101 protein-coding genes (1 of these 101 only partly in view) are annotated in these 112,349 nt (G+C 64.4%); 52 read left to right on the forward strand and 49 right to left on the reverse strand.

Annotated features, from left to right (window positions below; translation table 11 throughout):
- From AC1DMY_RS19470 to AC1DMY_RS19485, 4 genes are all read right to left on the reverse strand, one after another.
- On the reverse strand, nt 1-91 hold the beginning of the coding sequence (locus AC1DMY_RS19470; RefSeq protein ID WP_477166511.1) for a DUF3224 domain-containing protein. Its footprint begins 299 nt before the window's first position; 91 of the gene's 390 nt are visible here — the first part of the coding sequence; it begins with the start codon at nt 89-91; the stop codon falls past the left edge of the window.
- A gap of 75 nt (nt 92-166) precedes the next feature.
- Entirely contained in the window at nt 167-1,174 is a 1,008-nt protein-coding gene (locus AC1DMY_RS19475; protein ID WP_477166512.1) for a YheT family hydrolase, read from the reverse strand.
- Complete coding sequence (locus tag AC1DMY_RS19480; protein ID WP_477166513.1) at nt 1,171-1,989, reverse strand: lysophospholipid acyltransferase family protein; 819 nt, start codon at nt 1,987-1,989, stop codon at nt 1,171-1,173. The genes AC1DMY_RS19475 and AC1DMY_RS19480 overlap by 4 nt, the downstream gene beginning before the upstream one ends.
- 51 nt (nt 1,990-2,040) lie before the next feature.
- Complete coding sequence (locus AC1DMY_RS19485) at nt 2,041-2,517, reverse strand: Lrp/AsnC family transcriptional regulator (protein ID WP_477166514.1); 477 nt, start codon at nt 2,515-2,517, stop codon at nt 2,041-2,043.
- 145 nt (nt 2,518-2,662) lie between these two features.
- Between AC1DMY_RS19485 and phhA the strand changes: the two genes are divergently transcribed.
- Together phhA and AC1DMY_RS19495 are read left to right on the forward strand one after the other, a co-directional pair.
- A complete protein-coding gene (phhA, locus tag AC1DMY_RS19490) occupies nt 2,663-3,553 on the forward strand; it encodes a phenylalanine 4-monooxygenase (protein WP_477166515.1) in 891 nt (296 codons plus the stop codon).
- Nucleotides 3,554-3,719: 166 nt separating this feature from the next.
- On the forward strand, nt 3,720-4,337 hold the full coding sequence (locus tag AC1DMY_RS19495) for an OmpW/AlkL family protein (protein WP_477166516.1): 618 nt from the start codon (nt 3,720-3,722) through the stop codon (nt 4,335-4,337).
- Nucleotides 4,338-4,406: 69 nt separating this feature from the next.
- On the opposite strand, the gene AC1DMY_RS19500 is transcribed toward AC1DMY_RS19495, so the two are convergent.
- Nucleotides 4,407-5,090 carry an RES family NAD+ phosphorylase gene (locus tag AC1DMY_RS19500; RefSeq protein WP_441601786.1) on the reverse strand — a complete coding sequence of 228 codons (684 nt, stop codon included), beginning with the start codon at nt 5,088-5,090 and terminating at the stop codon, nt 4,407-4,409.
- Between the two features lie 163 nt (nt 5,091-5,253).
- Nucleotides 5,254-5,646 carry an MbcA/ParS/Xre antitoxin family protein gene (locus tag AC1DMY_RS19505; protein WP_477166517.1) on the reverse strand — a complete coding sequence of 131 codons (393 nt, stop codon included), beginning with the start codon at nt 5,644-5,646 and terminating at the stop codon, nt 5,254-5,256.
- Between the two features lie 162 nt (nt 5,647-5,808).
- On the opposite strand from AC1DMY_RS19505, the gene AC1DMY_RS19510 reads away from it, so the two are divergent.
- Nucleotides 5,809-6,351 (forward strand): SRPBCC family protein, encoded by a 543-nt coding sequence (locus tag AC1DMY_RS19510; RefSeq protein ID WP_477166518.1) that lies wholly within the window; start codon nt 5,809-5,811, stop codon nt 6,349-6,351.
- Between the two features lie 51 nt (nt 6,352-6,402).
- On the opposite strand, the gene AC1DMY_RS19515 is transcribed toward AC1DMY_RS19510, so the two are convergent.
- The 7 genes from AC1DMY_RS19515 to AC1DMY_RS19545 form a co-directional block, all read right to left on the reverse strand.
- The gene (locus AC1DMY_RS19515) at nt 6,403-8,193 is read right to left on the reverse strand and encodes a DUF885 domain-containing protein (RefSeq protein WP_477166519.1); all 1,791 of its coding nucleotides are present in this window, start codon (nt 8,191-8,193) and stop codon (nt 6,403-6,405) included.
- Entirely contained in the window at nt 8,190-9,860 is a 1,671-nt protein-coding gene (locus tag AC1DMY_RS19520) for a SulP family inorganic anion transporter (protein WP_477166520.1), read from the reverse strand. Before AC1DMY_RS19520 ends, AC1DMY_RS19515 begins: the two co-directional genes overlap by 4 nt.
- Nucleotides 9,861-10,135: 275 nt before the next feature.
- Nucleotides 10,136-10,843: a helix-turn-helix transcriptional regulator gene (locus AC1DMY_RS19525; protein WP_477166521.1), complete on the reverse strand. Its 708-nt coding sequence runs from the start codon at nt 10,841-10,843 to the stop codon at nt 10,136-10,138.
- 119 nt (nt 10,844-10,962) lie between these two features.
- Entirely contained in the window at nt 10,963-11,592 is a 630-nt protein-coding gene (locus tag AC1DMY_RS19530; RefSeq protein ID WP_477166522.1) for a glutathione S-transferase family protein, read from the reverse strand.
- Nucleotides 11,593-11,629: 37 nt separating this feature from the next.
- The gene (locus AC1DMY_RS19535) at nt 11,630-12,034 is read right to left on the reverse strand and encodes a GFA family protein (protein WP_441601793.1); all 405 of its coding nucleotides are present in this window, start codon (nt 12,032-12,034) and stop codon (nt 11,630-11,632) included.
- Entirely contained in the window at nt 12,031-12,225 is a 195-nt protein-coding gene (locus AC1DMY_RS19540; protein WP_477166523.1) for a hypothetical protein, read from the reverse strand. Before AC1DMY_RS19540 ends, AC1DMY_RS19535 begins: the two co-directional genes overlap by 4 nt.
- Nucleotides 12,226-12,248: 23 nt before the next feature.
- Nucleotides 12,249-12,866, reverse strand: a complete 618-nt coding sequence (locus tag AC1DMY_RS19545) for a DJ-1/PfpI family protein (protein ID WP_477166524.1) — start codon at nt 12,864-12,866, stop codon at nt 12,249-12,251.
- A 333-nt stretch (nt 12,867-13,199) separates the two neighbouring features.
- On the opposite strand from AC1DMY_RS19545, the gene AC1DMY_RS19550 reads away from it, so the two are divergent.
- The 7 genes from AC1DMY_RS19550 (at nt 13,200) to AC1DMY_RS19580 (ending at nt 21,033) form a co-directional block, all read left to right on the forward strand.
- Entirely contained in the window at nt 13,200-14,213 is a 1,014-nt protein-coding gene (locus AC1DMY_RS19550) for a class 1 fructose-bisphosphatase (protein WP_477166525.1), read from the forward strand.
- Nucleotides 14,214-14,405: 192 nt separating this feature from the next.
- Nucleotides 14,406-15,347: a patatin-like phospholipase family protein gene (locus tag AC1DMY_RS19555; RefSeq protein ID WP_477166526.1), complete on the forward strand. Its 942-nt coding sequence runs from the start codon at nt 14,406-14,408 to the stop codon at nt 15,345-15,347.
- A 102-nt stretch (nt 15,348-15,449) separates the two neighbouring features.
- Nucleotides 15,450-15,968: a hypothetical protein gene (locus tag AC1DMY_RS19560; protein ID WP_477166527.1), complete on the forward strand. Its 519-nt coding sequence runs from the start codon at nt 15,450-15,452 to the stop codon at nt 15,966-15,968.
- Nucleotides 15,969-16,035: 67 nt separating this feature from the next.
- Nucleotides 16,036-18,063, forward strand: coding sequence for a S9 family peptidase (locus tag AC1DMY_RS19565; protein ID WP_477166528.1), 2,028 nt, complete (start codon nt 16,036-16,038; stop codon nt 18,061-18,063).
- A gap of 114 nt (nt 18,064-18,177) precedes the next feature.
- Nucleotides 18,178-18,561: a GntR family transcriptional regulator gene (locus AC1DMY_RS19570; RefSeq protein ID WP_477166529.1), complete on the forward strand. Its 384-nt coding sequence runs from the start codon at nt 18,178-18,180 to the stop codon at nt 18,559-18,561.
- Between the two features lie 88 nt (nt 18,562-18,649).
- Entirely contained in the window at nt 18,650-19,546 is an 897-nt protein-coding gene (locus AC1DMY_RS19575) for an ABC transporter ATP-binding protein (RefSeq protein ID WP_477166530.1), read from the forward strand.
- Nucleotides 19,543-21,033, forward strand: coding sequence for a hypothetical protein (locus AC1DMY_RS19580; protein ID WP_477166531.1), 1,491 nt, complete (start codon nt 19,543-19,545; stop codon nt 21,031-21,033). Before AC1DMY_RS19575 ends, AC1DMY_RS19580 begins: the two co-directional genes overlap by 4 nt.
- A gap of 27 nt (nt 21,034-21,060) precedes the next feature.
- On the opposite strand, the gene AC1DMY_RS19585 is transcribed toward AC1DMY_RS19580, so the two are convergent.
- Nucleotides 21,061-22,152 (reverse strand): PA0069 family radical SAM protein, encoded by a 1,092-nt coding sequence (locus AC1DMY_RS19585; protein WP_477166532.1) that lies wholly within the window; start codon nt 22,150-22,152, stop codon nt 21,061-21,063.
- Between the two features lie 74 nt (nt 22,153-22,226).
- Entirely contained in the window at nt 22,227-24,434 is a 2,208-nt protein-coding gene (locus tag AC1DMY_RS19590; protein WP_477166533.1) for a hypothetical protein, read from the reverse strand.
- A 191-nt stretch (nt 24,435-24,625) separates the two neighbouring features.
- Here AC1DMY_RS19590 and AC1DMY_RS19595 point away from each other — a divergent pair, with 191 nt between their 5' ends.
- Nucleotides 24,626-24,886: a GlsB/YeaQ/YmgE family stress response membrane protein gene (locus tag AC1DMY_RS19595; RefSeq protein ID WP_477166534.1), complete on the forward strand. Its 261-nt coding sequence runs from the start codon at nt 24,626-24,628 to the stop codon at nt 24,884-24,886.
- Nucleotides 24,887-24,948: 62 nt separating this feature from the next.
- Here AC1DMY_RS19595 and AC1DMY_RS19600 read toward each other — a convergent pair whose 3' ends face one another.
- Together AC1DMY_RS19600 and AC1DMY_RS19605 are read right to left on the reverse strand one after the other, a co-directional pair.
- On the reverse strand, nt 24,949-26,607 hold the full coding sequence (locus AC1DMY_RS19600; RefSeq protein WP_477166535.1) for an MFS transporter: 1,659 nt from the start codon (nt 26,605-26,607) through the stop codon (nt 24,949-24,951).
- Between the two features lie 176 nt (nt 26,608-26,783).
- A complete protein-coding gene (locus tag AC1DMY_RS19605; RefSeq protein WP_477166536.1) occupies nt 26,784-28,289 on the reverse strand; it encodes a porin family protein in 1,506 nt (501 codons plus the stop codon).
- A gap of 217 nt (nt 28,290-28,506) precedes the next feature.
- Between AC1DMY_RS19605 and acs the strand changes: the two genes are divergently transcribed.
- Nucleotides 28,507-30,447, forward strand: coding sequence for an acetate--CoA ligase (acs, locus tag AC1DMY_RS19610; protein ID WP_477166537.1), 1,941 nt, complete (start codon nt 28,507-28,509; stop codon nt 30,445-30,447).
- Between the two features lie 162 nt (nt 30,448-30,609).
- Nucleotides 30,610-31,284: a response regulator transcription factor gene (locus tag AC1DMY_RS19615; RefSeq protein WP_477166538.1), complete on the forward strand. Its 675-nt coding sequence runs from the start codon at nt 30,610-30,612 to the stop codon at nt 31,282-31,284.
- Between the two features lie 505 nt (nt 31,285-31,789).
- On the opposite strand, the gene AC1DMY_RS19620 is transcribed toward AC1DMY_RS19615, so the two are convergent.
- On the reverse strand, nt 31,790-35,257 hold the full coding sequence (locus AC1DMY_RS19620; RefSeq protein WP_477166539.1) for a hybrid sensor histidine kinase/response regulator: 3,468 nt from the start codon (nt 35,255-35,257) through the stop codon (nt 31,790-31,792).
- A 108-nt stretch (nt 35,258-35,365) separates the two neighbouring features.
- On the opposite strand from AC1DMY_RS19620, the gene AC1DMY_RS19625 reads away from it, so the two are divergent.
- Together AC1DMY_RS19625 and AC1DMY_RS19630 are read left to right on the forward strand one after the other, a co-directional pair.
- The gene (locus AC1DMY_RS19625; protein ID WP_477166540.1) at nt 35,366-36,010 is read left to right on the forward strand and encodes a 4'-phosphopantetheinyl transferase family protein; all 645 of its coding nucleotides are present in this window, start codon (nt 35,366-35,368) and stop codon (nt 36,008-36,010) included.
- A gap of 210 nt (nt 36,011-36,220) precedes the next feature.
- The gene (locus tag AC1DMY_RS19630; RefSeq protein ID WP_477166541.1) at nt 36,221-36,964 is read left to right on the forward strand and encodes a pyridoxine 5'-phosphate synthase; all 744 of its coding nucleotides are present in this window, start codon (nt 36,221-36,223) and stop codon (nt 36,962-36,964) included.
- A gap of 242 nt (nt 36,965-37,206) precedes the next feature.
- Here AC1DMY_RS19630 and AC1DMY_RS19635 read toward each other — a convergent pair whose 3' ends face one another.
- The 9 genes from AC1DMY_RS19635 to dnaA form a co-directional block, all read right to left on the reverse strand.
- Nucleotides 37,207-37,623 carry an ExbD/TolR family protein gene (locus AC1DMY_RS19635; RefSeq protein ID WP_046972823.1) on the reverse strand — a complete coding sequence of 139 codons (417 nt, stop codon included), beginning with the start codon at nt 37,621-37,623 and terminating at the stop codon, nt 37,207-37,209.
- 5 nt (nt 37,624-37,628) lie between these two features.
- The gene (locus tag AC1DMY_RS19640; RefSeq protein WP_046972824.1) at nt 37,629-38,042 is read right to left on the reverse strand and encodes an ExbD/TolR family protein; all 414 of its coding nucleotides are present in this window, start codon (nt 38,040-38,042) and stop codon (nt 37,629-37,631) included.
- 11 nt (nt 38,043-38,053) lie between these two features.
- Entirely contained in the window at nt 38,054-38,800 is a 747-nt protein-coding gene (locus tag AC1DMY_RS19645) for a MotA/TolQ/ExbB proton channel family protein (protein ID WP_046972825.1), read from the reverse strand.
- 49 nt (nt 38,801-38,849) lie between these two features.
- Complete coding sequence (locus AC1DMY_RS19650) at nt 38,850-39,509, reverse strand: energy transducer TonB (RefSeq protein WP_121883796.1); 660 nt, start codon at nt 39,507-39,509, stop codon at nt 38,850-38,852.
- A 198-nt stretch (nt 39,510-39,707) separates the two neighbouring features.
- Nucleotides 39,708-40,997, reverse strand: coding sequence for a tetratricopeptide repeat protein (locus tag AC1DMY_RS19655; RefSeq protein WP_477166542.1), 1,290 nt, complete (start codon nt 40,995-40,997; stop codon nt 39,708-39,710).
- 311 nt (nt 40,998-41,308) lie between these two features.
- The gene (gene gyrB, locus AC1DMY_RS19660; protein WP_477166543.1) at nt 41,309-43,723 is read right to left on the reverse strand and encodes a DNA topoisomerase (ATP-hydrolyzing) subunit B; all 2,415 of its coding nucleotides are present in this window, start codon (nt 43,721-43,723) and stop codon (nt 41,309-41,311) included.
- A gap of 73 nt (nt 43,724-43,796) precedes the next feature.
- Nucleotides 43,797-44,876: a DNA replication/repair protein RecF gene (gene recF / locus AC1DMY_RS19665; protein WP_477166544.1), complete on the reverse strand. Its 1,080-nt coding sequence runs from the start codon at nt 44,874-44,876 to the stop codon at nt 43,797-43,799.
- A 96-nt stretch (nt 44,877-44,972) separates the two neighbouring features.
- Nucleotides 44,973-46,073, reverse strand: a complete 1,101-nt coding sequence (gene dnaN / locus AC1DMY_RS19670) for a DNA polymerase III subunit beta (protein ID WP_477166545.1) — start codon at nt 46,071-46,073, stop codon at nt 44,973-44,975.
- Between the two features lie 251 nt (nt 46,074-46,324).
- Nucleotides 46,325-47,671 carry a chromosomal replication initiator protein DnaA gene (gene dnaA, locus AC1DMY_RS19675; RefSeq protein WP_441601817.1) on the reverse strand — a complete coding sequence of 449 codons (1,347 nt, stop codon included), beginning with the start codon at nt 47,669-47,671 and terminating at the stop codon, nt 46,325-46,327.
- 211 nt (nt 47,672-47,882) lie between these two features.
- Between dnaA and rpmH the strand changes: the two genes are divergently transcribed.
- The 5 genes from rpmH (at nt 47,883) to AC1DMY_RS19700 (ending at nt 54,370) form a co-directional block, all read left to right on the forward strand.
- A complete protein-coding gene (gene rpmH / locus AC1DMY_RS19680) occupies nt 47,883-48,020 on the forward strand; it encodes a 50S ribosomal protein L34 (protein ID WP_019464789.1) in 138 nt (45 codons plus the stop codon).
- A gap of 13 nt (nt 48,021-48,033) precedes the next feature.
- Complete coding sequence (gene rnpA, locus AC1DMY_RS19685; RefSeq protein ID WP_477166546.1) at nt 48,034-48,432, forward strand: ribonuclease P protein component; 399 nt, start codon at nt 48,034-48,036, stop codon at nt 48,430-48,432.
- 57 nt (nt 48,433-48,489) lie between these two features.
- Entirely contained in the window at nt 48,490-50,175 is a 1,686-nt protein-coding gene (gene yidC, locus AC1DMY_RS19690; protein ID WP_477166547.1) for a membrane protein insertase YidC, read from the forward strand.
- 158 nt (nt 50,176-50,333) lie between these two features.
- Nucleotides 50,334-51,674, forward strand: coding sequence for a tRNA uridine-5-carboxymethylaminomethyl(34) synthesis GTPase MnmE (gene mnmE / locus AC1DMY_RS19695; RefSeq protein WP_477166548.1), 1,341 nt, complete (start codon nt 50,334-50,336; stop codon nt 51,672-51,674).
- A gap of 119 nt (nt 51,675-51,793) precedes the next feature.
- A complete protein-coding gene (locus AC1DMY_RS19700; RefSeq protein WP_477166549.1) occupies nt 51,794-54,370 on the forward strand; it encodes a DNA translocase FtsK in 2,577 nt (858 codons plus the stop codon).
- Between the two features lie 107 nt (nt 54,371-54,477).
- On the opposite strand, the gene rbsK is transcribed toward AC1DMY_RS19700, so the two are convergent.
- Together rbsK and AC1DMY_RS19710 are read right to left on the reverse strand one after the other, a co-directional pair.
- Nucleotides 54,478-55,359 carry a ribokinase gene (rbsK, locus tag AC1DMY_RS19705; RefSeq protein WP_477166550.1) on the reverse strand — a complete coding sequence of 294 codons (882 nt, stop codon included), beginning with the start codon at nt 55,357-55,359 and terminating at the stop codon, nt 54,478-54,480.
- Between the two features lie 59 nt (nt 55,360-55,418).
- Complete coding sequence (locus AC1DMY_RS19710) at nt 55,419-55,844, reverse strand: hypothetical protein (RefSeq protein ID WP_477166551.1); 426 nt, start codon at nt 55,842-55,844, stop codon at nt 55,419-55,421.
- A 135-nt stretch (nt 55,845-55,979) separates the two neighbouring features.
- Here AC1DMY_RS19710 and AC1DMY_RS19715 point away from each other — a divergent pair, with 135 nt between their 5' ends.
- Both AC1DMY_RS19715 and AC1DMY_RS19720 read left to right on the forward strand, forming a co-directional pair.
- On the forward strand, nt 55,980-56,678 hold the full coding sequence (locus tag AC1DMY_RS19715) for a glutathione binding-like protein (RefSeq protein WP_477166552.1): 699 nt from the start codon (nt 55,980-55,982) through the stop codon (nt 56,676-56,678).
- Nucleotides 56,679-56,841: 163 nt separating this feature from the next.
- Nucleotides 56,842-59,121, forward strand: a complete 2,280-nt coding sequence (locus AC1DMY_RS19720; RefSeq protein WP_477166553.1) for a S9 family peptidase — start codon at nt 56,842-56,844, stop codon at nt 59,119-59,121.
- Between the two features lie 684 nt (nt 59,122-59,805).
- On the opposite strand, the gene AC1DMY_RS19725 is transcribed toward AC1DMY_RS19720, so the two are convergent.
- From AC1DMY_RS19725 to lptM, 7 genes are all read right to left on the reverse strand, one after another.
- Nucleotides 59,806-60,420 (reverse strand): hypothetical protein, encoded by a 615-nt coding sequence (locus AC1DMY_RS19725; protein WP_046972847.1) that lies wholly within the window; start codon nt 60,418-60,420, stop codon nt 59,806-59,808.
- A 36-nt stretch (nt 60,421-60,456) separates the two neighbouring features.
- On the reverse strand, nt 60,457-61,794 hold the full coding sequence (gene hslU / locus AC1DMY_RS19730) for an ATP-dependent protease ATPase subunit HslU (RefSeq protein ID WP_477166554.1): 1,338 nt from the start codon (nt 61,792-61,794) through the stop codon (nt 60,457-60,459).
- Nucleotides 61,795-61,919: 125 nt separating this feature from the next.
- Nucleotides 61,920-62,453, reverse strand: a complete 534-nt coding sequence (gene hslV / locus AC1DMY_RS19735; RefSeq protein WP_477166555.1) for an ATP-dependent protease subunit HslV — start codon at nt 62,451-62,453, stop codon at nt 61,920-61,922.
- A 194-nt stretch (nt 62,454-62,647) separates the two neighbouring features.
- Complete coding sequence (xerC, locus tag AC1DMY_RS19740; RefSeq protein ID WP_477166556.1) at nt 62,648-63,535, reverse strand: tyrosine recombinase XerC; 888 nt, start codon at nt 63,533-63,535, stop codon at nt 62,648-62,650.
- A 5-nt stretch (nt 63,536-63,540) separates the two neighbouring features.
- Nucleotides 63,541-64,224, reverse strand: coding sequence for a DUF484 family protein (locus AC1DMY_RS19745; RefSeq protein ID WP_121883777.1), 684 nt, complete (start codon nt 64,222-64,224; stop codon nt 63,541-63,543).
- Between the two features lie 85 nt (nt 64,225-64,309).
- On the reverse strand, nt 64,310-65,143 hold the full coding sequence (dapF, locus tag AC1DMY_RS19750; RefSeq protein ID WP_477166557.1) for a diaminopimelate epimerase: 834 nt from the start codon (nt 65,141-65,143) through the stop codon (nt 64,310-64,312).
- Nucleotides 65,143-65,532 (reverse strand): LPS translocon maturation chaperone LptM, encoded by a 390-nt coding sequence (gene lptM, locus AC1DMY_RS19755; protein WP_477166558.1) that lies wholly within the window; start codon nt 65,530-65,532, stop codon nt 65,143-65,145. The genes dapF and lptM overlap by 1 nt, the downstream gene beginning before the upstream one ends.
- A gap of 137 nt (nt 65,533-65,669) precedes the next feature.
- Between lptM and AC1DMY_RS19760 the strand changes: the two genes are divergently transcribed.
- Nucleotides 65,670-66,353, forward strand: a complete 684-nt coding sequence (locus AC1DMY_RS19760; RefSeq protein ID WP_477166559.1) for a hypothetical protein — start codon at nt 65,670-65,672, stop codon at nt 66,351-66,353.
- Nucleotides 66,354-66,805: 452 nt separating this feature from the next.
- Here the strand turns inward: AC1DMY_RS19760 and AC1DMY_RS19765 are convergent, their stop codons facing one another.
- Complete coding sequence (locus AC1DMY_RS19765; protein ID WP_477166560.1) at nt 66,806-67,279, reverse strand: GNAT family N-acetyltransferase; 474 nt, start codon at nt 67,277-67,279, stop codon at nt 66,806-66,808.
- Nucleotides 67,280-67,646: 367 nt separating this feature from the next.
- Between AC1DMY_RS19765 and AC1DMY_RS19770 the strand changes: the two genes are divergently transcribed.
- Nucleotides 67,647-69,131, forward strand: coding sequence for a RimK family protein (locus AC1DMY_RS19770; protein ID WP_477166561.1), 1,485 nt, complete (start codon nt 67,647-67,649; stop codon nt 69,129-69,131).
- A 271-nt stretch (nt 69,132-69,402) separates the two neighbouring features.
- Here AC1DMY_RS19770 and AC1DMY_RS19775 read toward each other — a convergent pair whose 3' ends face one another.
- On the reverse strand, nt 69,403-69,660 hold the full coding sequence (locus tag AC1DMY_RS19775) for a hypothetical protein (protein ID WP_477166562.1): 258 nt from the start codon (nt 69,658-69,660) through the stop codon (nt 69,403-69,405).
- A gap of 155 nt (nt 69,661-69,815) precedes the next feature.
- Here AC1DMY_RS19775 and aroE point away from each other — a divergent pair, with 155 nt between their 5' ends.
- The 6 genes from aroE to AC1DMY_RS19805 all read left to right on the forward strand — a co-directional run bounded on the left by aroE (nt 69,816) and on the right by AC1DMY_RS19805 (nt 75,095).
- On the forward strand, nt 69,816-70,646 hold the full coding sequence (gene aroE, locus AC1DMY_RS19780) for a shikimate dehydrogenase (RefSeq protein ID WP_477166563.1): 831 nt from the start codon (nt 69,816-69,818) through the stop codon (nt 70,644-70,646).
- 10 nt (nt 70,647-70,656) lie between these two features.
- Complete coding sequence (locus tag AC1DMY_RS19785) at nt 70,657-70,944, forward strand: YkgJ family cysteine cluster protein (protein ID WP_477166564.1); 288 nt, start codon at nt 70,657-70,659, stop codon at nt 70,942-70,944.
- A gap of 126 nt (nt 70,945-71,070) precedes the next feature.
- Nucleotides 71,071-72,837, forward strand: a complete 1,767-nt coding sequence (locus tag AC1DMY_RS19790; protein WP_477166565.1) for a peptide-N4-asparagine amidase — start codon at nt 71,071-71,073, stop codon at nt 72,835-72,837.
- A 152-nt stretch (nt 72,838-72,989) separates the two neighbouring features.
- Entirely contained in the window at nt 72,990-74,054 is a 1,065-nt protein-coding gene (locus AC1DMY_RS19795) for an energy transducer TonB (protein ID WP_477166566.1), read from the forward strand.
- Nucleotides 74,055-74,112: 58 nt separating this feature from the next.
- Nucleotides 74,113-74,403: a hypothetical protein gene (locus tag AC1DMY_RS19800; RefSeq protein WP_477166567.1), complete on the forward strand. Its 291-nt coding sequence runs from the start codon at nt 74,113-74,115 to the stop codon at nt 74,401-74,403.
- A gap of 143 nt (nt 74,404-74,546) precedes the next feature.
- Nucleotides 74,547-75,095: a hypothetical protein gene (locus AC1DMY_RS19805; RefSeq protein ID WP_477166568.1), complete on the forward strand. Its 549-nt coding sequence runs from the start codon at nt 74,547-74,549 to the stop codon at nt 75,093-75,095.
- Nucleotides 75,096-75,542: 447 nt separating this feature from the next.
- On the opposite strand, the gene AC1DMY_RS19810 is transcribed toward AC1DMY_RS19805, so the two are convergent.
- Both AC1DMY_RS19810 and AC1DMY_RS19815 read right to left on the reverse strand, forming a co-directional pair.
- A complete protein-coding gene (locus AC1DMY_RS19810) occupies nt 75,543-76,079 on the reverse strand; it encodes a gamma carbonic anhydrase family protein (protein WP_477166569.1) in 537 nt (178 codons plus the stop codon).
- A 156-nt stretch (nt 76,080-76,235) separates the two neighbouring features.
- Complete coding sequence (locus AC1DMY_RS19815; RefSeq protein ID WP_477166570.1) at nt 76,236-77,951, reverse strand: patatin-like phospholipase family protein; 1,716 nt, start codon at nt 77,949-77,951, stop codon at nt 76,236-76,238.
- Between the two features lie 138 nt (nt 77,952-78,089).
- On the opposite strand from AC1DMY_RS19815, the gene AC1DMY_RS19820 reads away from it, so the two are divergent.
- The 10 genes from AC1DMY_RS19820 to AC1DMY_RS19865 all read left to right on the forward strand — a co-directional run bounded on the left by AC1DMY_RS19820 (nt 78,090) and on the right by AC1DMY_RS19865 (nt 87,928).
- Nucleotides 78,090-80,132, forward strand: coding sequence for a M3 family metallopeptidase (locus AC1DMY_RS19820; RefSeq protein ID WP_477166571.1), 2,043 nt, complete (start codon nt 78,090-78,092; stop codon nt 80,130-80,132).
- 59 nt (nt 80,133-80,191) lie between these two features.
- A complete protein-coding gene (gene xth / locus AC1DMY_RS19825; protein WP_477166572.1) occupies nt 80,192-80,971 on the forward strand; it encodes an exodeoxyribonuclease III in 780 nt (259 codons plus the stop codon).
- A 32-nt stretch (nt 80,972-81,003) separates the two neighbouring features.
- The gene (locus tag AC1DMY_RS19830; RefSeq protein WP_477166573.1) at nt 81,004-81,681 is read left to right on the forward strand and encodes a YecA/YgfB family protein; all 678 of its coding nucleotides are present in this window, start codon (nt 81,004-81,006) and stop codon (nt 81,679-81,681) included.
- Nucleotides 81,682-81,795: 114 nt separating this feature from the next.
- Nucleotides 81,796-82,629, forward strand: a complete 834-nt coding sequence (locus AC1DMY_RS19835; protein ID WP_477166574.1) for a pirin family protein — start codon at nt 81,796-81,798, stop codon at nt 82,627-82,629.
- A gap of 359 nt (nt 82,630-82,988) precedes the next feature.
- Nucleotides 82,989-83,447, forward strand: a complete 459-nt coding sequence (locus AC1DMY_RS19840; RefSeq protein ID WP_477166575.1) for an SPFH domain-containing protein — start codon at nt 82,989-82,991, stop codon at nt 83,445-83,447.
- Between the two features lie 296 nt (nt 83,448-83,743).
- Nucleotides 83,744-84,379 (forward strand): 16S rRNA (guanine(527)-N(7))-methyltransferase RsmG, encoded by a 636-nt coding sequence (gene rsmG / locus AC1DMY_RS19845; RefSeq protein ID WP_477166576.1) that lies wholly within the window; start codon nt 83,744-83,746, stop codon nt 84,377-84,379.
- 52 nt (nt 84,380-84,431) lie between these two features.
- Nucleotides 84,432-85,295, forward strand: coding sequence for a ParA family protein (locus tag AC1DMY_RS19850; protein ID WP_477166577.1), 864 nt, complete (start codon nt 84,432-84,434; stop codon nt 85,293-85,295).
- 2 nt (nt 85,296-85,297) lie between these two features.
- Nucleotides 85,298-86,170, forward strand: a complete 873-nt coding sequence (locus AC1DMY_RS19855) for a ParB/RepB/Spo0J family partition protein (protein ID WP_441601850.1) — start codon at nt 85,298-85,300, stop codon at nt 86,168-86,170.
- 491 nt (nt 86,171-86,661) lie between these two features.
- Nucleotides 86,662-87,378, forward strand: a complete 717-nt coding sequence (locus AC1DMY_RS19860) for a glycosyltransferase (protein ID WP_441601851.1) — start codon at nt 86,662-86,664, stop codon at nt 87,376-87,378.
- A gap of 181 nt (nt 87,379-87,559) precedes the next feature.
- Nucleotides 87,560-87,928 carry a DUF488 domain-containing protein gene (locus tag AC1DMY_RS19865; protein WP_441611151.1) on the forward strand — a complete coding sequence of 123 codons (369 nt, stop codon included), beginning with the start codon at nt 87,560-87,562 and terminating at the stop codon, nt 87,926-87,928.
- 4 nt (nt 87,929-87,932) lie between these two features.
- On the opposite strand, the gene AC1DMY_RS19870 is transcribed toward AC1DMY_RS19865, so the two are convergent.
- Both AC1DMY_RS19870 and AC1DMY_RS19875 read right to left on the reverse strand, forming a co-directional pair.
- The gene (locus AC1DMY_RS19870) at nt 87,933-88,892 is read right to left on the reverse strand and encodes a patatin-like phospholipase family protein (RefSeq protein ID WP_477166578.1); all 960 of its coding nucleotides are present in this window, start codon (nt 88,890-88,892) and stop codon (nt 87,933-87,935) included.
- Between the two features lie 94 nt (nt 88,893-88,986).
- Nucleotides 88,987-89,958 (reverse strand): helix-turn-helix transcriptional regulator, encoded by a 972-nt coding sequence (locus AC1DMY_RS19875; RefSeq protein ID WP_477166579.1) that lies wholly within the window; start codon nt 89,956-89,958, stop codon nt 88,987-88,989.
- Nucleotides 89,959-90,101: 143 nt separating this feature from the next.
- Here AC1DMY_RS19875 and AC1DMY_RS19880 point away from each other — a divergent pair, with 143 nt between their 5' ends.
- Nucleotides 90,102-91,004, forward strand: a complete 903-nt coding sequence (locus tag AC1DMY_RS19880; protein ID WP_477166580.1) for a hypothetical protein — start codon at nt 90,102-90,104, stop codon at nt 91,002-91,004.
- A 112-nt stretch (nt 91,005-91,116) separates the two neighbouring features.
- Nucleotides 91,117-91,941: a DUF481 domain-containing protein gene (locus tag AC1DMY_RS19885; RefSeq protein WP_477166581.1), complete on the forward strand. Its 825-nt coding sequence runs from the start codon at nt 91,117-91,119 to the stop codon at nt 91,939-91,941.
- 72 nt (nt 91,942-92,013) lie between these two features.
- On the opposite strand, the gene hemC is transcribed toward AC1DMY_RS19885, so the two are convergent.
- On the reverse strand, nt 92,014-92,931 hold the full coding sequence (gene hemC, locus AC1DMY_RS19890; RefSeq protein ID WP_477166582.1) for a hydroxymethylbilane synthase: 918 nt from the start codon (nt 92,929-92,931) through the stop codon (nt 92,014-92,016).
- A gap of 137 nt (nt 92,932-93,068) precedes the next feature.
- Between hemC and AC1DMY_RS19895 the strand changes: the two genes are divergently transcribed.
- A complete protein-coding gene (locus AC1DMY_RS19895; RefSeq protein WP_477166583.1) occupies nt 93,069-93,737 on the forward strand; it encodes a tetratricopeptide repeat protein in 669 nt (222 codons plus the stop codon).
- A gap of 39 nt (nt 93,738-93,776) precedes the next feature.
- Here AC1DMY_RS19895 and AC1DMY_RS19900 read toward each other — a convergent pair whose 3' ends face one another.
- The 3 genes from AC1DMY_RS19900 to AC1DMY_RS19910 form a co-directional block, all read right to left on the reverse strand.
- A complete protein-coding gene (locus tag AC1DMY_RS19900; protein WP_477166584.1) occupies nt 93,777-94,481 on the reverse strand; it encodes a LytR/AlgR family response regulator transcription factor in 705 nt (234 codons plus the stop codon).
- Between the two features lie 10 nt (nt 94,482-94,491).
- Nucleotides 94,492-95,538 (reverse strand): sensor histidine kinase, encoded by a 1,047-nt coding sequence (locus AC1DMY_RS19905; protein ID WP_477166585.1) that lies wholly within the window; start codon nt 95,536-95,538, stop codon nt 94,492-94,494.
- A gap of 74 nt (nt 95,539-95,612) precedes the next feature.
- Nucleotides 95,613-96,278, reverse strand: a complete 666-nt coding sequence (locus tag AC1DMY_RS19910; protein WP_477166586.1) for an alpha/beta hydrolase — start codon at nt 96,276-96,278, stop codon at nt 95,613-95,615.
- Between the two features lie 238 nt (nt 96,279-96,516).
- On the opposite strand from AC1DMY_RS19910, the gene AC1DMY_RS19915 reads away from it, so the two are divergent.
- Nucleotides 96,517-98,952, forward strand: a complete 2,436-nt coding sequence (locus AC1DMY_RS19915; RefSeq protein ID WP_477166587.1) for a S9 family peptidase — start codon at nt 96,517-96,519, stop codon at nt 98,950-98,952.
- Nucleotides 98,953-99,462: 510 nt separating this feature from the next.
- Here AC1DMY_RS19915 and AC1DMY_RS19920 read toward each other — a convergent pair.
- Complete coding sequence (locus AC1DMY_RS19920; protein WP_477166588.1) at nt 99,463-100,287, reverse strand: AraC family transcriptional regulator; 825 nt, start codon at nt 100,285-100,287, stop codon at nt 99,463-99,465.
- A gap of 237 nt (nt 100,288-100,524) precedes the next feature.
- Between AC1DMY_RS19920 and AC1DMY_RS19925 the strand changes: the two genes are divergently transcribed.
- The 5 genes from AC1DMY_RS19925 (at nt 100,525) to AC1DMY_RS19945 (ending at nt 105,766) form a co-directional block, all read left to right on the forward strand.
- Nucleotides 100,525-100,764: a hypothetical protein gene (locus tag AC1DMY_RS19925; RefSeq protein WP_046970428.1), complete on the forward strand. Its 240-nt coding sequence runs from the start codon at nt 100,525-100,527 to the stop codon at nt 100,762-100,764.
- 169 nt (nt 100,765-100,933) lie between these two features.
- Nucleotides 100,934-101,305, forward strand: a complete 372-nt coding sequence (locus tag AC1DMY_RS19930) for a MarR family winged helix-turn-helix transcriptional regulator (RefSeq protein ID WP_477166599.1) — start codon at nt 100,934-100,936, stop codon at nt 101,303-101,305.
- A gap of 28 nt (nt 101,306-101,333) precedes the next feature.
- Nucleotides 101,334-102,803 carry an efflux transporter outer membrane subunit gene (locus AC1DMY_RS19935; RefSeq protein ID WP_477166589.1) on the forward strand — a complete coding sequence of 490 codons (1,470 nt, stop codon included), beginning with the start codon at nt 101,334-101,336 and terminating at the stop codon, nt 102,801-102,803.
- A gap of 11 nt (nt 102,804-102,814) precedes the next feature.
- Entirely contained in the window at nt 102,815-104,011 is a 1,197-nt protein-coding gene (locus AC1DMY_RS19940; RefSeq protein ID WP_477166590.1) for an EmrA/EmrK family multidrug efflux transporter periplasmic adaptor subunit, read from the forward strand.
- A gap of 234 nt (nt 104,012-104,245) precedes the next feature.
- Nucleotides 104,246-105,766 (forward strand): DHA2 family efflux MFS transporter permease subunit, encoded by a 1,521-nt coding sequence (locus AC1DMY_RS19945; protein WP_477166591.1) that lies wholly within the window; start codon nt 104,246-104,248, stop codon nt 105,764-105,766.
- Between the two features lie 635 nt (nt 105,767-106,401).
- Here the strand turns inward: AC1DMY_RS19945 and AC1DMY_RS19950 are convergent.
- Nucleotides 106,402-106,917, reverse strand: coding sequence for a lipid A 3-O-deacylase (locus AC1DMY_RS19950; protein ID WP_477166592.1), 516 nt, complete (start codon nt 106,915-106,917; stop codon nt 106,402-106,404).
- Between the two features lie 250 nt (nt 106,918-107,167).
- Nucleotides 107,168-108,088: a bestrophin family protein gene (locus AC1DMY_RS19955; protein WP_477166593.1), complete on the reverse strand. Its 921-nt coding sequence runs from the start codon at nt 108,086-108,088 to the stop codon at nt 107,168-107,170.
- Between the two features lie 123 nt (nt 108,089-108,211).
- Here AC1DMY_RS19955 and AC1DMY_RS19960 point away from each other — a divergent pair, with 123 nt between their 5' ends.
- From AC1DMY_RS19960 to AC1DMY_RS19970, 3 genes are all read left to right on the forward strand, one after another.
- The gene (locus tag AC1DMY_RS19960) at nt 108,212-108,799 is read left to right on the forward strand and encodes a DUF2239 family protein (RefSeq protein WP_477166594.1); all 588 of its coding nucleotides are present in this window, start codon (nt 108,212-108,214) and stop codon (nt 108,797-108,799) included.
- A gap of 30 nt (nt 108,800-108,829) precedes the next feature.
- Nucleotides 108,830-110,308: an MATE family efflux transporter gene (locus AC1DMY_RS19965; RefSeq protein WP_477166595.1), complete on the forward strand. Its 1,479-nt coding sequence runs from the start codon at nt 108,830-108,832 to the stop codon at nt 110,306-110,308.
- 100 nt (nt 110,309-110,408) lie between these two features.
- Nucleotides 110,409-112,055 (forward strand): multicopper oxidase family protein, encoded by a 1,647-nt coding sequence (locus AC1DMY_RS19970; protein ID WP_477166596.1) that lies wholly within the window; start codon nt 110,409-110,411, stop codon nt 112,053-112,055.
- The last annotated feature ends 294 nt before the right edge of the window (nt 112,056-112,349 follow it).

Raw genomic sequence — 112,349 nt, forward strand, 5'->3', positions numbered from 1 at the left:
CGATGATCAGGCGGCCGATGCCCGGATCGTCCACGCCCGCCTGCGGAGGCTGCGGCGTGATCTTCACTTCGAACGTGCCCTTGGCATGCATGGCCGAGTCTCCAGGCAGAACGGTGGTGAGGCGGATGATGGAATGCCGTTGTGACAGCCACAAGGCCGCGCAGTTCTACTGTTGCGCCACCACGGCATTGAAACGTGCAGCGATGTACTCGTCAGTGAAGCTGGTCATGTCCCAGCCGCGGATATAGCCGCAATGGCCACCGTAGTCAGAGATATCCAGCTCGACATTGGCTGGCAGATCAAGTCGTTCGAATGCCGCCACCGGGATCACTGGATCGTCGCGCGCGGTAAGAATGGTGCACGGCACGTGCATGCCTTCCAGTGCGCGACCGGCGACGGAATAGCCATCCAGATAGGCTTCGAGCGAACCGAAATCGGTGTGCCGCGAAACCAGCGACGCGGTCAGTCCGCGCAGACTCTGCTTGAGCTCGGCCAGTTCGAAATACTGCACATGCGGGAAGGCTGCCTGCTTGGCCTGCAGCGAACGCCGCCACTTGTGCATGAAGTACGCCTGGTAGAACCACGGCGCCTGCCCTTCCAGCGAAAACAGGCCTTCGCCCGGATCGATGATCGGGCACACCGCCAGCGCATAGCTCAACGGCAGGCCAGCTGCGGGCGCATGCATGGCCGCGCGCAGCGCGAAGTTGCCGCCGAGCGAAAAGCCCGCCAGCACCATCGGCCGCGACGGAAAGCGCTGCGCGATATCACTCAGCGCATGCACCACTTCGTCGATGCGGCAGGAATGGAACAACGCCTCGTTGAGGTGATGGCTGTCGCCGTGATCGCGGAAATTCAGGCGGAACACGTCCCAGCCATCGGCCAGCAGGCGGCTGCCGGTCTGCAGTACGTAAGTAGAGTCGACGCTGCCTTCCCAGCCATGGAACAGCACGGCGAGGCCGCGTGATTCCGCTTGCGTCTTCTGCATGGTGTAGGCACCGGTGAGGCGCACGCCGTCACCGCCATCCACCACCACCGGCTGGGAGTCCTGCAACACGGTCTGCGCCGCCTTGGGCAGCATCAGGCGCCGCACGCCGCTGGAGGACAGCATGGTCTGGATGTGGCCACTGCGTAGCGGCCACGGTGGCTGAAAATCCTTACCCCGGGGAAGCGTCATGCGTGTCTTTCGTTTTCCGGCTTGTCTTCCAGCGCCATCGCAATGCGCTCGCGCGAGGTTTCCGCCATGCGGCGGCGCGCGTCCGGCGCAGCCGGCACGGGTTCAAGGAAATGCACTTCGGCGTCGAGCGGGGCTTCGCCCAGCAGGCGCAGGAAGTTCTGCATGAAGTTCTCGTGCTCGCGGAAACCGGCATCGAGCACACGGCGACCGTCGCGCGCGAAACGCAGCGCCACCGGCTGCACCGGCACTTCGGCGTCAAGCGCCGCCTGGAAAATACGTGCGTGGAAGACGCGCAACACGCCGTTGTGGCCGGTGCCGCCTTCGGGGAAGACCGCCACCGAGCGCCCGCCGCGCAGCCGATCCACCATCACCTGCATCACCGCCGCCAGCGAATGGTTGCTGCCGCGGCGATGGAAAATGGTGCCGCCCGCCGACGCCAGCCAGCCGACCAGCGGCCAGTTGGCGATCTCCGCCTTGGCCACAAAACAGGCCGCGCGCTGGCTGTGCAGCAGCTCGATGTCGATCCATGAGGTGTGATTGGCGACGAACAGCACCGGGTCCGCCAGCGGCTGGCCAACGCGCACCGAGCGCAGGCCGAAGATGCGCAGCAAGGCCGTCGACCACCAGCGGATGGTGCGATGCGCAAACGGCTCGCGGCCATCCTTCATCACCACGTCACGGCGCCAGGTAAGCACCAAGGCACACAACAGCACGCCTAATACGATGTGCAGCAGCAGCAGCGGCACGCGCCAGAAGTAGCGCAGGGGCCGAATGACGTCTCGGCGGGCTGGGGCGGAGAGGGATTGGCTATTCATCAGTCCGGTTAGTTTAGCGTTAGTCGACCCCTGCGTCCCCGCGTCGCAGCATCAATGTTCCGGCTGCGAGAGGGGCAGCGCCGAGGACCGCTTCACGGTCCGCAGCACGAAGCTGGAATTGACATCGGCCACCCCTGAAGCGTTCAGCAGGCGATCCAGCAGGAAGCGCGAAAAATCCTGCAGGTCAGCCACATAGACATGCAACAGGTAGTCCATGTCGCCGGTCAGCGCATAACAGGACACCACCTCCGGCCAGCCGTTCACCAGCTCCACGAAGCGCTCGACCACGACGCTCTCATGCTTGCTCAGCTGCACGCGGACAAAGGCCTGCAAGCCCAGCCCAACGGCCTGGGGATCGACCTGGGCGGTGTAGCCGGTCAATACGCCGTCGGCTTCCAGGCGCTGGAGGCGGCGCAGACAAGCCGAGGGGGACAGGCTGACCTTGTCGGCCAACTCGGCATTGGTGATGCGGCCGTCGGACTGCAGGACGGCCAAAATCCGCAGATCGGTGCGGTCCAGGGTAGCCATGGCAATAAATCTCCATAGATACGTATGAGGGAACACGATTATTGCTTAACTGAGCTGAATCAATGCAATAAAACAATCATCGTGCGCGGCAATCGCCCTATGCTGGCTTATCCAAGCAGGTTGGCCTTGTTGCCAGGAGCACGTCATGAACACCCCTCCCCGCCGCGTCGAACATCAGCAGACTGACCGCGGCTATGTACCGGTGTATGCCACCGGCGTGGTGGAGCAGCCGTGGGCGGATTACTCGGCTACCGACCATGAGGTGTGGGACACGCTCTACCAGCGCCAGAGCGATCTGCTGCCCGGCCGCGCCTGCCAGGAGTTCCTGGATGGCGTGGCACGTTTCGGCATGGGCGCCGGTGGCATCCCCAAGTTCTCCGAGCTCAACAAGGTGCTGGGCGCCGCGACCGGCTGGGAAGTCGTCGCGGTCGAAGGGCTGCTGCCGGACGAAGTGTTCTTCGACCATCTCGCGCATCGCCGCTTTCCGGTCAGCTGGTGGATCCGCAAGCCGGACCAGCTCGACTACCTCAGCGAACCTGACCTGTTCCACGACTTGTTCGGCCACGTGCCGCTGTTGCTCAACCCGGTGTTCGCCGACTACATGCAGGCCTACGGCCGCGGCGGCATGAAGGCCTTTGCGATCGGCCCCGAAGCGTTGATGAACCTCACGCGCCTGTACTGGTACACGGTGGAGTTCGGCCTGATCAACACCAAGGACGGCATGCGCATCTACGGCGCCGGCATCGTGAGCTCCAAGGGCGAGTCGATCTACTCGCTGGATTCGGCCTCGCCCAACCGCATCGGCTTTGGCCTGGAGCGCGTGATGAGCACGCGTTACCGCATCGACACGTTCCAGCAGACGTATTTCGTCATCGACAGCTTTGAACAGCTGTTCGAGGCGACGCGTCCGGATTTCACGCCGATCTACGCCAGCCTGCGCGAGCAGCCGGCGCACGCGGCCGGCGACGTGCTCGAGGGCGACCGCGTGTTCACGCGCGGCAACCGCGAAGGATGGGCGACCAACGCCGACACCTGATCGTCGGCACATCGATGATCAAAGGAAGGCCCGCCACGTGCGGGCCTTTTTCTTGCGCGCGCCTGCGTCCGAATGCCCTACGAACACAGGACCTGGATCAACAGCGAGCAACGACTTCCTAACGACCATGACGTTGTCCCCAACGAAAACAAGATGGAACAACGCCATGAAAGTCCTGCTTCCCCTCGTCATCGCCGCCGCTCTTGGCACGCTCGCCGCTCCCAAGGCCCACGCCGAAGGCACCGACTCGTGGGTGCTGCGCGTCGGCGGCGCCGTGGTCGCCCCCAAGGACAACAACGGCACCCTCGCCGGCGCACGCGCGAACGTGAGCAGCAGTACGCGCCCGACCATCGATCTCGAATACATGTTCACCCCGAACTGGGGCGTGGACGCGCTGGGTGCGTGGCCGTTCCTGCATGACGTCAAGCTCGCTGGCCTGGGCACGGTGGCGCGCACCAAGCAATTGCCGCCGACCTTTGGCGTCAACTATCACTTCATGCCCGATGCGGCCTGGTCGCCGTTCCTTGGCGTGGGCGTCAACTACACCAACTTCTTCGGCACCCATGCCACCGGCGCGCTCTACGGCAACAGCGTGAGCATCGCCAATAGCTGGGGCGGCGCCGTGCGCGCGGGCTTCGACCTGAAGATTTCGGACAAGTGGCTGGCCACCGTGGACGTGCGCTGGGCTGATATCGAGAGCGACGTGAAGGTCAACAACACCAAGGTAGGCACCGCCAAGATCGATCCGGTGGTGTTCGGCGCCAGCGTCGGCTACCGCTTCTAAGGGGAGACCAGTCGGCAAGGAAGCCGCGCGGGCCCTTCGCAAGAAGGGCCCTGTTTTTCCAGCGGGTACTCAGCCGCGCTTCCATTCATCCACGGTGAGCACCTGGCCGATGCGTTTGCCGTCCCAGCGATACATCAGGTGCTGCGCCTGCACGCAGGGCGCCACGCGATCGGGATAGAACACGGCCACGCATTCGCCGCCGGCATGCCGCACGCTGTCGTAGACCAGCCCGTCGGAACCCTGCTCGCGCAGCTTGCGCGCCAGCGCGACGCCCGCGGCGTAGTTGTCCGGATCGTGCTCGGGCTTCCAGCCGCCACGCAGGTCGTGCAGCTTGGCCTGGATGCTGGTGCTATAGCAGCGCATCTCGATATCGCAGGGCGGTTCGGCGGTTGCCGCAAGAAACAGCTCGCGGTGATAGACCGTTTCTTCCACCGCCGTGGCCACGCTGTGCGCGGCGTAGAACACACCCCAGCTGCCATCCGAAAAACGGCTGCCTTCGGGATTGAGATGGGTAAACGCCGCCATCACCGGCGTGCTGCCGGGACCACTGATGCGTCGATCCGGCGGGACCAGATGCAGGTCGCCGATATCATTGCGCAGACGCGGATTGGTCATCGCCTCGATCGCGTACAGCGCTTCGAGATCGCCAGGGTCAGCAATACGGTCGAACACGCCGATGGGCGGAAAGCGGCTGGGCACGATGCGGTAAGCGTGACCCCAGCGGACGCGTTTGAGCGGTGGAATGTCGGCCATGACGTGAAGCTCTCGCGCGGTCTGCCAGAGGGGAGAAGTATGGCCTGAGGGCGTATCGGGGGTTGCGACGTAACGCGCAGGGTTTTGTCTGGGGTAGGTGTCTGAGGAAGACCGCGACGCCGCGGTCGCGCACAAGGTGCGCTCCTACAACAGGTGTCGGGGGTCAGCCGCGTTGGGCGTCAAGGTACTGGCGCACCACATAGAGGTCGGCGACGTTGCCCGAGCGCATGCGTTCCAGTGCCGATTGGCCGCCGAACAAGCTGGAGCGGTTGGCGCGATGGACCCAGCCGTCCGCCTGGTCCGCATCGGGAAACAGGATCTGCAGGTCCTTGAAGATGCCTAGGAGGTAGCTGATGCGCTCGAGCGTGTCGCGCCCCAGGGTGCCGCTCTGCAGCCGCTTCCACTTGTAGAAAGTGGATTCCGGCGGATCGCCCAGCAGGCGGCGCTGGTCGGCAATGCGCAGGTTCCAGCGCTCGGCGATATTGAAGAAAGCGCGCAAGGCGGGGCCGCCGAGATCGGCGATGGGATGGGTTTCAGGCTGGAGATGAGCCGCCATGGTTCAACTCTCCCAGTGAAGTTAGGAGCCAATTTACTCCACTGATGCATTTTTCGCCAGTGGGCCAGTCATCTTCCGTTCGGCCAGTACAGCGCGTGCGCGGGCGGCCGCATACTCGGCCCGCCCGGTGACGCCCACGTGGCATCGATCAGAGGGAAACCCATGCGCATTCAAGCCATTGCCGCCGCCACGCTGCTGTCGTTTTCTGCCCTCGCCGCCCACGCCGAGGTGAGGGAAGCCACGCCCGATCACCTGTTGATCCAGGACGCCCGCACGATCCACGCGCCGCCCGAGAAGCTCTATGCCGCGCTGATCGACGTGGCCAAATGGTGGAACAGCGAGCACACCTACTCCGGCGACGCCTCGCACCTGAGCCTCAAGGCCGAGGCCGGCGGCTGTTTCTGCGAGCGCTGGAACGACCAGAGCGTGCAGCACGGACGGGTGATCTGGGCGGCACCAGGCCATTTGCTGCGCATGGATGCGGCGCTGGGTCCGTTTCAAGCCATGGCCGTGCAAGGCGTGCTGACCTTCACGCTCAAGCCCGCGCCGGAAGGCACGGCGCTGGCACTCGAATATCGCATCAACGGTTCCAGCGCCAGCGGGCTGGACAAGATCGCGCCGGTCGCCAACGGCATGCTGATGGAGCAGCTGCAGCGACTGCAGCGCTATGCGGAAACCGGCAAGAGCGTGCCGGCAAAACCCTGAGCTTCCCGGCCATGCCACGACCCCAGCCAAGCCGGGGTCGTGGTGGGCGGCTTACTTCTTCGCGTCCTTGTCCTTCGCGCAATCGCAGCCGAAATCCGGCTCCGGGCCGCCGTCGGCGATGAAACGATCGATGCGCTGCTCAAGCACCGGCAGCGGCACCGAGCCGATCTGCAGCACGGTGTCGTGGAAGTGGCGGATGTCGAACTTCGAACCCAGCGCCTGCTCGGCCTTCTGGCGCAGCTCCAGGATCTTCAGGTAGCCGAGCTCATAGGACAGCGCCTGGCCCGGCCAGCTGATGTAGCGATCCACTTCGTTGGCGATCTCGCGATCGGACAACGCGGTGTTCTGCGTCATGAAATCGATCGCCTGCTGCCGCGTCCAGCCCAGGTGATGAATGCCGGTGTCGACCACCAGGCGGCAGGCGCGCCACATCTGGTAGGTGAGGTAACCGAAGCGATCGTAGGGCGTTTTATAGATGCCCATCTCGTTGCCCAGGTACTCCGAGTACAGGCCCCAACCTTCGCCGTACGCAGAGATATAACCCTCGCGACGGAAGTCGGGCTGGCCGCGCTGTTCCGATGCCAGCGCAAGCTGCAAGGAATGGCCAGGTGCCGATTCATGCAGCGTCAGCGCCGGCATGTTGTACAGCGGACGCGACGGCAGGTCGTAGGTGTTCACGAGATACGTACTGGCACCGCCACGGCCGGAGGTGTAGTACGGCGCGATATCGGCCGGCACCGGCACGATGGCGAAGCGCTGGCGCGGCAAACGGCCGAACTCCTTGCCGAGCTGCGCGTCCACCTGCTTGGCCACCCACGCGGTGCGCATCAGCAGTTCGTCGGGCGTCTTGGCGTAGAACTGCGGATCGGTGCGCAGGAAATGCAGGAAATCGTCGAAGCTTCCCTTGAAGCCCGTCTCCTGCATGGTCTTGACCATCTCGGCGTGGATCTTGTCCACCTGCTCCTGGCCGATCTTGTGGATGGTGTCCGGATCCAGGTCGAGCGTGGTGTATTCGATGATCTGCTGGCGATAGAACGCCTTGCCGTCGGGCATGGCTTCGGCGGCAAGCGTGGTGCGCGCCTTGGGCACGTAGTCGTTGCGATAGAAGCTGAGCAGGTTCGCGTAGGCGGGGATCACCTTGCTGCTGATTGCTTTCTTGGCGGCCTCGCGCAGCTTGATCGCGTCAGCGGCCGGCACGGTCGAGGGCATCTTCTCAAACGGCTTGTAGAAGCTGCTCTGGGTCGGGTCCTTCAACTCCGATACCGAGCTGATGGAGGCATCGCGGCCCTTGAGCACTTCGCGCGGCACGGTGAAGCCACGTGCCAGGCCGTCGCGCATATTGTCGATCTGCTGCTGGAAGTACGCAGGGACCTGGTTGAGGCGATCGATGTAGTGCTGATAGTCCTGCGTGGTGCGCAGACGGTCGCCTTCGAGCACATAGCCCAGATCGCTCCAGAACGCCGAGTCACTGTTGAACGGCATCTGCCACTGCTTGAACTTCTGCGAGGCGAGCAGGTTCTGGATCTGCGCCCGATATACGGCGTAGTTCACCTGGTCTTCCGGCGACAGCTGTTTGACGTCGATGCCATCGAGATCGTTGGACACCTTCTGCCAGTAGTCCTGGCGCTTCTGCTGGTTGGCCGCATCGACGTTGTCCAGGCGCGAGCCGTTGGGCTGCGCTTCGCCCGAGCTGGCGATACCGGACTGGCCATTGCGCCACGCCCATTCCTGCTCGTAGATCTGCTTGAAGCGCGCGTCGGCGCTGGTATCGGCCCATGCCGGTGCGGCCAGTGCGAGCGTGGTGGCCGCGGCCAGCCAGGTGGTGCGTAGAGCTTTCTTCACTGCGGGTTTCCCTTTGCCAAAGAGGTCGTGAGCGGCGATGCCGACACGGCATCCTCCACGCTCCAGTCATCCAGCGCCTGTGGCGGAAGCTGGGGTAGCGCGATCCGGGACAAGGCATCCCGTGCATCGCCCTTCAATCGTGCCACGCGCAGCTCAATGCCTCGACCCGCCAGCCAGGTGGCGAAATCGGCCAGGGATTCGAGCGAGGTACCGTCCAGGTCGGGGCTTTCCTCCAGGCTGAGCACCACGCGGTGCAAGCCCTGTCCGGCTCTAACGCGTTCACGGGCCTGGGCCAGCATGGCCTCGGCGTTGGCGAAGAACAGCGGTTCCTCCGGCCGCACGATCAGCATGCCCGGCACCTGCAGCGCCGACGGATGCTGCGCCATGTCCACGAAGTCGTGGCCGTCGGCCAGTCGACCCAGTACGCCCAGCCGAGGCGTGGCAAGCTGGCGCAGCAGCATCACCAGACTGAAGGCGATGGCGAACAGCAAGCCATTGAGGATGCCCAGCGACAGCACCGCCACCACCGCGGCCAGCAGCACCAGCCGGTCGCGTTGCCAGCGGAAATATGGCGCGAACACCGACACCCGCAGCGACTTGCTCACCGCGTGGATCACGATGGCGGCGAGCACTGGCTGGGGGATGCGCTCGATCCAGCGCAAGGCCAACAACACCAGCACGAGCACGCTGGCGGCACCGATCAGGCCGGCGAGGCGCGATTGCGCGCCGGCTGCCTCGTTGGCCGACGTACCGGAATAACCTGCGCCCACCGGCATGCCGTGCAGCGCACCGGAGATGACATTGGCGACGCCAAGCACCAACAGGTCGCGGTTGGGATTGACCGTGTCGCCGTGCTTCAGCGCAAAGCCGCGAATGGAGCTATAGGACTCCGCATAGAGAATCAGCAGCAGCGCCGCTGCCAGCTCCACACTGGGCAGCCACTGGTCGCTGCGCGGCCATGTAGGCCAACCCAGATCGGCCGCCAGCTGGATCGGCCCCGTCAACGCCACGCCATGCGCCGCCAACCAGCCCGACGCCATCACACCCAGTGCGATGGCGACAAGGCTGCCTGGCAACCGCTGGACGCGCTCGCAGGCGAACAGCAGCAGCAACGCGACCAGTCCCGCACTCAGCGCCGCGCCGTTCATCTGCGGCAGCATCCTCGTCAATTGCACGATCAGCAGCGGCATGAAATCACCATGCACGCTCGCCACGCCCATCAGGTGCGGCAGCTGCTTGAGGGCGATGACACAGGCAAGCCCGAAGGTGTAACCGCGCAATACGGGGCGCGCGATCAGATGCGACAGCCCACCCAACCGCGCTGCGCCAGCCACCAGAAAGCAGCCTCCCGCCAACACCACGAGCGTCCCCGCCAGCGCCAGCCGCGAAATGCTGTCACCACCCGACAACGCCATCGTTCCCGCCGCCAACACGGCAGCTGACGATGAGGTGGCCGACACGATGGCGTAGCGACTGCGACCGAGCAGGCCATACGTGGCCAGTCCCACGAACAAGGCGATGACGCCCGCCTGCGGCGGCAGGTTGGCGATCCCTGAATAGGCGACGGCTTCGGGTATCAGCAGGGCCGCGATGGAGAGACCGGCGATCAGATCGACATGCCAGGTCGTTGGCGCTTTGGCGACGACGGGTGTCGGTGTCGTTGGCATGGCGCGCTCCGGCGTGGATACGAGGAGGGTAGCCGATCGGCGGCAGGCTTCGTTGCCGGAGACGGGGCCATGGTTGTTTGGCGTGGCGGAGCGATTGTCTGTGGGAGCGCACCCTGTGCGCGACGAGCCTACGGAGCGGTACACCCAGGCGTGGCGGTCGCGCACAGGGTGCGCTCCCACAGACAGCCGCTCCGCCACGTGTACGCGCCGTGTCGGTGCAACCGGTTTCGGCTCCTGGTGTGGCTCTTAGCCTCCCAGGGTCCCCGAAAAAGGCCTCAGCCCTCCATCCCCTCGTAGTACCCGCGCATCGCCTGCAAATAGGCGTCCAAATTCCGCCCATCGACACTCTCGAAGCGCTCACCCGTGATCGAACAGCCGTGGATGCGGTCCGGCCGGAAATTGCGAAAGCCCACACGCAATCGACACCAACTGCCCAAGGTCCACGCACCACCCCAGAACGCCAGGCACAACGGCTCGACCTCGCGCGTGCTGGTGCGGCCAGCTTCGTCGCTGTACTCCAGCCGCAGGACCTGGTTATCAGTAATCGCGGCGTTGAGCCGGTCGATCAGCGCAGCGAAATCGGTCTTGGTCTGGTCACGCCAGATCGGTGCATAGATGCGTGTACGCGTGGAGCGTTCGCGCAACTCCGCGGGGAGAACAGCTTCGATCTTCAGCAGCGCGGCCTGCGCGCTCTCCGCTAGCTTCTGCCCGGCGAAGGCACGCACGAAGCGCGTGCCGACCACCAGCGATTCGAGTTCGTCGGCGGTGAACATCAGCGGCGGGATGTCCGAACCTTTGCGCAGCACGTAACCGACGCCGGCTTCTCCCTCGATGGGTACACCCGAGAGCTGCAGATCGGCCACATCGCGGTACACGGTGCGTAACGATACGCCGAGTGTGCCCGCGAGCTGACGCGCCTGCAGCGCGGTCCGGCGACCCCGCAAAGCGTGGATGATGAGGAACAACCGGTCGGCGCGACGCATCCGTGGATGATGGCGGAGCGACGCGCCCGAGAACAGCGCCGGGAGTCATGGATTGACCTGCCGCTCACGTCACCGCCCCCTGGACGTGATCTCAGCGGCAATTGGCCGGCCATACGCTTTCACGCCGCCTGCGCTTCCGCCAACGCGGCATCCAGCTCGGCGGCACGCTGCATGGCCGGCCGAGACATCACGCGGGCTACATAGGCGCTGATCACCGGCAGTTCCGGTACCAACTTGAACATCGTCATCCAGTTCAATGCGCAGCCCCACAGCACGTCGAGCGCGCTGAAGCGTTCGCCCAGCATGTAGGGGCCACGTTCCAGCTGCGCCACCAGCGTGTCGAACATGGTGTCCCAGTCGCCGTAGGGACAGGTGGACGGCGGCACCGCATCGCGCTTCAAAGCGCGATCCACCGCTGCCGGTTCGAAGCACGAGCCGTAGAACACCATCCAACGCAGATACGGCCCACGCAGCGGATCGTCCAGTCCAGGTGCCAAGCCCTTATCCGCATACAGATCGGCGAGATACAGATAGACGGCCGGTTGTTCGGTGACCAATTCGCCGCGATGCCAGATGGCCGGCACCTTGCCCATGGGATTGACCGCGGTGTACGGCGTTTCACGCTGTTCGTTCTTGCGCAGATTGAGCACGTGCATGTCGTAGTCGACGCCCAGTTCTTCCAACAGAGCGCGGGCGCCGCCGGAGCGGCTGTGGGGTGCGTGGTAGAAGGTGACGCGTGAAGTGGTCATGACACGGTCCTCGCTGCGAGAGCGCTTGGTGTGATGTTCAGAGATAGCTGGTGATGGCGGGCGCGTTCCACCAGTTGTTGTCGCGCCCGTCGGAATAGCGGACGGGGGCGGCCGCCCATTCCTCGTCGCTCACGTCGTCCAGGCAGACCACGTTGACCGCCACGAACTCGCCGCCGATTTGTTCCACATAGCCGCGATGGAACGAATGCGTGCCGCAATGGCGACAGAACAGGTTGTGTGTGCTGTCGGTGCCGAAGCGGTAATCGACCAGCGCGTCTTCACCGCTCACCACGCGAAATGTCTTGAGATCGGCCCTCGCGCTCCAGAAGCGCAGCTTGCGACAGATGGAGCAGTTGCAGCGTCCGGTGCCCGCGGACAGATCCAGGTCCGCTTCGTAGCGAACGGCGCCGCAGTGACAACTGCCGTGATAGGTGCGGGTCATGCGCGCGCTCCCCGCAGCCGGCGCGGCGTCAGCGATACGCGCTCGGCGGCGACTTGCTTGCTGACCTCCTCTTTCTTGCCTGCCGCCGGTTCCGGTGTGGTTGCCGGAAAGCGGTATTGGCCATCCATCAATAGCCCACGCAGGTACAAGGGCCGATATGCCATCAGGATCTTTCCGATCGACAGTGCCATGACATTCTCCTCGTCGCGTTCGTTTAGGCCGCCACGGCGGTGGCGGCGTCGCCCGCGCACCAGGGCGGCGGCAGGGCGTGCTTGAACATGCGGTACCAATGTTCGCGATCGCTCGGGTTGTAGAGGTCGAGCGTGCGGATCACTTCGCGGGCAAATTCCACGCTGCCCAGCTGGCTGGCGGTGATGACGCCGGCGTCGCTCACGGCGAGCGCGTGGGCGTCGTACTGCTCGGTTCCGGCGTAAGCAGGCACATGCGTGCCGATGTGGCCGGGCCAGCTGCCGGTATGACGGCAGGCATCCAACAGCCCGGCCCGGGCCAGCACCAGCACGCCGCTATCGACGGCCGCCACCGGCACACCGGCAGCGTGGAAGCGGCCCACGGCCTGCACCGCTTCATCGCCGTCGCCGTGTTCCCACAGGTAGCCGCCCGGGACGATCAACAGCGCCGCACGCCGCAGGTCCAGCTCATCCAGGGTGAGCTCGGGCACCACACGCAGTCCGGCCATGGAAAGCACTGGCTGCATGGAAAAGCCCACCGTCTTCAACTGCCAGTCGCCCGGCCGGCGGATCTCGCAGAGCGCATGCGCCGCATGCCAGTCCGCAAAACCGTCGAATGCCAGGAAATACACCGTATCGCGCATGAGAGTCCCTCCTTATGACGGAGGCCAGTGTGGCTACCCCCTGCTGCCAACGTGTTGTCAGCAGGGCGCCCCTCTGCACCCACTAAACTTGTGGGAGCGCACCCTGTGCGCGACAGGCGCCCGAGGGCCTACCGAGAACCGGTCTTCGCTAGGCGCTCGGGCGCCTGTCGCGCACAGGGTGCGCTCCCACAGAAGAGGGGGCCCGGTGCTCGTGGCGGTGGCTTGTCCGAAAAGGTTTTCAGGACGGATAGATGAACCCACTGGTCATACTTTGAGCTGACAAGTATCGGCATCAACCGGGACAATAGGCGTCCCTTTGCTTGCGGGTTCGCCATGAAGTCCATTTCGCTCATCCAGTTCCTGATCGAGGAACGCCGCGCCGGCCGCATGAACGCCGAGCTGTCCCTGCTGATCGAAGTGGTCGCCCGTGCCTGCAAGCGCATCGCGGTGGCGACCAACAAGGGCGCCCTGGGCGGCGTGCTGGGCGAGGCAGGCACCGGCAACATCCAGGGTGAGGCGCAGAAGAAGCTTGATGTGATCTCCAACGAGATCCTGCTCGAAGCCAATGCGTGGGGCGGTCAGCTCGCCGCATGCGCCTCGGAAGAAATGGAAGATCCGCAGCCGATCCCCGACATGTATCCGAAGGGCCATCACCTGCTGCTGTTCGATCCCCTCGATGGCAGCTCCAATATCGACGTGAACATTTCCGTCGGCACCATCTTCTCGGTGCTGCGTTGCCCCGATGGCATCACTGAGCCCAAGGCTGAGCACTTCCTGCAGGAAGGCACCACCCAGCTGGCCGCCGGTTACGTGGTGTACGGCCCGGCCACGGTGCTGGTGATCACCTTTGGCCACGGCACGCACGAGTTCACGCTTGATCGCGAAGTGGGCAGCTTCATCCTGAGCCGCCGCAACATCCGCATCCCGGAAGAAACCGCCGAGTTCGCCATCAACATGTCCAACCAGCGCCATTGGGAAGCGCCGATGCAGCGCTACATCGGCGAGCTGCTGGCCGGCACCGAGGGTCCGCGCGGCAAGGATTTCAACATGCGCTGGGTTGCCTCGATGGTGGCCGACGTGCACCGCATCATCACCCGCGGCGGCGTGTTCTTCTATCCGCTGGACGCCAAGATCAAGTCCAAGGGCGGCAAGCTGCGCCTGATGTACGAAGCCAACCCGATGGCCTTCATCGTCGAGCAGGCCGGCGGCGCCGCCACCACCGGACGCGAACGCATCATGGCGTTGCAGCCCACGGGCCTGCACCAGCGCGTGCCGGTGTTCCTCGGTTCGAAGAAGGAAGTGGACGTGGCCACGCATTACCACGTCGAGGCCGACGCGGCGGGCTAAACGTCGCCAACCTCACGCTCGTCATCCTGGCCTGCGCCGGGATGACGAGCCGTTTGCTGACCGCTGCACAACGCGCGCCGCAATCGGCCATCGTGGCGCCCTCTGGCGGTCGTACACTCGCTCGCCAGTGACCGGCCTGCTGAAGGATCAGTAGGCCGCCCCATCCTTTTCGAGCCGCCTGCGCCCATCGACATGACGTCCACCCGCTTGTTTCGCCCCGTCCTGCCCGTGCTTGCCAGCCTGGTGCTGTGCGCCTGCTTCGGCGGCACCAAGCCCACCCCGCCGCCCGCGCCCATTGCCCCGCCCCCGGTGGTGAAGCTGCGCATCGGCCTGGCCTTGGGCGGCGGCGCAGCCAAGGGCTTTGCGCATATCGGCGTGATCAAGATGCTGGAGGCCAACGGCATTCGCCCCGATGTGGTGGCCGGCACCAGCGCAGGCAGCGTGGTCGGCGCGCTTTATGCGAGCGGCATGGATCCGTTCCAGTTGCAGGAGACCGCCATTGCTCTTGACCAGGCCAGCTTGCGCGACGTGCGCCTGTTTTCCGGTGGCGTAGTGCAAGGGCAGAAGCTGCAGGACTATGTGAACGCCCAGGTGAAGAACCGACCGCTGGACAAGCTCAACGTCCCGTTCGCCGTGGTGGCGACGCAACTGGAAACCGGTCAGCGCACGGTGTTCGTACGTGGCAATACCGGCCAGGCCGTGCGTGCCTCCAGCAGTGTGCCCGGCGTGTTCGAGCCGGTGGACATCAGCGGCAAGCATTACGTGGACGGTGGCGTGGTGAGTCCGGTGCCGGTGGATGCCGCGCGTCAGCTGGGCGCCGACGTGGTGATCGCGGTGGATATTTCGAGCAAGGCCAGCGGCAGCAACCCGCAGGGCATGATCAACATCGTCGGCCAGTCCATCAGCATCATGGGCCAGAAGCTGGGCGAGCAGGAACTGGCGCGCGCGGACATCGTGATCCGACCCAAGGTGAATCAGATCGGCGCCGCCGACTTCGAGCAGAAGGACCAGGCCATCATGGAAGGCGAGCGCGCCGCGCTGGCGGCCATGCCTGCGATCAAGGCGAAGATTGCCGCGATCCAGGTGGCGCGCCAGCAGGCTGCCAACGTCGTGGCAACGCCTGTATCGCACTAGCCCACAGCAGCTTCTCGCTCGGCTGTCCAGACGGCCATCCGGACGATTGGCCCACGGGACGGCTGCACGCTAGTTTGCGCGCGGGGATAGCCAGGGGGTTCCATGAGCGCGTGCAGCCAGTGCGGCAAGTCGATCCTGTTCGGTGGCCGGCGACTCGATGACCGGCGCTATTGCAGCGCTGCCTGCGCCCGTTCCCATCCGCTGCAACTTGCCGCCGACCAGGTGCCGCTGGACATCCTGCAGCGCCAGGTGAGCGAGTGGCGCCAATCGCGCTGCCCACGCTGCAAACGACAGGATGCTGCGATCGACGTCTACGAACACCACCGCGTGCATTCGCTGGTGCTGATGACGCAATGGAGCACACGGCGCAGTGTGTGCTGTCGCCGCTGCGGCCGACGCGACCAGCTGCTGAGCACGCTTTACTGCCTGGGGCTGGGCTGGTGGGGTTTCCCGTGGGGCCTGCTGATCACGCCGGTGCAGATCGTGCGCAATCTCACCGGCCTGTGCCAAGGCGAGCCGACGCAGCCAACGACCGCCTTTGAACAAGTCGTGCGGCGGCAGATCGCCAAGCACTATTTCGAGGCCCAGGGCGCGCTGCCGCCATTCTCCGCGCAGCGCTGAGCGACTTGGCGACGCGCGGCTTGGCCTGCTAGCGTGTCGTATCCCCGTCCCGATCCAGGCGCCCGCCATGCAACACCCTGCCCGTCTGCTGCTACCCCTGCTGGTGGCGGCCTTTGTTCCCGGACTCCATGCGGCGACCCGCACCGATCCGCGCATCGAACAATTGCTGACCGACCTCGGCAAGACGCGCGCCATCAGCGCCGTACAGCTGTCACCGGACGGCAACCAGCTCGCCTGGGTCGTGCGCACTGACGGCAAGGACGCCATCGAAGTGGCCAACGCCGACGGCAGCGACGCGCATCGCGTGGGCATCGCCAAGCGTGGCGACTGCAATGAGACGGATCCGGCCTGGGCGCCCGATTCGCACCATCTGGCCTTTCTTTCCAACTGCGCCAACGGCGGCAAGCAGAAAGATCTGCTGGTGGTCGATATGCAGGCCAAGGAGTCGCCCAAACACATGGCCTCGCTGCCCGGTGTGGCACAGGATCTGACCTGGGCGCCGGACGGCAAGTCGCTGGGTTTCCTCTACGTCCCCAACGGTACGCGCCGCGCGAGCGCGGTTTACGCGGCCAAGCCGGCCTCGGGCGAGATCGGTGTGGATGGTATGGAAGTGCAGCGCGTGGCGACGGTGGATGCCGCCGGCGGCAACGTGCGCCTGCTCACACCGGAAAGTACCTACGCGTATGAATTTGCGTGGTCGCCGGACAGCCAGCGCATCGTGTTCACCGGTGCGCCGCCGCCGGGCGACAACAACTGGTGGGTGGCCAAACTGTATGTGCAGAACGCCCAGGTCGATGCGAAGGCTAAGGCGATCCTCGATCCGGCCACGACGAAGGGCTCGCTGCACGGCCTGCAGATCGCCTTGCCGCAGTGGTCGCCCGATGCTCAGCGCATCGTCTTCATCGGCGGCCTGATGAGCGACCAGGGTTCCACCGGCGGCGATCTCTACGCGGTCTCTGCCAGCGGCGGCGACGCAGTCAATCTCACGCCGAATACGCGCGTGACGCCCGCCTGGTTTGCCTGGTCTGGCGCGCAGCAGTTGCTCGTCGCCCAGGTCAGCAATGGCCAGAGCCAGGTGGCCGAGTACGCCATCGATGCGGCCAAGGCCGCGCAAACACGCGTGCTCTTCGCGCTGCCGGCCACGATCGGCGACGGCAGTGCGGAGATGGCGCTGTCGCTCTCCGCCAATCGCAGCAAGCTCGCCTTCGTGCAGAGCTCGTACACCGAGGCGCCCGAGGTGCATGCCGGCGCCTTGGGCGATACTCCGCCGCCTGCCGTCACCCAGTTCAATGCCGCGCTCAAGCCGCAATGGGGCAAGGCCGAATCGGTGGAATGGGATAGCGAAGGCCGCCACGTGCAGGGCTGGCTGCTGTATCCCGCCAATTACGATGCGAAGAAGTCGTACCCGATGATCGTCACGGTGCACGGCGGTCCGTCGAGCGCGGTGATCCCGCGCTGGCCGCGCATGGGTTTTGCGGGCGAGCCGTTCTCGGCGCTGGGCTACTTCGTCTTCATGCCCAATCCGCGCGGCAGCTTCGGCCAGGGCGAGGCGTACGTGCAGGCCAATCGCAAAGACTTTGGCCACGGCGATCTGCGCGACATCCTTGCCGGCATCGACACCATCGAAAAGAAACTGCCCGTCGACGACAAGCGCCTGGGCCTGACCGGCTGGAGCTATGGCGGCTTCATGAGCATGTTCATCCCCACTCAGACGACGCGCTTTCGCGCGGTCGTGGCGGGCGCGGGCATCTCAAACTGGCAGAGCTATTACGGCCAGAACCTGATCGACCAGTGGATGATCCCGTTCTTCGGCGCGTCGGTGTACGACGATCCACAGGTGTACGCCAAGAGCTCCGCCATCAACTTCATAAAGCAGACCAAGTCTCCCACGCTGATCGTGGTGGGTGATCGCGATGCCGAGTGTCCGGCGCCGCAGTCGTTCGAGTACTGGCATGCATTGCGCGCGCAGGGCGTGCCGACCTCGCTGGTGGTGTATCCGAACGAAGGCCATCACTTTGTGGATCCGGAGCATCAGCGCGACGTGCTGCAGCGTGCCCTGCTGTGGTTCGAAAAGTATCTGCCGGCGTCGAACTGAGTCCCGCCGCAGCGCCGATAGCCTGAGCCGCCGATGTCCGCATCGGCGGCTTTTTTGTGCCCCTGCCATCCGGCCTATTGAATTCGATCCAAGTGTATTGTTGTATTAATACACATGGATGCCTCGATGTTCGCCATACAACCCACCTCGGCCGAGCCGATCTACCGGCAGATCGTGGAGCAGCTGCGTCGGCTGATCGCCGGCGGCCAGCTGGTGACCGGTGAACTGCTGCCGTCCGTGCGCGATGTCGCAGGATTTCACGCCATCAACCCGATGACGGTATCGCGCGCTTACGGCATGGCCGAGACGGAAGGTCTGCTGGAGCGTCTGCGCGGCAAGGGCATGGCGGTCGCCGCCACCACGCGCAGCACCGCCACGCAGGCGCAGCGCATGGCACTGCTGGAGGCGCAACTGCAGGCATTGGCGCGCCATGCGCGCGAGCTGGAATTACCGGGCGACGCCGTACTGCGCCGGCTGGGCAAGCTGCTGGACGAATGAGATGGGCAAGGAGGGGCGTTGCGCCCTTCGCATCACCGGCGGCTCTGCGCCGCACGGTTCAACAAGCGTCTGACGTGAGGGTAGTCCGATGAATGCCGTACTGCGATCCATCAACGACAACGATGCCGCACCGTTGGCCGTGCGCGGTCTCTCGCATGGTTACGAGGATGGTCAGGTGTTGTCCAGCGTTGACCTGGCGATTGAACCCGGCAGCGTACTGGGCCTGATCGGGCGCAATGGCGCCGGCAAGTCCACGCTGATCCGCGCCATGCTGGGCTTGCTGCAGCCGCATGCCGGCGAATGCACCGTGTTTGGTGAAGCAGCGCTCAGACTGTCCGATCGCAGCAAGGCGCGTATCGCCTATGTGCCACAGCAGCCGGACGCCCTGGCGTGGCTGAGCGCGCGCCAGATGCTCGACTACGTGGGCCGCTTCTATCCCACCTGGGATGCGGCCTATGCGAAAAGCACCCTGGAGCGCTGGCTGATTTCGCCGAACAAACTGCTGGGCAAACTGTCCCCGGGCGAGCGCCAGCGTGTCGACCTGATCCGCGCACTCGCTTCCCGCCCCGAGTTGCTGGTGCTGGATGAACCGGCCGCCGCACTCGATCCCGTGGCGCGCCGCGACTTGCTGCGTGAGATTGCCTTGCGTGCAGGCGAAGCCGGCACGACGGTGCTGTTTTCCACGCATATCGTGTCGGACCTGGAACGCGTCGCCTCGGATATCGCCTTTCTGCATGAAGGCAAGCTGCTGCTCCATTGTGGCGTGGACGAAACCAAGGAACGCTTCGCGCGACTGTGGCTGCCCGCCGCGATGTCTGCCGCTGCGCCGCCCCAGGTATTTGGGCGTCATCGTCATGAAGATGGCAGCGTGAGCCTGGTGGTGGAGCGCGATGCGCACGGTCGCTGGCCCGAGGCCTCGTCGTTGCCGGGTGCGCGCATCGATGCCCTCGGTCTCGAAGATCTCTTCGTGGAGATCGCGGGATGACTATCCAAGGCATGTTGATCGCACCGTGGTATGCCATGCGCAAGACGACGCGATGGATCGTGCTGGTGATCAGCGTGCTGCTCGCGGCCGGCGCCAGCGCGTTTGCCTTGTTCGGCTTGCACGGCGCGGAGCGCGCTTATTGGGCGCCGGTCACCGGCATGCTGGTGGCGACGGGCGTGTTCATGCTGACCCTGTTTGGGCTGTCGCCCTGTCTGCTGCTGGCCATCGACGGCAGGAAGATGCGCTTGCCCCGCGTGGAACGTGAAGCATCCGGTGCGGTGCTGCTATACGGTGCATTGCTGGTGATCGTACCCGGCGTAGTGATCGGCAGTCTGGGCGGCTACACCTTGAACGTGATGGCTGCGCTGGCCGCTGCGGTGACGGCAGGACTTGCCATGGCACTGCTGCCGCGCGTCCTGAGTTTCTTCATCTGGTTGCTGCCGGCTGCGTTCAACATGCTGCAGCCGGTGTTTCATCTGCCGCGGCCCGCCGAGCCGGGATTTCCGTCATTGGGCGGTTCTCTTGCCCTGGTCTTCGCCTTGATCGCGCTGGGGTGCTGGCGACGTGTCGCGCGCTCCGACCAGCCATACGGCGGCATGGGCGCGCCGATGATGATGCAGTTCGGCGCGGCCTCGCGTGGCGGCTGGGGCAGCTGGGGCGGCGCCGGCGTGGATGCCAGTACGCTTATCCGTCGCAATCCGGCATGGCTGCAGCCGCGCGTGGAATTGCGCCAGAGCGGCCCGGCACACCCCGTCATCAGTCTGCGCATCGGCCTCGGCGGCGTGTTCGCTCCGCTCACTGCGGGTGGGCGCGCCATGCAGCTGAGCATCGTGCTCGGAGCGTCGCTGTTCTTTGTCCTACAGCTTGGCGTGCAGGCGGCTCAGCGTCATCCGGGCCACTTCAGCGAGAGCTTCGTCCATAGCGGCCTGGTTGGCATGTTGATGTGGGGCGTCGGCTTCGGCGGAACCATGCTCGCGCTGCTGCCGATCGCCCAGCTGGTGCAGCGCTGGATGAAGCAGAACGCCGAGCTGCCCCTGCTTGCACTGATGCCGGGTCTGGGCGATGCCGCGCACGTGAAGCGTCGTCTGTTGTGCGCCTCGCTGCTGCCACCGCTGGCCGCCCTGGGTGGACTGATGGTGCTGGCGCTGGTGTTGGCGACGTTGCTGCACGCGAGTGCGATCGGTACCTGCGCGCTGATGCTTACGCTGTGCGGCGCGATGGCCTTCGTCACCGCCTTCGTGGTGTCAGTGCTGGGTGGGCGTCCGTTGGGGCGGTGGCCCAGCATCGGCCTGTGCTTGTTTGGCTATGTGCTGTTCTCGGTCAGCATCATGGTTCCTTTGCTGAGCTCCGGCGACCAAGTCCATAGCTACGTTGCCTGGTTCCTGGGTGCATGGGGCGCGCTGCTTGCGCTGCTCGCATGGCTGGCGCTGCGCGGATGGCGTGGCCTTGCACAACGGCCCCACCCATTTCTTGCCAACTCAATGTAGCGCGAGCGCTCAACGAACGGCTACGGGTCAGAACAACTGACCCTGAGGCGATGGCTTGCGCGGCGGCACGAACTTCGTCGTGTCCAGCTGCAGCTCGCGGGCGCGGCCGAAGTTGTGCTTGCGGCATGCCACGTCGAAGCGGCGGCGGATCAGATCGGCAAACACGCCCTGCCCGCGCATGCGCGTGGTGAAGTCGCTGTCGTAGTCGCGGCCACCATGCATCTGTTGCACCAGGCTCATCACATGCGCTGCACGCTGCGGCACGTGCAGCGCCAGCCATTCGCGGAACAGCGCTTTCAATTCATAAGGCAGGCGCAGCGTGGTGTAGCCGGCACAAGCGGCACCCGCATCGGCGGCCTGCTCCAGCACCGCTTCCATATCGCGATCGTTGAGCGCTGGAATGATCGGCGCCACCAGCACGCCTACCGGGATGCCCGCATCGCGCAGCGTGCGCACGGCCTGGATGCGCCGGTGCGGCGCACTCGCGCGCGGTTCGAGTTTGGCGGCGAGATGGTTGTCCAGCGAGTTGATCGACACGAACACCTGCACCAGGTTCTCGCGCGCCATCGGCGCGAGAATGTCGATGTCTCGCTCGACCATCGCATTCTTGGTGACGATGGTGCACGGATGCCGGCACTCGGCGAGTACCTCCAACGCCGCGCGCGTGAGTTTCCAGCGGCGCTCGATGGGCTGATACGGATCGGTATTGCTGCCGATATTGATCGGGCTCACCGTATAGGACGGCCGCGCCAGCTCATGGCGAAGCACCTCGGCGAGATTGCTCTTGGCGCGCAGCTTGGTTTCGAAGTCGAGACCGGGCGAGAGATTGAGATAGCTGTGCGAAGGGCGGGCAAAGCAATAGATGCAGCCATGCTCGCAGCCGCGATACGGATTCAAGGCCTGGTTGAAATGGATGTCCGGCGAATCGTTGCGCGTGATGACGCTGCGCGCGCGTTCTTCGGTGACCTCGGTACGCGGCCGCGGCACCTGCTCGTCGAGCATCAGGCTTTGCCAGCCGTCGTCCTCGGCGTGGTGGCGGATCGACTCGAAGCGGCCTTCCGGATTGGAGGCGGCGCCTCGGCCCTTGAGCGCTTGGGGAGGGAGGAAGGATTCGGCCATGCGGTCAGTTTGCACCTGCTTGGTCTCAGGTGGCGCGACATCTCTGGGGTCTGCGGTCGCGCACAGGTGCGCTCCTACAAGGGCGCCAGTTGGGTTCGCAGTGCCTCGCCCATGGTATCCAGCGGGTAGCGGCTCAGTTGGTCGGACATCTCGGTGAACACCGGTGAGGAGATGGTCCAGCCCATGGGGATGGGATAGTTGCCCGGGCACAGGCGGAAGTGCCACAGCATGTCGCCACGCGATGGAGCGGCGGCATCGGGCCGCAACGCGTTCAACAACTGCACGCGGGCGTAGTCGCCGCGTGCGCTGCGGGTATCGAGCAAGGCGTCGAGCGGGGCAGTCGCTTCGCCACGGACATGCCCAGGCATGGAGCCCGGTACCGCCTTGCACGCAGCGGAATAAAACGGCATCGGCTGACTGGCGTCGTGCTGCTCGATGAAATCGCTCATCAGCGGATCGTTGCTGATATGGATCACGATGAAGCGCATCGCGACGCCGTGCTGCTTGGCTTTGCTGCGAAGCAGGCGCATCAGTTCGAGCAGGGTAGTGGTGCCCGAGTTTTCGAAGTAGCCGCCGTCCACCAGTTGCATGCGGTTGGGCACCGGCGGATTTGCCAGATGCGCTTCCAGCGTGCCAGCGGGGCTCACATAAGTGAAGCGCGCGCTATTGAGCACGACCTCGCTCAGCGGCACGCGTGGGTCGAGCCAGCTCGAACCATCGAAGCCCGCCGTCCACGGCTGGCGTTGGGGCGTGGCCATCGGCTGGAAAGGATGCTGGATGAAGCGTTTTCCTTCGGCCACCGTGGTGCTGTTTAGGAACAGCGCCGGCAACGACGGGGTAATCTCGGGCCCTTCGTAGAGTGCCGAAAACGGTCTCTCAAAGGCGGGCATGCCTTGCTTGCGGGCAGCCGATTCCCAGGCACGCGTCAGCGCACGCGCGCGATCATCCAGCCACGCGCCAGGCAACCAACGTTGGGTGAAGTCGACAAAAAATGTGTTGGCCAGAGTCGGCGCGAGAAAATCGTGGCTCAACATGCGCTGTGAACGCGGTTCAAGCGCTGAGGTATCCAGCGGATGCGGTTGCGCCAGCGCGCTTACATAAACGGCCAGACCAAGACTGCCACCGGAGACACCGCTCGCTGCAAAGAGATAGCGCGCGAACAGGGGCTCGTTGGTGACTGGCTGGCCCTGTTGCGTGATCGCCGTAAGGCGGCTCAGTACTTGCGCAGTCCACGCCGCGCCGCGAATGCCGCCACCTTCGGCGGATACCAGGATGACCGGGCATGGATCATGGCCGGCGCAGCGATCCTTGATCCAAGCATCGGCGTAGACATCAAAGTTCGGCCGCGAATCCGGCGGCTGCATGGCGGGACGCTCATGCGTGCTCATGCCCGGATACTGCCGCACCTGGTGGTTGTCGTTCAGATGCAGCCAATGCAGCGATGCGCTGAGCAGCAACAGGATGCTCAGCAGGGGCACGCCGCGCCGGTCGCCGATCATGCACAGCAGGCCGCCGCTGTAGCAAAGGAAAGTGGCGGACAGCAGCAGGATGGCCAATGGTCCCATGCCGTCGAGCAATTCGGGCATCAACGCGATCAGCACCGTGGCCAGCACATTGAGCGTTACCACCACGACATACATGACCACGGCAAAGGTGCCGAGATCGCGCACGCGCCAGACACGTCTTTCGTCGCGTGGGCGCGCATGCGGCGTAGCCAATCGCGGCATGCGCCGGGTCAATGCGCTCCACAGCCGACGGCGCGTGGCGAAGAACACGATGAGGAAGGCTGCCTCGGCCAACAATCCCAGCGCCCGCCAGCTCCGCTGCGCGCAATGCTCGGTGATGCCGCACGGTCCATGCGGCAGTTTGACCAGCGCGAGCACATAGCCGAGGCATACCAGCAAGGGCACGCATGCACCCAGCAGCCGCGGCAACCAATCCCGAAGGAAAGCGGCACGTTCGTCCTGCAGCGCGGGCCAACGCGGATAGCGCAGACGATATGCCTGGCGTGCTGCATGCCACATCGCCAGCCCGGCCAGCGCACTGCAGAGCAGCAGGGCGAGATACCGCGCTACGCTGGGATCCGTCCAAAGCGCGATGAGGAAGAGTTCGGCAGCCTGATCGACGCTGGTCGCCACCATCACCGCCACCGCCAACACCAGCAGCGAAACGCGCACGGGCTTGAGGTGGTCGAGTACCAAGGCAGTCCAGCCGAGCAGTCGGCGCCAACGGCGGCGGATGGCCGGCCGCCGGGATGCTTTGGCGCGTTCGATGTCAGGCATGCGGCTTCCTCCACCTGCCGTAGGTCGAGGCAATCATAGTAGGGCGATACGTTACCCTGACCCGTGACGGCCTTCGCATGCACGTTTCGGCGACGTCGCCGACTCGCTGCTGAAGGGAAGATCTTGCGTCACGCCTGGGCGACGCGATGCTGTGGATACTTTGCGCACCGCTTGAGGGCAAGGAGTACGCGATGACCGTCGAAGGCCTGCTCATCTTCCTGTTGATCGGCGCCATTGCCGGCTGGCTGGCCGGACTGATCGTGCGCGGCTTCGGTTTTGGCCTGCTCGGCAACATCGTGGTCGGCATCATCGGCGCGTTCTTTGCCGGATGGCTGCTGCCGCGGCTTGGCGTGCACTTTGCCGTGGTGAGTCCGATCGTCAACAGCATCCTGCATGCCTTGATCGGCGCCGTGGTGTTGCTGGCCATTGTTGGCGTGATACGCAGCGTCTGATCCGTGCAAAAGAAAAGGCGCGGCGGTTACCCGTCGCGCCTTTTGGTTGATACGGGCGGGACTCAGCTACGGATATCCACGTCCTTGGTCTCGCGCAGGAACAGCAAGCCGATGAAGAACGTGGCGATCGCCACGATGATCGGATACCACAGGCCGTAGTAGATATCGCCCTTCCAGGCGACCAGCATGAAGCCGATGGTCGGCACGAAGCCGCCGAACCAGCCATTGCCGATGTGGTAAGGCAAACTCATCGAGGTGTAGCGGATGCGGGTGGGGAACATCTCCACCAGCCACGCCGCAATCGGGCCATAGACCATGGTCACGTAGAACACGAGGATCGCCAGCAGCACGATCAGCATCGGGTAGTTGCTCTTCGCCGGATCGGCCTTCTCCGGATAGCCCGCCTCCTTCAGCGCACCGGTCAATTGCGCGCCGAACGCCTTGTTCTGATCGGCAAACGCCTTGCTGTCGAGAGACGTTCCTTCGAACGAGGAGATGGTGCGATCACCGATCTTTACCTCGGCAATGCTGCCGGGCTCGGCAGCGACGTTGGAGTACGGAATGCCCTTTTTCGCCAGCGCGCTCTTGGCCACGTCGCACGAGCTGGTGAATTTAGCCTTGCCCACCGGATCGAACTGGAAGCTGCAGCCGTTGGGATCAGCAACCACTTTCACCGGCGACGTGGCGGCCGCCGCTTCGATGGCTGGGTTACCGAAATGCGTCAGCCCTTTGAAGATCGGGAAGTAGGTGAGCGCGGCGAGCAGACAACCGGCGAGCACGATGGTCTTGCGACCAATGCGATCCGATAGCCATCCGAAAAACACGAAGAACGGCGTGCCGATGGCCAGGCCCGCAGCGATCAGCAGGTTGGCCGTGGTGCCGTCGATCTTCAGGCTCTGGGTAAGGAAGTACAGCGCGTAGAACTGGCCCGTGTACCACACCACGGCTTGGCCGGCCGTTGCACCAAGCAGCGCAAGAATGACCAGCTTGAGGTTTTTCCACTGACCGAACGCTTCCGTCAGCGGCGCCTTGGACTGTTTGCCCTCGGCCTTCATCTGCTGGAACACCGGCGACTCGCTCAGCTGCATGCGGATGTACACCGACACGATCAACAGCAACAGCGAGATGCCGAACGGAACGCGCCAGCCCCAGTCGTCGAACTTCTCGGTGCCCAGCCACAGGCGCAGGCCGAGGATGACGAGCAGCGAGAGGAACAGACCAAACGTTGCGGTGATCTGGATGAAACTGGTGTACAGGCCACGCTTGCCTTGCGGTGCATGCTCGGCCACGTAGGTCGCCGCGCCGCCGTATTCGCCGCCGAGCGCCAGGCCCTGCAACAGTCGCAGCGTGATGAGGATCACCGGTGCGGCGACGCCGATCGCTGAGTAATTGGGCAGCACGCCGACCAGGAACGTCGACAAACCCATGATGACGATGGTGATGAGGAAGGTGTACTTGCGACCGATCATGTCGCCCAGGCGACCGAACACGATCGCGCCGAACGGACGCACCGCGAAGCCAGCCGCAAAGGCCAGCAGCGCAAAGATGAATTGGCTGGTTTCGTTGAGACCGCTGAAAAAGTGCTTGCCGATGAGCGCGGCGAGCGAACCGTAGAGGTAGAAGTCGTACCACTCGAACACGGTGCCCAGGCTGGAAGCCAGGATGACGCGGCGGTGGCCGGTGTCGAGCGATCCCCGCATGTCGACGGCGGTCGTAGCCATGATGTAGCCCTCAGTTTGTGACGCCCCATCGGACCGATGGATGCGGTTTCAAGGTGCAACTCGCTGGAGCGGCATTCGCCACTCGCTGCGTCTTTCTTTCGTCCGGTTCGGGCGCCTCCCGTCGCCCCACCCGGTGGTGGCAGCGGCAACGCCTGGACGTTGCCACTGTCGCTTGCCTAGAACTTGTACATGCCGCTGAAGTTGACCTGGTTGCCGTTGACGGTCTGGCTCGACGGCGAATTCTTCAGCTGGTAACGCAAGTTGTCGTAGATCCACTCCACCCCAAGCTCGTAGTTACCCGAGGCATATTGCAGGCTCAAGGCAGACATGTTGTTGCTCAGGAGGCCCACGCCCGGTGCAGCCGCGGTGCCGGGGGCCGTCCAGGCCATCACGTCCTCGCGGTTGGGACGCGCGGCCGCATAGAAGGCATTGACGCTCCACTTGGGCGTGAAGTTGTAGCCGGCCTGCACGAAGCCGCCCGACTCCTTGATGTTGCCGAACTGGGACATTGCGCCAAAGATCTCGCCCAGCGCCTTGCCGGTATAGATCAGGCCCTTCAACGTCCACGGACCAGGCTTCCACTGGCCGCCCAGGTCGTAGCCGATGCTGTTGAGCGTGTCGCGCGGCGGCTTGGGTGCGATATCGCCCACGCCGTGCAGATCGATTTCGGAGTAGTGCGCGGTGAGGTAGCCCAGCCAGTCCTTGCCCTGTGCATGCAGTCGCGCTTCCACTTGCGGCTTGAAATGCGCGGCGCCGCCATTGAGGTAGTTGACGGTCGCGGTGCCGGCGGGGTTCTGCGGGCCGCTCCAGTTGCCCTCGAGCACGGCGAAGTCGAAGCGCCACTTCACGCCGTCGGTGCCGTGGTTGAGGTCCTGCATCACGATCACGCCCGGATAGCGCCAACCGACGACGCCCGAGCCGTAGCCCAGCGGGAAGGCGATATGCGAGAGCGAGGTCGCGGTGTTTTCCAACGGGAACATCAGATCCCACATCTGGCCGATGCGCACCGTGGTGCCCCAGTTGGGATTGTTGATGTCCATATAGGCCTGGCGCAGGCGCGGAATCGGCTGCTGCTGCGCGTACGCCCCGGTGCCGTTGTTGCCGCCGAAGAAATCCATCTCGAGGCGGCCGCTGCCATTCCAGTTGTCGTTCAACTTGGCGCCGGTGAAATCCAGCCAGAAGCGGGTGTTGCGCACGTCCGCGCCACTGAGCGATCCAGTGTAGCCGTTGGCCTTGTTGGCGGCCGTCGGCGGCGCGGGAATCTCCGCGTTCTGGCCGTTGCCGTAATTGATGAAGGTGCGGTCCTGGCCGAACACCGTCGCATCGATAAAGCCATGCAGCGCCACCGAAAGACCCGGCGCGGTGGTGAACTGCGGCTTGGGCGCCGCTTCCACCTTGGTAGAGGTCGCCTGCGCGGTGGTCTGCGCTTGCGTGGCGGCAACCTGCGCCTGCTGCGCGGTTTGCGTGGCCTGCGTGGTGGCGGCCTTCTGTTCCTGGATCATGGCCTTCAGTTCGGCCAATTGCTGTTCCAGCTGGTTCACACGCTGCTCGAGCTGCTGTTCGCGCGTGCTGCCTTTGCTCTTGGTCGTGCTCTGCGCATGGACTGCCAACGGCAGGCTCAGCGCGCAGGCGATGCTCAGCGCCAACACGGCGTGGCGGCGGGCGGTGGTGGGCAATGTCATGGCAGGCCTCCCCAGGTCGATGACCACCCGAGCATGTCCATGCTGCATTGCGGACGCCTATTCACCATTGGTCGAACCTCGACCAAAGTCGAAAGTGGGGCGAAACGTATCGATCACCGGCCAGCCGGTACACTCGGTCGTTATCGCCGACAGTGGGTTGCTGCGGCGACATTCAACGCATGAGGAGGCCGGCTGGGCCGGCCGCAGGAGCCCCACGATGACCAAGCTCTACCCCGTCAAACCCGATTTCGCTGCCAAGGCGCGCATCCGCAAGGACGATTACCAGCGGCTCTATGCCGAGTCGGTGAAGGATCCGGAGGGTTTCTGGGGCAAGGTCGGCCAACGGCTGCAGTGGACCAAGGCGCCCACCAAGATCAAGAACGTCTCGTTCGACCCCAAGGACCTGCATATCCATTGGTACGAAGACGGCGAACTGAATGTCTCTGCCAACTGCCTGGACCGCCACCTGGCCGAGCGGGGCGACAAGACCGCCATCATCTTCGAAGGCGACGACCCGAATGAGTCGCGCCACATTACCTATAAGCAACTGCACGCCGAGGTGTGCAAGTTCGCCAACACGCTCAAGCACCTTGGCGTGGCCAAGGGCGATCGCGTGGCCATCTATATGCCGATGATCCCCGAGGCAGCCGTGGCCATGCTGGCCTGCGCGCGCATCGGCGCGATCCATTCGGTGGTGTTCGGTGGTTTTTCGCCGGACTCGCTGGCCGGTCGCATTGCCGATTCCACCTGCAAGGTCGTCATCACCGCCGATGAAGGTGTGCGCGGCGGCAAGAAGATTCCGCTCAAGACCAATGTGGACGCCGCGCTGGAACGGCCAGGCACCAATAGCGTGGAGACCGTGATCGTGGTGCGCCGCACCGGCAGCGCTGTGCCCATGCAGTCGCCGCGCGACCGCTACTACCACACGCTGATGGAAGGCCAGTCCGCCGACTGCCCGCCGACGCCGGTGGAAGCGGAGCACCCGCTGTTCATCCTCTACACCTCCGGCTCCACCGGCAAGCCCAAGGGCGTACTGCACACTTCGGGCGGTTACCTGGTCTATGCCGGTTACACCCACGAGCTGGTGTTCGACTTGCGCGAAGACGATGTCTATTGGTGCACCGCCGACGTGGGCTGGGTCACCGGCCACAGCTACGTGGTCTACGGTCCGCTCTCCAACGGCGCCACCACGCTGATGTTCGACGGTGTGCCCAATTACCCTGATACCAGCCGCTTCTGGAACGTGGTCGACAAGCACAAGGTCACCTTGTTCTACACCGCGCCCACCGCCATCCGCGCACTGATGCGCGAAGGCGAAGGCCCGGTGAAGAAGGCCTCGCGCGCGTCGCTGCGCGTGCTGGGCTCGGTCGGCGAACCGATCAATCCCGAAGCCTGGGAGTGGTACTACCGCGTGGTGGGCGACGAACGCTGCCCGATCGTGGACACCTGGTGGCAGACCGAAACCGGCGGCATCCTGATCACACCGCTGGCCGGTGCGATCGACGCCAAGCCCGGCTCCGCCACGCTGCCGTTCTTCGGCATCAAGCCTGCCATCGTCGATGCCGCCGGCACCGTGCTGGAAGGCGCGACCGAGGGCAACCTGGTCATCACCGATTCGTGGCCCGGCCAGATGCGCACGGTCTACGGCGACCACCAGCGTTTCATCGATACGTACTTCAGCGCCTATCCGGGCAACTACTTCACCGGCGACGGCGTGCGTCGCGACGAAGACGGCTACTACTGGATCACCGGGCGCGTCGACGACGTGATCAATGTCAGCGGCCACCGCATCGGCACCGCCGAAGTGGAAAGCGCACTGGTGGCGCATCCCAAGGTGGCCGAAGCCGCCGTGGTCGGCGCGCCGCACGACATCAAGGGCCAGGGTATCTACGCCTTCGTCACGCTGGTCGCCGGCGAGCAGGGGAGCGACGATCTGCGCAAGGAACTCGTTGCCTGGGTACGCAAGGAAATCGGCCCCATCGCGACGCCCGATTTCCTGCAGTGGGCGCCGGGCCTGCCTAAGACACGCTCGGGAAAAATCATGCGCCGCATCCTGCGCAAGATCGGCGAGAACCAACCGGACCAGCTCGGCGACATTTCCACGCTGGCCGATCCCGGCGTGGTGAAAAACCTGGTGGACGAACGCCTCATCAAATAAACAAACCCACAGGTAGGAGCGCACCCTGTGCGCGACCGCAGCGACTCGATGTTCCCCATCAATGATCGTCGCGGTCGCGCCACCCAGCCTCGATGCTCTTCCGGCATCGAGGCACGCCAATCGCGCACAGGGTGCGCTCCTACACAGTGAAGCAGGGAATCCATGCCTGACGTACTGATTGCCGACGATCACCCGCTGTTTCGCGACGCCCTGCAACGCGCCGTCGTGGCGGCCGTTCCCAACGCCAACGTGCACAGCGCCGATAGCGTGTATTCGCTACTGAGCCTGATCGAGCAATACCCCGACGCCGAGCTGCTCCTGCTCGACCTGCATATGCCCGGTGCGCGCGGCTATTCCGCACTGGCGCATATACGCGGGCAGAATCCGGGCCTGCCGACCATCGTGGTGTCCGGGCATGAAGACGTGCAGGTCGCACGCCGCGCGCTCGCGCACGGCGCATCGGCCTATATTCCCAAGTCGACGCCAGGCGAAGATATCATCACCGCCATTCGCAAGGTACTCGATGGCGATGTGTGGCTACCGCACCAGCTCGTCGGTGGCGGCACCACGCTCAAGCCTGACGAAGCCGCCGTGGCCGATCGCGTCGCCACCCTGACGCCGCAACAATTCCGCGTGCTCACCATGATCGCCGAAGGCTTGCTCAACAAGCAGATCGCCTACGACCTGGGCGTCTCCGAAGCCACCGTGAAAGCGCACATGACCGCCATCATGCGCAAACTCGGCGTCAACAACCGCACCCAGGTTGCGCTGGCTGCAAGCCATCTGGCGATCGACCAGGAAGCGATGCCTTCGTTGCCGGCGGATGAGGAAAGCTGATTTTCGCCAAGGCGCCTGAACCATGGCGCCCTTGTAGGAGCGCACTGACCTGTGGATGGCGGATCGATGTTGCCGGTCGGCTCTTTGTGGGAGCGCACCCTGTGCGCGACAAACCTACGGAGCGATACACCCAGGCGTGGCTGTCGCGCACAGGGTGCGCTCCCACAGGCAAGCAGGCACGCAATAGCTGGCTGGTTAAAACGATGCGCAGCGAGGCTCCGCGTTAAGTCCTCAGCGCCATGGCGCGTTGCGAAGCGCTTGGAAGTACCCGCTATGTAGCGGCGGAGGTTGCCAAGCAACGACATACCTCAAGCGTTCGGTCTCATCCCAACGTAATGCTGCCAGCTCTTCAGGCCATTCTCTTTGGGTTACTTTTCTCTTACTCCGGGCATCCTGCCCTCCGCCCTTCGGGCCGGCTTCGTCGTCGAGAAGCGCCTCCGGCCTGCGCCGAAATGACGAGCCAGATGTAGAGCCGAAAAACGCAGACACGCGCCCATGTCACCTTCTAAGCCATCGTCTGCCTGCGCACCAACGCACTCAACAACGCCCTCAACGCCGCCGGCCTTACCGGCTTATGCAAAATCGGATACCCCAACGCCCGCGCCCGCTGCTTCAACTCACTGCTCCCATCCGCGGTAATCATCGCAATCGGCGGCAACTCACCAAGCTCCGTGCGCAGTTCTTCGAGCGCCTGCAAACCATCCATATCATCCGTGAGATGGTAGTCAGCGAGGATCAAATCGACGCCACCGCGCCGCAATTCCTGTTCCGCTTCGGCCACATCGATCGCTGTACGGCAATCCACACCCCAGCGCTGCAGCAGCGCACGCATCCCATCGAGAATGGCGGTGTCGTTATCCAGGCATAGCACGGTAAGCGGCAACTGTTCGTTCGACATCGGATGAACATTCGTGCGGCGACGCGGTACCGCGCTCTCGGCGCGCGGCACGCGCACGGCGAAACGACTGCCCTTGCCTTCGCGCGACACCAGCTCGAGCTTGTGATGCAGGATGCCGGCGATGCGCTCGCAAATCGAAAGGCCCAGGCCCAACCCCTTCTCGCCCCACGGCGACGGTCGATCCAGTCGCTGGAACTCGCCGAAGATTCGCGCGCGTTGCTCCGCCGCGATGCCGGGCCCGGTATCCCATACCTCCAGTCGCACGTCATCCCCCATGCGCCGCGCACCGACCAGGATGCCGCCTTCACGCGTGTAGCGCAGTGCGTTGGAGATGAAGTTCTGCAGCACGCGGCGCAACAATTGGGGATCGCTGCGCACGGCCAGTTTCGTGGGCACCACGCGCAATCGCAGTCCTCGCTGCTGCGCGATCACTGCAAACTGCGCCATCAATGATTCGAACAGGTCCGATAGCGCCACATTGCTGATGTCAGCGCGATAGCTGCCGGCATCCAGGCGCGACGTATCGAGCAGCGCATCGAGTAGATCCTCCGCGGCGCGGAACGAGGCATCGATGCGCTCGGCCAGCAAGCTGGCTTCGCCATCGAGCCCGGGATGTTGACGCAACGCCGCAGTGAACAAGCGCGCGGCGTTCAACGGCTGCAAGAGGTCATGACTCGCCGCCGCGAGGAAGCGCGTCTTCGATGCATTCGCCATTTCCGCTTCCCGACGCGCGTGTGCGGCGGAATTGAGCGCCTCGCTGAGTTCGGCTGTGCGCAGTTCCACGCGCTGCTCGAGGTTCTCGTTCGCTTCGATCAGCGCCTGCTCGGCATGCTTGTACGCCGTGACGTCGGTATAGGTGGTGACATAGCCGCCACCGGGCAGCGCGCGTCCGCGCATTTCAATCACCGAACCGTCCGGACGGATACGCTGGAATACATGCGGCGAACCGGCATGCATATGGCCGAGACGCTTGGCTACATGAGCCTCCACTTCACCCGGACCCAACTCACCGTGCTCTGCGTTCCAGCGGATAAGGTCGGCCACCGGCACGCCGACGTAGACCATGCCGTCGGGGTAGTCGAACAATTCGAGATAGCGCCGATTCCATGCGACCACGCGCATGCCTGCATCGATCACACTGATGCCTTGCGACACATTCTCCAGCGTGGTGGACAACAGCTCGCGATTGAAGCGCAGTTCCTGCGAAGCTTCGTCCATCAAGGCCATGGCTTCGGCGATGTCCAGACCCGAGCCCGACAGCGCGCCCATCAGGATGCGGCGCGCGCTCGCAGCACCCACAGCGGAGGCGAGCAGGCGCTCGGTGTACTGGATGAGCGCGCGATCGGCCGCCTCGCTAGCTTGCAGCGGCTTGCCGCGGCGCTCGCCATAGTCCTCGAATGCGCGCTGGCTGCTGCGCTCGCCGACGATACGTTCGGCGATGGTGCGGAGATCGGCCACCGCCACCCGCCCGCGCCAATCGCCCGCACCGCGACTGTCGACAGCATAAGGGTCGATGAACATCGCAGCGTGCAGGCGCTCTTCCAGGTTGGGGCGGAAGCGCAGCGAGACGAAGATCAGACAAGACACGTTGACCAGCAGCGACCAGAACGTGCCATGCATCACCGGGTCCCATCCGCTCAGGTGGAACAGCGCCTGTGGCTGCAGCCAGCTGAGATGCATCGGGCCCGTATCCAGCCAGTCCGCCTCGCGGTTGAGCCCTGGCAGCAACAGCGTGTAAGCCCACACCAGGAAGCCAGCGCCCAGTCCCACCGCCACGCCTTTTCGGCTTGCGCCGCGCCAGTAGAGCGCGGCGACGATGCCCGGAGCAAATTGCGCAACGGCCGCAAACGCCAGCAGGCCCGTGGTGGCGAGGTTGGTGGTGTCGGCCACCACCCGGTAATAGACATAGGCCATCGCCGCGAGCGCAATGATGGCGATGCGTCGCACCAGCAATACCAATTGCGAGAGGTCGGCGCGTTGCTCGAGCTTGAGCGCATGGATGCGCAGCAGCATCGGCATCACGATGTCGTTGCTGATCATGGTGGACAACGCCACGCAGGCGACGATCACCATGCCAGTCGCTGCAGAGAAGCCCCCAATAAAAGCGAGCAGCGCCATGCCGCGATCGCCGTAGGCCATCGGCAATGTGAGCACCCAGGCATCCTTGTTGCCATCCTGCAGCTGCGGCAGATGCAGGCCCGCTGCCACGATGGGCAATACCGCCAGGCTGACGATCACCATGTAGATCGGAAACAGCCAACGTGCACGCGACACGTCGTGCGGATCCTCGCATTCCACCACGCCGATCTGGAATTGCCGCGGCAGGCAGAACATCGCGCAGAAAGCGAGCAGCGTCTGCGCAAGAAAGCCAGGGGAGACGCCTTCGGAGAATTGTTGGATCGGCAACTGCGTGGTCACCGCCAAACCTGGTCCGCGCCATAGCGCGTAGCCGGCCAAAACGATGAACACGACGAGCTTGATCAGCGATTCGACCGCAATGGCCAGCATCATGCCGTGGTGATGTTCGGTAGCGTCGATGGTGCGCGTGCCGAACAGGATGGCGAAGGTCGCCAGCAGAATCGCGCACCACAATGCGCTGTCGCTGAACTGCGAAGTGCCCGCCGGCGACGGGGTGCCGAGCACGGCATACGACATCGCCACCGCCTTGAACTGCAGCGCCAGGTACGGCACCACCGCGATCACCGCAATCACCGCCACCAGCGCGGCCAGGCCGTGCGATTTGCCAAAGCGCGCGCCGATGAAATCGGCGATCGAGGTGATATTGCGCTGGCGTGCCAGCAGCACGAGTCGGCGCAGCAAGCCGAAGCCAAACACGAACAGCAGGATCGGGCCGAGATAGATCGGCAGATAGCTCAGGCCTTCGCGAGCCGCCGTACCCACGGCGCCATAGAAGGTCCACGACGAGCAGTACACCGCCAGCGCCAGGCTGTAGACGATCGGACGCAGCCGCGGCTGCCGCGGGTAGAGCGGCCGGCGATCGCCCGCATAGGCGACCACGAACAGCAGCCCGACATACAGCAGTGAGACCAGCAGCAGCAGCCATCCGGCTATCAAGCGATGTTCTCCGAGATGAGGGCTTCCTGCGGTGGCTGAAAGCAGCGTGCCGATCCGTGGCGTCCGCCGTGCTTGTAAGTATCGCCCCATAGCCGGCAACATGGGCAGATGATCACGACCGACGGCCAGACACCGGCCGAGCTCGCTGCGCAGCTGGCTGACGACGATATTCACGTCTGGCGGCTTGCTTACGACCACCATCATGGCCGCGCGCCGCTGCTGGCCATGTTGGGCGGCTATTTGGGCGTCGACGCAGGTGCGGTGGAGCTCGAGGATTCCGAGCACGGGCGCCCGGAGCTGCCTGGCAGCCAGCGCGATGCTTTCTCCTTCAATTGGTCGCACAGCCACGATCAGGCACTGATCGCCATCGCGCGCGGCGTATTGCCAGGGATCGACCTGGAGCGGCTGCGGCCGCACCCCAAGGCCGTACCGATCGCGCGGCGCTATTTCAGTCCTGATGAAACGGCGGCGCTCGAGGCGCTGCCAGTCGATCAGCGCGACCGCGCCTTTCTTGAGCTATGGACGGCCAAGGAGGCCGTGCTCAAGGCGGTGGGCCGAGGCTTGGCGTTCGGACTGCACCGCTTGAGCATCAGCGGCCCGTCCCATCTTCCTGTGCTACATCGACTGGACGGCTATGAGCCCCAGCAGTGGCAGCTTCATCGGCTTATTCTGGATGACGCACACGTGGGCACGCTGGCCTGGCAGGGCACACCGCGTCGAATCCGACAGTGGACACTTGCCGGTACGGATTGATCGGCGCAATGTGTGCAACCCGCCGTTGCAATGCTTTGCCAGAGCCACTGCACAGCGCATTGAACGGTAGTGAGGCCGGCGTGGCCCGCATAGAGGAATCGGCGCGTAGCAGCGAGTCGATCAAAATCCGGGCGCCCACGGCGTCCGCATGATCGTCGCTCACGCATACAGTTAGCGGCTTCAAGCCACTCAATGAGTACTGTCCCACCCATGACCCTGCTCAGCGTCAACGTCAACAAGATCGCCGTACTGCGCAATTCGCGCGGCGGCAGCGAACCGGACATTCTGCGCGCGGCGCATACCTGCATCGACGCTGGCTGCGGCGGCATCACCGTGCATCCCCGACCCGACCAGCGGCATATTCGTCCTGACGACGTGCGTGCACTCGCAGCGATCACGCGCGGTCGCGTCGAATACAACATCGAGGGCAATCCGTTCGCCGGTCGTCGTGGCAGCTATCCCGGGCTGGTCGAACTCGCGCGCGAAGTACGCCCGACCCAAGTCACCTTGGTGCCGGACGGCGACGGTCAGATCACGTCCGACCACGGCTTTGACCTCACCCGCGATATCGAGACCTTGAAACCGCTGGTGGCCGCGTTGCGCGATATCGGTTGCCGGGTGAGCCTGTTCGTCGATTCTGGCGCGACCGGATTCGAAGAGGCGGTAGCCATCGGTGTCGAGCGCATCGAGATATACACCGGCCCGTATGCGCAAGCATTCGAAGAAGGGAAGGTCCAGCAAGAGCTGGAGCGCTGCGCCGACACCGCACGACGCGCCCAACACGCGGGCTTGGCGGTGAACGCTGGACATGATTTGAGCCAGGCCAACCTGGGTACGTTCAAGGCTGCCATTCCGGGATTGGCGGAAGTGTCGATCGGCCACGCTCTGATGGGCGAAGCCCTGTACGAGGGCATGGCAACGACGGTTCGGAAGTACCTGCAGATCCTGCGCTGAGCTCGTGGCAGCTCTGCGGCCATTATGCTGAAACCGGCTGCACGGTCTCGGTACTACTGCTTCCCGCCCGCCTGCAGGGCCTTATGCAGCCTCGCCAACGTTTGGCCATCCAAACGTCCGAACACTGGCGCGGCAAATGACGCAATCGCAGTCGCTTGAGTTTTCGACAGACGAAAAAAACCCCCGCACTAGGCGGGGGTCCAAAGGGTAGTCTTGCGGTAATGCCTTACGGTATTACTGAATTACTGACCTTCAGTGAAGCCGATCTTGGTGAGGCCGTAGCTCTTCGCATCGGCCAGCACACGAGCAACGTGCTCGTACGCCACACCATCGTCCGCGTTGATCTGCACTTCCGGCTGCTTGGCCGGATCGCCCAGACCACCGATCACCGCGAGCTGCGCCTTGAGGCCCAGCTCATCCACCGGCGTATCGTTCCAGTACAGCGCACCGGACTGGTCGATCTTGAGGCGAACTGGCTCCGGCGGATTCTCCGGCTGCACGATGTTCGGATTCGGCTGCGGCAGGTCGATCTTCACTTTATGGGTAAGCATCGGCGCCGTGATCATGAAGATGATCAGCAGCACCAGCATCACGTCGACCAGCGGCGTGACGTTGATGTCAGCCATTGGCCCCTTACCACTTCCAGAACTGAATGCCATGACCCTTACTCCTTGCCGGTCGTCATGAAGCCGACGTGCACCATGCCGGATTCCTTGGCGTCAGCGAGGACTTTCTTGACGATCTTGTATTGCGTGGTCTTGTCCGCTCGGATCTGAAGCTCAGGCTGCGGGGTAAGCGTTGCTTTCACCGCAAACTGGGCTTTCAGTTCCGCCTCGGTGACTTCGACGTCATCGAGGTACAGCGTGCCATCAGGCTTCACGGCCAAGTCCATCGGCGTCACCTGCTCAGTATCCGGAACCTTCGGATTGGCAGTCGGCAGCTCGACGGTGATTCGATGGGACATCAGCGGCGCGGTGATCATGAAGATGATCAGCAGCACCAGCATTACGTCGACGAGCGGCGTAACGTTGATCTCCGACATCGGGCCGCCGGAATCGCCTCCGGTACTCATTGCCATGGGTCAGATCCTCACTTGCCTTCGACGCGAGCGCCGGTGGCGAAGAAGTCGTGCAGGTCATGCGCAAACTCGTCGAACTGAGCGTACGTCAGACGGTTGGAGCGGTTGAAGAAGTTGTAGGCGAGCACGGCCGGGATAGCGGTGAACAGACCGAAGGCGGTCATGATCAGAGCTTCGCCCACCGGACCGGCCACAGCTTCCATCGAAGCGTTGCCCGACGCGGAGATCTTGATCAGCGCGTGGTAGATGCCCCACACGGTACCAAGCAGACCGATGAACGGTGCCGACGAACCGACCGTGGCGAGCAGGGTCAGGCCGCCTTCCAGACGCAGGCTCTCGCGAGCAACGGCCTGGCGCAGGGCGCGATCGATGAACTCGGAGCGGCTCAGCGACTCGGCGAGGCGACCACCGCCGGCCGAAGCCTGCTGATGGTGTGCGACGGCCGAAGCGGCGTCGAGGGCGATCTTCGAGAACGGTTCGCCCTTGGGCTGGGCTTCGAGTTCGCGAATAGCGTCCTGGGTGGAGCCATTGGCCCAGAAGCCGTTGATGACTTTGTCAGCGCGGCCGCGAACCATGGAGTTGCGGATGGCGTTGGCGACAATGAAGTACCAGGAAGAGAAGGACATCACCACCAGCACCACGAACACGATCCAGCCAAGCGGATCAAAGTTGTGGATAAGGTGATCGAAGCCCATCGACTTCATGGCTTCGGCGTTGGTGGTACCGCCCGCGGGGGCCGGAGAAGTTTGCAGGAACATAACGCTACCCTTGGAAAGTCAAGCGTGAACTGATTGACCGTAACCGAAGTTACAGCTGATTGAGATTGAAATTGACCGGGACGCGGACATAACCTTCCGTCTTTTGCCCGTTCCTTATGTTCGGATTGAAGCGCCACTTGCGTGCCGTTTCAATCGCGGCCTGATCCAGCTCGCGATACCCGCTGGACGCTTCCACCTTGATGTCCTTAGGTGTGCCGTCCACGTCCACCAAGATCATCAGCGTGACCGTGCCCTCGTGACGCTGGCGAATTGCCTGCGGCGGATACTTGGGCTGAATACGGCTGTTATAGCTGATGTCCTGACTGGCTGTGATATCTGCAGGCGGTGCCGGAGGAGCAGGCGGTGCCGGCGGAGCCGCAGCAACAGCATTATTGGACCTTTCTTCCACAGCCGGCGGCGGAGCCGGCGGCGGCGGTGTCGGCGGCGGCTTGACCTGCTGAATGATCTTCGGCGGCGGCTGCTTCGGCGGCTCCGGCGGCGGCGGCGGCGGTGGCGGTGGCGGCGGAGGAGGCTCGATAAAGTTAACCTGGACCGTGCGTTCTTTTTCTTTCTGTACCTGCTTCGGCGGTGCCATGGGCGCCACCAGCAACAGGAACGCGAACGCATGCAGCGCAATGGCTACGGCCAGCGCCCAGGTACGCCTCCAATTGAACGGCCCTTGGCCGGTTGCTTCGTTACTTGAGGCCATCTGTCACTATCTGGAGCTAATCAATCGGTAAGACGTGGTCACGGTTTCCTGCGGCAAATCGATCCAAACGGATGACGTTTGCCACTGGACGGGAACACGGAAGGGTTTCAACGGTACAACAGCACATAGCATTTGTATAGCACTTGTGAGGCAGACATATGGACGTCCATCTGCCTCGCAGTTGTTACACGTTCTGCCTTACTTGCTCGCGCCCTGAGCCTTCAGCCAAGCCTTTGCTTTGGCGGAGGTTTCGGGATCCTGTGCGGCCTTCTCCATGGCTGCGATCGTGCCCGGCTTGTCCTTCAGGCCACGACACGCTTCAGCCAGCAACATATAAGCCGTGCCCTTGTGCTGCACGCCCTTGTCGATGCCCTGTTGGATGAGGCTCTTCGCCTCGCTGAACTTGCTGTCCTGAATGAGCAGCTGGCCAGCGCGGATATTCGCCTCGCCGTCCTTCGCCATCGGGATCGCCTTCTGGTAAGCCGCCAGCGCACCCGACGTGTTGTCGGACATGTAGGAAGCCGTACCGAGCAGCGTGTAGTTCTCGGCGGTGGACGTGATTACGCCCTTGCTCAAGCCTTCCTGAAGGACTGCAACCGCCTTGGTGGCCGGTTCCTTCTGGTCGCCGCTCTGCTGACCGGAGATCAGGTAGAGCTTGGCAAGATTGATGTAGTCCTTCTCGGTCTTAAGCTGGCCGCTGGCACGCGCTTTCTCCATCAGCGAAATCGCTTCCGGATACTTCTGCGCCTGCATCAGCACGGCCACAGCGTTGTTCAAAGCGTTCGGGTCATTCGGGTTGGCTGCAAGCTGCTGCTGCGCCACCTGTGCGGCCTGGTCGCCCTGGCCGGATTCCGAGTAGCTGGCCATCAGGATCTGGTTCCAGCTGTCGTTCGGCTTGTCGGTCATCGACTGCGCCTTCTTGATGGCGGCAATCGCTTCCGGGAACTTCTCAAGACGGTAGTAGGCATTGCCTTGGAGTGCGTACGACTCGGCGGTTTCCTTCTTGCCTTCGGTGCGCCACTTCTCAACCGTATCGATGCTCAGCTGGTACTGCTCATTGGCCAGGTAGAACTGGGCCAGCATGTACTCGAGCTGGAAGTAGGTGTCGTTCGGCAGAGTGCCGTTGTCGAGCGCGCGCTTGAGCAGATCGATGGCGCCCTTCACGTCGCCGTCGTTGTAGTGCACGTTCGCCAGACCCTGCAGGGCCAGCGCTTGCGCATACTTGCTCTTGCTGCCGTCGGCGATCGGCTGAAGGATCTGGATCGCCTTGTCCTTGTCCTGGTTGTTGACCGCGTCGAGACCTTCGTTGATCGCCTTCTGGTCTTTCTCGCTGGTCAGGTCCAGCTTCGGTTCCTTGCGCGTGGCGTTGGGGTACAGCACTTCCTTCTTGTCCTTGGAAGGGCTATCGCTCGCGATGACCGGGGTGCTCACCACGGCCAGGGCCAGCGCCGAACCAGCGAGCATCTTGATCAGGGGAACACGCTTCATGGCAGTCCTCAATGTAGGTTTCACGCGCTTAGGACGCGGGGGATCGCTGAGCGTAACCTGACTCGGCGGCAGATAACAAGTCGCAGCGCGGCAACAAAGAATGTTAAAAATCAATAAGTTGGACCATACGCCAGCGACGGGACCTGATTTTCATGCGCCAGCACCATGCCATCCGTGACTTTTCGGCCTGGAAACACGCTATCGGCAGCCCTTTTGCCGACTTTAGTTAACGTGCTAATGCGTTAACACGCGCCGACGGAAAAAAGGCCGCGGCGACGCGAGGGATGCTCGCATCGCACGCGGCCCGATGGTCACACGTCGAGGTTGGCGACCTTCAGTGCATTGGCTTCGATGAAGTCGCGACGCGGTTCCACTGCCTCGCCCATCAGCATGGAGAACATCTGGTCGGCCGCAAACGCGTCCTCGATGCCCACCTGCAGCATGCGCCGGGTTTCCGGATTCACCGTGGTTTCCCACAGCTGTTCCGGATTCATTTCGCCCAGGCCCTTGAAGCGCTGGATCATGCGGCCCTTCTTGCCCTCTTCCAGCAGCCAGTGGCGAGCGTCGGCAAAGCTAAGCACGCCGCGCGAACCATTGCCCCGGCGCACCACCGCGTCCGCCTGCACCAGGCCGGCGAGCTGCTGGCTGGCCTGCAGGATCGGGCGGAATTCCGCGCCGCTGAAGAACGGCTGCTGCAGCAACCAGGTATGCGAGAGGCCGTGCTGGTCGCGCACCACTTCGATCGCGGCCGGCTGCTCATCTACCGCCGGACGCAGCGCCAGACGGTAGCGGGGCTTGCCCAGGCCGCTCGCCGCCAGGCGCAATTGCACACCAGCCAGCCAGTCCTGCATGGCGGCCGCGTCGGTCCACAACGACGGATCCATCGGCGTGTGCTCAAGCATCGCCGTGAGCACGGTGGCGTCGAAGCGATGGCCCAGTCTCTGAATCTGGTCGAGAGCGGCCTGGTAGTCGCGCAGCAGCTTCTCAAGCGCCTCGCCGGAGATACCTGGCGCCACGGCCGAGTACTGGAGTTCGGCGCCATCCAGGGCGCTGGAGACCAGGTAGCTGTTGAGCGCAGCGTCGTCCTTGAGGTAAAGCTCCTGCTTGCCCTGCTTGATCTTGTAGAGCGGCGGCAGGCCGATGTAGATGTGGCCGCGCTCGATCAGCTCGGGCATCTGACGGTAGAAGAACGTGAGCAACAGCGTACGGATGTGCGAGCCGTCCACGTCCGCGTCGGTCATGATGACGATGCGGTGGTAGCGCAGCTTGTCCGGGTTGTACTCCTCCTTGCCGATGCCCGTGCCAAGCGCGGTGATCAGCGTGCCGACTTCGGCGGAGGCCAGCATCTTGTCGAAGCGGGCCTTCTCCACGTTGAGGATCTTGCCCTTCAACGGCAGCACGGCCTGCGTCTTGCGGTTGCGGCCCTGCTTGGCCGAACCGCCTGCGGAGTCACCCTCGACCAGGAACAGTTCGCACAGCGCCGGATCCTTTTCCTGGCAGTCGGCCAGCTTGCCCGGCAGGCCGGCGATGTCCAGCGCGCCCTTGCGGCGGGTCATCTCGCGGGCCTTGCGGGCGGCTTCGCGGGCGCGGGCGGCGTCGACCACCTTGGAGGCGATGGCTTTGGCTTCGCTCGGGTGCTCCAGCAGGAACTCGCCCAGCTTTTCGTTGACGGCCTGCTCCACCGCGGTCTTCACCTCGGAGGAAACCAGCTTGTCCTTGGTCTGGGAGGAGAACTTCGGGTCGGGCACCTTCACCGAGAGCACGGCGATCATGCCTTCGCGCATGTCATCGCCCGAAAGCGTGACCTTGGCGTTCTTGGCCAGACCTTCCTTTTCGATGTAGCTCTGCAACGAACGTGTCAGCGCCGCACGGAAGCCGGTGAGGTGGGTGCCACCGTCGCGCTGCGGGATGTTGTTGGTGAAGCAGTACATCGTTTCCTGGTACGCATCGGTCCACTGCATCGCCAGCTCGACCGAAATACCGTCCTGCTGCGCGCTCAGGCTGATCACGTTCGGATGCAGCGCAGTCTTGAGCTGGGCCAGGTGCTGCACGAAGGAGCGGATGCCGCCTTCGTAGGCAAAACGATCGCTACGCCCTTCCCCGCGCTCGTCCTTCAGGTCGATGGTGACGCCGGAGTTGAGGAACGCCAGCTCGCGCAGGCGCTTGGCCAGGATGTCGTAATGGAACTCGACATTGGTGAAGGTGCCGGTGCTGGGCAGGAAGCGCACGGTGGTGCCGCGCTTGGTGGAGTCGCCAACCGGCTTGATCGGATACAGCGGCTCGCCATGGGCGTATTCCTGCTGATATTCCTTGCCCTCACGGTAGATGGTCAGCCACAGGTGCGAGCTGAGCGCGTTCACCACGGACACGCCCACGCCGTGCAGGCCGCCGGAAACCTTGTAGGAGTTGGCGTCGAACTTGCCGCCGGCATGCAGCACGGTCATCACCACTTCCGCGGTGGACCGCCCTTCCTCCGGATGGGTGTCGACCGGGATGCCGCGGCCGTTGTCGGTCACGCTGACCGAACCATCGTCGAGGATGGTCACGGTTACGTGGTCGCAGTAGCCAGCGAGGGCTTCGTCGATCGAGTTGTCGACGACTTCGAACACCATGTGGTGCAGGCCGGTGCCGTCATCGGTATCGCCGATGTACATACCGGGGCGCTTGCGCACCGCTTCCAGACCTTTCAAAACTTTGATGTTGCTCGAATCGTAGGATGCGTTCATTCGTCGACCGTTTCCTGGGCGCCTTCTCCCGCCCGGACGGCGCCTAGAGGCCGGGCTGGGACACAATCGGTGATTATAGCAGGGGGCCGAGACGACCCTGTTCCACGTGGAACACTTGTGTGGGACCTTGCTGGAGGGCCTCAGGAACCTCCGTTCCCGTGACCAGTACCTGGGCGCCTACCTGGCGCAGCTGGTTCACAACGGCCGCCTGATGAGCTTTGTCGAGTTCCGAGGCTAAATCATCCAAGCAGACCACGGGCCACTCGCCCCGCCGCTCCGCGTAGAGTGCGGCTTGAGCAAGAGAGCAACCCAGCGCCGTGAGCTTCTCCTGCCCTCGGGACAGATGTTCGCGTTGGGGTGCGTGCTCGAACACGATGGACCAGTCCGCACGATGCGACCCCATGGTCGTGTGACCGCGAGCCAGATCCCTGCCTCGTTGACTGGCCAGTAGCTCGCCCAGCGAGGCATCGTCGGACCAGCCCCGCCGATACTTCATCTCAACGCCGCCCAACTCAGGCAGCAGGCCAGTCATCGCCCTTTCAATATGGGGGCGCAGCGCGGCCAAATACAGCTCTCGCAGGCGATCGATCACCGCCGCGGTGGCGTCGAGTTCAGCCTCCCAGGGCAGGAACAACGCGTCGGAAGCGGGTGTGGAGGACCTCAACAAGGCGTTTCGTTGCTTGAGAGCCCGTTGGTAGCGTCTCCAAGCCAGCATGAACTCGTGTTCCACGTGGAACACGCCCCAATCCAGGTAGCGGCGACGCTCTTCAGCGCCACCGGCGATCAAGGCGTGCGAACCCGGTTCAAAACAAACGACCGCGCACTCCCCCACCAGCTCGCTAAGGCTGACAACCTCGCCATCCATCCGAGCTTCCCAACGAACGCCTTGGCGACCCAAGCCCAAACGACGACTTCGACCATCTGCATGGCGAAGCTCAGCGAACACGGCCAAGGCATCTGCCCCTCGTTGGAGCAAGGCGTCTTTTGCACCGGAACGGAACGAACGGGCGTGCGACAGCAAGAACGCCGCTTCCAAAATGCTGGTCTTGCCAGCCCCATTGGCGCCGGCAAAGACTGTCACACCCGGCTCCAGGGGAATCACCACGTCCGCCAGGCAGCGCAAACCACGTATGCGCAGGCTTTCAAGCCACATATCAACAAACGTCCCATGCAAGAACGCCGGAGCGTCTTTCGACGGCCCCGGCGTTCGTGACTGGCTTGCCGTAAACAGGCAAACGGTGATTCGCCATCAGAGTCGCAGCGGCATGATCACGTGGCGAGCCTGGTCGCTATCGTCTTCCTGCACCAGGCAGCTCGACTGCGCATCACGCAGGCTCAAGCGAGCACGCTCGCCGCGCAAGGCGGCCAAGGCATCGAGCAAATAACCCACATTGAAGCCAACGGCCAGATCGGACACCGGCGTATCGGCTTCCAGCTCTTCCACGGCCTCTTCCTGCTCCGGGTTGTGAGCGACGATGCGCAGCTTGCCCGGCGACAGTTCCAGCTTCACGCCACGGTACTTCTCATTGGAAAGAATCGCAGCGCGCTGGAGCGCTCCGCGCAGCACTTCGCGATCCAGCGTAGCGTGCTTGTCGGCACCGAGCGGAATGACTGCTTCGTAATCCGGAAAACGACCGTCGATGAGCTTGGAGGTGAACACCACATCGCCACGACGAACGCGCAGGTGGTTGCGGCCGAATTCCAGCTCAACCTGGCCGTCGCCGGTTTCGAACAAACCGACCAACTCATTCACGCCCTTGCGGGGGATGATGATCTGGCGGCGGGTGGAAACCTTGCTCTCCAGCTTGGTTTCCTTGAGCGCGAGGCGATGGCCGTCGGTGGCTACGCAGCGCAGCGTGTGCTCCTGCAGATCCAGCAACATGCCGTTCAAGTAGTAGCGCACGTCCTGGTTGGCCATGGCGAACGAGGTGCGCTCCATGAGATCGCGCAGCACCTCTTCCGGTAGCGCTACTCGCTCAACCAGCTCGATTTCATCGATGGTCGGGAATTCGGTCGCTGGCAGCGTGGCGAGCGTGAAGCGGCTGCGTCCCGCATTCATAGCTACGCGATCGCCGTTGAGTTTCAGCTCGATCTGCGCGCCATCGGGCAGTGCACGCACGATGTCGAACAGCTTGCGCGCTGGAATCGTGATCTCTCCGTCGACCAGCTTGTCAGCGGCCGTGGTGGCGATCATCTCCACTTCCAGATCGGTACCCGTCAGCGACACTTTGCCGTCGGCGACTTTCACCAGCAGGTTGGCTAGAACCGGCAGCGTCTGGCGGCGTTCGACCACACCGACGACCTGCTGCAACGGTTTGAGCAGAGCTTCTCGTTGAATGCTGAATTGCATGTATGCGCTTCCCCAATCCTGCTTTTCTGTTTTTAAAAGAAGTTCTGTAGTGGTGGTAGGGGCCGTGGATAACTCAAAATCGAGAAATTATCCTTATCAATCAAGGCTTTGCCGCACTTCGACACTGTGTTTCAAAGGGCCGGATGATTGTGCACCAAATGTGGATAACTTTTCGGTCCAATCCATCCACCTATTATCCACAGCTTGCCACAGTACTTTTCAAGCGTTCAGTGCACAGCCGCCCTGCTCGCTCAGCCGGTGAGGATACGGATCAACTGTTCCCAATCCTGCCGCATGCGTGTGTCGGTCTCGCAATGCTTCTTGATCGTGCGGCAGGCATGCAGCACCGTCGTATGGTCGCGGCCGCCGAACGCCTCGCCGATCTCCGGCAGGCTGTGCTCGGTGAGCTCCTTGGACAAGGCCATGGCGATCTGGCGCGGGCGAGCCAGCGAACGCACGCGTCGCTTGGACAACAGATCCTGCAGACGCACCTGGTAGTAGTCGGCCACGATCTTCTGGATGTTCGGTACCGTCACCGCTTGCGCGTGGGTGGCGAGCAGGTCGCGCAGGGTTTCTTCCGCGAAATCAATCGTGATCGGCTTGCCATAGAAGTTGGCTCGCGCCGCCAGCGTGTTGAGTGCGCCTTCGAGGTCGCGAACATTGGAGCGGATGCGCTTGGCCAGCAGCATCGCGACGTTCTCGCTCACCGCCACGCCCTTGTCCTGCGCCTTGGACAGCAGGATGGCCGCGCGCGTCTCGAAGTCCGGCGGCTCGATCGCCACCGACAGGCCCCAACCCAGGCGCGACTTCAGCCGCGGCTCGAGCTTGTCCACTTCTTTCGGATAGCGGTCGCAGGTCAGGATGATCTGCTGCTTGGATTCGAACAACGCGTTGAAGGTGTGGAAAAACTCTTCCTGCGTGGTGTCCTTGCCGGCGAAGAACTGGATATCGTCGATCAGCAGCGCGTCGACCGAACGGAAGCGCCGCTTGAATTCGTCCATGCTCTTGGTGCGCAGCGCCTCGATCATCGAACCGACGAACTGCTCCGAACGCAGGTACAGCACCTTGAAATCAGGGTTGCGCTCGCGCATCAGGTTGCCGGAGGCGTGCATCAAGTGCGTTTTACCAAGACCGGTGCCGCCGTACAGCAGCAACGGGTTGTAGGCGCGGCCCGGATTCATGGCCACCTGCATGGCGGCGGCCTTGCCCAGCTGGTTCGACTTGCCTTCGACAAAGGTTTCGAAGGTGTAATGCGGATCCAGGTTGTGGTTGAAGGTTGGCGCCGGTGCTTCGATCACCGTGGGGGCGACCTTGGCCGGCGCGGGCGCGGCCACCTTGCCGCTCGCCGTGGCGCGCGGCGAGTTGGAGCCCACTTCCAGGCGTACCGTGAGATCGTGCCCGGTCAGCTGGCTGATCACCGTTTCAATGCGCGCCAGATAGCGTTCGCGCACCGTATCGAGCGTGTAGGGGTTCGGCGCAAACAGCTGCAAGCCATGGGTGTCGTCGCGCGCCTGCAGTGGCATCAGCCAGGTGTGCAGGTCTTCGGCGTTCAATTCGCCCTCGAGGCGCTCGAGACAGCGCCGCCACAGGTCACTCATGGGAAGTATTCAACCACTGGAAGGAGCGCTTTCGCGCGGGGTGGACCGGCAATTCTAGCAGCACGAGCGCTCCTTCATGGCGGGATATCCACATGGATATCCACAGGAAGTAAACAGCCTTTTGTCAACCCCGAACATACCCCTGTTTGACAAGCGTCGAACTTCCTCTTCATAATCTCCAACCTTTTTACCAACTTAACCGGAGGAAGCCATGTCCAAGCGGACCTTCCAGCCCAGCAAGCTCAAGCGTGCCCGCACCCACGGCTTCCGTGCTCGTATGGCAACGGCCGATGGCCGCAAGATCCTGAACGCACGTCGCGCGAAGGGTCGCAAGCGCCTGATCCCGTAAGCGGCTCGCCAGCATGGGTGCCGCCGGCCTGCCGCGTGAAGCGCGGTTACGTAGCGCCGGTGATTTTGCAGCTTTGCGACATACCAGCGGCCGCTTCGGCGGCCGCTGTTTTTCTGTGCGCTATCGGGCCAATGAGCTGGGCCACCCGCGCCTGGGGCTGGCCATATCCAAACGCGTGTCCAAGCGTGCGGTCGATCGCAACCGCATCAAACGCCTGATCCGCGAATCTTTCCGGCGTGCGCGTCTTGAGCTTCCGCCCGTCGACCTCATGGTGATGGCACGCGAGCAGGCATGTAGCCTGCCGGGTCCGGAGCTGCTCGCCGAATTGCAGCAGCTGTGGAAGAAACTGCGTTCCGCCAAGGTCGAGGTCACATTGAAGCCGGGCGACCCGACCGGCACAATCGTGCGTTGACCTTCTCCATTCCTTTCCGCGACATGCGTGTCGCGGATGCACCGGATCTGCTCCGCGATGAATCAAACGCGTACGTTCCTCATCTTTGCCCTGCTGGCTGTCGCCTATCTCTTGTTCCAGGCCTGGGAGAAGGACTACGGCCCGCAACCGCCTGCTGCCGTCGCTGCCACTACCGGCACCGACACCAGCGTGCCCGGCGCCAGTGCATCCACGGCCCCGGCTGCGGTTCCCGGCACGGTCAGCGAAGCGTCCGCCCAGCTGATCACGGTGAGCACCGACGTGCTGCGCCTGACCATCGATACGCGCGGCGGCAGCGTGGTCCGTTCGGAGCTGCTCACCTACCCGTCGGTGCCGCGCACCCGCAAGGATCCCGATCCGGCGCCGGCGCGCCTGCTCGATGACGATCGCGCGCAGTACTTCGTGGCGCAGAGCGGCATCGTCAGCAACCAGGGCGACGCGCCTGATCATCGTGCGGTGTTCTCGGCCGCGCAGACCAGCTACGCGCTGACCCAGGGCCAGGATGATCTGAAGGTCGACCTGACCTGGCAGAACGCCGCAGGCCTCAAGGTCACCAAGACTTTCGCGCTCAAGCGCGGCAGCTACGTCGTCACCGTCGACCAGAAGATCGAAAACGGCGGCAGCACGGCATGGGCCGGCAATACCTATGAACAGCTGCAGCGCGTCGCACCGGCGCAGCAGAAGAGCTGGCTGCAGAACTTCACCGATCCCTCGTCGCACAGCTTCTATGGCGCGGCCTGGTATAGCCCCGACGACAAGATGACCACGCTGTCGTTCGCGGACTTCGCCAAGAAGCCGTTGAACCACGCCATCACCGGCGGCTGGGCATCGATGCTGCAGCACTACTTCTTTGTCGCCTGGATTCCGCAGGCGCAGGACGCCAGCACGTACAGCACCAGCGTGATCAATGGCGATACCGCGCAGCCGGTCTATCTGATCCGCGCGGTGGGCCCGTCCATCAGCGTGGCGCCGGGCCAGAGCGCCACGAGTGCATCGCGTCTGTACATTGGTCCGAAGCTGCAGGGCACGCTTGATCAGGTGGCGCCGGGTCTCGACCTCACCACCAACTACGGTTGGCTGACCGTCGTCGCGCAGCCGCTGCACTGGTTGCTTTCGCAGCTGCATGCCATCGCCGGCAACTGGGGCGTGGCCATCATCCTGCTCGTGCTGCTGCTGAAGGGCGCGCTGTGGAAGCTCACGGCCGCGCAGTTCCGTTCCGGCGCCCGTATGCGCAAGCTGCAGCCGCGCGTGAACGCTCTGAAGGAGCGTTACGGCGACGACAAGATGAAGATGCAGCAGGCCATGATGGAGCTGTACAAGAAGGAGAAGGTCAACCCGATGTCGGGCTGCCTGCCGATCCTGATCACCATGCCGGTGTTCTTCGGTCTCTATCGCGTGCTGATGGAAAGCGTGGAGCTGCGCCATGCGCCGTTCTTCGGCTGGGTGCACGACCTTTCCGCGCCCGATCCGTTCTTCGTGCTGCCGGTGATCTACATCCTGGTGATGCTGGCCACGCAGTGGCTGACGCCGGCAGCGGCGGGCATGGACCCGGCGCAGCAGAAGATGATGAAGGTGATGCCGGTAGTGTTCGGCTTCATGTTCCTGTTCTTCCCGGCCGGCCTGGTGCTGTACTGGGTGGTCAACGGTCTGACCAGCCTGACCCAGCAGTGGCTGATCACGCGCAGCGTGGACCGCGCGGACGAGAAGGCCAAGGCAGCGGCCTGATCGATTTGAAGGGTTTCGAAGAAAAGGCCGCGTCAGCGGCCTTTTTCTTGCGCGACAAACCTAGGGCTCGTCATCCCGCCTCCGGCCTGCGCCGGGATGACGATGAGGGAGGCGATATCGTTGTCGCATTCCCCCACGCAAACCGCATAATTCCCGCCATGACTCACACCGACACCATTGCTGCCATTGCCAGCGCTCCCGGTGCCGCCGGCGTCGGCGTGTTGCGCGTGTCGGGACCTGCTGTTCCCGGCATCGCTGCGGAACTGTTCGGGCGCGACCCCGATCCGCGCCGCGCGCACTTCACCGCATTCCGCGAACGCGATGGCGAACTGATCGATCGCGGCCTGCTGCTCTACTTCCCCGCGCCGGCCTCCTACACCGGCGAACACGTCCTGGAACTGCAGGGCCATGGCAGCCCCGTGCTGCTCGATGCGCTGCTGCGTCGCGTCTGCAGCATCGGCGCGCGTTTGGCACGTCCGGGCGAATTCACCGAACGCGCATTCCTCAACGGCAAGCTCGATCTGGCGCAGGCGGAAGCCGTAGCCGATTTGATCGCGGCGCGTTCGCAGGCCGGCGCGCGTGCGGCCTTGCGCTCGATGGAAGGTGTGTTCTCGCGCAAGGTGCACGATCTGCTGCAGTCATTGATTGCGCTGCGCGTACATATCGAAGCGGCAATCGACTTTCCCGAAGAGGAAATCGACTTTCTCGCCGACCCCACCATCATGCGGCAGCTGCAGGCGCTGCGTGCGGAACTCGATGCCTTGTTGCGCGAAGCGCAGCGCGGCGTGAGGCTCAACGATGGTTTGCGCGTCGCCATCATCGGACGCCCCAACGCCGGCAAATCCAGCCTGCTCAATGCGCTTGCCGGCAGCGACCGTGCCATCGTCACCGACATCGCCGGTACCACCCGCGATGTGCTGCGCGAACAGCTAAACCTCGATGGTGTAGCGCTGGAGCTGGCCGACACGGCGGGTTTGCGCGACACCGACGATCCGGTCGAGCGCGAAGGCGTACGCCGCGCCCATGGCGAACTCGCTCGCGCCGATGTCGCCCTGCTCGTCACCGACATCGCGCACGCCGAACACGACCTTGCCCTGCTCGCGGACCTGCCCGCGAGCGTGGAACGCATCGTCTTCATCAACAAGATCGACCTCTCCAGCGGCACGCCGCGTTACGACGTACGCCCTGACGCCATCTGGGTGTGGGCCTCCGCGAAAACCGGTGCCGGCCTCGATGCCTTGCGCGACCATTTGAAGCAACTCGCCGGCTCCGGCAGTGGCGAAGGCGCATTCAGTGCGCGCCGCCGCCATGTGCTGGCACTTGAGGAAGTCGCCCTGCACCTGGATCGGGCCGAGCAGGTGTTGCGCGTCACCCGTGCGGGCGAACTGGCGGCCGAGGAACTGCGCCAGGCCCAGCAGGCCCTGGGCGAAATCACCGGCAGCTACACCAGCGACGATCTGCTTGGCGCCATCTTCAGCTCGTTCTGCATCGGCAAATAGTGCGCTGGTCGGAAGCCAAGTTCCAAACAGCGACAAGACGTTAGCGAACTCTCTGCTGACGTGCCTTAGGCAATGGCGCTAACATGCTGAGTTTGCACGCGGTCGATTCGAATCCAGGCATGCTCTCATTCTTTTTCGGTGCCTTCGGGCTGTCCACACTCTGGCTTGTACCCCTGCTCTGGCGCGTTGGCAGGAGCCTGCTGAAGCGGCCCAACGGATCCGGCGGTGGCAAAGGTTCGATTCGCTACGCGTTGGGCGCGCTGCTGGTGCTGCTGGCCAGTGCCACGCTCGAAGGTCTGGTGATCGATCAGTACACCGATGATGCAAACGCTGGCGGCACGGTTTGCCGTGCCCTGTCGCACGGCATCGGTGGCCTGCTCGGCGGATGGCTGACTACGCTGGTCATGCTGGCCCTGCTCGCCGCTGCGTTGCCGTGGTATCTGGGCATGGCTTGGCCGGCCATGTTCAAGCGTCTGTCGGCGGGTGTCGACGTAATCGCCAGCTTGCTCCAGCGCGCGCTGGATGCAATCGCCGCGCGGCGTGGCAAGACGATCACACGACGCCGACCGACTGGAGCGGTGCGCCGCGCGGAACGCGCACCCGCAAAGAGTCGCCGACCGATGCCAGTAGCACAGCGCGCTGCCCGCGCCGCTGCCGATCCTGTCGTCGCGGCCAAGCCCGCGCCGACACCGGCATCACCGGCACCACCCGTATCGTCGTCGCGTATCCCGCCTGTTCGCTATGCGGCACAGCAAGAGCAAGTGATCCGCGAGCCCTGGCTTACGCCCAAGCATGGACGCGTTGCTGCACCGTCTTCGGGCCCAACGTTGAGGCGTGCGGCGTCTGCCACCGCGACCAGCGCGGGCTTGGCAAAGACGATCGTGTCACCGATGGCTGCCAGCGCCGCGACGGCGCAGGCCCCCCACCCGATGGAGCCGATGGCACCCGCTCCTTTGCCGATGCAAGCCGAACCCGTCGTCGACGAGGCGCTGTTGGCTGCGCCGGTAGTCCCGGATCCGGTGCCGCTGCCGGTTGCCGCCGCTTCTGCTGCGCCGGAGGAAACATCGTTCGATGTCGATCTCGCCGCCGTCGCCCTGCCTTTGCAAGCGGTGCCGATTGCGCCGGCGCGCCGCATCGCCGCCAACGACGACGAGCCCGTCACCGCGCCTGTGGATATCGCACCGTTGCCAGCGGCTGCGCCCGCGCGCGGCCGCGCGACGGCGATGTTGCCGCCGCTTTCCCTGCTGGCTGCGCCCCGCCAGGAACTGACTTCCATCGACGAAACGCAGCTCGCGGAAACCGGCGAACTGATCGAGCAGCGCTTGCGCGAGTTCAAAGTACCGGTGACGGTGGTCGGTGCCTCCGCTGGCCCGGTCATCACGCGCTTCGAAGTTGAACCGGCCGTGGGCGTGCGCGGCAATCAGATCGTCGCATTGATGAAGGATCTCGCGCGCGGTCTCGGACGGACGTCCATTCGCGTGGTGGAAACCATCCCGGGCAAGACTTGCATGGGCCTGGAGTTGCCGAACGAGCAACGCCAAATGATCGCCTTGTCCGAGATCCTCGACTCACCGGCCTATCGCGATGCCGATTCGCTGCTGACGCTGGCGATGGGCAAGGGCATTACCGGTGAACCGGTGGTGGCCGATCTGGCCAAGGCGCCGCATATGCTGGTCGCCGGCACTACCGGTTCGGGCAAGTCGGTCGCGGTGAACGCGATGATCCTGTCGATGTTGTACAAGGCCACGCCCGACGACGTGCGCATGATCATGATCGATCCGAAGATGCTGGAACTCTCGGTCTACGAGGGTATTCCACATCTGCTCGCACCCGTCGTCACCGACATGAAACTCGCGGCGAATGCGTTGGCGTGGTGCGTGGCGGAAATGGAAAACCGCTATCGCGTGATGTCGGATCTGCGCGTGCGCAATCTCGCCGGCTTCAATCAGAAAGTACGCGAAGCGCGAGCGGTGGGTCGACCGTTGATGAACCCATTTCCAGCGCATCCCGAAGTGCCCGAGTTGTTGGACACCTTGCCGATGATCGTGGTGGTGATCGACGAGCTGGCCGACCTGATGATGGTGGCCGGCAAGAAGATCGAAGAACTGATCGCACGCCTCGCCCAGAAAGCGCGCGCCGCCGGCATTCATTTGATCCTTGCGACGCAGCGCCCGTCGGTGGACGTGATCACCGGCCTGATCAAGGCGAACATCCCCACGCGTGTAGCCTTCCAGGTGTCGTCGAAGATCGACTCACGCACCATTCTCGATCAGATGGGTGCGGAGAGCCTGCTGGGCCAGGGCGACATGCTTTTCCTGCCGCCGGGCACGGGTTATCCACAGCGCATCCACGGTGCCTTTGTTGCCGATGAGGAAGTGCATCGCATCGTGGCCCACCTCAAACTCTACGGCGAACCCGATTACAAGGAAGAAATCCTTGCCGGGCCGCCTAGCGAAGGTTCCGGCGAACTGTTCGGCGAAGAAGCCGGCGATGCCGAACTTGATCCACTCTACGACGAGGCGGCTGCGTTCGTGCTGCGTTCGCGCCGTGCGTCCATCTCGTTCGTGCAGCGGCAGTTCCGCATCGGCTACAACCGCGCGGCGCGCTTGGTCGAAGCGATGGAAGCGGCAGGATTGGTGTCGTCGATGGGTATCAATGGGCAGCGCGAAGTGATTGCGCCAGGACCTTCGGACTAGCGCGAGCTGTCTGTGGGAGCGCACCCTGTGCGCGACAATCCTACGGAGCGATACACCTCAGCGTGGCTGTCGCGCACAGGGTGCGCTCCCACAGAGGGCGGGCGCTGTCACAGGAACTCGTCGAGCTCCGCACGCGTCGGCATGCCACCCTGCGCGCCCAATCGCGTCACCGACAACGCCGCCGCCGCACACGCCTTGCGTACCGCGATCGGCAATCCTTCGTGCAGGAAGACGGCCAGTGCGGCGTTGAACGTATCGCCCGCCCCCGTGGTGTCGACTACATCGACTTTAAAACCCGCCTGATGCCGTGGATCGCCGCCGTCGCGGTACCACGCGCCATCGCTGCCACGCGTAAGCACGACAGGCGCGGGTGCGCGTTGCATGAGCGTGCGAAAGTCCTCATCACCGGATGCACCAAGCAGGATGGCCAGCTCATGCTGGTTAGGCGTGAGATAGCGAGCGAGCTTCAGCCACTCCATCGGCAACTTCTGCGCGGGCGCAGGATTGAGAATGACCGGTTTGCCAAGCTTTTGACCAAGGCGCAGCGTGGCCTCGACTGATTCGAGCGGTATCTCCATCTGCACGAGGATGGCATCAGCAGATGCCAGTGTGGCCTGCGCGCGTTCGATCTGCGCCGGCGTCACGCGGGCATTGGCAGCAGGAACGACCACGATATGGTTTTCGCCTCCGGCAACCGTGATCGAGGCCGTGCCGCTGCCGCAATCGGCGATGCGCGCGACATGCTCCAGCGAGATGCCTTCGCGCGCGAGGCCGTCGTGCAGTTCGCTGCCAAAGGCGTCGTCGCCCAACGCACCGATCAGCGCGACATCCGCTCCCAGGCGGGCGGCAGCTACCGCCTGGTTGGCGCCCTTGCCGCCATGCACGGTGAGAAAGCGTTCGCCAAGAATGGTTTCGCCCGGCTCGGCAAAGCGCGGCGCCAGCGTCACCAGGTCCATATTGATGCTGCCGACCACGACGACGCGTGCCATACCTGCTCCATCAGTGCATTAGGCGAGATGGAGCAGGATAAGGGATGCCGCGGTCGGAATCAGCCGCCGCTGCTAGCCGGTGCCGCGGGCACGTTCTGGCCGCGCTTCTCCTGCATGCGCTCCATCGCCTTCTCGCGCACGGCTTTCCACTTGTCGCGCTGCTCCTGGGTGAGCACGGCGCCAATCTGATTGTCGCTGTCCTGCACGATCGCCATGGTCTTGGCGCGGCGGTCGGCGGGCTTGAGGCTGGTGTCGCCGCGTATCGCCTGCAGCTGTTGGCCGCGCTGTTCCAGTAGCGGGGCGATCTTGGCTTGCTGATCGGGCGTCAATTGCAATTGCTTGGTCAGGCGCTGCATCTGCGTTGGCGCATCGAAGGCGTGCATATGCTGGCTGCCCGCGGCAGGGGGCGTGTTCTGTTGGGCCCAGGCGTGGCCGCAAAGCGTGAGGGCAAGCGCGAACGCAGCGATGGCGGGAAGTCGTTTCATGGGCGGCACTCCTTAAGGGCGTCCCTGCGGGAACGCGGGCACCCGCCGGTGGTTGACGGTATGGGCACCCACCCCGGCTTGAATCCAAGCCTAGCGCCCCGAACATCAACAGATCGTCCGCCCCCAGGAAACCCCATGATCGAGCTGTACTACTGGCCCACGCCCAACGGCCACAAAATCACGCTTTTCCTCGAAGAAACCGGCCTCCCCTACACCATCAAGCCGGTCAACATCGGCAAGGGCGAGCAATTTCAGCCCGCATTCCTGGCCATCTCGCCGAACAACCGCATGCCGGCCATCGTGGATACCGCGCCTGCCGACGGCGGCGATCCGATCAGCGTGTTCGAATCCGGCGCGATCCTGCAGTACCTCGCCGAAAAGACCGGTCGTTTCCTGCCGACCGACCCACGCGGCAAATACACGGTGCTGGAGTGGCTGTACTGGCAGATGGGTGGGCTGGGACCCATGCTCGGCCAGAACCATCACTTCAGCCGCTACGCGCCGGAGAAAATCCCCTACGCCATCGACCGCTACGTCAACGAGACGCGTCGCCTGTACGGCGTGCTGAACAAGCGTCTGGAAGGCCGCGCCTTCATCGCCGGCAAGGACTACAGCATCGCCGATATGGCGGCCTATCCGTGGATCGTGCCGCACGAAAACCAGGGCATGACGCTGGACGAGTTCCCGCATTTGCAGGCGTGGTTTGCGGCGATCCGCGAGCGACCCGCGACCCAGCGCGCCTATGCGCTGGGCGACGAGATCAAAGGCAGGTTCGACCTGACCACGGACGAGGAAGCGCGCAAAGTGCTGTTCGGGCAGGGAGCGAAGAGCTAATCACGAGCATGACGAGGAGCGGAAGTCGTCAGAAAAGTCGCTCCTTCACAAATCTCCCGCTCTTTTTGGCCTCTTTCACGCACAAAGCGCTGGTTTCCAAGGGCGTGACGCGTTCTAATCGCCGTTTGTTCTTGCGTACGACGCGTCGCCCAAGGAAGTCTCCATGCGCGCCCTCTTGTTTGCTGCCCTGACGATGGTAGCCCTGCCGACCATGGCCGAAAAACTCACGATCGAACGCATCTTCGACGGTGGCAATCTTGCCGGTGCCGCGCCGCGCGGCCTGCAGATTTCGCCCGACGGCAGCCGCGTGACCTTCCTGCGCGCCCGCGCGGACGATCAGTTCCAGCTGGACCTGTGGGAATACCAGCTCAAGGACAACAAGACGCGCCTGCTGGTGGACTCGAAGAAACTCGAACCCAACGGCGAGCAGCTGTCGGATGCGGAGAAGGCGCGCCGCGAGCGCGAACGCACCGCCGGTCTGCACGGCATCGTGAGTTATCAGTGGTCGCCGGACGGCAAGCAGCTGCTGTTCCCGATCAACGGCAAGCTCTATGTCGTCGCGCTGGCCACGCCGGACGCAGCGCCCACGCCGCTCGATACCGGCGACAACGTGATCGATCCGAAGATTTCGCCGAAGGGTCGCTACGTGTCCTACGTGCGCGATCAGAATCTTTGGGTGATCGACCTGGGCACCGGCGAAGCCCGGCAGCTCACGCACGATGGCGGCGGCACCGTGCACAACGGTGAAGCCGAGTTCGTGGCGCAGGAAGAAATGGATCGCAGCGCTGGCTATTGGTGGGCGCCAGACGATTCAGCCATCGCGTTCGAGCGCTACGACGAAGCCAAGGTGCCGGTAACCAAGCGCACCGAGCTGTTCGCCGATCACACCGATGTGATCGACCAGCGCTATCCCGCCGCAGGCGCGCCGAACGTGGCCGTCAAGCTTGGTCTGGTATCGCCTGCTGGCGGCCAGCCGCGCTGGATCGACCTGGGCAAGGATGCGGACATCTATCTCACCCGCGTGAACTGGTTGCCCGACGGCAAGCACGTGACCTACCAGCGCATGCCGCGCAGTCAGCAGAAGCTGGAGCTGCGCCTGGTCGATGCGAAGACGTTGGCGCAGCGCACGCTGCTCACCGAAGCCAGCGACACCTGGATCAACCTCAACAGCGATCTCACCTTTCTCAAGGATGGCAAGAGTTTCCTGTGGGGAAGCGAGCGCAGCGGCTATCATCATCTGTATCTGTATGGCCTCGACGGTACGCTCAAGCACGCGGTGAGCGAAGGCGACTGGCCGATCGATGGATTGCTGGCGGTGAACGAGCACACCGGCACCGTCTTCGTTGCCTCGAACAAGGACGCCGTTCCCGAGAAGCAGATCTACGCGCTAAAGATCGACGGCAGCACGGCGAAAGCGCCTGCGCGCATCAGCCAGGGCGCGGGCACGCACGTGGCCTCTTTCGCGCCGGATGGCAGTTTCTATCTCGACAATTTCTCCAGCGTCGACACGCCGCCGCAGGTCAGCCTGCACAAGGCGGACGGCAGCTTGGTCAGCTGGATCGAGCCGAACAAGCTGGATGAAAAACATCCGTACTGGCCGTATCGCGACAGCCTGATCAAGCCCGAATTCGGCACGCTCAAAGCAGCGGACGGGCAGACGCTGTACTACCGCCTGTACAAGCCGGCCGGCTTCGATCCCACGAAGAAGTATCCGGTGTTCGACATGTACTACGGCGGCCCGCATGCGCAGATGGTCAGCAACGCGTGGGGCGACTATTTCAACCAGTACATGGCCAACCAGGGCTTCGTGGTGTTCACGCTGGACAATCGCGGCATGGCCCGTCGCGGGCGCCAGTTCGAGAACGCCATCTATCAGCAGCTGGGCGCGGCCGAAGTGGACGATCAGCTGGTCGGCATCCACTGGCTGAAGTCGCAGCCGTGGGTGGATGCAAAGCATGTCGGCGTGTTCGGCTGGAGCTACGGCGGCTACATGACCACCATGATGCTGGCCAAGGCCTCGGACGAACTGGCCGGCGGTGTGGCGGTGGCGCCGGTGACGAACTGGCGTCTCTACGACACGTTCTACACGGAGCGTTATCTTGGGCGGCCGCAGGACAACGATTCGGGTTATACGCGTAGCTCGCCGATGGCGTGGCTCGATGGGCTTACGTCGAAGTTGTATCTCGTGCATGGCATGGCGGATGACAACGTGCTGTTTCTCAACTCGACTGAGTTGATGGCGGAGTTGCAGAAGCGTGGGACGCAGTTTCAGTTCATGGCGTACCCGGGGGCGAAGCATGGACTGAATTTGCCTGGGCAGCGGAGCCATGTTTATCACTTGATTGAGAATTTCTTTCAGCAGCAGGTGAAGGGGGCGGCGGCGGTTGCGCCGGTTGTGCCCAAGGCTGCAGCTGTGCCGGCGGCGGCGACGACCACGCGCTAGCCCGCATCTTGGCGAGGAGTTTTTGATTGTCGTCCCGGCGCAGGCCGGAGGCGCTCTTCAACAGCCGAATGGCTGGTCATCCAGAGCCTCGGTCTTCGGTTGTCGCGTGTTCGCGACCTGGCTCGCCTGCCGCGGGCTTCCGTGCCGCTGCCGCGGCCCGGGTCACTTTTCTTTGCTTGCCCACCCACGCGCTTCGAACGCGTGCGAACGGCGAAGCCGGCCCGAAGGGCGGAGGGCAGGATGCCCGGAGTAAAGAAAAGTAACCAAAAGAAAAGGCCCCCCGGATGACGCGCCTTCCGGGCCTACGGCCCTCCAGGTGCGCGGTCGGGTTACGGGGTTTCTCGACAGGACATCCCTGTCCTGTCGAAAAACTGGCCGCATCCATGCGGCCACCCTTCGGGCTTTCCTCCACCCGCCCGCCGCGCCATACGGGGACCCTGGGGGCCAAAGCCACATCAAAAGCGACGGAACGCTCGGCGTTGCCGAGCGGCTGCTCGTTGCAGGCCTGCCGATCGGCTATTTGTGGGAGCGCACCCTGTGCGCGACAAGCCTACGGAGCGGTACACCCAGGCGTGGCTGTCGCGCACAGGGTGCGCTCCCACAGACTAGACCGTCTGACCTGCAGGCAAAAAGAAAGGCCGCCCTGGGGCGGCCTTTGCTTCAACCCATCAATCCAACCAAACCTTACTGCGCGTGCCCTACGCCCGAATCGCCCTGCTCCAGCGGCGGCGGGGTACCGGCGACCGCCAGCAGCGAGGTGGCGTAGCCGTCTTCGATGCTCACGGTAGAGACCTCATCCCATGAGAAGAAGGACGCCTCGCGCAGCCATTCGGCGTCGGGGGAGATCTCCTGCATGTTGAAGCCGTCCTCTTCCACGCTGATCAGGCGGCCGATGTAGCAGACCTCGGCCTCATCCTCGCTGTCCACGTGCACGCCGATCACTGGCGCCTGGGCGGCAGCGGCCTGGATGACGCTGCGGATGTCGTCCAGCGGGAAACCCCGGGGCGGTCGCGGCATCAGGTGCTTGAGGACGAGTGCCTTTTCCATGAAAGGCGCGTGTTTGTCCGGCGCTTCCAGTTCGGACACGTCGCGGTGGCGCATCACGTACATGCCGTCATAGGTGATGCCGTCGCCGACTACCCACAGCAGAAAGAATTCACGGCCGACCCCGCCCACGTAGCCGCAGAAGCTGCCGTGTTCGAGTTCGCCGCGCCATAACCGGACCAGCTGGTGCTTCTGCTGCGCTTCGCGCAACTGAGCCCGCTGGCCGGTGGTCTTCAGTTCAATCACATTTCCCATGGTCAAAATTTTACCAGCCCGGGGCTTTCCCCTTGTTTACAGGATGTAACGCGACAAATCCTCGTCCTGGACCAGTACGCCGAGGTTTTTATCGACATATTCGGCGTCAATCAGGTATTTTTCGCCGGATTTGTCAGCAGCTTCGTAGGAGATCTTCTCCAGCAGGCGCTCGATCACGGTGTGCAGGCGGCGGGCGCCGATGTTCTCGGTGCGCTCGTTCACCTGGAAAGCCACCTCGGCCAGGCGGTCGATGCCTTCCTCCGTGAAGTTGATCGTCACGCCCTCGGTGCCCAGCAGGGCGATGTACTGCTTGGTCAAGGCGTTATGCGGCTCGCGCAGGATGCGCTTGAAGTCGCCGACTGACAGCGCCGACAGCTCCACGCGGATCGGCAAGCGGCCCTGCAGCTCCGGGATCAGATCCGAGGGCTTGGCCAGCGAGAACGCGCCGGAGGCAATGAACAGCATGTGGTCGGTCTTGATCGGGCCGTACTTGGTCGACACGGTCGAGCCTTCCACCAGCGGCAGCAGGTCGCGCTGCACGCCTTCGCGGCTCACGCCGGCACCGCCCCATTCGGAGCGTTGGGCGATCTTGTCGATCTCGTCGATGAAGACGATGCCGTTCTGCTCGGCCGACTGCATGGCCTGCGCGCGCACTTCTTCCTCGTTGAGCAGCTTGGCGGCTTCTTCTTCCACCAGCATCGGGCGGGCGGCCTTGATGGCGACCTTCCGCTGCTGGGTCTTGGCCCCGCCCATGTTCTGGAACATCTGGCGCAGCTGCTGGCCCATCTCCTCCATGCCCGGCGGAGACATGATTTCCACGCCGACGTTGGTGGCGAAGTCGAGCTCGATCTCGCGATCGTCCAGCGCGCCTTCGCGCAGCTGCTTGCGCAGCTTCTGGCGGGTGTCGTTCTGTTCACTGGTGGGCGCGGCGTCGTGCGACCAGTCCGACGGGGTCTGGCGGCGCGGCAGCAGGGCGTCGAGGATCCGGTCTTCGGCGCGGTCCTCCGCCTGGGTACGCACGCGCTTCATGGCCTGCTCGCGCACGAGTTTGTAGGCCACGTCGGCGAGGTCGCGGACGATGGATTCGACATCCTTGCCCACATAGCCCACCTCGGTGAACTTGGTGGCTTCCACCTTCACGAACGGCGCATTGGCCAGCGTGGCGAGGCGGCGGGCTATTTCGGTCTTGCCCACGCCGGTGGGCCCGATCATCAGGATGTTCTTCGGCGTCACTTCGTCGCGCAGGCTCGGTTCCAGCTGCATGCGGCGCCAGCGGTTGCGCAGTGCAATCGCTACGGCGCGCTTGGCGTCGTGCTGGCCGATGATGTAGCGGTCGAGTTCGTTGACGATTTCGCGGGGAGTAAGTTCGGACATGAGTTCACCGGAAAATGTGGTCTTGCTTGCCCGTCATCCCGGCGAATGCTGGGATCCAGCGTCTTTCGCGGCCTGAGCAGGCACTGGATTCCAGCTTGCGCTGGAATGACGGCGTTGAAGTGCGCTTACAGCTCTTCAATCGTCGTGTTGTGGTTGGTATAGATGCAGATGTCGCCGGCAATCTTCAGCGCGCGCTCGACGATGGCGCGCGAATCCATCTCGGTGTTTTCCAGCAGGGCCAACGCAGCGGACTGCGCGTACGGGCCGCCCGAGCCAATGGCGATCAGGCCATGTTCGGGCTCCAGCACGTCGCCATTGCCGGAGATCAGCAGCGAGGCTTCTTTGTCGGCGACCGCCAGCATGGCTTCCAGGCGGCCCAGGCGGCGATCGGTGCGCCATTCCTTGGCCAGCTCCACGGCAGCGCGGGTGAGGTTGCCGCCGTGTTTGTCCAGCTTCTGCTCAAACAGCTCGAACAGGGTGAAGGCGTCGGCGGTGGCGCCGGCGAAACCGGCGATCACATTGCCCTTGCCGAGGCGGCGGATCTTGCGGGCGTTGGCCTTCATCACCGTGTTGCCGAGGGTGACCTGACCGTCGCCACCAATCACGATGCGGCCGTTGCGGCGCACCGAGACGATGGTCGTGGCGTGAAAGGATTCCATGGAGGACTCCGTAAAGAGTGAATTCGCCAAAGGTGGGGCCGTAAGGGCGGAATCCAAGCCGCCGCCCGGTCAGCCCTTGTGGGAGCGCACCCTGTGCGCGACGGCGCTTCCAAGGAAAACCGGGCCGCGGGCGGCCCGTCGCGCACAGGGTGCGCTCCCACAGAGTGCTCAGCGCCGTGGGCCTACGGCGCCCGTCATTTCCGCTTCGCGCGCGGATGCGCCGCGTCATACACCTTGGCCAGATACTGGAAATCCAGGTGTGTATAGATTTGCGTGGTGGCGATATCGGCGTGGCCGAGCAACTCCTGCACGGCGCGCAGGTCGCCGGAGGATTCCAGCATATGGCTGGCGAAGGTGTGGCGCAGCAGATGCGGATGGATGCGCTTGGCCATGCCTTGCTGCAGCGCCAGGGTCTTCAGACGGAGCTGTACGGTGCGCGGATTGATGGGTGCACCGCTGCGGCCTTTGAACACAGGCTGCTCGGGGACCATGCTTTGCGCTTCGCCCAGAGCGCGCAGCGCGGCCACCGCGTGGCGTCCCACCGGCACGATGCGCGTCTTGTTGCCCTTGCCGAGCACGCGCACTTCGCCGGCGTGCAGGTCCAGATCGATCCAGCGCAGCCCGGTGAGTTCGGACAAACGCAAACCTGAGGAATAAAACAATTCCAGCATCGCGCGGTCGCGCAGGTTCAGCGCGCCCTCGGTCTGCGTTTCCACCAGCGACGTGGCTTCGTCCACGTCGAGCACCTGCGGCAGCTTGCGGTGCACCTTGGGGCCGCGCACGCCGGCCAACGGGTCATGCTCGAGCAAACCCTCGCGGGTGAGTTGGCGAAACAGGCTGCGGCAGGAGGACAGCAGGCGTTGCAAGCTTTTCGGCGCCAGGCCGCCGCGGTGTTCGCCGGCCACGAAACCGCGCATGCGGTTGGGCTCGAGCGCGCTGAAATCCGCGATGCCTTGCGCCTCCATCCAACGCAGCAGCTTGGCAAGATCGCGTCGATAGCCATCGACCGTATGCACCGATGCCTTGCGTTCTCCCGCGAGTCGCGAAAGCCAGGCATCGACCTGGGCTTGCGGGTGAGACATAGGTGTTACATGACTTCTTGCGCGCGGCGGAGCGCGGCAGTGACGGTGCCGGCGATCATCTTCAGGAAGACCGTGCCCATGCCCGGCTGGAAATGGTCTGCATCGCCGCTGCCGATGGCCAGGATGCCGAACTCGCCCAGCGGCATCATCGCGGCGGAGCGGATCTCCGGCGCGTGGTCGCCGAACAGGCGGTACAGGCGTTCCGCCGAGAGGCGGCCGGCGACCGGCTCGTGGTGTGCCATGAAATCGGAAAACTCGGGCACCTGCGAGCGACCGCCTGGAATATGCACCAGCCAGTCGGCCGGCGGCAGGCCGATCGGGCCGAACAGCATCAGGCGCACCTGGTCGGTCTGAAAGTCTTCCGCGAGCCGCGCCACCACGCTGCGGGCCGCCACGGCGGGCGTGCCGGCGCGCAGCACCGCGAGATTGAGCTCGTGCACCCGCTGCATCAGCCGCTCGTTTTCAGCGGCGATGGCGATCAGGCCAGCCAGCTGCTTTTCCAGCTCCGCGTTTTTCTCGCGCAGGCTCTGCAGCTGATAAACCGCCAGCGAGGCGACACGGCCCTGCTCCCGCGGCAGCGTGAGCTGGGCCGCGATATCGGGATAGTCGGTGAGGAACTCCGGATGGTGCCGCAGGAAAGCCGCGACGTCGCCGGCGGAAAGCGTGTCGACAATGGCGGTTTCGGACATGACTACCTCAGCGGAGTGATGCGTTGCGGGCCGAGTGTGCGTTGTTCCGCTATCGGCTTTCAACCGACATGGACAGAAAGTCGCGTCAGCCCAGCCATTCGCCTTCGAAAACGAAGGTCGCCGGCCCGGTCATCCACAGGGTATGCCCCGGCCCTGCCCATTCGATGGTCAGGGTGCCGCCGGGCAGCGTCACCATCACTTTCTCGTCGACCTCGTCGCGCAGGCGCAGCACCGCCATCGCGGCGCAGGCGCCCGTGCCGCAGGCGAGGGTCCAGCCGCTGCCGCGTTCATGCACGCGCAGGCGCAGTTGGCCTCGATCGACCTGCTGCACGAAGCCGGCGTTGGCGCCTTCGGGGAAACGGCTGTGCGTGGTCAGCATGGGACCGACGCGATACAGCGATGGCGCCTGCAGGTCCGGCACCACCACGACCGCGTGCGGATTGCCCATCGACAGCGCGCCGATCTCCAGCACGTCGCCGCCCACTTCGATGGCATAACGATCCGCCTGCAAGTCGGCACGGAACGGAATACGCTCGGGCTCCAGGGTGGGCACGCCCATGTCGACCGTCACTTCGTTCGGGCCGCTCAGACGCACGGTGACCGGCCCGGAAGGGCTTTCCAGCCGGATCATGTCGCCGATCGACAACTCGCCTGCGCGATGCAGCCATGCCGCCACGCAGCGCACGCCGTTGCCGCACTGCCCCGACGGCGTGCCGTCCGCATTCCAGATGCCGTAGTAGAACGCGCAACTGGCATCGCGCGGCGGCTCGATGCTGATCAGCTGGTCGAAACCCACGCCCATGTGCCGGTCGGCGATGGCGCGGATCTGTTCTTCATTGAGCGCAAACGCGCGCTGCCGGCAATCGACCATCACAAAGTCGTTGCCGATGCCGTGCATCTTTGAAAACGGCAGCTTCATTACATGAACTTGCCGCCGGTGATCCGGCCGTTGGCGTCGACTTCGGCGAAATAGCGGCTGTTGTTGCTGCGCATCTCGCGGGTGGCGATGGTACCGGGCAGCACCAGCAGCACATCCGGATAGGCCGCCTTGAACTGCTCGGGCGTGGGATGCGCGGCGATAAAGGCATCGAACGCCGTCATGTCGGTGACAAAGCCGTGCACCGGCGTGGGCGTCAGCGCTGCCGGAACCGCCGCGGGTACGGGCTTCGCCGCCGGCGCGGCAGGTGTAGCGGGATGCACGGTGGCCGCAGGCGTGGCCTTGGGCATATAGAGCGGTCCCTTGTTGCCGCATCCGGCGAGCAGGGCGAGAACAGAGCACAGCGGAAGCAGCAGGAGTGATCGGCGCATGTCGGGGTATCCGGCGGGAACCCGATCAGTATAGGCGAGCCGCTGCTTTGGAAGCGCCGCCGCCCGTGAACGGCGCCTCAGCCGTTATGATGCGGCCGTCGCCGCCGCGAGCGGTTTGAATGCACAGAAGTACAACGATGGATTGGACCGCGCTGCTGCGCCTCCCTTCGACGATCCTGCTGATCCTGGCCGCGATCGCCCTGCTGTTCACCTTGTTTCAACTGGTGGCCTTGCGCCAGCGCCTGGACGACAGGCAGCACCTGGCTGCCGCAGGTCGCTCCGTGCTGCTGATTGCTGGTTTCGCCATCACTCTGATACTGACGGGCATGGGTTTTGCGTTGCGCGGCTATCGCCTGCTCAGCGAGGAAACACCAGTGGTCGAGATCGATGCGCACATCCTTTCACCGCAGCGCTGGTCGCTCGTCCTGCGCTGGCCCGATGGGGCCACCCGCCGCGTGGACGTGGCCGGCGATGCATGGCGCGTCGAGGCCGTGGTGCTGAAGTGGAAGCTGCCCGCGATGCTGGCGGGCGTGCCGCCGCTGTATCGGCTGGATCGGTTGTCGGGACGCTACGACGATCCGAACGATGAAATGCATGGGCCGCGGACCGTGGTCGATTTTCGCGAAGGCGGCAGCTTCGATCTGCTCGACTTGCACAAGCAATATCCACGCTGGGTGCCGGATGTGGATGCGCTGTTCGGCAGCGGCGTGTTTTTGCCGCTGGTGGATCAGGGGCATTACACGGTGAGCCTGATGCGCACGGGGGCGCTGGTGGCGCGTCCGGATGAGGCGACGGAAAGGCGCATCGCGCAGCCGTTTTGAGGTTGGGGTTCTGGGAAACTGAGGTAGGGAAGCCTTGCCTCGTTGCGAGCAAACACTGCCGCCCTCTTTTGCTCGTCATTCCGGCCTACCCCAAAAAAGGGGGCAAGTGCCGGAGGCTCTTTTCAACAGCCGAGTGGCTGGTCATCCTGTTTCGTCGGTCTCCGGTTTTCGCGTAATCGCGATCTGGCTCGCCTGCCGCAGGCTCTCCTCCACCCGCCCGCCGCGTCATACGGGGGCCCGGGGGCAGAGCCGCATCAAGAGCCGCACAACGCCCTTCCTCGCCTTTGTAGGAGCGCACTTGTGCGCGACCAGCCTACGAAGCGTTACACCCGCGGGCGGCGGTCGCGCACAAGTGCGCTCCTACAAAGGATGAGGCGGGACTGGGGGAAGCAGCGATAGAACGTTGCCGTGATCGCCAAGCTCTATCGAAGGCAAGAAGACAGGGTCAGCCCTCAGTCCAACACCTTCTCATACCGCCACGCATCCGCCCCATCGCCGTAATAGCGCGCATAACGTCCAATGCGCTTGTACCCGAGCCGCTCGTACAAGCGCAGCGCGTCTTCGTTATCCGTGCGCACTTCCAGCCTCAGCGCCTTGCGACGGCGTCTCAGCGCAAGTTGTTCCGCTGCTTCCAGCAGCGCAGACCCCACGCCTTTGCCACGCGCCTCCGCCTTGGTGGCGATCGAGTACAAGCGCGCGACCTGGGTCCCCTTGCGGAAGAACACCACGGCCGTGCCGAGAAAGTTGCGGTGATTGGCGCTGGCCACGAGCACCTGCGCGCTTTCGCTGTCGAGGTGACGGCGGTATTGGTTCCGGCTGAGGCGATCGGTGGCGAAGCTGCTCTCTTCCAGGGCAACCAAGTCGTCGAGATCGGAGAGTTCAGCACGACGCACGCGTACGGCGGCGGTCGCGGGCATGGGGGTCATCAGGGGCGGTCCCGCGGGCACGATGAAACAAGCCGGGCACTCTAGACCCCACACTCCCCGGGGGCAACGATGACTTGTGGCGCAGGTCACAACCCGTTCAATCTCGGCACGCTGCTCGCGGAAGATGTCAGCGAAAAGTGCAGGCCTTGCTGTCTGGCGCAGAGCGACGTGGCTTCTTGCGGGCGTGCCCTGGTGGCGAAGTTCGGACTGGAGTGTGGAATGAAGCGGGCAAATCTTGAACCGCCTATGAGCCGGCCCAATGCCCCGCCTTGTGCCGCGCCATCCATGTGCCAAACTGCGCCCCTTGCGCCGTGCCGCCTCGTTCCCCGCGTGACGACACTCCTCGGTTCCATCTGACAGAGGTGTCATGACTCGTCTCGTGCTTGTTGTCGAGAAGGCCTCCGACTGGAGTTCCTACTACCCGTCCGCGGACGTGGTCACGGCGATGGATTACCTGCGCGAACCCGTCGGTGTGGACGACGAGCGCACGCACGTCATCAACCTGTGCCGCAGTTACAAATACCTGGGCACCGGCTACTACGTGTCGCTGCTGGCCGAGGCGCGCGGGCATCGCGTGATGCCATCCGTGCGCACGGTGAACGATCTGCGCCGCCGTTCGCTGTACGGCCTGGAGATCGAGGACCTGAGCGCCAAGCTCACCCATTTCCTGCCGGCCGGCGGTCGCGACACCACCGACTTCGGCATCCTGGTCTACTTCGGGCAGACCGCCCATCCGGCGCTGCAAGATCTTGCGCGCCAGGTGTTCGAAATGTTCCCGTGCCCGCTGCTGCGCATCGAGTTCGAGCGCGATCGCGTCTGGCAGATCAGCGCGATCAAGCCGGTGGGCCTGCAGACGCTGGACGACGCCCAGGAAGATGCCTTCGCCGAAGAGCTTGACCGCTTCAGCAAAAAGCTGTGGCGCAAGCCCAAGGCGCGCAAGCAGTTCCGCTACGACATCGCCATGCTGGTCGATCCGCACGAGGCGATGCCGCCGTCGAACAAGAAGGCGCTCAAATCCTTCATTGCCGCCGGCAAGGAGCTGGGGATCGAAGTCGATCCCATCGGCAAGAACGACTATCAGCGGCTGGCCGAGTACGACGGCTTGTTCATCCGCGAAACCACCGCCAGCGACAACCACACTTACCGCTTTGCGCATCGCGCTGAGAAGGAAAGCATGGTGGTGATGGACGACCCCACCTCGATCCTGCGCTGCACGAACAAGATCTTCCTCAACGACTTGATGGTGTCGCGCAAGCTCGCCGTGCCGCGCACTGAAATTCTCTACCGCGACGATGCGAAGGGCTTGAAGGAACTCTCGGAGAAACTCGGCTATCCGCTGGTGCTGAAGATCCCCGACGGTTCGTTCTCGCGCGGCGTGGTCAAGGTGGAAAACGAGTCCGCGCTCAACAAAGCCAGTGCGGAATTGTTCCAGCACAGCGCGCTGCTGCTGGCGCAGGAGTTCGTTTTCACGGAGTTCGACTGGCGCATTGGCGTGCTCAACAACGAGCCGCTGTACGCCTGCAAATACTTCATGTCGCGCGGCCACTGGCAGATCTACAACCACGGCGCCAAGGGCGCATCGAAGACGGGCGACTCGGAAACCATTCCGATCGAACACGCGCCGGCCGACGTGGTGAAGCTGGCGCTCAAGGCCACCCAGGCGGTAGGCGATGGCTTGTACGGCGTGGATATCAAGCGCGTGGGCAACAAGCCGGTGGTGATCGAGGTGAACGACAACCCGTCGATCGATCATGGCGTGGAAGATGAGTACCTGGGTGAGGCGCTTTACCGCCGAATCATGCAGGAGTTTCTGCGGCGCATGGAGCGCAAGCGCGCCGGCGAGATTGATTGAGCACAATGACAACTGTGGGAGCGCACCCTGTGGGCGACTTCGACGTCACGGTGTGCCGCTCCGTCAGGTTGTCGCGCACAGGGTGCGCTCCCTCAGAAAACAGCTACAGCAGTGGGGTGATACCGGCAGCCCGTCCCTGAGCTGCCGTCACGCGGGCACGATCCGTCGCGCCGCTCCAGCGAGGTGCCCAGCCATCCCAGGCCGTCGCACGGAGCCCCACGCCACGGCGTTCCTGCCGCGGCATCCACTGCCAAGTGAATTCGTTATCGCCTCAATTCCAGATCAGCGCGGCCGCCGGACGGCGGCGCGAGCGAAATCGCAGGCCTATCAGCTGGCGGGGCAGCGACGGCTCCAGCGCCAGCAAGACCACTAGCGGTGCGCCGATCAGCCAGAACGCGGGCGTCCAGCCCAGGGCCTCGGTATGCATCGGAACCAGGGTGGTCAGCAGCAAGACCGCGCCGGCCAGCAGCCACAACAGGGCCGCGCCAAGCAGGCGTTCGTGATGGGCGAGGCGAGTGGTCTGGCGCATGGACGGGTTCCGTGGTCGGTGTGGAGCAAAGCCTGCGCGGAGTCGATCTCAAAACCTGCGATGCCTCACCGGACAAGGCCTGCGGCGCGTAAAATAAACCTCCCGGTCCGACCGGGAGCCGCCGTCGGTGGCATCGACTTTCATCAGGAGCGCGCATGAGTGCAGGACAGTTCGCAGTGTTTGGCCACCCCATCAGCCATTCGCTGTCGCCGCAGATTCACCAGTCGTTCGCGCGCCAGTTCGGTATCGATTTGGAATACCGCACCATCGACGCCGCGCCGGCGGACTTTGAGTCTGCACTGCGCACGTTCTTCGCCAACGGCGGCCGCGGCGCCAACGTGACCTTGCCGCACAAGACGGCCGCCTACGCGATGGCCCATGAACGCAGCGTGGCGGCCAAGCGCGCCGGCACCGCCAATGTGCTCACGCCGTTGCCCGATGGCCGTATCGCCGCCCACAACACGGATGGCGACGGCATGGTGCGCGACATCGCCGAGCGCCACAGCGTGGACCTGCGCGGCCACACCGCCCTGTTGCTCGGCGCTGGCGGCGCGGCTCACGGTGTGGCGTGGGCGCTGCTCGATGCCGGCGTGCATACGCTGACCATCGTCAACCGCACGCCGGATACGGCCGATGCGCTGGCCGATGCCATCGGCGATCCGGCGCGTGCGCACACGCGCTACTGGGAAGACCTGGCCGATCTGGGTGCATTCGATCTGATCATCAATGCGACCTCGGCCGGCGTGCTGGGCAAGTCGCTGGATCTGCCGTTTGCCATCGTCGGCAATCGCGCGCTCTGCTATGACCTCTCCTACGGCGCCGCCGCCACCGGCTTTATCGCCTGGGCACGTACCGCAGGCGCGCGCTACGCGTTCGATGGCCTGGGCATGCTGATTGAGACCGCCGCCGACACGTTCGAGCTTTGGCACGGCAAGCGCCCGGACACTGATCCTGTCTACGCCGAGCTGCGCAAGCAGTACGGCTGAGCGAGCGATCATGCAGCGCCCGGCATTCCTGGCGAACGCGCCGAGTTGCCGGGCCGGCTGCGGCGCTTGCTGTATCGCGCCATCCATTTCTTCGCCGATTCCCGGCATGCCCCACGGCAAACCGGCGGGCGTGCGTTGTGTGCAATTGAGTGACGACAACCGCTGCGCCATCTTTGGCCGGCCGGAGCGACCCGCGGTTTGCTCGGGCTTGCGACCGGAAGTCGCGATGTGCGGCGCGTCCCGCGAGCACGCGATGGCTTATCTGGCCGCGCTTGAGGCCGCGACGCGCGCAAGCTGACTTCGCCTTCACCTCGCTGAAGCAGCGCAAGAACCTGCGCGCGCAGAGTGTGGACGCCTAGACGTCTGACGTGTCTAGACCGTGCTAGCGTGCGCGACTCAGGGGGCACATCACGGGGAGAACGTTATGGTGCCTGAGGGATTCGTCCGCCTTGCGGCGGCCGCTGCGCTGGCGGCAACGCTGGCGCTGGGATTCACCGCGCAAGCCGCGGCCGATCCGGTAGTGGGTTCAAGCAATGTGGCGACCGCCGATCCGACCGTACCGCGACCGCCGGGCCAGCCCTGTGTGGTGACTCTGTTCACCAACGTCGCCTTCAATGATTTCAACGCCCGTCCCTACAGCTACACGCCGCCTACCTCGTGTACTGGCGCCTGGTCGAAGGTGGTGCTGGAGGCTGACTTCTCGGTCACCGCCGGTCGCCAGTACGACCGCACCGCAACGCTGTGGCTGGGGGGCGTGAACCTCTACTTCGGTACCACCCAGGAACCGTCGGCGGCGGTGTCGCCCGCATGGCATGTGGAGCGCGACCTCACCGACTACGCCGCCCTGCTGCGCAACGCGGGGCAAGGCCAGGCCATCATCGGCAATCTGGTGAACGATACCTACACCGGCGTGATCCATGGCACAGCCCGCCTGCTGTTCTATCCGGCATCGGCACGTGCCCGCGCGGCGGAAGTGCCCGACGCGGTGTATCCGCTGGGCAGCGATCCGGTGGGCAGCACGGCGACGCTCAACACGTCGACCGACAAGCTGGCCCGAACGCTGGCCTTGCCGACCAATGTCGAGCGCGCGTATCTGGACGTGTTCACCCAAAGCCAGAGCGGCGATGAGTTCTGGTACACCTGCGTGCCCGATGCGTATGCCTCGGAGACCAATGAATGCGGCGGCGGCAATTTCCGCGAGGCACAGATCAGCATCGACGGCCAGGCGGCCGGTGTCGCGCCGGTCTATCCGTGGGTTTATACCGGCGGCATCGATCCTTACCTCTGGCGCCCCACGCCGGGCGTGCAAGCGCTGAACTTCCTGCCGTACCGGGTCGATCTCACGCCGTTCGCCGGCCAGCTGAGCGATGGCAAGCCGCATGAAGTGGCCGTGCAAGTCGCCGGCGCCAATAGCTACTTTGCCGCCACCGCCACGCTGCTGGTGTATCGCGACGCGCATGCCAAGCAGGTGACCGGCAAGATCACGCGCAACACGCTGGTCGGCCAGCCCGCGACGCCGGCCATCGCAAGCACGCTCGCCACCGCGAGCAATGGCGACTTGGGCAGCAGCATTACTACCAAGCTCGACCGCCACTTTGTGATCGAGGGCTACGCGAACACCTCGCACGGACGCGTCACCAGCACGGTGACGCAGGACACGGGCTTCGACGACACGCAGACCTTCACCATCAACAGCACGGTCTATCGCCAGCAAACCACGCAGCGCACCTGGTCTGACAGCAGCAGCCAGAGCCGCCTGGGCAACTTCCTGACGGCGGAGCGGCAGGTGCATTTCAACTATCCGTTCTCGCTCGACTACAACCAGCAGCTGGGCAGCGATGGCAGCACGAGCGCGGCCTCAACCGTGCACCAGGGCTATCGCCAGCGTGATGAGCTGCGCCTGCTCGGCCTCACCCTCTACGGGGCCGATGTCGACAACACAGTGGATACCCAGGACACGCTGGTGTTCGATGCCGGCGGCAACCTGACCAGCCATAGCGGCCAACAGAGTTCGCAGTCGTTCGCGTTCCACGACACCCTGGGCAGCTGCTACCGTGCGTCGCTCACCACTCAGGCTGGCGTGGTGGCGAGCAGCAACGCGGGCAAGGGCTGCCCTGACGGCAGCAACCGCGTATCGTGGTTTGCCCATCCGGATGGTTCGCCGGACAGCAGCCTGCTGCCGGGGCATTGATGAAGGACGGCGCAGTTCATACGGCCTGATCCGCAGGGCCAAGGTGTGAACTGCGTCACGTCCACTGATGCGGGGCAACATCACCGCAACATGACGCCTCTAAGCTTGCGCGCCCAGCCGGCGCGCCGGCTCCTCTCATCCATGTGTGGCCCATGTCCCCCGCTTCGTCGCGTCGTCGTGCCCTAGGTGTAGCCCGCTACAGCCTGCTGATCCTCATTGTGCTTATCGCGGTGGCGGGAGGCGTCATCTTCTGGCAGATCAAGCACGGCAACGATGCCGATCAGCCAACGCCACAACAGGTGGTCGCGGCCGCGGGTCCGGTGATACGCGCTGGTGTTGGCACCGACGAACTGCTGCAGCACGCGCGTGACGCCATTGCGGCCCAGCGCCTGCTGGCGCCCGCCGGCAACAATGCCTTCGAGCTCTATCTTGCGGTACTCAAACGCGAACCCGGCAACCGCGTGGCGCAGGACGCGCTGCGCGAAATCTTTCCCTTCGGCGCTCATGCGGCCGAACAGACGATTGATGCGGGCGAGGACGCCGAAGCCCAGCGGCAGATCGAGCTGCTGACGCGCGCCGACCCGCAGAACTACACGCTCACCTTGTTGCAGGCCAAATTGCAGGCGCAGCGCGCGACCGTTGCCCAGCAGGCGGCGGAGCAAGCCCAGCAGGCGAACCGTCGTGAACCGTTGCCGGCTGCGACCAGCAAGACGCCGGTAGTGGCCGCGACGCCGCTCACGCCGAGCGTCGCCGTTGCACCCGCGCCAGTCGCCGCCAGCACGCCGCCATCAGTGGCTCCGGCCAAACCCAGCAACGTGATGACGCCTGGCGAACGGGCGATTGCGCAGTTGAACGTGGAATCGACCACGGTCGAAGCGGCGCCGAAATCAGCCATGCGTGCCCGCGCACCCGCGCCTGCACCGGCCGCCGTCGTGGCTGATGCGAACGGCGCCAGCGCGCCCGTGCTCACCCATCGCGTGGAGCCCGCCTATCCGCCGGATGCGAAACGTACGCGGCGCCAGGGTTGGGTCGATGTCACCTTCACCGTGGAACCGGACGGATCGGTAATCGGCGCCACCGTGGCCGACGCCGATCCCAAATACGTGTTCGATCGCGCGGCGCTGGGCGCGGTGTCGCGCTGGCAGTTCACGCCGGGGACCCAGGACGGCAAGCCGGTGGCGTTGCAGATGCGCCAGCGCATCGAATTCCGCCTGTAATGCAGGGACGCGGGGACGAGGGCGCATAATCGGACACGGCCCATCACGGAGTGTCGTCATGCCGCGTTTGATCGCCCCTGCCGTTCTCTCGATTGCGCTGGTTCTGGGTGGATGCCAGGCCTCGACGCCAGCCATGCCCGCGCCTGTGCACGGTTATGTCACCGACATGAAGGCATTCGACGCATTTATCGCCACGCATCCCACGCCGGAGCAGTTTCGTGCCGCCTATCCGGATGTGCAGCTGGTGTTGCCGGGCACCATCACCACCCTGGAGTTCCGCAGTAACCACAGCCGCTACTACGCCGAGCTGGACAAGGATGGCCGCATCACCGGCGGTCATTTCAGCTAGGCGCCTGGCCGTGCGGACGTCCATACGCCGTGAGTGTGGCGAGTCACATCGCTGACATGATGTATCGATAATGTGACACAGTTCCGCCGGGACGCCTGAAGGCAGGCGCGCCTGTGCGCGGGTTTCATCGATGCAACGGTGCCATGTCTCGTCTCGCTACCCTCGCGCCACGCCAGCGCGTGCTTGTCGCCATTTCTTTGATCGCACTTGTCGTTGTGGGCGGCGGCATCTATCTGTGGCCGAAAGCCGGCTCGGCGTCCGGCGCCAACACGGCCACTGCTGCTGACGGGTCGGCTTCGGGCAAGGACGATAGCGGCGTGGGCATCCTGCTCGACCTCGCCAAGACGGCCGTCAGCGAGAAGCGCCTGGTCGCGCCGGCCGGCAGCAATGCTTATGAGTTCTACCTCAGCGTGCTGCAGCTCGATCCGCAGAACAAGGTTGCGCTCGACGAGCTACACGAATCCTTCCCGACGGCATCGGCCGACGTGGAGCGCGCCATCAACGACAACAACCTCGACGACGCCCAGCGCGAACTCTCCCTGCTGCGCGAATTCGACAGCACCAACTACATTCTTTCTCTGTTGGGCGGCAAGCTCGACGCGCAGCGCCAGATCCAGATCCGCCAGGACGAAGCGCGCGCTGCAGCGATGCAGGCGCAGCAGCAGTCGGCTAGCAATGGGTCGATGTTGTAAATCGATTCGACACAACTTCGAATACGCGGCAACCTGTTTTAAGTCCTCTTCGCATCGGCGCGTTGCGGTGTAGCGTAATCGCATGTCGGACGATCGCCACGCTTCCGAGTCCCACAAACGGCAAGGTTTGTATTCAACAGAACGCTACGAGCCCTTGCCCTTTTAGGCCATTCTCTTTGGGTTACTTTCGACGCGAAAGCTAGTCCCGTGGGATCTCTTGGGCCAGCAAGAGAAAAGTGACTCGAGCGGCGGCAGCCGTTCGAAACGCCCGCCGCGTAGGCGGCACCCTGGCGGCAGCGCGAAAATCGAAGCGCAAAGGCACTGGATGACCAGCCTTCGGATATTGGAAAGCGTCTCCGGCCCGCGCCGGGATGACGGTGCAGATGCGACGTTCACGTAGGCGTGAATGCCACGCACCTACGACAGATCAAGAGCGAAACGGCCCCATCACTGCGCGGCCAGATAGTCATCCTTCATGCGCACATAGTGATCCGCCGAGTAGTGCAACTGCTCGATCTGCGCATCGCTGAGCACGCGCACTTTCCGAGCCGGGTTGCCGACCCACAACTCACCCTCACCCACCACCTTGCCCGGCGGAATCACCGTGCCCGCTCCCACGAAGCCGTGCTTCTTCACCACCGCGCCGTCGAGCACCGTGGCGTGCATGCCGATCAGGCAGTAGTCCTCGATGGTGCAGGCATGAATGACTGCGCCGTGGCCGATGGTGACGCCTTCGCCGATGATCGTGGGCATGCCGCCCGGCGAATACGGGCCATCGTGGGTGACGTGCACGACCGCCCCGTCCTGCACGTTGGTGCGCGCGCCGATGCGGATGAAGTTCACGTCGCCGCGCAGCACCGCGCCTGGCCAGATCGACACATCGTCGAATAATTCCACCGCGCCGATCACCGTAGACGCAGGGTCAACGTAGACGCGCTGGTGCAGCGTGGGCCAGATGCCCTTGTATTTGCGTAGAGGATCCATCGTTCTATGGTACCGCGCAGCACCCCGTGGGAGCGCACCCTGTGCGGGACTGGGCGGAGCCGTGCGCCGCCAGACATGCGAAGCCTTACTCATCGCCAGCACATGACCTTGAGGCAGGTCCTGTCGCGCACAGGGTGCGCTCCCACGAGGTGCGATCTACGATTGTTGCTCCAGCACTTTCATCGTGTACTGATACCCCGCTTCCATCGCCCGCTCCCAATCCTTCCAGTCAAGCATGCCGATGTGTTCCAGTGGTGGCGTCAACAGCAGGTCGGCACGGTCGCGGCGATGTTCGCTCGGACCTTCGCTGTTGACCATGGCCGCGCGCACCAGCGTGGACACCAGGCCTGGGCGCTGGATTTCCTGCCGGCCCAGCAACAGCTGCCACCATGGCGGCGTGGCAAATTCCTCAGCGGTGGTGAGCAGGGAGATCTCCGCGCGGATATCGATCGCGGTGATATGGGACAAGCCGTCCTCGGCCATCACATCGGTGGGCAGGTTGTCGACCAGGGCGCCGTCCACGTACACACGGCCCTGCTGAAGCACCGGCGGCAGCACGCCGGGGATGGCGCTGGAGGCGCGCAGCCAGAGCCATAGCGGTCCCTCGCGATGGACCGTCATGCCGCCGCCCGACAGGCAGGTCGACACGCAGAAAAACGGCAGCGTCAGGTCTTCGATGTCGAGTGCACCAAAGGCGCGGCGCAGCATCAGAGCGGCACGGCGACCGCGCGTGAGCGCCACGATGGGCACGGTCCAGTCCGACAGTGGACGTCCCTGCACGAACGCGCGGCGCAAGGTCTCGATGGTGGCATCCAGTTCCCACCCGGCGGCCACGCTGGCGCCGATGATCGCGCCGATGCTGGTGCCCCCCACGGCATCAAACGTATGGCCCGCTTCGTACAGCGCCCGCAGTGCGCCCAGATGGGCCACGCCGCGCGCGCCGCCGCCGGCCAATACCAGCCCGCGCGCATTGCCGCTGATCACGCGTGCCAGTCGCGCCATGTCGGCGCCACCGCCGACATGGTGATGCTGGATGTCGCCGCTGAACGCCGCGCGCCAGCGTTGCGCTGCACCCAGCGCCGGCTGGCGGCCCGGATGCAGCAGGATCAGATGCCTTGGACGATGCCCCGTCCGCGACGGATCCATCAGCGTAGCCTCCGGCCACGGTCGCGCCGGCTGCGCTGCCAGAGTGGGTAACAGCAGTACGTCGGCCTGCCTGATGCAGCGCTGGCGCCATAAGGCATCACCGGCGCTGTCCAGGTAGATCACAAAACGCGCCTGCGCCTCGCGTTCGGCAAACCAGTCGCTGCCGCGTCCGGCGCCGTGTTCGGCGTCGATCACCACGCAGCTGCCCCAGCGTTCCAGTTCCATCGCCAGCTGCATGGCCAGCGAGCGGGCAGGGACCTCGGCACTCGCCGGCAACAGGGCAAACGTCCGCGCTATGCCAGGACTTTCATCGCCGCGCATCCGTTCCTGCAGCCGGCCGATGGCCACCCGCGCCACGCCCAGCATGGCCTGCGGATAGCGTTGGATCAGTGCCTCGTAGGCGGCCAGGTCCAGGCGCAGCAGCTCGCTGTCGCGCAGCGCCCGCGCCGTATGGTGCCGGCCCTCGCCGGTGATCAGTGCGATCTCCCCGATGCTGTCGCCCGCCGCCACCAGGCGTACCCGTTCGGTGGGCCCGTCAAACACGCCCAGGCTGCCGCGCACGACAAAATAGAGCGCGTCGGCCGGATCGCCCTGCTTGAACAAGGTGCGACCGCCCGGCAGGGAAAACCATTGGAGTTCAGGGAGCAGCGCGGCCAGCGCCTCCTCTCCCAGGTGCCCGAACACATCGCTTCGACGCAGGAGGGCGGAAAAATCGGGCTTGGACATGGCGCGGGATGGTACGGGCCCGGATGTGACAAATCGTGACGAGGGGCGTGGTGGCGGCTTGATTTCGCCTACCCGGGTCGCCACGCTGAGGGCAGTCCGCAGACCCGCCATCGGCAGGCCGGGCGTTCAGGAGACACCATGGAAAACACCAATCCGCTGCTGGCCGACGACGCACTCCCGGCGTTTTCGCAGATCCGCCCCGAGCATGTCACGCCCGCCATCGATACCCTGCTGGCCGAATACCGTGCCGGCATCGACGCGCTGACCGGAGCCAACGCGCCGCACGATTTCGACAGCGTCATGCTCACCCAGGAGCGACTGGAGCAGCGCCTCGCGCGCGCCTGGGCGCCGGTGGGCCATCTGCATTCGGTGGCGGACAGCGAAGCGCTGCGCGAAGTCTACGGACCGGCGGAGGAAAGACTCACCGACCACGCCATCGAAGTGGGCCAGAACCGCGAGCTCTACCAGGCCGTGCAGGCATTGGCCGATGCGCCGGACTTCCCGCGTCTGTCGCGTCCGCAACGCGCGTTGGTGGAACATGCGCTGCGCGACTTCCGCCTTTCCGGCGTGGCGCTGGAAGAACCCGCGCGCTCCCGCTATCGCGAGATCGGCGTCGAGCTCAGCCGCCTCTCCACCGAATTTTCAAATGCTGTGCTCGACGCCACCGATGCGTGGCACGAACACATCACCGACGAGCGCGACCTGGCCGGCATTCCCGAGTCCGGCCGCGCCGTGCTGCGCCAGTACGCCAAGGAGCAGAACCTCGACGGCTATCTGGTCACGCTCAAGCAGCCCAGCGTGCAGGCCGTGCTCACTTACGCCGACAACCGCGGCCTGCGTGAACGCGTGTACTGGGCGTACCAGACGCGTGCTTCCGACCAGGGCCCGCAGGCCGGCAAATTCGACAACAGCGGCCGTATCGATCGCATCATGGCGCTGCGCTACGAGGCGGCCCAGCTGCTCGGCTTCGCCAATGCTGCCGAAGAATCGCTCGCCACCAAGATGGCCGCCTCGCCCACCGAGGTGATGGAGTTCCTGCGTGATCTGGCCAACCGCGCCAAGCCGGTGGCGCGCAACGAACTCAATGGGCTGCGTGAGTTCGCCACCAACGAACTGAAGCTCGACAACCTCGAATCCTGGGACGTCGGCTACGCCTCGGAAAAGCTTCGCCAGCAGCAGTACGACCTCGACGAAGAACAGCTCAAGCCCTACTTCCCGCTGCCTGCGGTGATCGAAGGCCTGTTCGGCCTCACCCAGCGTTTGTACGGCATCACATTGAGCGCGCGCGAAGACGTCGATGTATGGCATCCGGATGTGCGCTACTACGACGTGCGCGATGCCGATGGCCGGGTGTTCGCCGGTGCTTATGTGGATCTCTATGCGCGCACCGGCAAGCGTGGCGGCGCATGGATGGATGTGTGCCGCGCGCGCTTCCGCGATGGCGGCAACGAACAACTGCCGGTGGCCTTCCTCACCTGCAATTTCGCGCCGCCCACCGAAGGCCGCCCGGCCCTGCTCACGCATGACGACGTGCTCACCCTCTTCCACGAATTCGGCCATGGCCTGCATCACCTGCTGACCGAAATCGCGCTGCCTTCCATCGGCGGCATTGACGGCGTGGAATGGGATGCGGTGGAACTGCCCAGCCAATTCATGGAGAACTTCGGCTGGAACCGCGAAGCGCTCGATCTGTTCGCGCGCCACTATGAAACCGGCGAACGCCTGCCGGAGGAATTGTTCCAGCGCATGCTGGCGGCGCGCCATTTCCACGCAGGCCTGTTCCTGGTGCGCCAGCTTGAATTCGCCATGTTCGATTTCCGCCTGCACCTGGAATACAACCCGAACCAGGGCGCGCGCACGCTGGAAGTGCTGGAAGAAGTGCGCCACGACGTGGCCGTGCTGCATCCGCCGGCCTGGCAGCGTTTCCCGCATGCGTTCTCGCACATCTTTGCGGGCGGCTACGCCGCCGGTTACTACAGCTACCTGTGGGCCGAACTGCTCAGCGCCGATGCCTTCGGTGAGTTTGAGGAACACGGCGTCATCGACCGCGCCACCGGCGACCGCTTCCGCCAGGAAATTCTCGCGGTGGGCGCCAGCCGCCCGGCCATCGAAAGCTTCATCGCATTTCGCGGTCGCGCGCCCGAGCCCGAGGCGTTGTTGAAGAGTCACGGACTGGCCTGAAGCACGCCGCCGCTCGCAAGAGCGGCGGCCTCTCGCCACTCATCGCTTACAATGCCCTCATGAAAATCGCCTCATGGAACGTGAACTCGCTGAAGGTGCGCATTCCGCACCTCACGCAGTGGCTGGCTGATGCGCAACCGGACGTGGTCGCGTTGCAGGAAACGAAGCTGGAGGACCACAAGTTCCCGGTGGATGAACTGGCGGCAGCCGGTTACCGCGCGGTGTTCTCCGGCCAGAAGACCTACAACGGCGTGGCCTTGCTGGCGAAGGCCGACCTGAAGGGCGAGTTTGAGGATGTCGTCACCGACATCCCGAATCTGGACGACCCGCAGCGGCGCATTCTTGCGGCCACCATCGGCGGTGTGCGTGTGGTGGATCTGTACGTGGTCAACGGCAAGGCCGTGGGCGATGAAAAATACGCCTACAAGCTCGACTGGCTGGCCAAGATGCGCGAGTTCCTGGCGCGGGAAATCGAACGCCACCCGAACCTGGTCGTGCTGGGCGATTTCAACATCGCGCCGGATGATCGCGACGTCTACGACCCGGTCGCCTGGGGCGAGGACATCCTGTGCTCGCCGCCCGAGCGCGAGGCGCTCAAGCGCATCACCGAACTGGGCCTGCACGACAGCTTCCGCCTGTTCGAGCCGGCCGGCGAACACTTCAGTTGGTGGGACTACCGTCAGGCAGCCTTCCGGCGCAACATGGGCCTGCGCATCGACCTGATCCTGATCGGCGACGCCCTCAAATCCGCGGCAAAAACGGCCACCATCGACCGTACGCCACGAACCTGGGAACGCCCCTCTGATCACACGCCGGTAACGGTTGAGCTGGATATCTGAAGTAACAAAGCAACACTGCAAACAGGCAACGGATGAATACACCCAAGACCGAGTGGCCCAGTTCGCTAGGCGACGACGAACTCGACGAGCTGGACCAATACCTGCGCGGCCATGTCGGCGAGGACGACCTGCTGCTCGATGGCGTGCATGGCCTGCTCTCCGCGCTGGCGGTGGGCCCGACGCTGGTATTGCCCGAAGAGTGGCTGCCCGAAGTGCTGCACGAACCCTTCACCGACGAGAACGAAGGCAACCGCGTCCTGGCACTGCTGGCCAAGCTCAACGATTCGATCACCGCCGAACTCGAGGTCGAGGCTTATGAGCCCATCCTCGGCGAAGTGGATACCGAAACCGGCCCGGTGCTTTCCGCCGCCGGCTGGTGCGAAGGTTTCAGCCGCGGCATCGACCTGCGGGCCGGCCTGTGGGAAAAGCGTCTGGCCGACGATCCGCAGCTGATGGAAATGCTCGGTCCGGTGATGGCGCTGGCGGTGGACGAGGGCATCCTCAACGCCGACGCGGAATTTGAAAAGCTCAGCGACGATGAATACGACGAGTGCCTGTCGCAGGTGCCGGCCGTGCTCGGCGCGGTAAATCACTACTGGAACGAGCATCCGGTGAGCGAGGCGGAAGTCGAAGCCGCCGTGCGTCCGGCCGAGGAAAAGGAACCATCGTCGGCGCCGCCGCGTCAGCGCAGCGGGCATTGGGTGCATTGAGCGAGGGGCTGGCCCCTCGCCGCTCTCGAAGGAAACAATCCGTTCCACCCACGCGTCTTGGGCTTGAGCCGCCGCAGCGCCATCATGTTGCCAGTCCACTTTCTGGAGACAGCCATGACTGAGCGCAGCATTGTTCGCCGCATCCGCGGCATCGACACCTCCGACGGCGCGGGTGTGAAGCTCAAGCGCGTCATCGGCCAGCCCGGCCTGGACATGCTCGATCCGTTTCTGCTGTTGGACGAGTTTCGTTCCGACCAGGCGGGCGATTACATCGCGGGCTTCCCCGAGCATCCGCATCGCGGCTTCGAAACGGTGACCTATATGCTTGCCGGCCACATGAAGCACCACGACAACCATGGCAACAGCGGCGACCTGGTGCCTGGCAGCGTGCAGTGGATGACTGCCGGCCGCGGCATCCTGCATTCGGAAATGCCGGAGCAGGAAGATGGCCTGATGTGGGGCTTCCAGCTGTGGGTGAATCTGCCCGCGAAGGACAAGCTGATCGCGCCGCGTTACCAGGACATCGGGCCGGAGCGCATTCCGGTCGCGCGTCCGGCGGAAGGCGTTGAGGTGAAGGTGATCGCTGGTGAGTTTGGCGGCGTGACCGGCCCCGTGGCGGAAATCGTCACGCAGCCGATCTATCTCGATATCTCTGTGCAGCCCGGTGCCTCGGTGACCATTCCGTTGCCCGAAGGCCACGCCGGCTTTGCCTATGTGTTTGATGGCAAGGACGTGGATGTTGCGGGCGAGCCGCTCGCCCGTAGCGAACTCGCGGTGTTGTCGCGCGATGGCGAACTGCGCATCGCTGGTCGCGATACGGCGGCACGCGTCCTGCTGGTCGCGGGCCATCCGCTCAATGAAGCGGTGACCCGCTACGGGCCGTTCGTGATGAACACGCCTGAAGAAATCCATCAGGCCATCGCCGATTTCCGCGCTGGGAAGTTCTGACGCGCGGGCGTTCCGCAGAAGCCGCACCAACAGCCACCCCGGTACGCCGGGGTGGCTTTTTTCTGGGCGCAAGAGGCGAACGAGGCGACTTCCCATGGCGGACGCTAAAGCCCGCGTGTCGGCCGCCGTTAACGATTTGTAAGGGAAGTACCAGCCGCGCCCAGCCGGTTGGCAAGATCAATGCATGTCCACCGTGCCTGCTAGCAAGTTCTCAAAATCAGCAACTTAGCTCGAAAGTTGGGTTGTAAGCGGGCGCAGGAATGTCGTTAAATAAGGATTAATCTAAACAGGTGCAAGTAGCTGTACTATCAACTTACAGTTCTTGCGAAGAAAACACACATAACTCGCTGTATTTTATTATGAATGCCCTGATTACACTCGTTGTCCTGGCCTTGATCGCGACCTTCGTCGCTGCGATCAAGCGCGTGCCGGCCGACCAGGTGCATAGCCTCTACCGCCGAGGCAAGCCGTACCGCCTGCTGCAGCCGGGTACCCACATGTCGCTCCCGCTGATCGACCGGGTGGAGCACCGCATCAACCTCAGCGGCCAGGTGCTGCGCTTCGAGGAACTGCTGGCCGACGCCCACGACGTGCGCGGCACGGTGTACTGGCAGGTGCTGGAGCCGGAACGTGCCGACGCGGTGATCGACCACGCCGACCAGCTGATCCGTGGCGGTGCCCTGGCGGCGCTGCGGGACGAGCCGGAGGCGTATAGCGCCGATCGTCGCGACCTGGGCTCGCGCCTCAAGCAGAGCATGAACGGCGCCCTGCGCGAGCGCGGCATGATGGTCACGCGGGTGGAGCTGGAATTCGCCTGATCCGGTGTGCTGCCGGACAGGCCCTGGCGAAGGTGGCCTCAGAGCACCCGCCACAGGGGAGACCCTTGAAGCCCGCTACAGCGGGCTTTTCTTTGTCTTGTAGCTGGAGCTGACCTGGTTGTGGGAGCGCACCCTGTGCGCGACAGGCGCCCGAGCGCCACCTCGACAACCGGTTCTCGCGAGGCGCTCAAGCGCCTGTCGCGCACAGGGTGCGCTCCCACAACGGGTTGCCCTGAACTGGCGTCCCACCGCTGACACCCGGATACTTGCCTGTCCCCTTTCAGCAAGGCTCTCCCATGACCTCACGCCAAGACCTGCAAACCCGGCTGGAGCGCGGCATAGCCGCGCTTGGCGTGAGCTTGCCGGCGGGCGCGGTGGAGCGCCTGCTCGACTACCAGGCGCTGCTGGCGCGCTGGAATGCCACCTACAACCTCACCGCGGTCCGCGATCCAATGGAGATGGTCAGCCGCCATCTGGTCGATTCGCTGGCGATCCTGCCGTATGTGCAGGGCCAGACGCTGGCCGATCTGGGCACAGGCCCAGGCCTGCCCGGCATTCCGCTGGCGATTGCGCGCCCGGAGCTGCAGGTACTGCTGGTGGACTCCAATGGCAAGAAGGTCCGCTTCCTGCGCGAGGCGATTCGCTCACTCAAGCTTGAGAACGTGCGCGCGGTGCAATCCCGCGTGGAACAAGTGGAAGGCCAGTTCGATTGCATCACCGCCCGCGCCTTCGCCAGCCTGGAGGACATGCTGGCCTGGGGTGGTCACCTTTTGACCAAGGACGGCATCTGGCTTGCCATGAAGGGCAGGCATCCGGACGAGGAACTGCCGGGCGTGCCCGCCGGTTTTGAGGTTCGCGCCATCCATGCGCTCGCCGTGCCCGACGTGGGTGGCGAGCGTCACCTTGTGGTACTAGGCCGCACCGCTGGCTGAGCAGGCTGCTAATCTAGCCCCCTTTTCACTCGTTCACGGTATCGACGACACCATGGCCCGCATCATCGCTGTCGCCAACCAGAAAGGTGGTGTCGGCAAGACCACCACCGCCGTCAACCTCGCCGCCGCGCTGGCTGCCGCCAAGCGCAAGGTGCTGTTGGTCGATCTCGATCCGCAGGGCAACGCGACCATGGCGTCGGGCGTGGACAAGCGCGTGGCCAAGCCGAACGGCTGCGAGGTGCTGCTGGACGAGGCGCCGATCGAACAGGCCATCGTCAAGACCGAAGCGCATTACGACCTGCTGCCCGGCAACGGCGACCTTACCGCCGCCGAACTGAAGCTGATGGACGCGATTGCGCGCGAAAGCCGCCTCAAGGACGCGTTGTCCAAGATCGCCGATCGCTACGACATCGTGCTGATCGACTGTCCGCCATCGCTGCACCTGCTGACACTCAATGCGCTGACGGCGGCCACCGGCCTGCTGATTCCGGTGCAGTGCGAATACTTCGCGCTGGAAGGTCTTTCCAGCCTGCTCGACACGGTGAAGGCCGTGCGCCAGCGCCTCAACCCCACGTTGGAAATCGAAGGCCTGCTGCGCACCATGTACGACGTGCGCAACAACCTTGGCAACGAAGTATCCGCGCAGCTGACCACGCATTTCGGCGACAAGGTGCTGCGTTCGATCATTCCGCGCAACGTGCGTCTGGCCGAGGCGCCCAGCCATGGCCAGCCGATCCATCTGTATGACCGCAGCTCGCGCGGCGCCATCGCCTATATCGGCCTGGCCGGCGAGATGATCCGCCGCGATCGCAACCAGCAGGCCGCGGCGCTCGAACACGCCAACGACGTGGTCACGCCGACGCTGCACGAGAGTGACGAGACGCTCGACGACATCGTCGACATCCATCAGGAGTAAGCATGTCCGCTGCGAAAAAACGAGGCCTGGGACGCGGGCTCGATGTGCTGCTCGGCGGCAATGACGAACCCGGCAAGCCCTCGGTGCTCGAGCAGGAAGGCGAACTGCGCCACCTGCCGATCCAGCAGATCCAGCCCGGCAAGTACCAGCCGCGCCGTCACTGGAACGACGAGGCGCTGGACGAACTGGCGGCCTCCATACGCGCGCAGGGGCTGATCCAGCCGGTAGTCGTCCGCGCCATCGGCAAGAACCAGTACGAGCTGATCGCCGGCGAGCGCCGCTGGCGTGCCGCGCAGCGCGCGCAGCTGTCGGAACTGCCGGCGCTGGTGAAGGACGTGCCGGAAGTGGCGGTGCCCGCCATGGCGCTGATCGAAAACATCCAGCGCCAGGACCTCACGCCGCTCGAAGAAGCCGACGCGCTCAAGCGCCTGATCGACGACTTCGCGCTCACCCATCAGCAAGCGGCCGATGCTGTCGGTCGCTCGCGTGCATCCGTTTCCAACCTGCTGCGCATGACCGAGCTGCCGGCTTCCATCAAGCGCCTGCTTGACGAAGGCAAGCTGGAAATGGGCCACGCCCGCTGCCTGATCACCCTGCCTGAAAGCATGGCCGAAGGCCTCGCCCTGGAAGCCTCCCGCCACGGCTGGAGCGTGCGTGAACTGGAAGAAGCTGCCCGCCGCGCGCAGACGGCGCCCAAGGGCAAGGCCAAGCACACGCCGTCGCGTGATCCCAATGTCGACGCGCTGGAGCGCGAACTTGGCGAGCGCTTTGCCACTCGCGTGGAGTTGGCGCAGGGGCGCGGGGGCAAGGGCAAGTTGGTGATCCACTATCACAGCAATGATGAGCTGGATGGGATTTTGGGGAAGATTCGCTGAGGCGAATTGCTTCGCCCTTCTTCCCGTCATTGCGCCCGTCGCGCCATACGGGGCCCCTGGCGCCAAGCGCCACCAAACGCCCGGCCTAGCCGGGCGCTTTTTTTTTGTAGGAGCGCACTTGTACGCGACCAGCCGGCGGAGCGTTACACCCTGGCGCAGCGGTCGCGCACAAGTGCGCTCCTACAAGGGATGCACGCCGGTGGGGGCGGTCAGCGTTGCCGGCCGGCTCTTTGTGGGAGCGCACCCTGTGCGCGACCGCCACGCTTGGGTGTACCGCTCCGTAGGCTTGTCGCGCACAGGGTGCGCTCCCACAGGCAAGCCCGCACGACGGCGGAGGCTCGGCTTTAAGAGCGGCGATCAGCATTCATCCGAGGCTCGGTCGAGCGCCGGAAGTCCCCTCAGCAGCCCCGCCGCCTGACGCCAGCCCCTCCACCCACTAGAATAGGCCCCTGGCGCCCACGCGCCCCCTGTTAGAGACCAAGGCCCTCCCCATGCCACAACTGTCCGTCGTCGTGCCGGTGTTCAACGAGCGCGACAATATTCCGCCGCTGCTCGCCGAAATCGCCGCTGCCCTGCGTGGCAAGGTGGACTTCGAGGTCGTCTATGTGGACGACGACTCCAGCGACGACAGCGTGGCCGTGCTGGCGGCGGAGAAGGCGAAGTACCCGGAGCTGCGCATCGTGCGCCACCTCACCCGCAGCGGCCAGAGCACGGCGGTGTGGAATGGCGTGCGCGCGGCGCGTTCGCCGTGGATCGCCACCCTCGACGGCGATGGCCAGAACGACCCGGCCGATATTCCCAAGCTGCTCGCCCAGCGCGAACAGAGTGGCCCGGATGTGCGCCTGTTTGCCGGCTGGCGCACCACGCGTCGGGACAGCTTCAACAAGCGCATCTCTTCCAAGATCGCCAACGCGGTGCGTTCGCGCATGCTGCGCGATTCGACGCCCGACACCGGTTGCGGCCTGAAGCTGTTCGATCGCGACGTGTTCATGCGCCTGCCCTACTTCGACCACATGCACCGCTATCTGCCGGCGCTGGTGAAGCGTGCGGGTTTCCAGAGCACCAGCGTGCCGGTGGGTCATCGCCCGCGCACGGCGGGTACCTCCAAGTACGGCATGCTCGATCGCCTGTGGGTAGGCATTGCCGACCTGCGTGGCGTGGCCTGGCTGATGCGCCGTGGCAAGGTCACCCAGGTCGAAGAGATCTGAGTTAGCGACTGACCTACCTGTGTGTGGGAGCGCACCCTGTGCGCGACTGGCCCACATGTTGGTCTGCGCTACCGATGATCGCGGTGCTATCCGGCACCGCGTTCGCGCACGGGGTGCGCTCCCACAACGCGTTCTTCATCGGCGTATGCTGATGATTCGTGCTTCGGGAGGCCGCCCGTCCATGAGCATCACCGTCAAGCGCATCTATGAGGCGCCCGCCAAGAGCGATGGCTATCGCGTGCTGGTGGACCGCGTATGGCCGCGTGGCATGAAGAAGGAAGACGCCGCGCTCGATGCCTGGAGCAAGGAGCTGGCGCCGTCGACGGCCCTGCGCAAATGGTTTGGCCACGACCCCGCCCGCTGGGAGGGTTTCCGGCATCGCTACGCCACCGAACTCGATGCCGCCGCCGAGCATTGGCGGCCTCTGCTGACGCAGGCATCGCGTCATCGCATCACGCTGTTGTTCGGCGCGCGAGATGAGGAGCACAACAACGCGGTGGCATTGAAGTGCTACCTCGATGCGCTGCTGAAGGCCAACGGCCAGCATTGATCGCTCAGGAGCGGCCGGTAAACACACCCGTGCGCGTGGGCTGCCAGTTGGCCAAGGCCAGGCGCGCCTGCCGGCGGCCCATCTCGATCAATTCGCCGGCGCGATAGAACTCGTACACCGTGGCGACATTGCGCGGCATGCGGATCAACAGATCGGGCTCGTAGGCCGCCAGGCGCAGGCGCGACAGATTGGCCTGCATCAAGTCCATCGATTGCATCAGCAGTTCCAGCATGCCTGGTTCGCGAGGCTTTTCGGTGCCGTGCGGCAGCAGCTTGCCGATGAAGTCGCCGATGCGCGATCGATAGCCCTCGTTGCTCGGGGTGGGCGTTGCTGGGACCTCGTCCGGCGTGCCGGCATCGGGCGGGCCGTCCATGCTCACGGCAAACAGATAGTCCGCCGGATCGCGGATCAGCGGCGTCACCGGCACCGGATTGAGCAGGCCGCCATCGATCAGGCGTCGCTCGGACAAGGTATGCGGACGAAAAATCGTCGGAATGGCGATGGACGCGCGAATCGCATCGAACAGCGGACCGCGGGTGAGCCAGACTTCGCGTTCGCGGTCCAGGTCGGTGGCGACGGCGGTGAAGGCGATGGGCAGATCTTCGATGGCGATGTCGCCAATCAGTCCGCGCATGGTCTCGATGATCCGCTCGCCCTTGATCAGGCCGCCGCCGGACAGCGTCCAGTCGACCAGCTTGAGCACATCCATCTTGGCCAGCGAACAGACCCAGTCGCGGTAAAGGCTCAGCTTGCCGGTGGCGTAGATGCCGCCGATCAGCGCGCCCATCGAGGTACCCGCAATCGCGACGATCTCGTAACCCTGGGCTTCGATCTCTTCGATGGCGCCGATATGCGCCAAACCTTTCGCGCCTCCGGAACCAAGTGCGAGCGCGACGGTCGGTTTTCTGGTGACGTTGGCTTCGGCAGGAAGCGTCGAGGGATCGGCGATATCAGTGGCGCTCATGGCTCAGACGACAAGAAGTAAGTGGGAAGTAGTGAGAAGTGAGAGCGCGCGCAAGGGCTTTCTCTCACTGCTCGCTCCTGTTCACTCACTTATCTCATTGATAGCCGCCCAGTGCCAGCTGCAGCTGGATCTTCATTTCCTCGCGCAGCGACAAGGGCGCCACGACTTCCGCATCCGGGCCGTACTTGAGTACGTCCATCAGCAATTCCTTGGAATTGGAATACGGCACCTGCAGCTCATAGCGGCCGTCGGACAGCCACTCGCCCTTCTGCTGCGAATGCCAGTGTTCGTCGGCGACCCAGCGCGCGGCGTGCTGCGAGAAACGCAGCGTGGCCCAGGCCTTAGGCTTGCCGGCGAAGATGCCGTAGCTGGAGGCCAGCGCGTCGTTGAGTTCCTGCTCGACCACATCGCGTGCGGGATCTTCGAGCGATTGCGGCTCGGCAATGCGATCCACCGCAAAACTGCGCAGCGCTTCGCGGTCGTGATCCCATACATCGAGATACCAGTTGTCGCGGTAGTGCGTCAGGCGTTGCGGCGACACGCGGCGATGACTGTCGGCATTGGTGGTGCGCGCGCGATAACGGAAGCGCAGCTGCTTGCGTTCAAGCACCGAGCCGGCCACTACACGGAACACCTGCTGGTCGAGTTTGCGCTCGCCCCAGGCGATGACGCGGATGCGTTCGATCGGCAATGTCTTGCCGGTGCCCTGGTCGGACAGCAGATGTTCGATGCGCGCCTTGAACGGCGCGAGCGCACCGGCAAGCACGCCCGGCCCGCTGCGACCGATCAGTTCGTTGAGCGCGAGCAGCGCCGCCAGTTCATCCGAGGTCAGCCACAATCCCGGCAGTTCGAATCGTTCGCCTTCGCCCACCGCATAGCGGAACGCGGCGTGTTCGCCGCCGGCGCTTTCGATGGGCGCGCCCAGCGCGTCGCGCAGAAACGCCACGTCGCGATACAGCGTGGCACGCGAGCACTCCAACTCGTCCATCAGGCGAGGAAGGGGCACGGGATAGTGCGCCGACTTCAGCAATCGGTGCAGGGTGAGAATGCGCTCGTAACGATCCATGAAATGATTTTCGACGGCTGCCTCTGCGTAGCATGCGCACCGTTGAGACAAGCCGCAAGTCCACCAAATGGTTGGATTCAGCAAGACCACGCCACGGTCACGCGCACGTGATCCCCCCTTCACGTACAAAAGACGCCACGCTCATGAAGTCCCACCGCCAAGCACAGCCCTTTGCTCTCGTCAGCAGCCAGACCCTGCCGGTGCGGGCGCGGCCACGTCCCTTGGCAGCCACCTTGTTGCATGTCAGCGGCTACGACGGCTTTGGATTGTGGATGGTGCTCGGACTCGCGCTGGCGGTGGGGGTGTATCCCGATGGCCGTGGCGATGTGCTGGTGCCGGTGGCGCTGGGTGCATCGCTGGTTGCGATGGGGCTGCTCGCCGCCTGTGTGCATTCGCGTTGGATGGAGCACTGGCACGGTTGGGTCATCCTCAAGGCATCGCGCCCCACGCGCGATGCCTTGGTGGCACTCGCCTGCGCCTTGCCGGTGCTGGCGGTGGCGGGGCTGGCGCGTGGTGACAATGCGTTCTGGGCGACGCGCCTATCGGGCGCGGCAATGGCCTTGTGCTGCTTCGGCAGCATCATCGTGGCGGCCTACGCCGATGCTCAGCGCCAGGCGCCTGGCATGGACCCGCATCTGGCCACGCAGTTGCCGCTCAGTCGCGTGGTGTCGGCCACTTATGGCGGCGGGCTATGGCTGTGGCTGTGCACGGCCGGCCAGAACACCGATGAGACCATCCTGCATCCGCTGACGTGGATCGTCGGCTTGCTGGTGCTGGCGCTGCTGCGCGGGCTGGTGGAGAGCCTGCGCTGGCAGGCGACCCTGCAGCGGGTGGCCGCCCCGCGCGGTCGGCTGGAATTGCAGCCCAAGCGTTATCTGGCCGCACTGCTGGTGTATGCGGTGCCGTGCGTTGCGTTGTTGCTGATGAGCTTCGAGGACGGCTGGCTCGCCCTGGCCGCCCTGGCTGCCGTGAGTTGCACGGTAGGCATGGCGACCGAGCTAAGTTTGTATGATGAAGCCCTGGCAGCCTTGCCAGACGGCCCCTGAGGGGCCCGTCGCGCGTCAGCGCTGAACAAAACCTCCCCCGGTTCACAGGCAGTTCAATCCGCCCCGCTAAGGTGGCGGCCTGCATATTTTAACGAAAAAGGAACAATCTCAGATGAAAAGCACCCTGATGGCGGGCGCCTTGCTCGCAGCGCTGGCCAGTTTTGGCGCTCAAGCCGACGACGCGTCATCCAATCCGGCCAACAACGGCGGGTGGACGGGTTCGGGCGAATTCGGTTTCGCGTCCTCCTACGGCAACTCCCGCTCGGAAAACATCAACGCCAAGCTTGGCGTGAGCCAGGAAAACGACATGTGGAAGAACAACTTCTTCCTCAATGGCCTGCGTTCGAAGGGCGAAGTCGAGGTGCAGGACCAGCAAGGCAACACCATCGACCGCCTCACCACCACGGCCAATCGCTACGACAGCGGCGCCTCGGTGGGCTACAAGCTCGATCCGCGCAGCTACATCGTGACGGCCGCGCGTTATGAGCACGACGATTTCGGCGCCAACCTGTGGCAGGGCATTGTCTCGGTCGGCTACGGCTATATCGCGCTGAAGACGGAGCGCACCGAGCTGTCGTTCGAAGCCGGCCCCGGTTACAAGCGCTATCGCCCCGCCGACGTCGACCAGGCGGTGACCCAGCCCGACGGCACCACCGAAACCGTGCGCGTGCGCCAGAACACCGTGAGCGAAGCGGTCGGCCGCGGTCTGGTCAATTACAAGTACCGCCTCACCGACAACACCGCATTCGAAGACACGCTGCTGATCGAAGCGGGCTCGGACAACAAGTACTACCAGAACGATATCGGCCTGTCGGTCAGCATGACCAAGAAGGTGGCGCTCAAGCTCGGCTATCAGCTGCGCTACAACAGCGACGTGCAGCCCGGCACGCAGAGCACCGATTCGCTGGTGACGACGAACCTGCTGTACAACTTCTAAGCGTTCGCGCTTTGCCCAAGCCGCCCTGGCTGGCCGTCGACGACGGGTCCATGGGGCGGCTTTTCTTTGGACTCAGTGGCCCAGCAGCGGGCCGGCACCTTGCGCGAACAGCGCTTCCGCCACCTGCTTGCCCAGCGCCTCGGCCTGATCGCCTTCTGCCTCGGCTTGCGCCTGCAGCAGGCGACCGCTGCGCACGTCGCCCACCATGCCGCGCAGGTGCAGGCCGCGCTCGGTCAGCGTGCACCACGCACCCACCGGCACCGTGCAGCTGCCGCCCAGGGCCTGGTTCATGGCGCGCTCGGCGGTGACGGCCAGACGGGTCTGGGCGTCGTCCAGGGCCGCCAGCAAGGCCAGCACGTCGGGCTGATCGGAGCGTGCCTCGATCGCGATGGCGGCTTGTCCCGGCGCGGGCAGCCAGTCAGGAGCGGCGAGACGGCCGCGGATGCGCGAGGCCAGGCCCAGGCGTTCCAGTCCGGCACAGGCCAGCAGGATCGCCTCGTAGTGGCCGGCGTCGAGCTTGGACAGGCGTGTACCCACGTTGCCGCGCAGGTCGAGCAGGGTCAGGTCCGGACGCACGGCGCGCAACTGCGCCTGGCGGCGCAGCGAGGAGGTGCCCACGCGGGCGCCGAGCGGCAGCGCGGCCAGGCTGGCGTAGTCGTTGCTCACGAAGGCGTCGGCGGCGTCGGCGCGCGGCAGGATGGCGGGCAGCGTGAAGCCCGGTTCCAGCTCGGAGGGCACGTCTTTCAACGAGTGCACCGCCAGGTCGGCGCGTCCCTCCAGCATGGCCACTTCCAGTTCCTTCAGGAACAGGCCCTTGCCGCCGATCGTGGCCAGCGGCTGATCGAGAATCTCGTCACCTCGCGTCGACAACGGCACCAGGTCGACGAACAGCCCCGGATGGATCAGGCGCAGCTCCGCCGCGACGTGTTCAGCCTGCCAGAGGGCGAGTGCGCTCTTGCGGGTGGCGATGCGCAGCGTGGTTGGCGTCATGGTGATCTCGGTGGGGGCGTCGCACGAGGCGTCGTCGGGGGCCCCATTGTCGCGTAATTATTGCCGTGGCTGCATTAGGTAGCCGGCCGCACTAGCAGCTATCCTGCGCCCGGGATGGGACAGCAAGGAGTGTTGTCGTGAAGATCCGCAGGGTAGTTGGCAGCGTCCTTTTCATCATCGTCGGCCAGGCCGCGTTCGCGGCGAATGTTCCACCGGTCACTAGCAGCGCTACGACAGCGCTGCCCGTGCTGCTGCCGGATGGACGGCCATATACCGATCCCGACCTATCCGCGCGTGGTTTGCCCGAGGCATCCACGTTCAACCAGGGTGGCTATCCCAGCACGGCGCCGCAGCTTTCGCCCGTGCGCAAACTGACCGACGAAGGCTGGCTGGCGGCGAGCGCGCATCGCGCGGGCGCGGCGCAGATCAACTTCCATCGCGCCTTGCGCATCAAGCCGAACGATCGTCGCCTGCTGTGGGCAGTCGGCTGGAGCATGATCAACCTCAACGACCCGGCGTGTGCGCTCGAAGCCTTCCAACGCAATCTCTCGCTGCGTCCGCAGCAGCGCCCGCAATGGGTGCCGATGGCGATGGCGCTGACCTATACCGCGTCGGGCCAGCGCGACGTGGCCGTGGCCTGGTATCGCGCCGCGGCGCTCAGCGATCCCGTGCGCTTTGGCACCGACAACGCCACCCGCCGCAGCACACTGCACTGGACCGCCAGCGAGCGGACGCTGATCAAGCAACTGATCGGCTATGCATCGCAGGGCGATGGCGCCGAGAGCAGCGAGCTGGCGTCGCGTTGATCGCGACGCGCGAAGCGGCGAGGCATGGTGCTCGCCGCTTCAACCCATGCGCAGCAGCTTGCGCAGGGTCGGCAGATTGCGTCGGCTCACTTCGGGCATCAGCTCGGTGCCGCCCAGTCGTGCGAGCACGCGGCCATCGGTGAGCGTCTTGAGGCCAAGCAGCCGTTGCGCCGGCACCAGGCAATTGCGATGCAGGCGTATCAGGGTGTCCGGATAGGCTTCTTCCAACTGGCGCAGTGATTCTTCCAACAGCAGCTGGCCACCGCGGTGCTGCACCACCACGTACTTCTCTTCGGCCAGCAGGCAGACCACGTCGTCGAGCGCCACGCGCACCTGCTCGCCGCGCAAGCGCCCGTGCAGATAGCCGCCCGTATCGCGCGGCGTCTGCTGCAGGCGCTGGCGTGCGCGCTGCAAGGCTTCGTTGAGTCGTTCGAGCCGGACCGGCTTGAGCAGATAGTCCACGGCGCCCAGGTCGAACGCATGCAAGGCATGGCTTTCGTAGGCGGTGCAGAACACCACCAGCGGACGCTTGCTGCCGGCCAGTCGTTGCGCCAGTGCGGTGCCGCTCATGCCGGGCATGTTGATGTCCAGCAGCAGCACGTCCGGTTGCAGCTCGCCGAGCGCTTCGAGTGCGGCCTCGCCATCGGCCACGCTGCCGGCCACTTCGACATCGTGGCATTCGCCCAGCAGCGCCGCGAGGCGTGCACGTGCGAGGGGTTCGTCGTCAACGATAAGTACGCGCATGGGTTCGGTTCTAGGTTTCCGGCAGCAGCAGGCGCACGATGAAACGTTCGCCTTCGGGGCCCGCGATCACGCGTGCACGCGGACCATAGCGATAGGCCACGCGGCGACGCACGTTGTCCAGGCCGTGGCCGTGGCCGCCGGGCGCTGGCTCGCTGGCCAGCGGGTTGTCGATTTCGATCAGGATGTCGCCGCGCTCGCGCCGGCCGCGCAGGATCACCTCGCCGCCTTCGCGCAACGGCTGGATGCCATGCCGCACCGCGTTTTCCACCAGCGGCTGCAACAGCAGGCGTGGCAGCGGAAACGTATCGGGCAGATCGTCCAGCTCGCGCCTGACCCGCAGGCGTTCGCCCAAGCGCAGCTGCTCGATGTCCAGATAGCGATCGACCAGGCCGAGCTCTTCGCCCAGCGTGCCGTCGCGTGTGCTGTGTTCGCCCAGTGCGGCGCGGAACAGTTCGGAAAGATCTTCCACCGTGCGCTCGGCCGCGGCGGGATCCACCCGCACCAGCGCCGCCACCGTATTCATGCTGTTGAACAGGAAGTGCGGACGGATGCGCGCCTGCAGCGCTGCCACCTGAGCCTGCGAGACTGCCTCGAGGCGGGTCTGCCACTGCGCCAGCAGGTAGAAATAGCGCAGCATCGCGGCACCGAGCAAGGCGGCGATCACCGTATTGTTGAGCACGAAGTCGCCGGTGCTGTCACGCAGCAGCCCCATCTGCATGACGCCGTCCATCCAGTGCACCAGCGCGCTGCCGGCCATCACGATCAACACCATCGCCAGCCACACGGCGGCATACGACGCATGACCCGGCAGGCGCAGGAAAAGCGGACGCAACTTGCACAAGGCCACGCCGATCACCACGGCCAGCCAGTCGGCGAACAACATGCCCACGCTGAAGCCGCGCCAGCCGTGACTGTTGTTGGGTGCCAGCCACATCACCGTGACGGTGACCGAGGCCATGATCAGCAGCGCGAAAATCACCGGCCCGCTGCAGAAGTCAGGCAGCGGGCGATGTTCCGCGCGACTTGGCGCCGGTGCTGTGGTGGTGGACTCCCTCATGTGAAGGAGTATGCCGCATGCGCGAGCAGGCTACTTTGCGCGCCATCCCAGCGAGCGCCGGCAGCAGACGGCCATCAGACGCCCAGGCGCACCGTCATCCACTGGCTCAGGTCGGCCACTTCCTCGCCGCATACGGAGTGCGGCATCGGATAGGTGTGCCAGCTGACCGAATAACCCAGCGACTGCAGCAGATCGCGCGAGCTCACGCCGCGGGTCAGCGGCACGATCGGGTCGGCGGTGCCATGGCCCCAGAACACCGAGGCGTGGCCGTTGGCGGGGCTGCGTTCGCTGGCGAAAGAGTCCTGCAACGGCAGGTAGGTGGACAGGGCAATGATGCCGGCCAGCGGTTCGGCATGGCGCAGGCCGCCCGCCAGCGCGATGGCGCCACCCTGCGAAAAGCCGGCGAGCAGGATGCGCGAGCTGGGTACGCCGCGCTCGTTCTCGCGGGCGATCAGCGCCTCGACACTGGCAATGGACGCCCGCATGCCGGTTTCGTCCTGGCGGGAAATCAGGTCGACGCCCACGATGTCGTACCAGGCGCGCATCGGCATGCCGCCGTTGACCGTCACCGGTCGCACCGGCGCATGCGGAAAAACAAAGCGCAGCGCAGGCCACGCCGGCGACACCAGCTCCGGCACGATCGGGGCGAAATCGTTGCCGTCGGCCCCCAGTCCATGCAGCCAGATCACACTGTGGCCGGGGTTGGGAGCGGTTTCGATCTCGACAGTAGGGAGGGGCATGTTGTTCGCCGTGCTGGGTCTTTCTAGGGGGATAGCATGCCTTGAAGACACGCAGGAGAACCTCACGGAACGCATGGCCCGCAGGGTTGGCCGACAAGATGCCGGCCAGAAGCCCGACATGGGCTTGGGGATAACCGGTAAGACTACCTGCCTAGGCGATCAGTTTGTACGGGACCATCGGCGCTTGTGCGCGCCGGAGGCTTGGCTATGCTCCGACGTTTTGACTGTGGAGCCATCCATGCGCCGAACGCTGTTCGCCGGCCTTGCCGCCCTTGCCACGCTGCCTGCGGCGGCCTTGTCGCCCCCGTCGTCCGGCGGTCAGCTGGACCTGGAAACCATCATGGCCAATCCCGACTGGATCGGCGCCGCGGTGGAACAGCCTTACTGGAGCGTGGATGGCCATAGCCTGTACTACTCGCTCAAGCGCGACGGCAGCAAGGTGCGCGACCTGTACCGCGTCGATGCCGCCGGTGGCCAGTCCACCAAGCTCGATCCCGCCGCCATGGCGCAGGCCGAAGGCCCGGCGGTGTACGACCGCACGCATCGCCACGCCGCCTATGTGATGCACGGCGACGTGTTCATGGTCGATCTCACCACCGGTCGTCATGTGCAGGTCACCCGTTCGACCGAGCCGGAAACCGCGCCGCGTTTCTCCAGCGATGGCCGCAGCCTGCAGTATCGCCAGGCCAACAACTGGTTCGTCTACGACCTCGCCTCCGGCGTGAGCGCGCCGGCCGCCGTGCTGCGCTTTGTCGACGATCCGCAGGCCAAGAAGCCCGACCAGCTCAAGGACATGCAGCTGGAGCTGTTCCGCTCGCTGCGTGAAAACAAGTCCGACAAGGACGCCTCGCGCGACAACGACGACGCGCTGATCGCCGCCGATCCCAGCCGCGCGCCCAAGCCCATCTACCTGGGCGAAGGCGGCGAGCCGGCCGACACCGAACTGTCGCCCGACGGCCGCTGGATGGTGGTGGTGACCAAGCCCAAGGGTGCGAAGGAAGGCAAGCGTCCGGAAGTCACCCATTACGTGACCGACTCGGGTTACGCCGAGCAGCAGGAAACGCGCGTCTATGTGGGCCGCAACGATCCCGCGCCGCAGTCGATGGTGCTGGTGGATCTGAAGTCCGCCAAGTTCTATTCGCTGAAGACCGACGGCCTCCCCGGCATCAAGGATGATCCGCTCAAGGACATCCGCACCAAGACGGTGGCCGCGCTGGAGAAGGACGGCAAGGGCGATGAAGCCAAGGCGCTGAAGGCGCCGGAGATCCGTCCGGTACGCATCGTCTCCAATGCCGACGACGGCGGCGGTGGCGGCATCGTTTGGAGCGACGACGGCCAGAACGTGGCCATCCAGCTGCGCGCCATCGACAACAAGGATCGCTGGATTGCCAGCGTGGACTTCGACAAGCACGCGCTGGTCACGCAGCACCGCCTCACCGACAACGCCTGGATCAACTGGAACTTCAACGATTTCGGCTGGCTCAAGGATGGCCGCACGCTGTGGTATCTCAGCGAAGAAACCGGCTACTCGCAGCTTTATACGAAGGCGCCCGGCGGCAAGGCCAAGGCGCTCACCAGCGGCAAGTTCGAAGTGAGCCATCCGGCGTTGAGCGAGGACGGCCAGTGGTTCTATGTGCGCACCAACCAGGTCGCGCCGTATAGCTACGACGTCTACCGCGTGCCCAGCGCCGGCGGCGAACTTGCCCGCCTCACCCAGGTGCAGGGCATGGACGACTTTGCGCTATCGCCCGACGGTCGCCAGCTCGCCGTGCTGCATTCGGCGCCGTACACGCTGGCGCAGCTGGCGGTGCAGAGCGTCGACGGCGGCGCATCGCGTGAACTCACCAACACGATGAAGCCGGCGTTCACTGCGCACGCGTGGATCCAGCCCAAGATCGTCGGTGTACCGTCGTCGCATGGCGCCGGCACGATCTGGGCGAAGTACTACGGCCCGGCCGATGAAGCCGCCGCAGCGTCGCGCCCTGCCGTGATCTTCGTGCACGGTGCCGGCTATCTGCAGAACGTCACGCTGTCGTATTCCAACTATTTCCGCGAACAGATGTTCCACAACCTGCTGGTGCAGCAGGGCTATGTGGTGCTCGACATGGATTACCGCGCTTCGGACGGCTACGGCCGCGCCTGGCGCACGGCGATCTATCGCCAGATGGGCCATCCGGAACTGGAAGACTTGCTCGACGGCAAGGCGTGGCTGGTGAAGAACCATGGCGTCGACACCAAGCGCGTGGGCATGTACGGCGGCAGCTACGGTGGCTTCATGACGCTGATGTCGCTGCTGCGCGCGCCGGGCGAATTCGCTGCCGGTTCCGCGCTGCGTCCGGTCACCGACTGGACCAGCTACAACCACGAGTACACCTCCAACATCCTCAACGATCCCCAGCTCGATCCGGAGTCGTACCAGGTCAGTTCGCCGATCAACTTTGCCGACAAGCTGCAGGACCCACTGTTGATGCAGCACGGTTTGATCGACGACAACGTGCTGACCAGCGACACCATTCGCATGTATCAGCGCTTCATCGAGTTGCACAAGAGCAATTTCTGGATGTCGTTGTATCCGATGGAGCGGCATGGGTTTACGCATGCGGATTCCTGGTATGACGAGTACCGGCGCATTGATGAGTTGTTCAATACGTACGTGAAGCCGGTGAAGCAGTAACACGCTCTGCTCCCTCTCCCCTGCGGGGAGAGGGTTGGGGCATTGCCACCTTTACGGTGGTGAGTGGGCAACCTTGGGAAGCCGCTTCAGCTGGAGCGGCTTTTTCTTTGGTTGGTCATCCCGGCGCTCCCCACAAGAGGGGGGGCGAAGGCGCTTCCCAACAGCAAAGCTGGTCATCCAGTGACTTTGCGCTTGGTTGTCGCGATACCGCGACCTGGCTCGCCTGCCGCGGGCTTCCGCCCTCCTGCCGGAGGCCGGGCAGATCTTTTGTGGGAGCGCACCCTGTGCGCGACCAACCTACGGAGCGATACACCCCAGCGCTGCGGTCGCGCACAAGGTGCGCACCTGCAAGGGAGCGCGCACGTCGTGGGTGTCGGATCAAAATTGCCGATCGGCTCTTTGTGGGAGCGCACCCTGTGCGCGACAAACCTACGGAGCGATACACCCAGCGTGGCGGTCGCGCACAGGGTGCGCTCCCACAGACAAGCGGTGAGGTGCGAACTTGATGTGCTACTGCGCGCCCTGCGCCGCGAAATATCGCGCTGGCGGCTGCCCAAAACTCCGGCGGAACATCGCCACGAAGGCGCTCACGCTCGCATAGCCCAAGGCATCGGCGACGGCCGACACCGCTTCACCGTCGGCCAAACGTTCCAGGCCGTGCGTCAGGCGAGCCAGTTGTCGCCACTGGGCGAAGCTCAACGCCGTTTCGCTGCGGAACAAGCGACTGAGGCTGCGTGGCGACAGGCCAGCCCAGCCTGCCCACTCATCGAGGCCACGGTTGTCGTTGGGGTTTTCCAGGAGTGCGACGGCAATGCGCAAGGCGCGGCGATCCACCGGCATCGGCAGGTGCAAGGGTTCGCGTTGCGCGCGGCAGATTTCTTCCAACAGCACCGTAGTCAGCCGCTCCTGGCTTTCGTCCAGCTGCGTTTCCCATATCCATGAGCTGGCGCGACGCACCAGTGCGCGCATCAACTCGGTCACGCCGATCACGCAGGGTTCGGTAGGCAAACGGCCGCATTCGGGCGGGGTCACGAACACGCCCCAGCCGGTCATCGGGCCGCTCAGCGTCACGGTGTGTTCCACGCCGGGCGGCATCCACCCGGCGCGGTGCGGCGGGAGCAGCCAGGAACCTTGGGCCGTGCGCACATGCACCAGTCCGCTTTCCACACAGTAGAGCTGCCCACGCAGGTGAGAGTGCCAGCCGTACTCGCGGGTTCCGTCGTGGTACTCGCTGGCGGCCTCGCCCTCGGTCCAGTAGGCGATCACCGAGGGTCCTTCACCGCGCTCGATGAGCTCGTGGAAGCGGTTCTCGTCGCGCTCGCTGACATGGGCCATGGCTGATTCTCGACAAACTTTGACCAAATAACGCTAACAGTAATTCGCCCGTCTGCCCAATCATGCTCGCCCGATCCCCACCGCTGCCGCCGCTCGCGGTGTCGAACGTGCCGTCAGTCGCGGTTTGCCGGCCCGTGCCATAGCTCCTGCTTGATCCGGAGCCGTCACGCCCGCACGCCGATACGCGTCTTGATTCAGCCAGCGCGGCGCCGCCCCGGCGTCCAAGGGAGCCGATCCATGTCGATGATTGCCGTACGCATGCCCACCGCCGAGACCGAGCCGCTCGAGGCGTTCGTGGCCTGTGCCCACCAAATGCTGGACCCCGACCTGCCCGAAGCCAGTCGTCGTGCCCTGGAGCCGAGACTGGTCGCCCTGTTGCCGACACTGCGGGCGCTGGGCGTGTTCGAGCTGTTTGAAGTGCGTCACCCAGCCCTGCGGACCTGGCTGGAGGACGAGATGCGGGAGGGACCTCGTTGAGGCCGGGGAAGATCTTGTCCGAGCAAAATCTGACCAACACATATTTGCCTTGACAAATATTATTTCGGCAATAAAATTGCCGCCCATGACCTCCTCCCATTCCTCTTCCTACCCGCAAGACAGCATCGGCGTACTTATTGGCCTGGTTCGTGGCGAACTGGTCCGCAAGATGGAAGCCGAACTGCAGTCCTGGGGCATCGAGCTGCGTTTCACCCAGTTCCTGATCCTCAAGCGCCTGGCCTTGATGGGTCCGATGTCGGCCAGCGAACTGGCCCGCGCGGTGGAACTGGATGGCGGCGCCATGACGCGCCAGCTCGATCAGCTCGAAGGCAAAGGCCTGTTGCGCCGCTTGCCGCACGAACAGGATCGCCGTGCCCTTCGCATCGAATTGACCCCGGCGGGAGAAGAGATGTGGCGCCAGATGACGCCCTGCAACGAACACGTGCTCGACGCCGCGCAAAAGGCGCTGGACCCCACCGAGCGCGCACAGCTGCGCGATTACCTGGAGCGCGTGCTGAACGCGCTCCGCGATATGAACTGACCCGCTTCTACTCTTGGAAACCTACGCCATGCGTCTGCAAATCCTTGCGGCAGCCACCGGCCTCTCACTCGCTCTGGCGGGCTGCGTCAGCAGTGGCGGCCTGCACCCGGAAGGCACGCTGACCGAGGCCTCGTCACTGAAGGCCGATCGCAGCCTGTCCGGCGCCACGCTCTCCCCCGCCGCCTGGCCCTCCGACGACTGGTGGACCGGGCTGGGCGATCCCCAGCTGAGCGCACTGATCGCCGAAGCGCTGAAGGACAACCCGAGCCTCAGCGTGGCCGACGCGCGCGCCCGCCAGGCGCAGGCGCAAGCCGGCGCGGCCGATGCCGAGCGCGGCCCCAGCGCGACTGCCGGCGCCAACGTCATCGGTCAGCGTCTGCCGCTGACCGCCGCGCCGCCGGAACTCGGCGGCGGCAAGTTCACCTGGTTCAAGGACGCCCGCGCCAGCTTCAGCTGGGACCTGGATCTGTGGGGCGGCAAGCGCGCCGCGTGGGAAGCCGCCGTCGGCCAGCAGCATGCCGCTGAAATCGAACAGCAGGCCGCGCGCATTGAGCTTTCCACCAACGTCGCGCGCGCCTATGTGCAGCTGTCGTACGCCTATGCGCAGCAGGACGTGGCCAAGGCCGAGCACGATCGCGCCACGACCGCGCGCCAGCTGACCCAACAGCGCGTGTCCGCCGGTCTCGACAATCAGTTGCAGCTCAAGCAGAGCGAAACCGAAGTGGCGAACTCGGACCAGCAGTTGGCTGCGGCCAATCGCGCCATCGACGCGGCGCGTTCGTCGTTGTCGGTGTTGCTCGGCAAGGGTCCGGATCGCGGTCTCGACATTGGCCGCCCGCAGGCACTCAATCCTGCCGCGCTGGCAGTGCCGGCCGACGTGCCGACCGAACTGATCGGCCACCGCGCCGATCTCGTCTCCGCGCGCTGGCGCGTGGAATCGGCGGGCAAGGAGATCAAGGTCGCCAAGACGCAGTTCATGCCCAACGTCAGCCTCAGCGCGATGGCCGGCGTGGCCGCGTTCGGCAGCATCAATCCGCTGCAGTTGCCGGCGCGTTTCTACACCTTTGGCCCGTCGCTGAGCCTGCCGATTTTTGACGGCGGCCGCCTGCGTTCCAACTTGTCCGCCAAGGACGCGCAGTACGACGAGGCTGTAGCCCAGTACAACCAGACGCTGGTGCGTGCGGTGAACGAAGTGGCCGACGGCTACGACGCCGTGCAGTCCGCGCAGGAGCAGGTCGCCGCCCAGCAGCATGCGGTGGATGCCGGCTCGCAGGCCTGGCAGCTCGCCGAGCAGCGCTACAAGGCCGGCGTGGGCAGCTATCTCGAAGCGTTGATCGTGCGCCAGCAGTTGCTGGTCGCGGAGCAGCGTCTCGCCGCCCTGCAGTCGCAGCAGGTCGATCTCTCCGTACAGCTTATCCAGGCCCTCGGCGGCGGTTTCCGTCCGCAGGCGGGCCAGGCCGATGTGGCCGTCCAATCTTCCTCTGAACATTCGCTCTAAAGGCTATCCCCATGTCTAGCCAGAATCCGCTTGCTGCCGAGACCGCAGCCGCCCAACCCCCCAAGAGCCGTCGCGGTTTCCTGTTGAAGGGACTCGTCGCTGTGCTGGTGCTTGCCGCCATCGGCTGGGGCGTGTGGTATTTCGTTGAAGGCCGTTGGTTCGAAGACACCGACGATGCCTACGTCAACGGCAACCTCGTGCAGATCACCCCGCAGGTGACCGGCACCGTCATCACCATCGGCGCCGACGATGGCGACCTGGTGCATGCCGGCGACGTGCTGGTGAAGCTCGATCCGGCCGATGCCGATGTCGCGCTTGAGCAGGCTCGGGCCAATCTTGCCGGCACTGTGCGCAAAGTGCGCGGCCTCTACAGCAACGTGAGCGGTGCCCAGTCCGAAGTGGCTGTGCGCAAAGTCGCGGTGGACAAGGCGCTGCAGGACTACAACCGTCGCCGCGATCTCGCCAAGTCCGGCGCCATCTCGGCCGAAGAGTTGTCGCATGCGATGGATGCACTGACCACCGCGCAGAGTGCCCTCACCACCGCGCAACAACAGCTGCAGACCAACAAGGTGCTGGTGGACGATACCGTCGTCGCCTCGCATCCGGACGTCCAGACGGCTGCCGCCAAAGTGCGCGCCGCTTACCTCGACGATGTGCGTACCTCGCTGCTGGCGCCGGTCGACGGCTACGTGGCCAAGCGCTCCGTGCAGCTCGGCCAGCGCCTGGCGCCGGGCACGCCGCTGATGGCGGTGGTGCCGCTGCATGGCGTGTGGATCGATGCCAACTTCAAGGAAACCCAGCTGGGCAACATGCGCATCGGCCAGCCGGTGGAAATCCGCGCCGACGTGTATGGCGGTTCGGTCTCCTACAAGGGCAAGGTCGAGAGCCTGGGCGTGGGCACCGGCAGTGCGTTCTCGCTGTTGCCTGCGCAAAACGCCACCGGCAACTGGATCAAGATCGTGCAGCGCGTGCCGGTACGCGTGTTCTTCACCGATCCCAAGCAGCTCGAAGAACATCCGCTGCGCATCGGCCTGTCGACCAAGGTGTCGGTGAATCTGCATGACACCAGCGGTCCGTTGCTTGCCAAGCAGGCACCGACGCAGCCGGCATTTACCACCGATGTGTACAAGCAACAGTTGGCCAAGGCCGACGGCATGATCGCGGACATCATCCACGCGAACATGGCGGGTGAAGGTCAGAAGCAGTAAGGACTTGGCGGTGCAAGTGGCTGCGCGCGAGCGCCTCCATGACACGCCGCCATGGCCATTTGATGCGTCATTCCGGCGTAGGCCGGAATCCAGTGACGTCAGCGTCGACATGTGCCGATACCTTCACGCCGTGTCGCATCTGGATCCCGGCCTGCGCCGGGATGACGAGCAGGAACCGAGGCCGCTTCGGAACTTTCGCAGCGCCAATTCTTCAAACCGCAGGTTATCCGTGCGATGAGCCAAAATTTCCAGCCGCGCAACCTCGCGTTGACCACCATCGGTCTCTCGTTGGCCACCTTCATGCAGGTGCTCGACACGACCATCGCGAACGTGTCCTTGCCGACCATCGCCGGCAACCTCGGCGTGAGCGTCAACCAGAGCACCTGGGTGATCACCTCGTTCGCGGTGAGCACGGCCATCGCGTTGCCGTTGACCGGCTTCCTCACGCGCCGCTTCGGCGAGGTGAAGCTGTTCATCTGGTCGACGATGCTGTTTTCGCTCGCCTCCTTCCTGTGCGGCACCGCGCAGAGCATGCCGATGCTGATCCTGTTCCGCGCCATCCAGGGTGCGGTGGCCGGACCGATGTATCCGATCACGCAGAGTCTGCTGATCTCGATCTATCCACCGGCCAAACGAGGCATGGCGCTGGCTTTGCTGGCGATGGTGACGGTGGTCGCGCCCATTGCGGGTCCGATCCTCGGCGGCTGGATTACCGACAACTATTCATGGCCGTGGATTTTCTTCATCAACGTGCCCATCGGCATCTTCGCCAGCATGGTGGTCGCCAACCAGATGAAGGGGCGCGTGGATGTCACCACGCGGCCAAAGATCGACTACGTAGGCTTGATCACCCTGATCATCGGCGTGGGCGCGCTGCAGATCGTGCTGGATAAAGGCAATGACGAAGACTGGTTCAACTCGACCTTCATCATCGTCACGGCGATCGTGTCGGCCATCGCGATTGCCGTCTTCCTGATCTGGGAACTCACCGACGACGAACCGATCGTCAACTTGAAGCTGCTGCGCCATCACAACTTCCGCACGGGCACCATCGCGCTGGTGCTGGCGTATGCGGCGTTCTTTGCAATCGGCCTGCTGATACCGCAGTGGCTGCAGCGCACCGTGGGCTACACCTCCACCTGGGCGGGCTTCGCCGCCGCGCCGCTGGGCATCCTGCCGGTGATGCTGACCTTTATCGTGGGCAAATACGCGGCGCGTACCGATATGCGCCTGCTTGCCTCGTGCGCGTTCCTGATCATGGGCGCCACGTGCTTCATGCGCTCGAACTTCTTCCTGCAGATCGACTTCATGCACGTCGCGGGCGTGCAGTTGTTCCAGGGTCTGGGCGTGGCGCTGTTCTTCATGCCGGTCACGACCATTCTGCTATCGGACCTGCGGCCTAATGAGATTGCGGCTGGCGGCGGCCTGGCTACCTTCCTGCGTACGCTGGGCGCGAGCTTCTCGGCTTCGCTGACAACCTTCCTGTGGGATCACCGCGCGATCGTGCATCACGCGCACCTCACGGAGCACTTCACGCCGTACGACAACTCGGCGCAGACGACGCTGAAGGCGGTGGGTGTGACGGGTCAGGCCAGCAATGGGTTGCTGGAGCAGTTGATCAATCAGCAGGCGTATCAGATCTCATTTAATGAGGTGTTCCATATGCTGGGTTGGGTGTTTATTTGCCTGATCGGCGTGGTGTGGATGGCTCGGCCGCCGTTTGGGGCTAAGGCGGGGCCTGGGGCGGATCATTGATCGCTGAGTGTGATGAAAGGGGTCGCAGTGATGCGGCCCCTTTTCTTATCTTGATCGTCATCCCGGCGCACCCCACAAGAGGGGGCGAGGGCCGGAGGCGCTCTTCAACAGCCGGATGGCTGGTCATCCAGAGCCTCGGTTTCTGGCCGTCGCCTAGTGGCCAGCGTGCCGCCTACGCGGCGGGCGTTTCGATCGGCTGCCGCCGCTCGAGTCACTTTTCTCTTGCTGGCCCAAGAGATCTCACGGGACTAGCTTCGCGTCGAAAGTAACCCAAGAGAGTGGCCTAAAACGCCCGCAGCATCGTGTTGGGATAAGCCCGAACGCTTGAGGCGCGCTGTTGTGGGACAACCTCCGAGGGTACACAGCGGGTACTGCAAAGCGCTGCGCAACGCGCCCGAATCCCTGAGGACTTAAAGCTGGGCCTCGCTGCGCATCGGCTTTAGTCATCCCTTCTTCCGTCTGCCGCGCGGGCTTGTCTGTGGGAGCGCACCCTGTGCGCGACAGCCACGCTGCGGTGTACCGCTCCGTAGGCTTGTCGCGCAGAGGGTGCGCTCCCACAGGGATGGCGCCGGGCGCAGCGCCATCCAGCCGTCCAAACAACAACGGCCCATGCGGGCCGTTGTTGTTTCACTCCATCAAGGATTAAACGCCACACCCACCAGCGCCATCGTTTCGCCGCGGTTGGAGCCTTTGACGCCCGCATTGGAAACATGGCGGATCTGGAAGGTCCAGTGGTCGGCTTGCCAGCCCACGGAGTTGACGAATTCGCCGCCGCTGCTCAGGGCTAGCGTGCGCCCGCCTTGGGCGGCGATTTCCGAGGTCCAGAACAGGTGGTGGTACCAGTCGTCGCCGTTGCCGTAGCGCATGCGCACGCCGCCGCCGAGCAGCCACACGTCATCGGAGACGGCGTTGCCGTACTTCGACACGTTGCGTCCATTGATGAAGCCCAGGGAGGCGGCGGGCGCCCACGAAAATTGGCTGCTTCCGAAGGCGTGTTCGCCCCAGATGCTTTCGATCCACGCCGTATTGGTCCAGTAACTGTCTGAGTAGCTTCGACCGCCGCTGATTTCGATACGGGGGTCGGCGAGGGTTGTAGCGGAAATGCCCATCAGGGCCAGCGCAACCGCACTGCGCAGGAGGGGATGTCGCATGGTCTTTCTTCTTTGACTTTGGGGGGAGGGGATTTGTGCACCGCTAAGTTTAATAACTTATTGGACCGACCGGTATTGGAAATAGGTCGAATCGAGACAACACAGCGTTGCCTGGGCGGCACGAGTGGCCGGCCTCCTTGCCGGTCACGGGATCAGCTTGTCTCAAGCGGCGTGAAGCGCACGCGGAGAACACCGTAAAACTACGGCGATACGAAGGTAGGGGTTGGGCCTCGCGGCCGGTCCTGGTGGCTTAAAGCAGGACGCCATCCACCGGCCGCAGCGGTGGCGGCAGATCGCGCTGGCCCAGCAATTCGCCCAGACCGATTTCGACCGTGCGGCACAGGGCGTCCAGCGCCAGGTCGTTGGGCAGGCGGTCGAAGGGGTTCTCGATCTGGTCACCCAGCGCATCGAGTCCAAAGAAGGTGTACGAGAGCACGCCCACCATCAACGGCGTCACCCAGCCCACGCTGCCGATCAGGCAGAACGGCAGCAGCAGGCAGTACATGTAGACCGTGCGATGCAGCAGCAGGATGTAGGCGAACGGGATGGGCGTGCCCTGGATGCGCTCGCAGCCGCCCAGCACATAGGACAGGCGCGTCACCTGCGCATCGATATTGGCCAACAAGATCGGATCGAGGCGCTGCTCGCGATGCAACTGCGCGTACCCCTGGCTGATCAGGGCCAGCAGCACGTTCGGCGGATTGGGTCGATCGACCAGGGCTGCGGCCTCCGTCCCCGTCAGCCAGCGCGACACCTCCTCGCCCGGCGCGGTGCCGCGCAGATGGTGGCGCAGCGCGTGAGCAAAGGCGATCAGCCGGTGCACCATGCGTTCGCGCTCCGGCGCCGAGAGGCCCTTGGGCAGGCTTACCGTCTGGCGGGCAAGGTTGCGCACCACGATCAGCAGCTCGCCCCAAAGCGTGCGCGCCTCCCACCAGCGCTCGTAGGCCACCGTGTTGCGAAAGCCCAGGAAGATCGCCAGCGTCAGCCCCATCAGGGTCAGCGGGATGGCGCCAAGTTCGATCCCGGTATGCGGCAGATGTTGTTCCAGCAGCACCACCGCGACGGCCAGCAGCACCATGCCCAGCACACGCTTCCAGATCACCGGAATGATCGATCCGCGCAGGGTGAACAGCATCAATCGAAGCGAGCGATGCGGGGGATGGATGACCATGGGAAAGGCGCGGCGGGAGTGTGGAAAAATTTTACCGCGCAGCGCCCGGCTCAGCCGCCCAGGTGTTGATCTTTATTTATTACCCGGGCAATATCCGTCTTCACTTTATACCCGGACAAAACCATGGCTGATCTTGCTTCCTGCATCGCTTTCGATGGCCACCGGCGTATTGCCGCGGGCTCGCTGCCGGACGTCGCCGTAGCGACCAAGCGGGCGGTCGATGCCGGCGTCGAGGGACCGGTGCTGATCTTCGATGAGCGCGACGGTCGCCCGCTGGAACTCGACCTGCGCGGCACGCTTGCCGACGTAGTCGCCCGCCTCCCCGCTTCGTCGCAGGACGACGAACTTGCGCCCCGCGGCCCGGGTCGCCCGAAGCTGGGCGTGGTCGCGCGCGAGGTCACCTTGCTGCCTCGCCATTGGGATTGGCTGGCCAGCCAGCCAGGCGGTGCATCGGCCAGCTTGCGGCGGCTGGTCGAAGAGGCACGTCGCACTCATGTTGAGCGCGATGCGGCGCGTTTGGCGGGTGAAGCGGTCGATCGCTTCATGAGCGCGATGGCAGGTAATCTCCCGGGTTATGAAGAAGCGTCGCGCGCATTCTGGCGAAAGGAGCGCGAGCGTTTCATCCAGGTGACGGATGCATGGCCCGCCGATGTGCGCGAGCATGTGCGGCGTCTGGCCGCGCGTGCATGGCAAGCCAGCGTCGCCGACTGATCTCCCCCTTCCCCATCGCGGAATGATTCGATGTCATCTCTTGCTGCAAGGCAGCCCCTGCTTACCGAAGGACCGATCGCCAAGACCCTGCTGATGTTCGCGTTGCCCATCTTGGGCAGCACGGTGCTGCAGTCGCTCAATGGCTCCGTCAATGCGATGTGGATCGGCCACTACCTGGGCGAGGCCGCGCTCACCGCGGTGAGCAACGCGAACCTGATCCTGTTCCTGCTGCTGGGTGCGGTGTTCGGCCTCAGCATGGCTTGCACCATCCTGATCGGGCAGAGCCTGGGCGCGCGCAACATGCTGGAGGCCAAGCGTGTGGTCGGCACTGGCGTGACGTTCTTCGTCTCGGTCTCGATCATCGTGGCCATCGCCGGCTACTACGGCACGCCGTGGATGCTCAACGCGCTCAATACACCGCTCGACGCGCAGGCGTTCGCGGTGCCGTATCTGCGCATCATCTTCATCGCCGTGCCGTCGATGTACTTTTACGCCTTCCTGATGATGACGCTGCGCGGCGCGGGCGACTCGCGCACGCCGTTCTTCTTCATGGCCTTGTCGGTGGTGATGGATATCGTGCTCAACCCGCTGCTGATCTTTGGCGTGGGGCCGTTTCCGCGCATGGGCATTGCCGGTTCGGCCACCTCCACGCTGATCGCGCAGTCGGTGGCGCTGATAGCGTTGCTGGTCACGCTCTACCGGCGCAAACATTTCCTGCGCCTCACGGGCAGCGAGCTGGGCTATCTCAAGCCCGATATGGAGATCCTGCGTTCGCTGGTGTTCAAGGGCCTGCCGATGGGCCTGCAGATGATCGTGATCTCCAGCTCCGCGATGATCATGATCCACATGGTGAACAACTACGGCTCCAAGACCACCGCCGCGTACGGCGCGGCCACGCAGTTGTGGACTTATGTGCAGATGCCGGCCATGGCGATTGGCGCGGCAGTGTCGTCGATGGCGGCGCAGAATGTGGGTGCGAAACTGTGGGACCGCGTGAGCCGCATCACCAAGGTGGGCGTGCTCTACAACTTCCTGTTGAGCGGCATGCTGATCGCGCTGATCTATCTGTTCAACCACGCCGCGCTTGGCATGTTCCTGCCCAACGATGGTGAGGCGCTGGCGCTCGCGCAACACCTCAACAGCATCGCGGTGTGGTCGTTCATGTTCTTCGGCGTGACCTTCGTGCTGTTCGGCGTGGTGCGCTCCACCGGCGCCGTGGTGCCGCCGCTGGTGATCCTGTTTATTTCGATGTGGTTGTTCCGTCCGCCGTTTGCACTGGCGCTGGCGCCGCGGCTTGGCGCCGATTCGATCTGGTGGAGTTTCCCGCTGGGCTCGCTCGCCTCGATGCTGATGGCGATGGGCTACTACAAGTGGGGCGGCTGGCGTCGCGCCCGCATGCTGGCCACGCCGATCGACAAGGCTGGACTGGAAAAGGCCAGCGACGAGGCTGCCGTGGCCGGCCAGCAGGCGCCCACCACGGGTCAAGGCGTGCCCGCGTCAGCGGAGTAATCCGTCTCACTTGGCGCGTGGATACGCGTCACGTGAACCTGGTTTCACGCTTTGCCATGTGACTGTCATCCGGGCTGCCTAGGGTGGCCCGATGACTCGCATGAACCACTCGCGCCGGCAGTTTCTGCGCGGCATGGTCGATATGGTCGGCGCCGCCACGGCTGCCGAACTGGGTTTGCTCGCCTGGTCCTCGCCCGCCATCGGCGACGAGAAGATGGCGCGCATGGCCACGCCGCAGCTCGCGGCGCCCAAGGTGCCGCTGGTGAACCCGGTGACCCTGGCGCGCTTCGTCGATCCCTTGCCGTTGCCCGCGGTCGCCAAGCCGGTGGGGCAACGGGCGCATCCCGCTTATCCCGGCAAGCAACTGCCGTTCTATCGGATGGAGATGCGCGCGTTCAAGACGCAGCTGCATCGCGATCTGCCACCGACACCGATGTGGGGCTACGCAGGTTCCTTTCCGGGGCCGACCTTGCTCGCCAGGCGAAACGAGCCCTTGTTGATTGAATGGGCCAATGCGCTGCCCGAAAAGCATTTCCTCCCGATCGACCACCATATTCACGGCGCCGAGCGCGACAAGCCGCAGGTGCGCACCGTGACGCACGTGCACGGCGCGCGTGTTCCGCCATCGAGCGACGGTTATCCCGAAGAATGGGTCGTACCCGGTCATTCAAGCGTGTCGCACTATCCCAACGCCCAGGATGGCGCCACGCTCTGGTACCACGATCACGCGATGGGCATCACGCGGCTCAACATTTATGCCGGCCTGCTCGGCGCGTATCTCATCGAAGACGATGCGGAGGCGTCGCTTCAACTCCCCAGTGGCGAATGCGATCTGCCGCTGATCCTGTGCGACCGACTCATCGCGAAGGATGGCCAGCTCTATTATCCCGTTTCCGATGATCCGGACGCGCCATGGGTGTCCGAGTGCAATGGCAACGCCATTCTGTGCAATGGCAAGTTGTATCCCTTCTTCGAGGTGGAGCCGCGCCGCTACCGGTTGCGGCTCGTCAACGCGGCCAACACCCGCTTCTATGAGATGTCATTGTCCGCTGGACTGTCGTTTACGCAGATCGCCAGCGATCAGGGCCTGTTGGCAGCGCCCGTGTCGCGTCAGCGCGTCACGTTGTATCCGGCAGAACGCGCGGATGTCGTGATCGACTTTTCCGGCATGGATGGCAAGCAAGTACAGCTGCGCCAGCAGGCTGAGGCGATCATGGAGTTTCGCGTGCGCGACATGGGGCGCCGCGACACCAGCGTGATGCCGACCACGTTACGCAGCATCGAGCGACTTGCCGCTGCCAGTGCGGTGCGCGATCGCGTGCTGACGTTGGGCGAACAGGACGACGCAGGCGGCAGCGCGATGATGATGATGCTCAACGGCAAGCACTGGTCCGCTCCCATTACGGAAGACCCGCGACAGAACACCACCGAAATCTGGAGCATGGTGAACCTCACCGGCGATGCGCATCCCATGCATCTGCATCTGGTGCGTTTTCAGGTGTTGGAGCGCCGGCCGTTTGATTTGTTCGCGTGGAACGAGAGCAAGACGCTCAAGTACACGGGGCCGGCGATACCGCCTTCGCCTGAGGAGATGGGGTGGAAGGATACGGTGCGTGCGGATCCGGGGATGGTGACGCGGATTATCGCGAGGTTCGAGGGTGAGCCTGGGCGATATGTGTGGCATTGCCATCTGTTGGAGCATGAAGACAACGAGATGATGAGGCCGTTTCAGTTGTTGCCGGGGTGAGTATTGGTTCTTCGCGAGGTCTTGCACTTCTCCCTCTCGCCTTCGGGGAGAGGGCTGGGGTGAGGGGCCAATCTAGCCTCACTCTTTGCTCGTCGTCCTGGCGCAAGACGGGGCCCGATCGCATCGGCTTTTGATTGTCGCGATATCGCGACCTGGCTCGCCTGCCGCGGGCTTCCGTCCTCCTGCCGGAGGCCGGGTCACTTTTCTTTGCTTGCCCACGCACGCGCAGGAGCGCGTGTGAACGGCGAAGCCGGCCCGAAGGGCGGAGGGCAGGATGCCCGGAGTAAAGAAAAG

The organism is Dyella sp. 01L423 (assembly GCF_056399945.1).

Bases quoted from the DNA above. Each gene is read 5' to 3' on its own strand.
- AC1DMY_RS19475 (WP_477166512.1), bottom strand. From the start codon at position 1,174: ATGACGCTTCCCCGGGGTAAGGATTTTCAGCCACCGTGGCCGCTACGC.
- AC1DMY_RS19480 (WP_477166513.1), bottom strand. From the start codon at position 1,989: ATGAATAGCCAATCCCTCTCCGCCCCAGCCCGCCGAGACGTCATTCGG.
- AC1DMY_RS19485 (WP_477166514.1), bottom strand. From the start codon at position 2,517: ATGGCTACCCTGGACCGCACCGATCTGCGGATTTTGGCCGTCCTGCAG.
- phhA (WP_477166515.1), top strand. From the start codon at position 2,663: ATGAACACCCCTCCCCGCCGCGTCGAACATCAGCAGACTGACCGCGGC.
- AC1DMY_RS19495 (WP_477166516.1), top strand. From the start codon at position 3,720: ATGAAAGTCCTGCTTCCCCTCGTCATCGCCGCCGCTCTTGGCACGCTC.
- AC1DMY_RS19500 (WP_441601786.1), bottom strand. From the start codon at position 5,090: ATGGCCGACATTCCACCGCTCAAACGCGTCCGCTGGGGTCACGCTTAC.
- AC1DMY_RS19505 (WP_477166517.1), bottom strand. From the start codon at position 5,646: ATGGCGGCTCATCTCCAGCCTGAAACCCATCCCATCGCCGATCTCGGC.
- AC1DMY_RS19510 (WP_477166518.1), top strand. From the start codon at position 5,809: ATGCGCATTCAAGCCATTGCCGCCGCCACGCTGCTGTCGTTTTCTGCC.
- AC1DMY_RS19520 (WP_477166520.1), bottom strand. From the start codon at position 9,860: ATGCCAACGACACCGACACCCGTCGTCGCCAAAGCGCCAACGACCTGG.
- AC1DMY_RS19525 (WP_477166521.1), bottom strand. From the start codon at position 10,843: ATGCGTCGCGCCGACCGGTTGTTCCTCATCATCCACGCTTTGCGGGGT.
- AC1DMY_RS19530 (WP_477166522.1), bottom strand. From the start codon at position 11,592: ATGACCACTTCACGCGTCACCTTCTACCACGCACCCCACAGCCGCTCC.
- AC1DMY_RS19535 (WP_441601793.1), bottom strand. From the start codon at position 12,034: ATGACCCGCACCTATCACGGCAGTTGTCACTGCGGCGCCGTTCGCTAC.
- AC1DMY_RS19540 (WP_477166523.1), bottom strand. From the start codon at position 12,225: ATGGCACTGTCGATCGGAAAGATCCTGATGGCATATCGGCCCTTGTAC.
- AC1DMY_RS19545 (WP_477166524.1), bottom strand. From the start codon at position 12,866: ATGCGCGATACGGTGTATTTCCTGGCATTCGACGGTTTTGCGGACTGG.
- AC1DMY_RS19550 (WP_477166525.1), top strand. From the start codon at position 13,200: ATGAAGTCCATTTCGCTCATCCAGTTCCTGATCGAGGAACGCCGCGCC.
- AC1DMY_RS19555 (WP_477166526.1), top strand. From the start codon at position 14,406: ATGACGTCCACCCGCTTGTTTCGCCCCGTCCTGCCCGTGCTTGCCAGC.
- AC1DMY_RS19560 (WP_477166527.1), top strand. From the start codon at position 15,450: ATGAGCGCGTGCAGCCAGTGCGGCAAGTCGATCCTGTTCGGTGGCCGG.
- AC1DMY_RS19565 (WP_477166528.1), top strand. From the start codon at position 16,036: ATGCAACACCCTGCCCGTCTGCTGCTACCCCTGCTGGTGGCGGCCTTT.
- AC1DMY_RS19570 (WP_477166529.1), top strand. From the start codon at position 18,178: ATGGATGCCTCGATGTTCGCCATACAACCCACCTCGGCCGAGCCGATC.
- AC1DMY_RS19575 (WP_477166530.1), top strand. From the start codon at position 18,650: ATGAATGCCGTACTGCGATCCATCAACGACAACGATGCCGCACCGTTG.
- AC1DMY_RS19580 (WP_477166531.1), top strand. From the start codon at position 19,543: ATGACTATCCAAGGCATGTTGATCGCACCGTGGTATGCCATGCGCAAG.
- AC1DMY_RS19585 (WP_477166532.1), bottom strand. From the start codon at position 22,152: ATGGCCGAATCCTTCCTCCCTCCCCAAGCGCTCAAGGGCCGAGGCGCC.
- AC1DMY_RS19590 (WP_477166533.1), bottom strand. From the start codon at position 24,434: ATGCCTGACATCGAACGCGCCAAAGCATCCCGGCGGCCGGCCATCCGC.
- AC1DMY_RS19595 (WP_477166534.1), top strand. From the start codon at position 24,626: ATGACCGTCGAAGGCCTGCTCATCTTCCTGTTGATCGGCGCCATTGCC.
- AC1DMY_RS19600 (WP_477166535.1), bottom strand. From the start codon at position 26,607: ATGGCTACGACCGCCGTCGACATGCGGGGATCGCTCGACACCGGCCAC.
- AC1DMY_RS19605 (WP_477166536.1), bottom strand. From the start codon at position 28,289: ATGACATTGCCCACCACCGCCCGCCGCCACGCCGTGTTGGCGCTGAGC.
- acs (WP_477166537.1), top strand. From the start codon at position 28,507: ATGACCAAGCTCTACCCCGTCAAACCCGATTTCGCTGCCAAGGCGCGC.
- AC1DMY_RS19615 (WP_477166538.1), top strand. From the start codon at position 30,610: ATGCCTGACGTACTGATTGCCGACGATCACCCGCTGTTTCGCGACGCC.
- AC1DMY_RS19625 (WP_477166540.1), top strand. From the start codon at position 35,366: ATGATCACGACCGACGGCCAGACACCGGCCGAGCTCGCTGCGCAGCTG.
- AC1DMY_RS19630 (WP_477166541.1), top strand. From the start codon at position 36,221: ATGACCCTGCTCAGCGTCAACGTCAACAAGATCGCCGTACTGCGCAAT.
- AC1DMY_RS19635 (WP_046972823.1), bottom strand. From the start codon at position 37,623: ATGGCATTCAGTTCTGGAAGTGGTAAGGGGCCAATGGCTGACATCAAC.
- AC1DMY_RS19640 (WP_046972824.1), bottom strand. From the start codon at position 38,042: ATGGCAATGAGTACCGGAGGCGATTCCGGCGGCCCGATGTCGGAGATC.
- AC1DMY_RS19645 (WP_046972825.1), bottom strand. From the start codon at position 38,800: ATGTTCCTGCAAACTTCTCCGGCCCCCGCGGGCGGTACCACCAACGCC.
- AC1DMY_RS19650 (WP_121883796.1), bottom strand. From the start codon at position 39,509: ATGGCCTCAAGTAACGAAGCAACCGGCCAAGGGCCGTTCAATTGGAGG.
- AC1DMY_RS19655 (WP_477166542.1), bottom strand. From the start codon at position 40,997: ATGAAGCGTGTTCCCCTGATCAAGATGCTCGCTGGTTCGGCGCTGGCC.
- gyrB (WP_477166543.1), bottom strand. From the start codon at position 43,723: ATGAACGCATCCTACGATTCGAGCAACATCAAAGTTTTGAAAGGTCTG.
- recF (WP_477166544.1), bottom strand. From the start codon at position 44,876: ATGTGGCTTGAAAGCCTGCGCATACGTGGTTTGCGCTGCCTGGCGGAC.
- dnaN (WP_477166545.1), bottom strand. From the start codon at position 46,073: ATGCAATTCAGCATTCAACGAGAAGCTCTGCTCAAACCGTTGCAGCAG.
- dnaA (WP_441601817.1), bottom strand. From the start codon at position 47,671: ATGAGTGACCTGTGGCGGCGCTGTCTCGAGCGCCTCGAGGGCGAATTG.
- rpmH (WP_019464789.1), top strand. From the start codon at position 47,883: ATGTCCAAGCGGACCTTCCAGCCCAGCAAGCTCAAGCGTGCCCGCACC.
- rnpA (WP_477166546.1), top strand. From the start codon at position 48,034: ATGGGTGCCGCCGGCCTGCCGCGTGAAGCGCGGTTACGTAGCGCCGGT.
- yidC (WP_477166547.1), top strand. From the start codon at position 48,490: ATGAATCAAACGCGTACGTTCCTCATCTTTGCCCTGCTGGCTGTCGCC.
- mnmE (WP_477166548.1), top strand. From the start codon at position 50,334: ATGACTCACACCGACACCATTGCTGCCATTGCCAGCGCTCCCGGTGCC.
- AC1DMY_RS19700 (WP_477166549.1), top strand. From the start codon at position 51,794: ATGCTCTCATTCTTTTTCGGTGCCTTCGGGCTGTCCACACTCTGGCTT.
- rbsK (WP_477166550.1), bottom strand. From the start codon at position 55,359: ATGGCACGCGTCGTCGTGGTCGGCAGCATCAATATGGACCTGGTGACG.
- AC1DMY_RS19710 (WP_477166551.1), bottom strand. From the start codon at position 55,844: ATGAAACGACTTCCCGCCATCGCTGCGTTCGCGCTTGCCCTCACGCTT.
- AC1DMY_RS19715 (WP_477166552.1), top strand. From the start codon at position 55,980: ATGATCGAGCTGTACTACTGGCCCACGCCCAACGGCCACAAAATCACG.
- AC1DMY_RS19720 (WP_477166553.1), top strand. From the start codon at position 56,842: ATGCGCGCCCTCTTGTTTGCTGCCCTGACGATGGTAGCCCTGCCGACC.
- AC1DMY_RS19725 (WP_046972847.1), bottom strand. From the start codon at position 60,420: ATGGGAAATGTGATTGAACTGAAGACCACCGGCCAGCGGGCTCAGTTG.
- hslU (WP_477166554.1), bottom strand. From the start codon at position 61,794: ATGTCCGAACTTACTCCCCGCGAAATCGTCAACGAACTCGACCGCTAC.
- hslV (WP_477166555.1), bottom strand. From the start codon at position 62,453: ATGGAATCCTTTCACGCCACGACCATCGTCTCGGTGCGCCGCAACGGC.
- xerC (WP_477166556.1), bottom strand. From the start codon at position 63,535: ATGTCTCACCCGCAAGCCCAGGTCGATGCCTGGCTTTCGCGACTCGCG.
- AC1DMY_RS19745 (WP_121883777.1), bottom strand. From the start codon at position 64,224: ATGTCCGAAACCGCCATTGTCGACACGCTTTCCGCCGGCGACGTCGCG.
- dapF (WP_477166557.1), bottom strand. From the start codon at position 65,143: ATGAAGCTGCCGTTTTCAAAGATGCACGGCATCGGCAACGACTTTGTG.
- lptM (WP_477166558.1), bottom strand. From the start codon at position 65,532: ATGCGCCGATCACTCCTGCTGCTTCCGCTGTGCTCTGTTCTCGCCCTG.
- AC1DMY_RS19760 (WP_477166559.1), top strand. From the start codon at position 65,670: ATGGATTGGACCGCGCTGCTGCGCCTCCCTTCGACGATCCTGCTGATC.
- AC1DMY_RS19765 (WP_477166560.1), bottom strand. From the start codon at position 67,279: ATGACCCCCATGCCCGCGACCGCCGCCGTACGCGTGCGTCGTGCTGAA.
- AC1DMY_RS19770 (WP_477166561.1), top strand. From the start codon at position 67,647: ATGACTCGTCTCGTGCTTGTTGTCGAGAAGGCCTCCGACTGGAGTTCC.
- AC1DMY_RS19775 (WP_477166562.1), bottom strand. From the start codon at position 69,660: ATGCGCCAGACCACTCGCCTCGCCCATCACGAACGCCTGCTTGGCGCG.
- aroE (WP_477166563.1), top strand. From the start codon at position 69,816: ATGAGTGCAGGACAGTTCGCAGTGTTTGGCCACCCCATCAGCCATTCG.
- AC1DMY_RS19785 (WP_477166564.1), top strand. From the start codon at position 70,657: ATGCAGCGCCCGGCATTCCTGGCGAACGCGCCGAGTTGCCGGGCCGGC.
- AC1DMY_RS19790 (WP_477166565.1), top strand. From the start codon at position 71,071: ATGGTGCCTGAGGGATTCGTCCGCCTTGCGGCGGCCGCTGCGCTGGCG.
- AC1DMY_RS19795 (WP_477166566.1), top strand. From the start codon at position 72,990: ATGTCCCCCGCTTCGTCGCGTCGTCGTGCCCTAGGTGTAGCCCGCTAC.
- AC1DMY_RS19800 (WP_477166567.1), top strand. From the start codon at position 74,113: ATGCCGCGTTTGATCGCCCCTGCCGTTCTCTCGATTGCGCTGGTTCTG.
- AC1DMY_RS19805 (WP_477166568.1), top strand. From the start codon at position 74,547: ATGTCTCGTCTCGCTACCCTCGCGCCACGCCAGCGCGTGCTTGTCGCC.
- AC1DMY_RS19810 (WP_477166569.1), bottom strand. From the start codon at position 76,079: ATGGATCCTCTACGCAAATACAAGGGCATCTGGCCCACGCTGCACCAG.
- AC1DMY_RS19815 (WP_477166570.1), bottom strand. From the start codon at position 77,951: ATGTCCAAGCCCGATTTTTCCGCCCTCCTGCGTCGAAGCGATGTGTTC.
- AC1DMY_RS19820 (WP_477166571.1), top strand. From the start codon at position 78,090: ATGGAAAACACCAATCCGCTGCTGGCCGACGACGCACTCCCGGCGTTT.
- xth (WP_477166572.1), top strand. From the start codon at position 80,192: ATGAAAATCGCCTCATGGAACGTGAACTCGCTGAAGGTGCGCATTCCG.
- AC1DMY_RS19830 (WP_477166573.1), top strand. From the start codon at position 81,004: ATGAATACACCCAAGACCGAGTGGCCCAGTTCGCTAGGCGACGACGAA.
- AC1DMY_RS19835 (WP_477166574.1), top strand. From the start codon at position 81,796: ATGACTGAGCGCAGCATTGTTCGCCGCATCCGCGGCATCGACACCTCC.
- AC1DMY_RS19840 (WP_477166575.1), top strand. From the start codon at position 82,989: ATGAATGCCCTGATTACACTCGTTGTCCTGGCCTTGATCGCGACCTTC.
- rsmG (WP_477166576.1), top strand. From the start codon at position 83,744: ATGACCTCACGCCAAGACCTGCAAACCCGGCTGGAGCGCGGCATAGCC.
- AC1DMY_RS19850 (WP_477166577.1), top strand. From the start codon at position 84,432: ATGGCCCGCATCATCGCTGTCGCCAACCAGAAAGGTGGTGTCGGCAAG.
- AC1DMY_RS19855 (WP_441601850.1), top strand. From the start codon at position 85,298: ATGTCCGCTGCGAAAAAACGAGGCCTGGGACGCGGGCTCGATGTGCTG.
- AC1DMY_RS19860 (WP_441601851.1), top strand. From the start codon at position 86,662: ATGCCACAACTGTCCGTCGTCGTGCCGGTGTTCAACGAGCGCGACAAT.
- AC1DMY_RS19865 (WP_441611151.1), top strand. From the start codon at position 87,560: ATGAGCATCACCGTCAAGCGCATCTATGAGGCGCCCGCCAAGAGCGAT.
- AC1DMY_RS19870 (WP_477166578.1), bottom strand. From the start codon at position 88,892: ATGAGCGCCACTGATATCGCCGATCCCTCGACGCTTCCTGCCGAAGCC.
- AC1DMY_RS19875 (WP_477166579.1), bottom strand. From the start codon at position 89,958: ATGGATCGTTACGAGCGCATTCTCACCCTGCACCGATTGCTGAAGTCG.
- AC1DMY_RS19880 (WP_477166580.1), top strand. From the start codon at position 90,102: ATGAAGTCCCACCGCCAAGCACAGCCCTTTGCTCTCGTCAGCAGCCAG.
- AC1DMY_RS19885 (WP_477166581.1), top strand. From the start codon at position 91,117: ATGAAAAGCACCCTGATGGCGGGCGCCTTGCTCGCAGCGCTGGCCAGT.
- hemC (WP_477166582.1), bottom strand. From the start codon at position 92,931: ATGACGCCAACCACGCTGCGCATCGCCACCCGCAAGAGCGCACTCGCC.
- AC1DMY_RS19900 (WP_477166584.1), bottom strand. From the start codon at position 94,481: ATGCGCGTACTTATCGTTGACGACGAACCCCTCGCACGTGCACGCCTC.
- AC1DMY_RS19905 (WP_477166585.1), bottom strand. From the start codon at position 95,538: ATGAGGGAGTCCACCACCACAGCACCGGCGCCAAGTCGCGCGGAACAT.
- AC1DMY_RS19910 (WP_477166586.1), bottom strand. From the start codon at position 96,278: ATGCCCCTCCCTACTGTCGAGATCGAAACCGCTCCCAACCCCGGCCAC.
- AC1DMY_RS19915 (WP_477166587.1), top strand. From the start codon at position 96,517: ATGCGCCGAACGCTGTTCGCCGGCCTTGCCGCCCTTGCCACGCTGCCT.
- AC1DMY_RS19920 (WP_477166588.1), bottom strand. From the start codon at position 100,287: ATGGCCCATGTCAGCGAGCGCGACGAGAACCGCTTCCACGAGCTCATC.
- AC1DMY_RS19925 (WP_046970428.1), top strand. From the start codon at position 100,525: ATGTCGATGATTGCCGTACGCATGCCCACCGCCGAGACCGAGCCGCTC.
- AC1DMY_RS19930 (WP_477166599.1), top strand. From the start codon at position 100,934: ATGGAAGCCGAACTGCAGTCCTGGGGCATCGAGCTGCGTTTCACCCAG.
- AC1DMY_RS19935 (WP_477166589.1), top strand. From the start codon at position 101,334: ATGCGTCTGCAAATCCTTGCGGCAGCCACCGGCCTCTCACTCGCTCTG.
- AC1DMY_RS19940 (WP_477166590.1), top strand. From the start codon at position 102,815: ATGTCTAGCCAGAATCCGCTTGCTGCCGAGACCGCAGCCGCCCAACCC.
- AC1DMY_RS19945 (WP_477166591.1), top strand. From the start codon at position 104,246: ATGAGCCAAAATTTCCAGCCGCGCAACCTCGCGTTGACCACCATCGGT.
- AC1DMY_RS19950 (WP_477166592.1), bottom strand. From the start codon at position 106,917: ATGCGACATCCCCTCCTGCGCAGTGCGGTTGCGCTGGCCCTGATGGGC.
- AC1DMY_RS19955 (WP_477166593.1), bottom strand. From the start codon at position 108,088: ATGGTCATCCATCCCCCGCATCGCTCGCTTCGATTGATGCTGTTCACC.
- AC1DMY_RS19960 (WP_477166594.1), top strand. From the start codon at position 108,212: ATGGCTGATCTTGCTTCCTGCATCGCTTTCGATGGCCACCGGCGTATT.
- AC1DMY_RS19965 (WP_477166595.1), top strand. From the start codon at position 108,830: ATGTCATCTCTTGCTGCAAGGCAGCCCCTGCTTACCGAAGGACCGATC.
- AC1DMY_RS19970 (WP_477166596.1), top strand. From the start codon at position 110,409: ATGAACCACTCGCGCCGGCAGTTTCTGCGCGGCATGGTCGATATGGTC.